Genomic DNA, 115,343 nt, shown 5'->3' with positions numbered 1-115,343 from the left:
CATGATTTGCGGGAAGCCCTGGGGCCGACAGATTACTTAGATGACGCGGCTCGTTCAGCGGCGTGTCCAGCTGCACAGTGAGCGTTCGCATTTCGCAGGTCAGCGCGTCTTGTATCAATCTGTCGGCTATTGAATATTGCTACGACAGATCATCAAATACCTCAAAGCTTAGCGTCTTGCGCGTACTTCCCGCTGCTGGCGGCTCATCCAATGGCGTGCCCGGTGATGACGGCGATGGCAGGTTAGTTTCTCAATTTCTGCCGCATTCATATCCGGCAACTATTGGCTCCTAACATGAGGCCGCTGGTAGCAACGGTCACATTGCCAAATTCAATTCAAGGATCCGATCTGCGTTGAAAGTATCACATCCACGTATTGGGCCGGTACGGCGAGGATCAATAACGCTCTGCAGCTAACGCGCAATCCACACAGTCATGCCTGGTTCGAGGCCCGATGCCTCTTTCTCCGGGTCGAGACGCAAGCGAAGCGTGTTACGGTCGTGGTCGCCGATGACACGCTCGGCCTGCCAGGTGGCGAAGACGCCCAGCGGCCGCAGCTCTGTGAGGACGGCTTTGGTCGCGCCATCGGTGCCGTTCTGCTTCACGCCGACCGTGTCTCCCATGGCAAGACGAACGAGGTGATCTTCGCGCACGTTGAATGAGAGCCATTGTCGGCCCGCGGCCTCGACCATCAGGATCGGCTGTCCGGCGCGAACATTCTCGCCCACCTCGGCGGCGATGACGCTGACCGTGCCGTCGGCCGGGGCACGCAGCACCATCTTGTCGAGCCGGCGCTCGAGCACGGCGACGGCAGCGGTCGCGGCCTGCACCTGCGCATCCGCAACGGCGCGCTCCTCTCGGGTCGGACCCGCCACCGCCGCATCGTAATTGGCTTGGGCCTCGGCAACGTCGGCACGTGCGGCCGCCACGTCGTTTTCTGCCTGGTCGAGCGACTGCTGCGATTCGAAGCTTTGCCGTGCGAGCGTGCTGGTCCGCGTGAGCTGGGCCTGCACATAGTCGAGGCGGGCGCCTGCCTTGGCGATGGCGGCCTTCAGGGATTCGACCTGTTCGCGGCGCACGCCGGCATAGACGTTGTTGCGGCTTGCGACGGCGGAGCCGAGCGCAGCCCGTGCCTGGTCCGCCTGCGCCGTCAACTCCACCGCTGAAAGCCGTGCCACGACGTCGCCGGCCTTCACGGAGGCACCCTTCTCGACCGCGATCGAGACGAGCTGGCCGTTGACCTCCGGCTCGACCCTGACCTGGGTCGCACGCACGACGCCGACGATGGCTGCGGGCGGTGTCGAATGGCGCGTGACGTAGAGTAACGCGCCTGCCGCGACCAGCGCGATCGGAATGGCGACGAAGGCGGCAGGTCTAAGGTTGGGCATGTCCCTGTCTCCTCCTGACGGCAAATGCCGAGATCACCGCGAGCGCAAAATAGCCGAGCGCCAGGCACCACAATGCCAGCCAGTCATGCGCGACCTCCCAGATGCCGGCCCCTAGCTGGTTGATGCGCACGAGGCCGTCGATCGCGGAATCGGCCGGGAATAGCCGGCCGAACGCAAGGGCGACGTCCGGGATCGCTTCGCGCGGCCACGCAAAGCCGGCCATGAAGAACTGCGGCAGGCTCGTCGCCAGCAGGAGAATGGTTGCGTTTTCCGGCCGCGTGAACCAGGCCCCAACGGCCTGTCCCATGAAGCTCGTCGCCAGCAGAAAGACGCTCGCGAGCGCGAGAATTTGCGGAAGATGACCGAGCGCCGAAAAGCCGTAGATGCGCGGCAGCACGATGACATAGAGCGCGAGCGCGGGAAGGTAGATGGTCAGATGAGCGATGCCGCGGCCAAGAACGCCGGCAAACGCTCCGCCTCCCGCAGCCAGCGCAGTGCCGGTCAACATCGCCGCGCCGATCAGCAGGGTTTGCTGCAGGATCAGAATGAATGCCGCCGGAACGACGTAGCTCGCATAACCGCCCACCGGGTTGAAGATCGGCTGGAGCAGAACGTCTGCCGGGCTCGACGTCGCCAGCTTGGCCTTCACGAGGCTTCCGTCCGAACGCGCCCCGCGCGAAACCAGCTCGGACGTCAACGTTCCGATCGCGGTGGCGACGCCGCTGGCGCTCGATCTGAAGATGAACAGATAGGTTGCATCGGCGTAGACCGGGATGTGGGCGGTGATGCCCTTGAGCACATCGCGCTCGGTGTTGGGCGGAATCTCTATGGCCGCAAAGGCCTGCCCGCGATCGATTGCGCTTCGGGCTTCGGCAAGCGTTCGGGCGCGAACCGTCACGCTCAATGCGCCGCTCGCATCCAGCGTCTCGACGATCTGCCGGCTGAGGTCGCTCAGGTCATTGTCGACGACTGCGATGGGAAGCTTGCGAAGAATCTGGTTCAGATAGGGTTGCGGATAATAGATGCCGTAGACCAGGGGAGCGAGAAACAGGAGGCTGAAGGCGCTCCGCGTTCCCAGCACCCGCCGCCACTCCGCCGTGAAGGCGCCGCCGATGCCGCGCGATGTGTGGCTGGCATCCGATGGCTCGGCAGGCCGCTTTGTCGCAAACCAGCCCCTGCGCGTGAGGCTCGCCATGCGCAGCAGCGCGAGGCCGGCAAAGAGCGACGCCAGGCCCGCAAGCGCCGCGAAGGGAACGGCGGAATCCGCGATCGGCAATCCCCGCGCCGCTTGTCCCAGCAGGACAGCCATGTACCAGCGCAGCGGCAGGATCGCGCTCCAGGTCTGCGCAAAGGCATTCATGCCGATGGTGGGAAAGCCGACGCCGGCGTAGCCGAATGCAGGAGAGGCGATGAGACCTGCAAGTCCCAGACCGGTCGCGAGGTCACCGACCAGAAGCTGGAGCAGGGCGCCAAGCGACAGATAGGCAATGATCAGCAGCGAGGCCGCGGCGATCATCAACGGCAGGTCGCCCTTGAAGGGGATTTCAAGCACACCCTCGAGGAATAGCGGCTCGGCCAGCATGATCAGAAAGAAGATGCAGAACAGCGGCGCGAGCTTACCGGCCAGCGCGACGAGCGGATCTCCGCCGGCGCTCTCGAGCCAGGCTCGCGCGTCGCGGCGGCGGAATTCGGAGCCGACCGAATAGCCGGCGGCAAGCGTGATCACGACATGAATGATGGTCGGCAGCAGGGCGCGCAGCAGAAACTGCGCATAGTTCTTCTGCGGATTGACCAGCGCCATGGTCTCCGCCTTGAGCGTTCCCAAGGACGCCGGTGCAGGCGCAGCGCGGCTGGCGGGCGCGGCCACGGCCGCCGCGGCGGAGAGCGAATCGCTCAGGCCCGAAGACGCGATGCCGGACGGGGTCAGGAACTGCTGGTTGTAGAAACCGACGACCTGCGGGCGGCGCGCGGCCTGCAGGTCGCGCTCGAAATTCGGCGGGATATAGACGGCCGAAATCGATCTGCCGGAGCGTATGTCCTGCACGGCCGTGGAGAGTGTGCCGGAGCGGTCGACGATCTTCAGGCTCGGAGACGCCGCGACATATTCCGCGAGGGCACGCGAGGCGTCCGACTTGTCCTCGTCGACGACTGTCACCCCGAGCCCGCGAATGACCGGGTGACTGAAGACGGTCGTGAGAACCACGAACGCAAAGAGGGGCACGCCGAAGATCAGGAGCAGCGCGACGCGATCGTGAAACAGCCAGCGGCACTCGCGGCGCGCGACCAGCAGGAATCCGGGCTTTGGCGCCGATGTCATTGCCGCGACCGCCAGTCAAGATAGGCGCTCATTCCAGGCCTGAGCTCGGGTACCGGCTGGACCGGGTAGGCGCGGATCGAAAACGTCCGCAAATCGAAATCGCCGGACGCACGCGTGGCGCGCCAGCTTGCATATTCGCCCTTGGTTGCGATGAGCTTGACCTCGACCGTGACGCGTCGATCGTTGAGGGCGGGCACCCGCACGTCGAAGTGGTCACCGACCTTGAGGCCTTTGACGAGATCCTCGCGAAGGTCGAAATGAATCCAGACGTCGGCGAGATCGATTAATGTCACGAGCGGCACGCCCGGGGATACATACTCACCAGGCTCGATATTGCGCTGGTAGACCTGGGAAGCGACCGGAGCGTAGACAACAAGTTGATCGATGACGGACTGGACGCCTTGGATATCGGCATCGGCCTTCTCGACATTGGCCTTCGCGATCGCCCGTTCTTCTTTCGTGTAGCCGTTGACCGCCTGCTCGTAGGCCGACTTCGCTTGGTCGACTGCGCGCTCGCTTTCATGCAGCGCATCGGTCACTTGGTCGAGGCGGGCTTGCGGCGCATTGCCTTGCTCGGTCAGGGTATGCGTGCGGTCGAAGGTCTTCTGAGCCAGCACCAGCGCTGCCTGCGCGCGCTCCATTTCCGCCTTGCGCGCGGCGATGGTCTCGACGCGCGTTCCGACCAGGACGTTGGCGAGTTGGGCATCCGCAACAGCCTTTGCCGCTCGCATCTGCTCGTGTTTGGCCACTGTCTCGGGATTGTCGATCCGCACCAGGACTGCGCTCGCAGGAACGTTCTGGCCGCGTTGGACGGGTATCTCCTTGACCCTGCCATCGACACGCGCCGCGATGTCCAGTCGCGTTGCATCGGCTTCGCCCTGCACCAGCAGCGGTTCCGGCCGTAGCAGATAGAAGATAGATAGTGCCGCAACGACGGCCGCAACGATGCCGACAATGATGGCAGGCGCTCGCGTCGCACTGCGCGGGCTCATGTTGCGTCCTTCGCTAGGAGCGTCGGACGTCGCTTGAATGTTCTCGTCGGAGGTCGGCATGTCCATACCCTGATCCCCTTGGCTCTTGACCGGGATAGCCGCTTTCCATGTCGCGCTTGTAAAGCCTCGTCCGGCGACAGACCAGCCGTCTATCGACGATCAGAACACCAAGATCGCTCCCGCTGCTTGCAAGCCCTTGCTGCAATTAGGCTGGAATTGCGGTCCTGGCTGGGCAACTTCTCCTGCCATTTGATTTGGCAGGACCGGTGATCAATCTCGCCGCGCGGTCCAGCACCCGGCGCAACGCGCAGTGCGGGAACAGCTGCTCCAGCGCATGCCGGTCAGGCAGGTGCTATTCATGCGCCTCGACGGCAAGAAATGGGAGCCCTCCGGCGAGATCTTGACGGCGACCTGCCGGTGGCCGTCAAGTGGGCAGCGGATTAGCTGCCATTCCGACAAAAACCATGCGAGAGCTTTAGTTTCGCTGAGCGGTCCAGTACCCTGAACAGCGCGAACTACCCGAATAGCCGCTCCATGTCCCGCGGCCGGTATAGCTCGAGAGCCGGCCTGAGCCGGATGCATGCTTTTCGTGGACCGTCACCGAAGCGCGAGCGGCGCCCGACCCTGCCACGTAGCCTCTGAACTTGACCAGGTTTGGATGGGTGATGATTCCGTCGGTGATGTTGACGGAGAAGTTATAGGTTGGGTCGCACGCGCCTCTCTGCGTCACGAAGAGGAGGTCCCAGGAGCCGTCGTAGGCCGAGCGAGCCTGCGCAACGGAGGTCAGGGCAACAAGGGAGATTGCGGCGGTCATGCAGAGCAAGGAATGTCTCATCGTCATATCTCCGAAGTCTGATCGGCTTTGTCGGGGGGTATATGGGATTGAAACGTTGGAGGCTTGTTCAAAACTGCTTCAATCGTTTGCGATCGGTCATGCCTTGATCTGATCGCGGCCACATCTTCGAACGATGGCATCGCGACACCCCTCACTTCATCTTGAAACCGGTAGGTGGCTCGGATCCAACAAGGAGAGGGACAAGCATGGCATTGTCATTCAGATCGATCGTCGTATCCACTCTGGTACGCGCAGTTGCTTACGCCGCGATCGCAACGCCGGCTTCGGCGCACACCTATGAATACTGCCGCAGGGACGCTACGTTATTCATGGAGTCCTGCGGCTTTGACACCCTGGCCCGGTGTCAGGCCATGTCGTCGCGGTGGCGATTGCTATCGTGATCCGCTCTTGAGCGATGGGAGCGGCTCCTATGGACGCTCCCATTCGCGCCCCTACGCTGTGCCGAGAGTGACTGAGCCTCTGCTGCCAGCAGGATATCACATTGCCGTGCCCGCGACCTCGACCTGAGGTGGCGGGCACTGTGTTTTCTGCTTCGAGCCGTAGCGTTTATGTCAGAAGCTTCCTAGAACGCGTTGCAGGCAGTTCACCAACGTCTCCGCCGCAAGCGGCTTGCGAAGAAAGCAACACGCCCCGCTAGACATCGCTTTCTCCTCGATGCCAGGTTCGGCGCGGGCGGTAACCATAATCACCGGCAACGAGCTATGGCGGCTAGCGAGCTCGCGCTTCAGTTCAAAGCCGTTCATTCCTGGCATCTGGATATCTGTAATGGCGCAGGCATATGCTTCGATATCGCTCGAGGCGAGAAAATCCTCGGCCGATGCAAAGTCGCGTACTTCGTAGCCCAGCGAGCGAACGAGGCTAACCAGCGCCTCGCGCATGGGGGCGTCGTCGTCGATGATCGAGATCAGCTGATCGGCCATTCGCTGGTCTCCTCGCGAAGTGGCCGCCGGGCGTAGCGCATAAACATCGGTAAGCGTTCTCAACGTGTCCTGTTCTTCAACGTATCCGCCATGCGAACCAGATCCGCCAGCGAGCGGGCCGCCATCTTACGCATCGCCGCACCGCGATGGATTTTGACCGTCACCTCGCTCAAACTGAGTTCGCCCGCGATCTGCTTGTTCATCTTGCCCGCTGTCACGAGCGCCATCACCTCGCGCTCCCGTGGAGACAGGGTGGCATAGCGATCGGCAACGGCGATGGCTTGGCCCTCGCTGGCCCGCCGGGTCCGGTCGCGGTTGATCGCAGCCGTCACCGCGTCGATCATGTCCTGGTCGCGGAATGGTTTTGGCAGGAAATCGACTGCGCCGGCCTTCATGGCTCGGACCGACATCGGAATGTCGCCGTGTCCGGTCATGAGGATAACGGGCAAGTGTATGCCAAGATCGGCCAATCCTTCCTGAAAATCCAGTCCATTGGTTCCGGGCAGGCGGATGTCCAGAACGATGCACCCCGGAGAGTCCAGACCGTCCGACTTCAGGAATTCTTGGGTTGAACCGTAGGTTCGTGCCTCCAGGCCGACAGAGCGGAGCAAGCTTTCGACCCCTTTGCGCATCTCGGCGTCGTCATCGACGATGTGCACGATAGGAAGCTCGTCTGACGGGGTGGGCATGCCTGTTCCGGGCCAATAGCGAGAATAAGCCTTCATAGCACGGCAAGGCCGTCGAGATCATCACACCAACGTATGGTCGAGTGCGTCTCTTTTCTCCGAGGACCGCTCCGGGTCAGGCGCCCTTCGCCCATACCTTGGTGTGATTGCGATCACGCGCATGCACGATTGGCGTTGTTTGGGTCAGGCGCCATCCTTGACGTCGACCAAGGCGAGGACTTCGCATCGTAAGTCGGCGTCAGGTAGGCGGCACAAGACGATTCAGGAGGAGCGGATGTTGAGGGTGACGGACGAGCCGGAAAGCGAAGGTTTCGGGCATTCTTTTCTGCCGGTCATTCTCCAGGCGGAATCTGACTTGCCGGTGCCACAACTGCCGTCCGGCACGATGGTGTCGACGGGATTTGCTCGTGGCGGATTGCCTCCCAGGGTGCTGCGGCGGATTCGTGATTATATCGAGGACCACATCGACCAGCGGATTACCGTGGAGTTTCTGGCCGGATTGGCGAAGCTTTCAGTCTGCTACTTCGTGCGGGCCTTCAAGCAGTCCATGGCCATCACGCCCCACGACTACCTGATCCGCCAGCGCGTGGAGAGGACCAAGCAGCTGCTTTCCGGGACCGAGATGCCGCTATCGCAAATCGCGCTTGCCGCGGGCTTTGCAGATCAAAGCCACTTTGCTCGGCGCTTTCGTCAGCATGTCGGAATGTCGCCACGTGATTATCGGTGGTCGAGTCCCTAGCCGGTGGCCGCCGATGCTTCGCCTTGCTGCAGCACAGGAAGACGGATCTCGAACAAGGCTCCCGATTGCTTGTCGGATGTCGCCGAGATAGAGCCTCCGTGGCTCTCCACGATGGTCCGGCTGATCGAGAGCCCCATCCCCATTCCGTCAGCCTTTGTCGTATGGAAGGGGCTAAAGAGATGGTCGGCTATCTTTGGATCAATTCCGGTTCCCGTATCCTCGATCTCCAGGATGGCCATTCGCAAGCTTGACTGCTCAAACGACGTTCTGGACGTGATGGACAGACGCCGCGTCCGGCCTTCGGTCTGCGACATAGCGTGTATGGCGTTGACAACGAGATTGATGACGACCTGTGCAAGCTGCACACGGTCGCCAAGCACGAACGGCGCGGGCGCCTGAAGATCAAGCCTGAGCGCCACATCATTGTTGTGCATCTCGCGCTCGACGAGCGGGATGACGTCAGTAACGATATCGTTCAAGGTGAGAGCCGTGTGGGACGGATTGCTCTTGCTCGCCAGGGCGCGAAGGCGGGCAATGACCTCGCTCGCACGCCGCCCGTTGCCGATCATCCTCTCGACCGCTCCGCGAACTTCTTCAAGATTTGGCTCGCTGCGCAAGAGCCACCGCAAGCCAGCTTCACCATTTGTCACGATTGCACCGAGCGGCTGGTTGACCTCGTGTGCAATCGACGCGGTCAATTCGCCGAGTGTGCTGACACGGGTGACGTGCTCCAATTGACTACGTGCATTATACAGCGCGTCTTCCGCGCGCTTCTGCTCCGTGATGTCGCTGTTGGTCTCCATGGTGGCGACCGGGCGTCCCAGTTCGTCGCGTTGTACTGCCCAACGGCTGGCAACCCATATTTCATTGCCATCGCGTCGGGTGTGAATGAGTTCACCTTGCCAGCGGCCGGGGTCATTTGGCTGCTCGAGCTGTCCGGTCGACGGTGGGTGCTTTGTCTTCAGCAAAGTGTCGACGTTCTGCCCGAGCGCCTCTTTTGAGGGCCAGCCGTAGAGCTCCTCGGCGCCGGCGTTCCAATAGGTAATGATATCGTTTCGATCCCGCACGAAGATGGCATCATGGGTCAAATCGAGAAGGGCTGCCTGGGCGATCAGGTTTTCCGCGGCTTCCCGGTTTCTCAGCGCGGCTACTGTTGATACGCCGATCGCGCAGAGGCCGATCAACGCGCGCAGCGCTGGTCCACTTCCCAAGGACTCCCCGTGAACGATCGCATAGCTCAGAACAGTCAGCAGGATGCAGACGGCGGAGACAAGCAGGATGCCGCGCCGACCGAGGAAATCCGCTGAAGCAATGACTACGACGGCGTACAGCACCGCGATCGCGATCTCGAGCGGCGCGAAGGTGTCGAATGCGAAAACGACCGCCACGCCAAGAAGCATGAGGGCGACTGGGAGGCCGGTTGGCCTGTTTATGATTCGAAGTAGTTGTTCCGACATCGGTCGAGCAGTGGCGTTCTGAGGGTCTGCCCACGGCGGCCTCCAAGGTACCTGAGGATGGCTGGGACCGCTTGTCCTTGCACGCTTCCAATAGCACGTTCGTGCGGCAACTCGTCGCGTTCGGGCGAGCCGCGACATCGAACAGCAGGAATCTTCAAATTATCGCATGGCTTTGCAAGTCATTGAACTCCGGCGTGGCAAAGCCTCCAGCGCAATAGCGCTGGCGCCGCGCGTTCGGAATCGGCCGACTTGACCTTGGGACGGCCGCCGACCGACTGGAGAATTCACGAACGCTATTCTCCTAACCGAAAGAACAGACAAGCCGACCCAAGGCGATGAAATCTATTGCAGCGCACTTCAATCAAGCTGCCGAAACGACCATCGCCGGTGCGTCGGAGCGTGCGGTCCTCCGCTCCGTTGAGAGGGCCTCCTCGGATCCCCCGTCCCAAGGAGGCCCTCTGGGGTACGTCAAAGGAAGCGCGACCGCGTTCCATACCGTTTCGCATATGGGATAGTCGCCACGCATCTGGCTGGCAGCAGTAGTCGCGCTCTATTGTGGCGTTCTGGCTGCGGCTCGGCGGCGCATCGTCACCCGCGGTAACCGTTACCATTCTCGCGCAGCCCACGCGCGGCAGGGCATTGGCAAAAGCCGTCAACCGGATTGCTGCGGCATTCATCGGCACCGCGATGTCAATCGTGATTGTCGGCGTCTTCCTGGTTGATCCTTCGTGAGGTATCTGTTCTTCGCCCTGGTCATCCTGATCGTGGTTCGGTTTGCCGTTGCCCGCCTTGGATTGCGGGTCGATGTTCGCCCATCCGCCTCTTGCGGAGGCGGCCCTCTAGGTCTGCATGCTCGTCAGCCTTGTAACCTATTGGTAGCACTTGAAGGTGCGTCGGCTCGCTCGTCGATGCCATCGTCCATGGCTTATGTATTTGCAATTGCAGACGATATTTCCGTGTTGCGCTGCAAATTAATGAAGCAGAACACTACTTAACAAGCCAAACGGGATCGTTTGCACCATGGTTCTCTCGGGCCGGGATGCTTGTCGAGGGATTGCCATGGAAGAGTTTCAAAGCACCGCACCCCGTTCTTGGCCGGCTGGTCCCGAGTTCGGCTATCTGGCCGGAAGCCTCGCCGAGCTCCTCGACGTCGCCAAGCGCGAATTTGAGCACGATCGCGAGGTTGCGAAGGCGTCACTGGCCGCCGCTTCGACCATCCTGCAGTCCGAGATCGAGCGTCACTCGGGGGTCAAGCGGTCCAGATCCGCGGGGCTGGCCGGCTGGCAGATCATGCGGGTGCGAATCTTCATCGACAAGAATCTGCATCGACCCATTCATACGCAAGACCTCAGTGCTATCGCCAGGCGAAGCCCCGCGCACTTCTCGCGCTCGTTCAAGCTGACCTTCGGGGAACCGCCACATGCCTATGTGGTCAAGCGACGGTTGGAGAAGGCCTGCAGCCTGATGATCACGAGCTCGGCTTCGCTGAGCGAAATTGCGCTGCGCGTCGGATTTTCGGATCAGGCGCATCTATGCAGACTGTTCAGGCAGGCCTTCGGACAAAGTCCAGCCAGTTGGCGCCGCGAGTACGAGGTCCAGTAGCGAGGTCGACATCGGTCGGCCACCAAGGCTGCACCCGGGTGCGATTCCGAGCGGGCTTTGTCGAGATCGAGCAGAAGGCCGAGGGCATGCTCGACACCTACACACGGCTGAAGAATCCGAACTTTGCCGACGTCGCACGGGCGATGGGCCTGTGGGGCCAAACCGTGTCCAGGGCGGATCAGCTCGAGGACGCCGTCAAGGGCTGGCTGTCCCAGCCAGGGCCGGCGCTCCTGCATGTGCACGTCAACCCGATGCAGCTTGTGATGCCGCCTTTCATGCAGGTTGAACCAGCCGTCGGCATGGCGCTCTATTCAGTGCGCGCCGTGCTGCACGGCCGCGGCAACGATGTCTGGGAAATGGTGAAGGAGAATTTCATCTGAGCGGGTCTCGACTGCTGGTCGAGCGCGTCGCTTCGATAGCCGAATAAAGCGACAAGGACATTCCAGAGATCGCAGCGCCGTTCAATAGGCACTCTGAACGATCCGATAAGAAAGAACGCTGGGAGTGCGTACAACGCGATCGGGTGCATCATTGACCACAGTTCTGACCAGATCCTTTCCGCCGGAAAAACCGGCAGCAGCCAATACGGCTCCCGGCAAGAAGCGCGTCGTCATCGTCGGCGGGGGATTTGCCGGCATCGCGTCTGCGCGCGCGCTGAAGCGTTCCGACGTCGAAATCCTGCTGGTCGACCGGCGCAATCATCATATCTTCCAGCCGCTGCTGTACCAGGTCGCAACCGCGGTTTTGGCGCCGGCCGAGATTGCCGCGCCTTTCCGTCAGCTCGAGGCGAAGCAGAAAAATCTCAGCGTGTTGCTGGCCGAAGTCAATGGCATCAATCCTGTGGCACGCACGATCGAGGCGACATGTCCAGGCGCGGGCAGCCGCAAGATCGAGTACGACTTTCTCGTTGTGGCCGCCGGCATGCGCCCGAGCTATTTCGGACATGATGAGTTTGCCCGGTTCGCACCGGGGCTGAAGAACCTCAACGATGCCGAGACCATCCGAACCAAGATCCTGGGCGCCTTCGAACTGGCCGAATCGACCAGCGACGACGAGGAACGCGCGCGCCAGATGACGTTCGTGCTCGTGGGTGCCGGCCCGACCGGCGTCGAGCTGGCCGCCTCGATCGCCCAGCTGGTTTCGGTGACGCTGCGCAGGAATTTTCGCAACATCGATCCCGCCAAGAGCCGGATCCTGTTGCTGGATGGCGGGACGCGGGTCCTTCCGACCTTTGCCGAATCGCTTTCCAGAAAGGTCGCCAAGCGGCTGAAGAAGCTCGGCGTCGAAGTCATGAACGGGGTGAAGGTCGAGAAAGTCGACGACCAGGGCGTGATTGCTGCCGGCGAACGGATTGCGAGCGCCACGGTGCTCTGGACCGCCGGCGTTGCCGCTTCACCGGTTGTGAAGATGCTCGGCACCACCATGGACAGGGCTGGACGCGCCCTGGTCGGTCCCTTCCTGGACCTCCCCGAGTCACCTGACGTCTTTGTGGTGGGCGATGCCGCCGCGATGACCCAGGACGGTCATCCCGTGCCCGGCGTGGCGCAAGCTGCGATCCAGCAGGGACGCTTTGTAGGGCGGTTGATTGCCCGCCGGGTCAGGGGACGCAAGGAAGGCCGTCCCTTCCGCTATCGGAGCAAGGGCAACATGGCGGTGGTCGGCAAGAACTTCGCCATCCTTGAGGCCGGCTGGCTGCGCACCGGCGGCTTCCTGACCTGGCTGGTCTGGGCAGCGCTGCACGTGCTGTCGCTGCCGCAGCTCCAGAACCGGTTCCGGGTTCAGACCCAGTGGTTCTGGTCATACCTGACCGGGCAGCGCAGCTCGCGCCTGATCTCGGAAGCGCCGCGTCCGCCAGCGTCGCGCTAGCCATCGGCGAGAGGGGCGCTCATGGAAGCTTCGATCACCTCCGCCTTGGCTGCGCTGGCTGGCACCACGATCGGCGGCTTGACGAGCGTGATCGCCAACTGGCTGAACCAGAAGAATCAGGTTCGCGCCCAGTGGCTGCACTACGAGAGGAACCGACGGCAGGTCCTTTACCGGGATTTCATCGAGGAAGCCTCGAAATGCTACATCGACGCCCTCCAGCACGATGAAGCCGACATTTCCGGTCTTGTCGGCCTCTATGCGAAGCTGGGCCGGATGCGCGTCTCGTCCTCGCAGCCGGTCGTGCATTGTGCAGAGGGGATCGCCCGAAAGATTCTCAACACCTATCTGGAGCCGGACAAGAGCTTCGTTGAGCTGCGCGACATGGCGATCAACGGTTCGATCGACCTACTGCACGAATTCAGCAATGCCTGTCGCAAGGAATTCGACGAGTTGCGCGCCAGAGAGTTTTGAATCCCGGCCATTCCAGACCAAACAAAATGCGGGCCCGCCGGGGGAGGCGAGCCCGCATCAAACCAGCACTTGCGTGGTCAAGCGGTGATGGCAGATTTGGTCTTCGTGAAGTCCGGCGCACGCTTCTCCATGAATGCCGTCAGCGCTTCCTTGGCGTCGGCCGAGCTGACCTGCGCGCTGAACTCCTCGTTCTCGGCCTTCATTGCCGCCAGGATCTGCTGACGGAACGGCTGCCTGATCAGGCGCTTGCTGGCTTGCAGGGCGCCGGCGGGCTTGGCGGCCAGCTTATGTGCCGTCGCCGTCGCCACGGACAGGAGATCCTGATCCGGGACGAATCGGTGGCGAGACCCAACTCCAGGGCACGCCTGGCATCGTAGCGCGACCCCAGCATCACCAGCTCGGCGGCGCGGAGATGTCCGACCCTGGCCGGAACGATCGAGCTCGAGCCGAACTCCGGCACCAGGGCGAGATTGATAAAAGGCATCTGGAATTTCGCGCTTTCGCCGGCATAGATGAAGTCACAATGCAGCAGCATGGTGGTGCCGCCGCCGATGGCGGCGCCGTGGACCGCCGCGACGATCGGTTTGTCGAAGTCGATCAGCGCGTGCATGAGCTGCGATTGCGGAGACTCTCCCGGGCCTGGCGGATTCTTCAGGAAGTCCTCGATGTCGTTGCCCGCGCAGAAGGCGTCTCCGGCGCCATGTCAGAGCACGACCCGGGTGACCTCGTCCCTGGCTGCCTCCTTCAGAATGTCAGCGAGGGCCACGTACATGCCCGAGGTCATCGCGTTCAGCTTTTTCGGATGGTCCAATTGGATGCGCAGGACGCTTGCGTCGCGCTCATGGAGGATGTCGCTCATGTGGTCTCCTGTTCAGAGCTGATAGTCGGCGGATGACGATGCGAACTCAGGGGCGGGTGCGCTCGACCCAGCTTGCAAATGCTTCCATGAACTGCCCTAGGAATTTCCGGGTGCCGTCGTTGACGAGCTCGCCGCGTTCGTCGAACAGCTTGTCCGCATGGCCGATATAGGCTTCGGGCTGTTGCAGGATCGGCACGTTCAGGAACACGAGCGACTGCCTCAGATGGTGATTGGCGCCGAAGGCCCCGATTGCGCTCGGAGAACAACTGACAATCGCGCCGGGCTTGCGGTCCCAGACGCTGCTGCCATACGGCCTGGACCCGACATCCAGCGCATTCTTCAGCGCAGCCGGCACCGAGCGGTTGTATTCGGGGCTGACGAACAGGACCGCGTCGGCTGACTTGATGCGCTGGCGAAACGCGGTCCATTGCGACGGCGGATTTGCGTCGAAATCCTGATTGTAGAGCGGCAATTGCCCGATCTCCACAATGTCGAGTTTCATCGAAGACGGCGAAAGCGACATCAGCACCTTCGCCATCATTCCGTTGAGCGAATTGCTCCGTAGGCTTCCAACCAACACGGATACGCTTGCCGGCCTTGCCATAGTCGTCCTCCAGGATGAGCGTGATGAAGCCGTGACTACGTCACCTGCTGCTTCGGCTTCGGGATAGCGCCGCCCGCGCGCAGGGCGTCGATTTCCGTCGCGGTGAATCCAAGCTGGTGCAGCACCTGCTCGTTATGCTCTCCGATATCGGGAGCGCGCTTCGCCGGCACCTTGGTGACGCCGTGAACCTGGATCGGGCTGCTGATCGTCGAGGTCAGCTTGCCGCCGGCGCCTTCGAGCGGCACGACGATATCATTGGCACGAAGCTGCGGATCGTTCACCACCTCCTGCGGTCCGCGTACCGCGCCGAACGTGACGTGCACGCCATTGAAGACCTCGTACCAGTGCGCCATCGGCTTCGAGCAGAAGATTTCGTCCAGAATGGCCGTGAGCGCCGGCATATTCGCCATCAACTTCTTGGGATCGGCGAACCGCGGGTCGGTCAGCAGATCCGTGCGGCCGAGGGCCTTCATGACGGCAGCGAGCTTGTCGGGCGTGACGATCAGCACGAACCAGGTGCCATCCTGGGCGCGGTACACGTTCATCGCGGCATTGGCCGGATGGGCGCGGTCGTGCAGCCCGAAGAACTTGGCATCGCACAGCGCCGCCTGGATCGACACGCTCGCCGACCATACGCCTTCGGCGAGCAGCGAGGTCGTGACGTGGGCTCCCTCGCCGGTACGCTCGCGGCGGTAGAGGGCGGTCACAATCGCGGAATAGAGCCCGACGGCGGTGGCGTTGTCGCCGCTGCCGGCCACCGGCCAGGTCGGCGGCGCGCCGGCATCGCGCGTCATCGACAGCAGGCCGCTGCGCGCCCAGTATGAGGTGATGTCGAAGCCGGGAAGATCCGCATCCGGACCCTTGTCGCCGAAGCCTGAAATGTCGGCATAGATGAGGCGTGGATTCCACTGCACGACATCCTGATATTCGAGCTTGAGCCGCGCACGAGCCGGGTGGGGCGTATTGACGATGAGCACGTCGGCCCATTTGACCAGCTTTTCCAGCACCTGATGCGCACCCGGGGACTTCAGGTCGAGCGCGATACCGCGCTTGTTGCGATTGGCCAGATGCCAGGGATAGGCGTCCTCCGCGACCGGTTGCGGCGGAAGGTGGTTGGCATGCCGCCAGAGCTCGCCGCTCGGCGGCTCCACCTTGATGACGTCGGCGCCGAAGTCGGACAGGATCACGGCGGCGCTCGGACCTGCAATGAAGCTTGCGAGATCCACCACCTTCAGTCCGGAAAAGATGTTGTCGGTCGGCATTGCTGTCTCCTCAGTGTTGAAGTTCGGGTACGAGTAAAACGCGACGATGATCGTCGTTGAGCTTTTCCAGCGTCTTGGATACCCAGCCGAGCAGGCGTTTGTGGACCTCGTACCGGTTGATCTCGTTCAGCATCTCGTGTCGACCGCCTGGATAGGCGTCGATAGCGATGTCGCGCAGCCCGGCATCGGCATAGCGGCTTATCAACGTGTGGATTCCGCGCAGGTGCTGCCCGATGGGATCTTCGTCGCCGCAGATCAGATAAATCGGCAAATCGCGGCGCACCCTGCGGAGCGCGGCCGGATCGTGCAATTGCGGTGCAGCGCCGAGCAGGGATGCAAGAGAGGCGGCGCTGAGGTCTGCAAAGCAGAGGGGATCCGCCAGGAACGCATCGACGGTTGCCCGGTCGCGGCTCAGCCAGTCAAAGGGCGTGCGCGCTGGTTCGAATGCGGCGTTGAACAGGTTGTTGCCTGCGGGCGGCAGCAGCGCGCTGCGTGCCAGCCGATCGAGCGCCCCCGATCCCGAGAGAATCAGGCCGTCAATCTCGTGGCTGTGATCGATGACGTATCTCTGCGCCGCGAACGATCCCATGTTGTGCCCCAGAAGCAGCAGCGGGAGGTCGGGATTTTCTTCTCTGGCGCGCTCGGTCAGGCGGGCCATGTCCTGCACGAGCAGCTCGAAGCCGCCCGTGCCAAACTCTCCCAACCGCATGTGGGCCGAGCGGCCGTGGCCGCGATGATCGTTCGCGTAGACAACGAGACCGGATGCAACGAGGATATCGATGGTGTCGGCATAACGCCCAATATGCTCGCCCATCCCGTGGGCGATCTGAACCGCAGCACGGGCCGGGCCGCGACTCTCCCAGCGCGTGCAGGCGATGCACAGTCCGTCCGAGCTGGTCAGCCGGAATCGCTCCATTGGAGCCGGGGTAGGAAGAGGCGTTGCCATGGCCACTGCCCGGTCTCGTTTGCGCTTTTGGATTTCAGCGTCCGCGAAACTGGGGTGCGCGTTTCTCGAGGAAGGCGGAGGTGCCTTCTTTCTTGTCCTCGGTTGCCGCGCAGATGCCGAAGTAGGACGCTTCGAGCGCAAAGCCCTCGGCCTGGCTTGTGTCCATTCCCTTGTTGGCCGCTTCCAGCGAGAGCTTCACCGCGATCGGCGCGTTGGCGGAGATCTGTTTCAGAATCGCCTCGGCGCGCGGGATCAGATTGGCCGCCGGCACAACTTCGTTGACGAGGCCGATCCGGTGCGCTTCCTGCGCGGAGATGGTCTCGCCTGTCAGGATCAGTTGCAGCGCGCGGCCCTTGCCGACCAGGCGCGGCAGGCGCTGCGTTCCGCCACCGCCCGGCAACAGGCCGAGCTTCACCTCGGGCTGGCCGAACTTGGCGTGCTCGGCGGCGATCCGGATGGTGCAGGCCATCGCAGTTTCGCAGCCGCCGCCGAGCGCAAAGCCGTTGATCGCCGCGATCACCGGCTTGCCCAGCGTTTCGATCAGATCGAGGACGCCCTGGCCGAAGCGACTTGATTCCTCGGCGTCATAGGCGTCGACATGCGCGAGCTCGCTGATGTCGGCGCCGGCAATGAAGGCCTTGTCGCCGGCGCCGGTGAGGATGGCGCCATGCACGGAGGCATCGGCCTTGACATCCTCGAAGGCAGCCTTCAGGTCCGTCCAGGTCGGCGTATTCAACGCGTTGAGCACCTTCGGACGGTTGAGGGTGACATAGGCGATGCCGTTCTTCTTCTCGTAGAGCACGTTTGCAAGCGCCGAGACGTCGGCCATTGTTCTCTCCTGTATTGCGATGAGTAGGCGACGGGCGGAGGTCCGCCCGCCTGGCGTTGCGATCAGACAAACGCGCTGATGCCGGTGATCGCCTTGCCGACGATCAGGTTCTGCATCTGATAGGTGCCCTCGTAGGAATAGAGCGCCTCGGCGTCAGCAAAGAAGCGGCCGATGTTGTAGTCGGCGATGATGCCGTTGCCGCCGAACACCTCGCGGCCCCAGGCGACGGTCTCGCGCGATTTTGCCGTGCAGAACGCCTTGGCCAGCGCAGCCTGGTGATCGCCGAGCTTGCCTTCGTCATCGAGCTGCGCCAGGCGCAGCATCAGGCATTGGCACGCCGTGACATTGCCGAGCATCTTGGCGAGCAGGTCCTGGATCAGCTGGAACGAGGCGATCGGCTTGCCGAACTGCAGGCGCTCCTGCGCGTATTTCAGCGTCGTCTCGAACGCGCCCATCTGGATGCCGGTCGAAGCCCAGCCCACCATGTAGCGCGTCATGCGCAGCACGCGGGCAGTATCGCGAAACGAGTTGCCGCCTTGCAGCCGATTGGCTTCGGGAACGTGAACGTCCTTCAGCGTGATCTGTCCGTTCTGCACCACCTTCAGCGCGATCTTGTGCTCCATCTTCTCGACGCTGAAGCCGGGGGTCGATTTGTTCTCGACGATGAATCCTTTCACCTGGTTGTCGGCGACGTCGCGCGCCCAGATGATCGAGATGTCGCACCAGGGCGAGTTGCCGATCCAGCGCTTCTGGCCGTTGAGAATCCAGGTGTCGCCCTCGCGCTTCGCGGTCGTGGTGAGGCCGCCACCCGTGCCGGAGCCGACCAGCGGCTCGGTCAGGCCGAAGCATCCGATCTTCTCCCAGCGCGCCATCGCCGGAAGCCACTTCTGCTTCTGCTCCTCCGAGCCGTCGAGATAGATCGAGCCCATGGCAAGGCCGCTATGCACGCCGAAGAAGGTGCAGATGGACGCGTCGACGCGCGCCAGCTCCATCGCGACATAGCCGAACAGCTTCTGGCTGCCCCCGGCGCAGCCATAGCCCTCGAAGCCGAGCCCGCCGATTCCGAGCTCCTTGAACGAAGGCAGCAACTCGAACGGAAACGCATCGTCGGACCAGTACTTGTTGACGATCGGCTTGACCTTCGATTCCATGAAGACCCGTACCTTCTTCACCTGCGCCAGCTCCTCGGCGGTCAGGAGCTCGACGAGCTGATAAAAGTCACCGTTCGGTACCGGCAGCGCCTTGGGCGCCTCCGTCATGCGGGCTGCGGTTGCTGTGGTCATGTCGAGGTCTCCTTGGGTGAAGCGGATGATGATCTCGACGGACAATTTGCTGCGAAAGCGGTCGGCGTTCTTGAAGCAGCTTGCGGTCCCGGGGACGTTCTTGCGCTGTTGTCTGCTCTCGCTTTCGCGTGTTGCCGAAGCGCAAGGAAAAGCCCCGAAGGGCGCTCGCCTTTCGGGGCTTTGATCTGCAACGGTCAGGTCTTAGACAGCGCGCTCCCTCAGTCGCGGGGCGCTCGCTTGTTCGACTCTCTTGCGGAGCTCGATGAGGCCCAGCAGGATCTCGTCACGTTCCGCTTCCAGTTCGCTGATCGAGCGCGAGCCGACTTCGGCGTGGACGCCGTCGATCAGCTTCTTTTGCACCTCGGGCGTCAGCTGCGGCGAGCCCAGCACTTTCCACCAGGCCGTCATGGGACCGGTAAACTGCTGGAAGAAATGCTCGATGCCACCCTGGCCGCCGCCGAGATGATTGAGCATCAACTGGCCCATGATGCCCCAGCGCAGGCCCGGTCCCCAGCTCAACGCGGTGTCGACATCGGCGGCGCTGACGACGCCGTCGGCGACGAGATGGTAGACCTCGCGGGCGAGCGCGGCCTGCAAGCGGTTCGCGACATGCCCGGGGACCTCCTTGTTGAGACGCACGGTCTTCTTGCCGAGGTCCGTGTAGAAGGCGGCGGCGCGCTGAATCGTGCTTTCCGACGTCTTCGCGCCGCCGACGATTTCAACCAGCGGAACCAGATGCGGCGGATTGAAGGGATGGCCGATCACGCAGCGTTCGGGGTGTTTTTCGCAAGCCGCCTGGATTTCGCTCATGGTCAGGCCCGAGGAGCTCGAGGCAATGATGACGTCGGCGGGCAGCAGATCGTCGAGTTGCCGATAGAGCGTCCGCTTGAAGTCGATCTTCTCTGGTCCGTTCTCCTGGACCAGGTCGGCGTCCTTCACGGCGGCGGCTAGCGCGGCCGTGAAGGTCAGCTTGTTCTGGGACGCGCCGGACGCGAGGCCTAGCCGTTGCAGCGCCGGCCAGGCCGCTGCGACAAAGCGCTTCAAAGCCGCTTCCGCGTCCGGCGCAACGTCTGTTGCCACAACCTCAAGTCCTTTCGCGAGGAAAAGCGCGGTCCAGCTCGCGCCGATGACTCCGGTTCCGATGATGGCGACCCGGCGAATGGGTTTGGTTTGCGACATGTCACTTCTCCTTGGGGATTTCGGCATAGGCGATGCCGGTGAGGTTGCCCTGGGCGTACAGGAAGTTGCGCTCGCCGGATCCGTCGAGGCGCGCGGAGTAGACCGAGCCGGCGAAGTCGGTGACGAACATGCGGTCGCCGGGCACGTCGAGCGCGATACCGATGCCTTCCATCAGATGGGTCACCACGATCTCGGGCTCAGCCGGCTTGTCGTCGATGGACGCGCGGTTCACGGTGTTGCCGCGCGGCGGATCGCCACGGTCGGTCCAGTACATGACGCGGTTCTCGTGATCGAGCTCGAGGTCGATCGGCTCCGGGAGCCGGTCGAAGAAAACCTCGATGTCGGAGCGATTGGTCGCCGTCTGGCCGGCGGGGATTTCGAGATTGGCGCGGAAGATGGCGCCGCGGCCCGCATTGTCGGGGCCCTTTTGCGACCAATAGATCTTCCGGTGCTTGGGATCGATCGAGAGCCCGACGCACCATTTGGTCGGATCGCGTGCGTCGGCATCGCCGCGTCCCGCTTCGATCAGCGTCTCTAGTCGCGATCCATCGAGGTTGCAACGCATGACGCGCATGCCCTCGCGGTCGCACCAGTAGAGCTTGCCGGACTTTTTATCGAGAACGATCTGCTTCGGGGTGTGGGTCTCGCCGACCGGGACAATGACCTTGCGGTTCTTGCCATCGAGATCGGCGCGCTCGATGGACCCGTCGTTGAGGTTGGGAATGCCCATATTGGTCCAATAGATATGGCCTTTCTCAACATCGACGACGATGCCGTCGGGCAGATGACATCCCGTCACGATCGTCTTGCGGTCGGAACCGTCGGTGTTCATCACGTGAATATTCCCGGCGTTCAGCTCGAGAACGAAGAGGCGAGGGGTCGTTGCTTGCGCGTTGGCGCTTTTGACGACGCTCAAGGCCGTTTTTGGCATGGGTTCACCTTTGTGCTTTCTTCATCCGAAGCGAGGTCGATCTCGTTCCGGTCTTGACTGTGACGCAGCGGCTGGTCGCCTTATTGAATGGGATTGCCGTCGCCGGGATGGTCTTGCTTTGCTTTTCGCCGCGCACCGGAAATGAACGCGGGTTTTCGCTGCGAAAAGTGTGCGGAAGTGAAGACCTGCAGCCAGATCCAGGACGACAGAAGCGGAAAGAGAATCATTGGCCCAACCTTTCGAAAATGAATGCGCCACGGCGGCTGCTTAGCCGCCGCACTTTGTTGCCAGCAGCTCGTTGAAGGTGTTGATCTCCAGGTCGAGTGCGCTGACGCTCGCACCGCCCGGGCATCCAGCGGCCGCCTGACGGGTCGTTACCGACTCATAGAAGGAAGCTGCGTAGGCGCGGCATGCGGTTTCACGATCGGTGGCATTGCTGAATTGACTGCGGACGGCCGACCAGTGCGTCCGGATGGTGGCGATTGTGGACGGCGCCGCGCATTGCGAAGCGGCGGCAGGGAGGGGGGAGGCATTGAGTGCTGCTGAAGCCAGTACAATGGCAAGCCGGATCATCATGGGGCAGCTCCATCATTGAGGGATGCTGCGATGCTATGGCCTCGACGAATTTGTCGCGCGAACGTCTTTGCTGGTATTGGAACAGGTTTGTTGGAATGAGAGATCCGGGACGACGTCCGTGCGCTTCAGGCGTCGTCCCGATATAGCTCGCAATGGCGTCTCAGCGCTGCATATGAAGGTCCATGATCTCCGGCCCCATCATCATGTTGTCGTTCAGGTCCGCCATGATCAGAAGCGATCCGACAACGACGAGCAGCACAATCAGCACGCCGAAGGCGAGGGCCATCACGTTGTTGGTGTTGTCGGGGCCGGTGGTGACGTGCAGGAAAAATACCAGATGAATCCCCATCTGCGCGATCGCCAGCACGATCAGTCCGAGCGCGACGCCGGGCGGCCAGAGCAGCGAGGTATTGGCAACCCAGAACGACATGGCCGTGAGGATCACCGCCAGCGCCAATCCAATGTTGTAGACGAGTGCGCCGGAGGACGTGCCGCGTTCCACATCCGGTAGTGCCGACGCATCACCAGGTGCGCGATCATACTGCGTGTCGGTCATGAAACGACTCCCATCAGATAGACGACCGTGAACAGCCAGACCCAGACGATATCGAGGGCGTGCCAGAACAGCGAGAAGCAGAGCAGGCGACGTTCGACGTTCGGACGAAAGCCCTTGATGGCAACCTGGGCCATCATCACCGCCAGCCAGACCAGGCCGGCGGTAACATGCAGTCCGTGACAGCCAACCACGGCGAAGAAGGCGGAGAGGAAGGCGCTGCGTTGCGGTCCGGCGCCGATCGCAATCATGCCGGCGAACTCCCGTAATTCCAGTGCCAGGAACGCGGCCCCGAGCACGAAGGTGACGAGGGCCGCCAGATAGGTGAGGCCAAAGCGCTGCGATTCGATGGCGAGCGACATCCGTCCGCAGGTGTAGCTCGAGGCTAAAAGACAGGCGGTTTCGATCACGACGGCACGCTGATTGAACAGCTGCGCGCCGGTCGGACCGCCTGCGGTCGCGTGTACGAGCACCGCGTATCCAGCAAACAGCGCCGCAAACATCACGATGTCGCTCAGCAGGAAGATCCAGAAGCCGTAGCCGACCACGATCCGCTTGGTGGCCGGACCAGCTTCGCTTGCGCTCAGCCGTGCCTCGTGCCGGACGTCTCCATCAACTGCAACAGCGATGTTCATGCCGCAATCTCCATCGAATTCGCCTGTTCGAAATGCGCGATCTGATCGGGAGGGACTTCCGTCTCGTCTTCATCGCGGAACGCGAAGGCGAGCATGGTCAGGAAGATTCCGATCGCTCCAACCCCGGCCATCCACCAGATGTGCCAGATCAGGGCAAAGCCGCTGATGACGGCGAAGAATGCGATGACGAAGCCGGCGGGGCTGCTTTTTGGCATCTCGATCGGCTCGAACCCGCTCTGCTTCGCCGGCTGGGGCTCATGCGAGCGTTCGCGCTGCTTCATGTTCCAGAACGCGTCGAGGCTCGTGACCTTTGGCAGCACCGCGAAATTCCAGGCCGGCGGCGGCGAGGCCGTTGCCCATTCCAGGGTGCGGCCGTCCCACGGGTCCGCGCTCGCCTGCAGCTGTTCGCGATTGCGGATCGAGACGACGAGCTGCACCACTTGGCAAACGACGCCCGCTAGAATAACGGCCGCGCCCACTGCCGCAGCGATCAGCCAGGGCTGCCAGCTGACGACGTCGTAATGCTGCATACGGCGGGTCATGCCCAACAGGCCCAGCCAGTAGAGCGGCATGAACGCGAGATAGAAGCCGATCAGCCAGCACCAGAACGAAGCCGCGCCCCATCGTTCGTCGAGCTTGAAGCCGAATGCCTTGGGGAACCAGTAATTGTAGCCCGCCATCAGGCCGAACACGACGCCTCCGATGATGACGTTGTGGAAGTGGGCGATCAGGAACAGGCTGTTATGCAGCTGGAAGTCTGCCGGAGGCACGGCCATCAGGACGCCAGTCATGCCGCCGATTACGAACGTCACCATGAAGCCGATCGACCACAGGATCGGGACGGTGAAGCGGACGCGGCCGCCATACATCGTGAACAGCCAGTTGAAGACCTTCACGCCGGTCGGCACCGCGATGATCATCGTCATCACACCGAAGAAGCCGTTGACGTTGGCGCCTGCGCCCATGGTGAAGAAGTGGTGCAGCCAGACGATGAATGACAGCACACAGATCGCCATCGTCGCGGCGACCATGGAGCGGTAGCCGAACAAGGGTTTCCCGGAGAAGGTCGACACCACCTCGGAAAAGATGCCGAACGCCGGCAACACCAGGATGTAGACCTCCGGATGGCCCCAGACCCAGAATAGGTTGACGTACATCATCGCATTGCCGCCGGCATCGGTCGTGAAGAAATGGAATCCGAGGTAGCGATCGAGCAGCAGCATCGCGAACGTTGCCGTCAAGACTGGGAACGCCGCGACGATGAGCAGATTCGAAGCGAGCGCCGTCCAGCAGAACACGGGCATGCGCATCAGGCTCATCCCGGGCGCCCGCGTCTTCAGGATCGTGGCGACGAAGTTTATTCCCGTCATCAACGTGCCCACACCCGAGATCTGGAGCGCCCAGAGATAGTAGTCGACGCCGACGCCGGGCGAGAATTGCAGCTCACTGAGCGGCGGATAGGCGACCCAACCGGTTTTCGCGAACTCGCCGACCGCGAGCGAGATGTTGGTCAGCAGGATGCCCGACGCGGTCAACCCGAGGGCGACCGAGTTCAGGGTGGGAAAGGCCATGTCGCGGACGCCGAGCTGAAGCGGCACTGCGAAATTCATCATGCCGATCACGAATGGCATCGCCATGAAGAAGATCATGATCGTGCCATGCGCCGAGAAGATCTGGTCGAAATGCTCCGGCGGCAAATATCCTTGCGCGCCGCCTGCGGCAAGAGCCTGCTGCGCCCGCATCATGAGGGCGTCGGCAAATCCGCGCAACAGCATGATCAGCGCCAGGATGATGTACATGACGCCGATGCGCTTGTGGTCGACCGAAGTGATCCATTCCCGCCAGAGATAGGGCACATAACCCTTGAGGGTGACCCACGAAAGGATGGATACGATGACCAGGACCATGCCGCCCGAAGCGCCCATGATGATGGGCTGGTCCAGGGGAATTGCGCTCCAGTCGAGCTTGCCAAGTAGACTCATTTTTCTGCCCTCATTGAGGTGGAATAGGTGCGGCACAACGCATCGTCAGACTGTTGCGTTTGGGAAACCTGGATCGTGTCGAACAGGCCGGGAACGACCGTGCGATAGGTGAACGGCGTCGTCGCAGCACTTGGCTTGACCAGCTCCGCATATGTCGTGGCATTCAATTCGGGCCCGACGCTGCGCGTTGCGTCCACCCATTCCGAGAACTTTTCGGCTGCCACGGCGTCGACATTGAAGTACATGTCCGAAAAGCCGTCGCCGCTGAATTGCGCGGACATTCCGCGGTAGCTGCCCGGCTGGTCGGCCTGCAGGTGAAGGCGCGTCACCATTCCGGCCATGGTGTAGATCTGGCTGCCAAGCTGCGGTACGAAGAAGCTGTTCATCACGCCGGAAGACGTCAGTTCGAAACTGACCGGCGTGCCCACGGGGATCGCCAGATAGTTGACACTGGCGATGCCCTGGTCGGGATAGATGAACAGCCACTTCCAGTCGAGCGAAGCGACCTGGACTCGCAATGGCTTCACTGTGGACACGATGGGCTTGCGCGGGCTGACATCGTGCGAGCCGACCCAGGCGACACCGCCGACCAGAAACACCGTCATCGCCGGAATCGACCAGACCAGCATCTCGAGACGGCCGGAGTAGGTGAAATCCGGCCGATAGCGCGCACGCGTGTTCGATGCACGAAACCAGTAGGCAACGCCCAGCGTGGCGACGATCGTCGGGATCACGATCGCCAGCATGATGCCGAGCGAGTTGAACAGGATTTGCCGCTCGGCGATGGCAATAGGCCCTTTGGGATCGAGCACGCCGTCGCAGCCGCCCAGTGTCGCGGCACCCATCAGGACCGCGGCCAGTAAACCGTATCGCATGTCAGACCTCGCCTGCGCTGATGTTGAGAGAAGGGGATGCGCTGCGAACCGAGCCCTGCAGGTGCTCGGCATGCACCCATCCGACGATGCGGCCGCCGTGCCTGGACGAGGAGGAACCGCCGCCCTGGTCGATCAGGAGCGCCGCAAACAGCACGAACAGATAGGAGATGGAAAATACGAACAGCCTGTGAGCGGCGCGGCGATCCGGCCCGGTGCTGCTGTTCAGTCGGACGGCGAGCAGGAGGAAGATCGCCCCACAGATTGCGGCAATCGCGCCATACGCGATGCCGGCAAATCCCAGCACAAAGGGGAGCTCCGAGGCGACGGCCATCAAGCCGCTGTAGATCAGGATCTGTCGCGTCGTGGCCTGCCATCCCGCGACAACCGGCAACATCGGCACGCCGGCGCGCTCATAATCCTCGTTCCGGTTGAGCGCCAGCGCCCAGAAGTGGGCCGGCGTCCACAGGAAGATGATGAGAAACAGCGTAAGGGATTCGAGCCCGATCTCCCCTGTTGCCACAGCCCAGCCGATGACGGGCGGCAGCGCGCCGGCGGCACCGCCGATGACGATGTTCTGTGGTGTAGACCGCTTCAGCCACGCCGTGTACACGACAACGTAAAAGAGGATTGTTCCGGCCAGCAGCGTGGCAGCCGCGAGATTCGCGGCCAGCGCGAGGGCAGCGACTGCGACGACAGCAAGAGCGACACCAAAGACGAGCGCCTCGATCTTCGAGATGCGGCCGCGGGGAATTGGCCGCATCGCGGTGCGCGCCATCACCGCATCGATGTCGGCGTCATACCACATATTGAGCGCGCCGGAGGCGGCGGCGCCGGCAGCGATGGCGAGAACCGCAACAAGAGCTTGAAAGGGATCGAGATCGCCGTGCGCGCAGGTCAATCCTACGACTGCGGTGAAGACAGCGAGCAGCATCACACGTGGTTTGCCGAGCTCGAAGAAGTCCGACACGCGCCAGCGCTCGATGAGATGCCCCACGACATGAGAAGACGCGGAAACAGCCGGCCTGCGAAGCGGGTCAGCGACGATTTTGACATTCATTGGGTTTGCTCCGCGTTCATTCGAAGTCAAATGCGTTCGCGAGCGGTGGAGAACCGCTGCTCTCACGCGGGTTGTTCGAGGACTGCATCGTTTCGCACCTGCCGACACGCTCTCGCTCAGAGCTCCGCGGCAATGTGATGCGAATGCTGGCTGCGATCTTGGATGAGATTGCCGCCGCTGGGACAGCTTTGCGTTCCAGAAGGACGTTGCGATGCGCGGATTACGAGCGGCCGTTTCGTATGAAACTGCAGGCGGGATGCAATAACGTGGCGGCTCGGACGATTTGCGGCCAGGCTCGGGCGATCAGTTGCTCTTTGCGGGCCACCTCGCCGGGGCGCTGGACCAGAAAGGCATGAATATCGAAAGCGCGGCTTCCGAGCTGTACTTGCCTGTCGCCCGCAAAAAGCAGCTGTCGCTCCACGTGGAGCGAGAACGGACCGAAAGAGATTGCGCGTCCAGGAATTGCAGCCGGGCGTTGATGTGGCCGTCTCTTTTGCGCAATTTAGCGAATTTTGCTCGTCGCGGCAGGAATGGGTAAGTCTTCCAGGCCTCTGCTCTGTAGATCGTGTCAATCGAGGAAAGATTGCGGAAGCCGTTGCTTTTGCTTTGCAATTTCTCAAAGCACCCGAATCGGAGCACATGCTGCTTGACCGGCCGCTTAGATGCGGAGCGAAAAATGGTATTTTAATCCCGAGACCCGGCCGTTAAGATCAAAGTTGAGGCACCCGGTCGCCGCAGCGGTCGGGTCGACCAGACCGTCGCGCCGATCGTTGCTCCCTATAAGAAGTATTTGCCTTGCAGACGGCTATTCCTACGAGCGGCCCTCGTACCCAGGAGGTCGTCTCCTTCGGGCCGTTTCGGTTGTATCCCTCGGAACGCGTTCTCAAGAAGGCCGACGAGACGGTCAAGCTTGGCAGCCGTGCGTTCGATATCCTCCTCGCTCTGGTTCAGAATGCGGGTGAAGTGGTCGGCCAAAGAGAGCTGATCGCCAAGGTTTGGCCCGGGATTTTTGTCGAAGAGGTCACCCTTCGGGTCCATCTCACGGCGTTGCGCAAGGCCCTCGATACCGGTGAGGGTGGCGAGCGGTACCTCACGAATGTGCCGGGCCGCGGCTATTGCTTCGTTGCGCCGACGTCGCGGGAGATGGTTGGTTTGCCGACCGCCGATGAATTTCCTGAAGCTCACTACCCTCTGCCACCGGCGCTCGGGCAGATGGTAGGGCGCGACGAGATCGTCAGCGAAATCTGTCACAAGCTGACGAGCGAGCGGTTCGTGACCGTTGTCGGACCAGGCGGGCTGGGCAAGACAACGGTGGTGCTATCCGTTGCGCGCAGATTGCTGCCCGAATTTTTTGGCGCCGTCTGCTTCGTGGAGCTGAGCCCGGTCGCCGATCCGCGGCTGTTGGCGCCAGCCGTCGTGTCGGCCTTCGGCCTGCCGGTGCAGTCCGGCGATCCGATACCGGGATTGGTTGGCCATTTGCATGGCAAGCCCGTCCTGCTGATTCTTGACGGCTCCGAACATCTTGTTTCGGAGGCGGCGGCGCTGTCGGAGAGGCTTTTTGCGGCGCTGCCGCAGCTTCATCTGCTGGTGACCAGCCGGGAAGTCCTGCGCGTCGGCGACGAAAACGTCTACCGCCTTTCTCCCCTCGAAACTCCGCCCGATGGCTCAAGTCTGACGGCCGCCGAGTTGCTCGGCTTCCCGGCCGTGAAACTGTTCGTGCAGCGCGCGACGACGAGCGGCGGGCAGATCAACCTGGCGGATCAGGACGTGAGGATCGCCGGCAATATTTGTCGCAAGCTGGGCGGCAACGCACTTGCCATCGAGCTGGCGGCGGGGCGCGTCGGCGCCTACGGCCTGCAAGAGATTGCAAGGCTGCTCGACAGTGAATTTGCCTTGCGCTGGCCCGGGCGCCGGACCGCTCCGCCGCGTCATCAGACACTGGGCGCGACCCTCGACTGGAGCTACAATTTGTTGTCGGAGGTCGAGCGCACGGTTCTGCGGCGCCTGGCCGTATTCGTCACAGGCTTCACGCTCGAAGCCGCGCAGCAGGTCGCCGGAGGCCCAGGGGTCGGGGCGGAAGAGGTGTTCGACGCGGTCGGCGGGCTGCTGATGAAATCGCTGGCCTCAGCCGACACGACAGGATCGATCGCGCGCTATCGTCTGCTGGACACGACACGCACATATGCCGCGCTGAAATTGGCCGATGCCGGAGAGCTCGACCAATTCCGGCGCGCGCACGCCGAATACTATTGCTCATTTTTGAAAGTGGCGAATGAGGCGGATTTGCCGACGGATGATCGGCGCGCCCTGGTGACACATCTCGATGACATCCGCGCCGCACTGCATTGGGCATTTGGACCTAGCGGCGATCCACGCATTGGCGTCGACCTGACGAGCCACGCGAGTTCAATCTGGTTGAGCAAAGCCTTGTTTGCCGAATGCCGTGACTGGACGATCCGAGCCGCCGCGGTTGCGCCCGACCGAGAGGATGGCAAGGCGACAGACCAGCAGATCGTGATCCATCTGGCGCTCGCGAGCTCCCAGTTGTTCACGACGAGCTTTTCGGTGGAAGCGATGGTCGCCTGGACCAGGACGCTGGAAAACACCGTTCGCGAAACGCAGGGCAAATTGATACTGCGCTATCTGGCCTCCTGGGGAGGGAATATCCGGACCCGCTACGATGAGGCGCTCGAACTTGCGCAACGTTGTGCCGAAGATGCGAGGAAGCTGTCTGATCCAGGTCCGACCGCCCTGGCGGAGTGGATGCTGGGTCATTCTCTGCATCATCTCGGCAGGCTGGCAGAGTCGCGAACGCATCTCGAGCGCTCGCTCGCTATCGACACGGAAAAGGCGCGGCTCGCGCAGGTCAATGCGATCGGCTACGACCGTCGCGTTGATACGCTCGGCAATCTCGCAAGCACGCTGTGGCTGCAGGGATTTCCCGAGCAGGCCGAGTTGTTGGGTTTGCGCGTGCTCGAAGCGGCGAGGCCGCTTCAATTCGCAATGCCGCTCAGCGTGGCGATGACATGGGCCAGCTTCCACAGGTACTTGTCCGATACCGATATCGACGCCGTCGAGCACGACATCGTCGAGCTGATCGAGCACGCCAGGACTCATTTGATAAAACCGCAGGTGGGGATTGGGAATTGCCTTCTGGCTCTGTGCCAGACCAGGCGGAATGAGTTCGACACGGCGATGCCGCTGGCGAGCGAGGGGCTGCGTCTGCTGGCCGAAATGCAATATGAAGTGTTCGTTCCTCTCATCCTGGCGCATCTCAGCGAGTCCGCAATCGCGGCGGGTCGCCGTTCTGACGCCGTATCGCTGATGGCGCAGCTCGCAGGCAGGGATCTCAACAGGGAGCATTGGTGCACGGCCGAGGTTCTGCGGGTGAAAGGACTGCTCGCGCTATTGGACAATCCCGCCGACGCGGCAGCCGCTCTCTTCCTGCAATCGGCGGCACTGGCGCGCAAGCAAGGCGCGCTCGCCTGGGAACTGCGGACCGCGATGAGTCTCGCCCGGCTGAAGGCCGATCAGGGCAACCCTGGCGAGCCCAAAAAGCTGTTGGAAGAGGTTTATAATCGGTTCACAGAGGGTTTTGAAACTGTTGATCTTCTTGCGGCACGGCGCCTGCTCGGCGAGTTGGCTCGATAAACATTCAGAGCCGTCGGAGTCGGACTTGGTGTCAACTGACAAGCGCGATTGAGGATCGCGACATCAGCTTTGGTTCGCCACCCCGCCGTGGATAAAATCCGACAAGGGAGAGACTCGGTGGCATACGATTATGTTCTCGCAGGCGGCGGCTCTGCCGGCGCGACGCTCGCGGCTCGCCTTTCGGAAGATCACAGGCTCACCGTTTGCCTAATCGAGGCCGGCGGCGAGGGCAGGGGTGTTGTCGTCAGGGCGCCGATCGGCGTGGCGGCAATGCTGTCGGGCAAGCCGAAGATCAACAACTGGGCCTTCGAGACAGAGCCGCAGCCCGGGCTCAACGGACGCCGAGGCTACCAGCCGCGCGGCAAGGCGCTGGGCGGATCGAGTGCGATCAACGGCATGATCTATATCCGCGGCCATCACACCGACTATGACGACTGGGCAGTACTTGGATGCGAGGGCTGGTCGTGGAAGGAGGTCCTGCCTTACTTCAAGCGTGCGGAAGGCAACGAGCGCGGCGCCGATGCTTTTCATGGCGGTGACGGCCCGCTGCGCGTCGCCAACCAGCGCAGCCCGCGGCCGATCGCGTCGGCCTTTGTAGAAGCCTGCGCGGAGAACCAGATCCGTCGCAATGACGACTTCAATGGACCGGAACAGGAGGGGGCCGGTCTTTATCAGGTGACCCAGTTCTGGGACGGCGACAGGAACGGCGAACGCTGCTCGACGGCAGCCGCCTATCTGCATCCGGTGATGAACCGGCCGAACCTCACGGTCATTACGCACGCGCAAGTCACCGGGATCGTGTTCGACGGCAAGCGTGCGACCAGCCTGCGCTACCGCCGCGGCGGGCGCGAAGAGGTCGCCGAAGCCTCGCGTGAGGTGATCCTTTGCGGCGGAACCTTCGGCTCGCCGCAGCTTCTGCTGCTCTCCGGTATCGGTCCGGCGGATGAACTTAGGCGACATGGAATCGGCGTCGTACACGAGCTCAAGGGGGTCGGCAGGAATCTGCAGGATCACCTCGATTGCATCACATGCTATTCATCGAAAGAGACCGACCTGTTCGGTCTCACCCCGGGCGGCGTGGTCAAGCTGGGTCGCAGCATGCTTCAATGGCGCAGAAACGGAACGGGCCTCTTCGCGTCGCCCGGTTCGGAAGGCGGAGCCTTCCTGAAATCGGATCCCAGCCTCGATCGCCCCGATCTTCAGTTGCATTTCATCATCGCCAAACTGGAGGACCATATGCGCAAGGTGCATTTTGGCTATGGCTTCTCCTGCCGCGTCTGCCAACTGAGGCCCTACTCGCGCGGCGAGGTCGGCCTGACCAGCAGCGATCCCCTGGCGCCGCCGCGTATCGATCCGCGTTTTCTATCCGACGCGCGCGATGCCGAGATCATGCTGAAGGGCGTCAAGCTCGTGCGGCGGATCGTGCAGGCGCCGGCGTTGGCGAAGTATCGCCACAGGGATCTCTTCGCCGCCGGGATCACCTCTGACGAGGCGCTGATGGATCACATCCGCAACAAGGCCGATACGATCTATCACCCTGTGGGCACCTGCAAGATGGGTGTCGATGACACGGCCGTAGTGGACCCCAAGCTGCGCGTGCGCGGGTTGCAGGGACTTCGGATCGTCGATGCTTCGGTCATGCCGACGCTGGTCGGCGGCAACACCAATGCGCCGACCATCATGATTGCCGAGAAGGCAGCGGACTTGATCAAGGCGGCATAGCCGGGCTTTGTAGCGAAGGTCGGCTTTCGACCCCTTACCACGCATTCAGCCGTTCAGCGGCGGCAGTCGAGCGGGCCAAAGCTCTGGCCGCGTCGGCATGCGACGCTTTCTCGGCACGCCGCTCATAATCCTCGGCCAGCGCCCTGAGCTGAGCCGCAACCGCGCAATCGGTCATGGTCTGGGCGCTGCGGAACAAGGTCTTTGCTGTTTCCAGATATGCCTTGCCTCGTCGTGAAATCTCGAATGTCATGATACCCTCGCGCGGTTCTCCGGCAGCGGGTTCAGCGCGATCCGGAGCCACGGCAGCCAGCTGCGGTCGCTTTCCCGGCGCGTTCTGAAACGATCGACGCACTTTTGCGAACAAAGCGGTGTGAATAGTGCCGGACGAGACCAGACTTGCCGTCACAGACCGCACATCGCGTGGCACCAACAGTCCTGGAGCATTCCAGACGGCTCTGCATTGTTGTCTCCTTCCGTTCGTCGATGTCCCTCTTTGCCACGGTCGCATCGGATGAGCCGATGCGCTTTCCCATGCATCTAGACTGACTAGGGCGATCGGGCCCGTGGTCTCAATTGCCCCTTCGTAAAGCGCGATCATCTGAAGGGGGCACGGAACCATACGTAGGTATGGCGTCGCGTCGGCGACTACTGAAACGCGAGCTCGTCTACGCGGCAACATGGCGCTCCGGTCGACCCGAGCGAGATCGAGGCGCACGATTGCGCAGTTGCAGACCGTTCTCGGCAAATCTGTTCAATCGGAAAGAGGTGACCAGTCGTAGGGTGGCGGCGTCGCGATCCGCCCTTTCCCCTTGATCGGCGCAACGTGGCACAAGACCTGACGAGCGCCGGTCCTCTCCCGACACGCTCCGAGCCTCGCGGCCGTTCTGGCGCGGCTCCGACCAGGTCGACTTCTGGCCGATGGCGGTTTGCCATCGGCCTTTTTTCGTCGTTGGCGCGTCGCGCGTTTGTCCTTCGAAGAAGCCGGGCGACTGCGAAGAGCATGCCCGTCGCCGGCAAGCCAATTACTCGCCGTGACTAGACGACTGACGTCTCGGACGCGTTGATTCATCCAGCCTTTGCGCGCTCTCGCAGCTGGATTTCACGCTAAGCCATTGATCTGGAGGGGTGGATTCTAACCCAGTTGGAAAAGTTCCGTTGAGATATCAATGCGAATTGGAGGTCTCTTAATCAGCGGGTCCTCTTGTCAGCTTCTGACTTGAAGCAGGGAGGGCGGCTGGATCTAGCTAAGCCCCGCTCTCAGAGGCGGCCCCTGTGGCAGGGCGGCTCAAGAAGATCGTTTGTAGCCCGGTATGGCCCATGCCTTTAGCGCAACGCCTCGGTGCGGCCGCGATCACAGGTTCGAAGTCGCGCTTGAGGACACCGTGGGCGCCGTGTTCGCGGATCAGTGTGCGACGGTTTCTGCCCGGCAGATCATCGTCGTCGATCGATTGGAAGCGGCGGCCCTGAACAAGATCCGCAAACCTGTCCACGAGCTTGCGCTCGGAGACGCGCAATCATTCCAGCGGTCGCACTCCTGTCCAAGATAATGGTCGGCTGTCGCGGCACAGTCGCGGTCGAGTTCTGATCCCCACTTTTGTCAGAGCGCAACAAAGGTGTGCGATATGCCCGAGGCAGTCATAAAATCTTCTGAAAGCGCTGTTGGCAGGGCGGTTGTCCCGCGCCTCTTCGTGCTCGAGCTGAACGCCGGCCGCATTCACTCCATGAATACGGATGGCTCCGACCACAAAACCATTGTGACGGACTGCCGGCTCCCCGACGGCATCGCCGTCGATGTTGAAGCTGGCCACATCTACTGGACCAACATGGGTGTCCCGAACCTGAACGACGGGTCCATCGAGCGCGCCGATCTCGACGGCAGCAACCGCCAGACAATCGTCGCGCCGGGACGGACCCACACTCCGAAACAGATGATTCTCGATAAGAAAGGCGGCAGGCTCTATTGGTGCGACCGCGAGGGCATGCGCGTCATGCGATGCAATCTCGACGGCTCGCGGCTGGAGACGCTCATCGAGGCGGGGCGCGGCGATGCCGATCGCCAGGACCAGGCGCGATGGTGCATTGGGCTCGCGATCGACTCGAAATTGGGGCGGATCTACTGGTCACAAAAGGGACCGGACAATGGCGGGCTTGGCTGTATCTACCGGGCCAATGTCGAGATTCTCGCGGGCCAGACTGCCGCGAGCAGGTCTGACATCGAGATCTTCTTCGATGGTCTGCCGGAGCCGATCGATCTCGAGCTCGACCACAAGAACCGCGTTCTCTACTGGACCGACCGCGGCGACCCTCCGCGCGGCAACACTGTGAACCGCGCCTCGATCGACAGGAAGCCTATCGCGCCGGAGATCGTGGTGACCCATCTCATGGAGGGGATCGGTATCACGCTCGACGTTCCAAACAACTGCATGTTCGTGACCGATTTCGCCGGCTCGGTCTACTCCGCACGGCTCGATGGATCCGGGAAGCGAGACTTCCTCTACGCACAGGGTAACCTCACCGGCATTGCCTACGCCGAGATCCCGAAGGAGAAGTGACATGTCGCAAGACAAACCCATTCGCCGAGTTGCCATCATTGGCACGGGCGTCATCGGCGCAAGCTGGGCCGCGCTCTTCCTTGCCAAAGGCCTTGACGTGGTAGCGACAGACGTTGCGCCGGGCGCCGAAGCGGCATTGAAGCGCTTTGTTGGAGCGGCCTGGCCCGCACTGCAACGGCTTGGCCTGGCATCCGGTGCTTCTCAGAACAGGATGTCATTCACTTCGGTCCTCACCGACGCGGTCAAGGATGCCGATCTAGTCCAGGAAAATGGGCCCGAGAAGATCGACTTCAAGAAGACGCTTTATCGGCAACTGGATGAGCTGCTGCACCCCGGCGTCATTATCGCCTCAAGCTCGTCGGGCTTGACCATGAGCGAGATCCAGTCGGCGTGTGAAAAACATCCGGAGCGTTGCGTGATCGGCCACCCGTTCAATCCGCCGCATCTGGTCCCGCTGGTCGAGATCGTCGGCGGAGTAAAGACGTCGGAGAGCACGATCCAGCGCGTCGCTGAGTTCTACACGAGCCTCGGCAAGCGGACTGTCCGCCTGAACAAAGAAGTCCCTGGGCACGTTGCGAACCGTTTGCAGGCCGCGCTGGCGCGGGAGGTCTACCATCTCGTCGCCGAGGGCGTCGTCAGCGTCACCGATGTCGACACCGCATTATGCTGGGGCCCGGGTCTCCGCTGGGGCATCATGGGGCAGGTGCTGCTCAATCATCTCGGCGGCGGCCAGGGTGGCATCGAGCATTTCTTCCAGCAATTCACCGGCCCCATGACCGCCTGGTGGAAGGTGCTGGGTTCTCCGCAGCTGACGCCTGAGGTTCAGAAGAAACTGATTGACGGTGTCCATGCCGAGGTCGGCTCGCGCTCGATCGACGAACTTGCGGCAGAGCGCGACGAAGTCCTGCTCGGCCTGCTTGAGCTGCGCAACCAGGTTACCTCGAACCAAACGAAATCGAGGGCGCCGGTCGCCTGAGGCCCCTGGCGAGATCGTTCATACGTCCAACCCGTCCGTCAACTCTTTCAGGCTTCCGAGCCGCAGCGAGGAGAGATCCCAAATGCCCACAGCGAGCGCAGCAAGCAAGACCGCAGCACCAAAGCCAGTACCCGTCCCGAATGGCGACTTCTACCAACTGGTCGATCTTCTCACCTCCGAGGAGAAAGCGGTCGTCCGGAAGGTGCGGACCTACATGGAGACCAAGGTTCAGCCCATCATCAACAAATATTGGGCCGATGACGCGTTTCCGTTCGAACTGTTGCCGTCGTTCAATGATCTCGGCATCGGTGGGCTTGGCTACGAGGGGTATGGCTGCGCGGGCGGGAGTCAGAAGCTGTTCGGCTTTGTCGCGATGGAACTGGCGCGTGTTGACGCATCCATTTGCACGTTCTTCGGAGTGCACAGCGGACTGGCTATGGGCTCGATCTATCTCGATGGATCGGAAGAGCAGAAGCAGAAATGGCTGCCGCCGATGGCGCGCTGGGAAAAGATCGGCTGCTTCGGCCTCACCGAGCCCTTGGTGGGATCCGGGGCGAGCGGCGGACTGACCACGACTGCCAAGCGCGAAGGAGACACCTGGATTCTCAATGGACAGAAGCGGTGGATCGGTAACGCGCCGTGGTGTGATCTGTCGATCATCTGGGCGCGCGATGTCGCCGACAACCAGGTCAAGGGCTTCATCGTCGAAAACAAATCCACACCGGGCTTCAGCGTAGAGAAGATCGAGCACAAGATCGCGCTCAAAGTGGTCCAGAACGGCCAGATTACGCTGAAGGACGTGCGGGTGCCTGAGGCGAACCGCCTGCAAGGCGGCAACTCGTTCCGCGACACTGCTCGAGTGCTCCGAATGACGCGATACATGGTGGGTTGGGAGTCAACCGGTATCCAGATGGGCGCATTCGAAGCAACCCTTAAATACGCCCAGGAGCGGCTGCAGTTCGGGAAGCCGATCGCTTCGTTCCAGTTGATTCAGGATCTGCTCGCCAAGATGCTCGCCAACGTGACGGCGTGTCAGTGCCTGATGCTGCGCCTGGCGCAGATGGACGATGAAGGCAAGCTCGGCGACCATCATGCGGCGCTGGCGAAGGCTTTCTGCACGTCGAAGTCACGCGAGACGGTCGCTTGGGGCCGCGAGATCCTGGGCGGTAACGGCATTGTTGCCGACTACAACGTTGGGCGCTTCTTTGCCGATGCGGAGGCACTCTACTCCTACGAAGGTACGTATCAGATGCAGAATCTGATCGTCGGCAAGGCCATCACCGGTCACGGCGCCTTCGTGTGACATCTCGGTGGAGCCGGCGCTATCGACGTCGGCCGCCCCCCATTCAGGAGACATGACCATGGTTTCGGGAGCCGCTTCGCTTACCCCTTCCCTTGCAACGGCACCCAGCGCCTTGCCCAGAGCGACGCTGGCGCTTGCCAACGTTCGGTACGAAAAAAAGGGTCCGATCGCCTACGTGACGGTCAGTCGGCCAAAGGTGCTCAACGCGCTCAATACGCCGACCTGGACCGATTTGAAGGCTGCATTCGAGGATGCAAAGGGCGACGCGTCCGTGCTGGGCGTGATTCTCACCGGCGCTGGTGACAAGGCTTTCATCGCCGGCGCCGACATCAGTGAGCTCGCACATGTCGACGCCTACGCGGCGGAGGAATCCAGCCGGTTCGGGCAGGGTGTGCTGGACCTCATCGAAAACCTTGGCAAGCCGGTGATTGCGGCGGTCAACGGCTTTGCGCTCGGCGGTGGCTGCGAGACGGCGATGGCTTGCACGATGAGGATCGCGGCGGAGCACGCCAGATTTGGTCAGCCCGAAGTGAAGCTGGGACTGCTGCCCGGCGGTGGCGGAACGCAACGCTTGCCGCGCCTGGTGGGTAAAGGTCGTGCGTTGCAGCTGATCCTCACGGGCGAGACGATCTCCGCGCAGGAGGCCTATCGCATTGGCCTCGTCAATGAGGTCGTTCCTGCGGCATGTCTGATTGACCGGGCCGAGGCCATCCTGAAACAGATCGCGGCCAACGCGCCGATTGCCGTGAAGCTCTCGCTGGACGCCGCGAACAAGGGACTGGAGACCAGCCAAAGCGAAGGCCTTGCCCTGGAAGCGTCCTTCTTCGGCATTTGCGGCGCCACCGAAGACAAGAAGGAAGGCATCTCCGCCTTTCTCGAGAAACGCGCGCCGCAGTTTCACGGACGGTGAGGTCCGCGCAGATCGGGAGAGCTCCGCATGGCTGCCATTCTCAGCGCCAAGTTTCGTCTGACGGCCGACGATGGCTTATGCGTCTCTTGCGCGCGCTGGGATAGCCGTGGACCGACGCGAGGCGTGATCCAGATCGCGCATGGCATGGGCGAGCATCTGAGACGCTACATCGACACGATCGACGTGCTGATTTCCGTGGGTTTGACGGTGTATGGCAATGACCACCGCGGGCATGGGCTTACAGCCCGTTCTCCCTCGGATCTCGGGAATTTCCCGGGGCCCGCTACGAGATGGTCAACGAAAATCAACCGCCACGAGATTCAGACGCGCTTGCTCGGCTGGATCTCGAGCGTGGTAGAGCGCCTGGACGCCCACGCAAGCCGGCCCTCGAACGAACACGCACAACAACACTGAGGAAGCAGAGAATGTCCGCTGACAACATCTTTTCTGGACTGAAAGTGGTGGATCTGGCGAGCTTCATCGCAGGCCCCAGCGCCGCGGTCATCCTGTCGGACTTCGGCGCCGACGTCATCAAGGTGGAGCCCCCGAGCGGCGAACTGTGGCGGCACGCGAACCACTTGCCGCCGCAGCCGGTCGCGGACGATGCCTACCCCTGGCATCTCGCCAATCGCAACAAGCGGGGTATGGCGCTTGATCTGAAGTCGCCGAGCGCTCTTGAAGTGCTCAAGAAGTTGGTCAAATGGGCGGACGTGATGGTGGTCAACACGCCGCACCCTGCGCGTAAAAAGCTGAAGCTGGAATACGAGGACGTGGTGCCGTGGAATCCACGGCTCATCTATGCGGACATCACGGGATTCGGCGACAAGGGGCCGGATGCGAATCTCCCTGGTTTTGACATCACGTCGTACTGGGCACGCAGTGGATTGCTGTCGATGACGCGCGATGCCGGCGCGCCGCCAACCTGGCCGGTGGCCGGGAGCGGTGATAATGCCACAGCGGTTGGGCTCTATTCTGCGATCGTCACCGCCCTCTATCGTCGCGAGCGCACCGGCGATGGGGCGCACGTCACGACCTCGCTTCTTGCCGAAGGCGTATGGTCCGCAAGCGTTTCGATCCAGGCCGCACTGTGTGAGGCGAAATTCTTCGGCCTGCACGATCGCAAGCATCCCGCGAATGCGGCGATGAACGTCTATCGCGCCAAGGATGATACCTGGTTCGTTCTCATCGTCACGCCTGATAAGCTGGAGGCCGTGGCGAAGGCGATCGGTCGACCGGATCTCCTGGCGGATGCGCGGTTCTCCGACCCGGCGAAGCTGATGGCGAACATGACGGAGCTCACGGCGATTTTCGACGAAGTGTTCGGCTCGCAGCCGATGGCATATTGGTACAAGGTGTTTAACGGCGTTCACGTGACGTTCGGAGCGGTGCGTGGGCCGCAAGAGGTGATCAACGATCCCCAGCTCCGTGCGAATGACATCATCGTTCCGCTCGACGGCGCCGGCGGCAAGCTGACGTCGACGATCAGCAGTCCGATTCAGTTGCATGGCGTCGCCAAAGTGTCCGCGAAGCGGGCCCCAAAGATTGGAGAACACAACGAGGAGGTTCTTCAGCAACTCGGGTTCAGCGCGACCGAAATTGATGCTTTGCGGGCGAGCGGCGCCATTCCGAAAGCAGGGGAACATGCGGCCTAGCGTGATGACACGGTCGGGGCGGCGCGAGCCGCCTCCGAACCTCGATTTGGAGTGAAATTCACGACAGAGACCGGAACTCTGACGATGGATGAGATCGTTACCGAACACGCTGGAAGCGTCTTGCGTGTCCCATCGGAGTTCGGTCTCGTCACCCAGGTCGTATCCGACAATGAGGTGCTGGATAGAGCGACGGAGACGGCCAGGAAGCTGGCAGCGAAGCCGGCGGACGCGCTGCCGCAAGCCAGAGACTCATGAAGCGGCCCATTTCTCGAGCAGATTAGGGCCACGATGAAGGCCGAGAACGAACAGTTCGGTGCAAAGGTTCGATCTGAAGACGCAAGAGAGGCGCTCAGAGCTTTCCTAGAAGAGCGCAAGCCTGACTTCAAGAGGACCGCCAAACCGCGCTAACGAACGATGGATTGGTGCAGGCGCAACGTCGCGGCGATCAACCGAGTCTCCTATCAGCAGGTGACCTTGTCGAGCGACGAAGGCCCATGCCCGAAACGACTGCGGATGGAGGTAACGAAGCGTTTCTCTGGAAGAACGATCAAACGGAGAAGTGCCGTTACCAGGGATTGAGTCCAAACAGCACCGAGAAAGAGAACGCTCATGGATAAATCGCCGATTATCACCACCTCGTCGGGCGCACCGGTCGCCGATAACCAAAACTCGTTAACCGCGGGGCCGTTCGGCCCGGTCCTGATGCAGGACTTCCACCTATTGGAAGTTCTCGCGCACCAGAATCGCGAGCGCATCCCGGAACGCACGGTGCACGCCAAGGGCTCCGGCGCCTACGGAACGCTGACGGTTACGAATGACGTGACCAAATACACCCGCGCTGCTGCGCTTTCGACGATCGGCAAGAAGACTGAGGCATTCCTGCGCTTCTCGACCGTCGCCGGCGAGCGCGGGGCTGCCGATGCCGAACGCGACGTGCGCGGCTTTGCGCTACGTTGCTACACCGAGGAAGGCAACTGGGACATCGTCGGCAACAACACCCCCGTGTTCTTCGTCCGCGATCCCCTAAAATTCCGCGACTTCATTCACACCCAGAAGCGGCATCCCAAGACCAATCTGCGCTCCAACACCGCGATGTGGGACTTCTGGTCGCTGTCGCCGGAAAGCCTGCACCAGGTCACCATCCTGATGTCGGACCGCGGCTTACCGCAAAGCTACCGCCATATGGATGGTTTCGGCTCGCACACCTATTCCTTCGTCAAGGCGGCCGGTGAACGTCACTGGGTCAAGTTCCACTTCAAGACCCAGCAGGGCATCAAGAACTGGACCAATGCGGAAGCTGCCCAGAGAATCGCCCATGACCGCGAGACCCATCAGCGCGACCTCTATGAGGCGATCGAGCGCCGCGATTTCCCGAAGTGGAAATTCTACATCCAGGTGATGCCGGAGAGCGATGTCGGCAAGCACTGGTACAATCCGTTTGACCTGACTAAGATCTGGCCACACAAAGATTATCCGTTGATCGAAGTCGGCATTCTCGAGCTTAACCGCAATCCCGAAAACTATTTCGCCGAGGTCGAACAGGCGGCCCTCTCGCCGGCCAATGTCGTGCCCGGCATCGGTCATTCGCCAGACAAGGTTCTGCAGGCGCGCATTTTCAGCTATGCGGATGCGCATCGTTATCGCGTTGGCGTCAACGCCGAGCAGCTTCTGGTCAACAAGCCGCGCTGCCCGGTACATACATATCATGCCGATGGCGCCATGCGATTTGCCGGCAATCCGAACCCGGACGCCTACTACGAGCCAAATTCGTTCGGCGGACCGACGCAGGATCCCAGCGTCAAGGAGCCGCCGCTGAAGCTCGCGGGCGACGCCGGTCGCTACAACCATCGCGACGGAAATGACGACTATCGCCAGGCTGGCGATTTGTTCCGCCTGATGAGCACCGACGAGAGGGAGCGGCTCTTCGACAATGTAAAGGCGGCGATGGAAGGTGTGCCGAGGGAGATCGTGAAGCGGCAGGCTGCGCATTTCTATCGCGCCGATCCCGACTACGGCATTGGCGTTGCCACTTGCATGGGACTTGCGGCGAGCGATTTGCCGACCGCGCGGGCCGCCGAGTGATGAAATATGATCGCAGCCAAGTGGGCCTCGTTCCCCAACAACGCTGTTGACGGCGCGCGGCTAGTGTCCCGAGTCACAAGTTCGCAATCATAGATTCGCAGTAGATTCGTGTCGCTGTGCCAAGGATGGAAGCAAACGGCGACGGAGTCTCCAATGGCTTTCCAGCAACTTGCTCCCCTGACATTGAGCGATGATGAGCGGGCCGAACTGACGTCGCTGACGATGCGGCGGAAGACGGCACAGGCGCTGGCTCTGAGAGCCCGGATCGTGCTGACCTGTGCGGAAAGCGGGCAGAACACGGAAGTGGCGGCCAAGCTGGGGCTGGATCGGCAGACGGTAGGCAAGTGGCGGCGGCGTTTTATTGAGCAGCGCGTGGCCGGGCTGCACGACGAGCCGCGCTCCGGCGCGCCTCGCACGATTGACGATGCCCGCATCGAAGCCGTGATCGTGAGGACGTTGGAGAGTTGCCCTGAGAACGCCACTCATTGGAGCTCCCGCGACATGGCGAAGGCCAGCGGCCTATCGGTGTCGACGGTACAACGCATCTGGCGGGCCTTCGGGCTCCAGCCGCACCGGATGGAGACTTTCAAGCTCTCGACCGATCCGAACTTTGTGGCCAAAGTGCGCGATGTCGTGGGCCTCTACGTCTCGCCGCCGGAGCACGCCATCGTTCTTTGTGTGGATGAGAAGTCCCAAATCCAGGCGCTGGACCGCAGCCAGCCGATGCTGCCGATACGTCCCGGCCAAGCGGCCCGAAGGAGCCATGACTATAAAAGGCATGGCACCACATCGCTGTTCGCCGCCCTCGATATTGCGACCGGACGGGTCATTGGCAAGTGCTACGGTCGCCACCGCACCGCCGAGTTCCGCAAGTTCCTGGACGAGATCGAGGCTGCCGTACCACGCGAACTCGACGTCCATCTCGTCATGGACAATTACGTCACGCACAAGACCCCAATGATCCGGAGATGGTTGGCCAAAAGGCCGCGCTGGCAGGTGCACCTGACCCCGACCAGTTCGTCATGGCTCAACCAAGTCGAGCGCTTCTTCGCGCTCCTCACCGATAAGATCAGGCGCGGCGTCTATCGCAGCGTAGCCGCCCTCAGGGCCGACATCGCCTCGTTCATCGAACGACACAACGCCGATCCCAAACCGTTCCGATGGACCAAATCCGCCGATGACATCCTTGCGTCCATCGAGCGCTTCTGCCGTTACAATGCCCCAGCAAAACACGACGCGATGTTGCGAACTTCTGGTTCAGGACACTAGAGCTCCTCGGTCATACACCTCGCACCGCCCATTTAGGGTCTGCTCGCGATGTTTGCTGGCACGCAAAAGCGGAGCCTTGAGCGTCCGCTAGCGATGGTCCGGCCGGGCGGCGGTGCTTCTGCCCGGCCAGCAACGAATGCTGGTATCAGTCCGGAGGCCGAGGTCAGGCAACGTTTCTGTTCGCGCGACAGTCCTGGCGATCGATTCGTACGATCATCGGCAACGATATCAAAGCGAAGCGGAGCAGCGCGGTTCATCCAGCCGGGAAGGGCTCAAGCCTCCCGAAATTGGTAACTCGAATGGAGCTAGAGAAATGCACCGCACCTCGCCCGCAATCCGCGAGACCGCGCCATTTCGCACACCGGCGGACTTGAGTGCCGACGCGAGTATGGATATTTCCGCTGCGCTGACCGGGCTGCTGGCGGACATTTTCGCGCTCTGTCTGAAGACAAAAAACTTGCACTGGCATATGTCGGGACCTCACTTTCGGGACTATCATCTGATGCCCGACGAGCACGCCGCTCAGATTTTCGGGACAACGGATGTAATTGCTGAACGTGCCCGTAAAGGTGGGCGGAACGACCCCGCGCTCCATCGGACATATTCATCGTATCCAGCGTATTCTGGACAACGACGCGCCGTACGTGACGCCGCAAGACATGTTGGCCGAACTGGCGGAGGACAACAGACGGATCGCGACGATTTTGCGGGAAACGTACGCGGTCTGTGAAGAGTAGAATGACGTTGCGACCGCGAGCCTCATCGAGGTGTGGATCGACGAAGCAGAGCGACGGTCATGGTTCCTCTACGAATCGACGAGGACCGGCGGCTAGTTGCGTCCGGTCGGCTGTCGGCCTCAGCCGGCCACTCGCCTCTAAGCAACGAGTCTTGGCAGGAGCGGCCAAGACAACGAACGCGAGACAAGGAGCAAGGCTGGGTCGCAACTGAACCAATTGCTACTGAGGAGAGCGCTACGGTTCGGAAATCAGGCGTGAGCTGCGCTGTCCAGTCAGATACGACCATAGCCATTGCGTCTGGACCCGAAACCGGTTCTGAAGCTGGGGCAGGGTCAAGACATGCAAGACTGCCCACACTAGCCAGGTCAGGAAGCCACTGCTACGCAGATGACCGGCTTCGAGGATGGCGAAGTTCTTGCCGACCACCGCCATATTGCCCTTGTTGTGATAGCGAAAAGGCCGGCCGTCTTTGCGTGCTCGGACTCGGTTGGCAATGAGCCGTCCGATAAATTGTCCTTGTTGGATGGCCGCCTGCGCTACGCCGGGCACGGGCCGGCCATCTTGTGTCACCGAGGCTGCATCGCCTGCCACGAACACGTCGGGCACTCCGGGGACGTCCAGGTAAGGCCCCACCAACGCGCGGCCGGCCCGATCCGTGCCTGTGCCGAGCATCTTGACCACAGGGGAAGCTGCAACACCTGCAGCCCAAAGGACAGTTGCGCTTGAAAGTCGTTCGCCGCCAGCGATCACGCCCTGCGCATCGACTTTCTCGACCTTCACTCCGGTCAAGACTTCGACACCAAGCCCTCGAAGCCGCTTAGCCACCTTCTTCGACAATGACTCCGCAAAGGTCGGGAGCACACGGCTACCGCCGTCGAGCAAAACGATCCTGCTCTTGGTGGGATCGATATTGCGAAAGTTCTTGCGCAGGGTCACTGAGACCAGGTGGGCGATCGAAGCAGCAAGCTCGACGCCGGTAGGGCCCGCTCCAACCAGCACGAACGTCATTTGGCGAGTGCGCTCCTGCTCATCATCAGTTGATTCCGCCAGTTCGAATGCGCTCAGAATCTTGCTTCGGATCGCTTCTGCGTCATTGAGGCTCTTGAGACCCGGCGCGAACGGTGCGAACTCATCATGGCCAAAATAGCTCGGACGCATGCCGGTGGCGACGACCAGATAGTCGTAATCGAACTTTCGCGGCCCCAATCCTGGGCAAATCGCATCGACCGTGCGGGCGTCTGGATTGATAGCGGTGACGTCAGCCAGCGTCACGCTGAGATTTCGTTGCTTCGCCTCGAGCTGGCGGATCGGCGTCGCAATTTCGGAGGGCGCAAGAACCGCGGTTGCGACCTGGTAGAGCAGTGGTTGGAAAATATGGTGATTGCGCCGGTCGATCAGGATGATTTCAACATCGGCTCGGTTGAGCGCCCGCGCTGCCGCGATGCCAGCGAACCCACCGCCAATGATCAGAACACGCTTTTTCTGCGGAAGCTGCTTCGCGACGGGTGGTTTGTCATTCGGGAACGATTTGGTCAGAATCGTAGTCATGGTGCACCGATGATCTCCAGAGCCAGCCCCCTCTAGCTTCAAGATAAAGGCGGAGCTTGGGCTGTTCTTGAACGGTGGTGCGGTGCGTAGAACATCGGTGCCGCTTTTCATGCAGCAATGAGCAAGAAGCACTCGAATAGCATGCGGGAAGGATCAGGTCGAAGGTTGAGGCGATACCTAAGGTGGACGTGCGGACTTGCGACGGCGCCTCGTAGGCCACACGGATCGTCTAAGCACAACTGGTCACAAGCGAGCACCCACGTACAAGCACTGCACTCGCTGAACATGCAGTGTGAGTTCAACGTTAGGCGCGGCGACGCGACATTTCGGTTCGAGCAAACTTGGAGAAGCTTGATGAACGTCAATGGCATTGCAAGTCAGCTTGGCGAAGGCCAGTCTGGCTTTGCGTCGTCGCCTCATAACGCCTTCTCACTAGCAAACCACTGCCGGTTGCCCGGTTTCCTCACGGTCACGAAATCGCGCGTGATGCTGCTTGTCGTCTTCTGCGCCTTCGTTGGATTGCTGGGAGATCTCAATCCGAGCGTCGGCTCTGTCGCAGTTCTTGCAATTGCCGCTGGTGCACTCAATACGATGGATCACGCCGATGTTTGCGAACCTTGACCCTGTCGTGTTGGCAAGAGCGCAGTTTGCGTTCACGATGTCGTTCCACATCGTGTTTCCCGCGTTCTCGATCGGGCTTGCCAGCTACCTCGCGGTGCTGGAGACGCTGTGGCTGTGGACCGGCCGCGCCGTCTTCCTCAACCTGTTCAACTATTGGCTCAAGATTTTCGCGGTCGCCTTCGGCATGGGCGTGGTGTCGGGCATTGCCATGGCCTACCAGTTCGGCACCAACTGGGCGGCTTTCGCCGACAAGACCGGCGCGGTGATCGGCCCGCTGATGGGCTACGAAGTCCTGACTGCGTTCTTTCTCGAAGCCGGATTTCTCGGCGTCATGCTGTTCGGCCTCAATCGCGTCGGCCCGCGGTTGCATTTTCTGGCCACTTCGATGGTCGCGATCGGCACGCTCATCTCGACATTCTGGATTCTCTCGGCCAATTCCTGGATGCAGACGCCGGCGGGCTACGCGGTCAACGCCAGCGGACAGTTCGTCGTGACCGATTGGCTCAAGGTGATCTTCAACCCCTCCTTTCCTTACCGCCTGGTTCACATGGTGCTCGCCGCCTACCTGACCACCGCCCTCGTGGTCGGCGCTGTCGGCGCATGTCACCTGCTGCGCAACGAGGACCAGGGTGGGGCGCGGATGATGTTCTCGATGGCGATGTGGATGGCGGCGCTCGTCGCGCCGATCCAGATCCTCGCTGGCGACCAGCACGGTCTCAATACGCTGGCGCACCAGCCCGTGAAGGTGATGGCCATGGAGGGCCACTACCAGAGCCATCCCGATGGCGCACCTCTCGTGCTGTTCGGCATGCCCAACCAGACTACAGGACGGGTGGACTATGCGGTCGAGATCCCGAGACTGTCGTCACTGGTCCTCAAGCATTCGCTGGATGCGCCATTGGCGGGCCTCGACACGATACCGCGGGAAAACTGGCCGCCGGTGCCAATCACCTTCTGGTCGTTCCGGGTGATGGTCGGACTTGGCTGTCTGATCTTCGGGCTCGGCCTCTTCAGCCTGTGGACACGCTGGCGCGGCACGCTGTTTAGCTCCCGGCTCCTGCATGTATTCGCCATGCTGATGGGACCGGCCGGCTTTGCCGCCGTCCTGGCGGGCTGGATCACCACTGAGACAGGGCGGCAGCCTTTCACGGTCTATGGGCTGTTGCGGACCATCGACGCCGTCTCGCCGCTCGCGGCGCCCGCGGTGGGTTCATCGCTCCTTGCCTTCGTCATGGTGTATTTCACCGTGTTCGTCGCGGGCGCGTTCTACATCCTGCGCCTGATGGCATTACCGCCGCGAGCGGATGAGGAGGGGCCGCGCGCCGATCTACCTTCGCGTGCTGCGGGAATTACCCCTGCCTCCAGCATTGCTACACAGGGACCGCATCCATGACAGCTACGTTCGACCTCGCGACGCTCTGGGCCTTCATTATCGCGTTCGCCATCTTCGTCTATGTGGTGATGGACGGCTTCGATCTCGGGTTGGGCATCCTGTTTCCGCTCTTCCGCGCCAAGTCGGACCGGGACGTGATCATGAGCAGCGTGGCGCCGGTGTGGGATGGCAACGAGACCTGGCTAGTGCTCGGCGGTGGCGGCTTGATGGCGGCATTCCCGCTGGCCTATGCGGTGCTCATGCCCGCACTCTATGCGCCGATCATCGCCATGCTGCTCGGCCTGGTGTTCCGAGGAGTCGCCTTCGAATTCCGCTGGCGATCTTCCGGGCCGCGCAACCCGTGGGACTTCGCGTTTGCTGGCGGCTCGCTCTTGGCCGCGCTTGCACAGGGCATCGCGCTCGGTGCAATCCTGCAGGGCGTACAGGTCGACGGGCGGCACTATGCCGGTGGTTGGTGGGACTGGCTCAGCGGATTCAGCCTCCTGACGGGTATCTCGCTCGTGATCGGCTATGCGCTGCTCGGAGCGACATGGCTGGTGCTGAAGACGGAGGGAGTCTTGCGCGAGCGTGCTTACGGCGTGAGCTGGTACCTGCTGTTCGGCATGCTCAGCGCGATCGTGGCGGTAAGCGTTGCGACGCCGCTTCTCCACATTCAATACGCGCAACGCTGGTTCGCCTGGCCGAACATTCTGGCGACTGCGACGGTGCCGCTGGCCGTCGCCGTCTTAAGCGGGCTGCTGCTCCGCAGCCTGGCGCTGAAGCAGGATTCGCGGCCATTCTTTCTTTCGCTGGGACTTTTCGGCTTGTCCTATGCCGGATTAGGGATCAGCATGTATCCCTACGTCGTGCCGCAGAGCATCACGATCTGGGAGGCGGCCGCGCCGGCGAGCAGTCAGCTCTTCCTGCTAGTTGGCGTCGCCGGGTTGATGCCGCTCATTCTTGGCTATACTGGCTGGGCTTATTGGGTGTTCCGCGGCAAGGTCACGCAAGGGAGCGGGTATCACTGATGCATGACACCAGGAAACTGCCCCTGCTCGGGTATCGTCTGCTGTGGTTTTGCGCGCTTTGGCTTGGCGGCGTCGGGACTGTCGCCGCCCTATCGCTCATTCTCAGACTATGGCTTGCTCCCCGCTAGGCCGGCGAGCCGCTCAAGCACTGCCGGAAGGCCCCGTGGCGTGACCCATCCTCCGCTGTTCGAAAAAAGGGGGCCGGCGAAAGCGAGAACCAGAAAATGCCGACTGCTGCTATCAAATTCGTGTTGGTGAATCATAGGAGACCCCGCAGAGCGTCGGCCTGCTCAGCATGCGCGCAACCGCTGGAGCTGAGTTATTTGCGTGATCTGTCCACTCACAATCGGTACTGCGGGACCGAATGTTACCACCGCCACGCGGTGGGCGGTTTGATCCGATCGTTCGCGACCGCTAATCCTTTCGAACTGGTCCTGGTATGGCCGAGGTTCACCATCGATATAGCGTCTGGGTAGTGTGCGGAAGGTTCTGCAAAAGCTGAGAGGCTGAAGCGGTCATGGTAAGTCCGGTGATTGCGAAGATCACCGCTCGTAGAGGAGCTTGGACCCGCCATGACCGTGACGAAGATTAGGACGGACGTCTCTGCAGTCAAAGAGTTGTTGAGGTCGGACAAGGAGTTCCTGAAGCCGCTGCTCCAGGGTGCGGTGCAGGAAATTCTCGAAGCCGAGATGACGGAGACGCTGGGTGCGGAGAAAGGAGAGCGCAGCGAGGGACGGCTTGGCTATCGCTCCGGCTACTATCCGCGCTCGCTGATCACCCGGGTCGGCAAGATCGAGCTGAAGGTGCCGCAGGACCGTCAGGGGCGGTTCTCGACCGAGCTGTTCGAACGCTATCAGCGCTCGGAGAAGGCGCTGGTTGCGGCCTTGGCCGAGATGTAAGTGCAAGGCGTCTCGACGCGGAAGGTCAAGCAAGTCACCGAGGAACTCGTGGGGCATGCCTTCTCGGCCTCAGCGATCAGCGCCATTAACAAACGGCTGGATGCGTCGCTGAAGGCCTTTTGCGAGCGCAAGCTCAAGGAACCGTTCCCCTATCTGATCCTGGATGCGCGCTATGAGCGGGTGCGCGAGGACGGCATCATTGCGAGCCAGGCGGTGCTGATCGCGATCGGCGTCGACTGGGAAGGCCGGCGTCAGGTGCTCGCGGTCGAGCTTGCCAACCGGGAGAGCCGGTCGAGCTGGAAGGAGTTTTTGGAAGCGTTGAAGGCGCGCGGCCTGCATGGCGTCGAGTTTGTCGTCTCCGACGACCATCCCGGCTTGAAGAAGGCGATCGCCGAAGTGCTCGCCGGCGTGTTCTGGCAGCGCTGTTATGTGCACTTCCTGCGCAACGCGCTCGACTATGTGCCGCGCAAGGTCGACGACGATTGTCTGCTCGAGCTGCGCTGGATGTACGACCGGCGCGATCTTGGCGAGGTGCGGCGCGATCTCGCGGCGTGGCTTGCCAAATGGGGCGGCAAATACCCCAAGCTCACCGGCTGGGTGGAGGACAACATCGAGGAGACGCTCACCTACTTCCGTCTGCCGCTGGTGCACCGCAAGCACATGAAGTCGACCAACATGCTGGAGCGCCTCAACGAGGAGATCCGGCGGCGCACCTACGTGGTGCGAATCTTCCCCAACGCCGAGAGCTGCCTAAGGCTGGTGCGGGCGCTGACCGTCGAGCGCCACGAGGCCTGGCTCGAGGACCATCGCTATCTGAACATGGATCTCTTGAAGGAGCACAAGAAGGAGACGCTACGCCGGGCGGCCTGACGATGCTCAGGCCCACCAAAGGGATGGACGCCACCCCTCTCCGCCGCCGTCGCTCGCCAGCGCTGCGCTTGGGCCGAGCGAGCGACGGCGGCTCCGAGGGGATGGCTTGGCCGGACCCCATGATCAATTTTGCTGAACTTGACGCACAGAACTTAGCGTCTGCATTGACCGCATCCGCTTGGCTTGATCACCGCGGATGACCCGTTCCCCGCGTTACGCTTGGGCCCGCTTGCTTTTGAAAACTGTCGCAAAGCGCCAATAGGAGATCGACGCATGCTGCTGGCTGTGGCAAAAGCCGAAGTGCATCGAACGTCGAGATCCGCAGCCAAGCGGGTCGGCACTCCTTCATCGCGTTTTTCTGGCTAGATGGATACGGAGTAGAGGTCCCACTTTTCAGGGAAGCCCTTCAAGTCGGAACGCCCTGTGCGACAATCGGAAATCGCCTCCTGTAACAAGATCCTTAACTAACTACTCTTGAGATCAGGATTCATCAGCGTCGGCCTGCCCCAAAACCCGTGCAGCCGCATGAACCGCGACTCCTATAACGTGTCCATCAATCAGCTCGATTTCTCCCGCATGCACTCCCGCTCGGATCCGCACCCCACGCTTAGCAACAGATACTTCGGCCTCGAGTGCGGCCCGGATCGCGCGTCCCGGCCGTCTCTAATGGCTTCTCGCCTTCGTCCAACTTGGGTCAATCAGGCCACGGCGCGCGTTAATGACTCCCACGCCCTAATCGGAGCATGCATCGGCCAGTTTCGGAAGTGACTATGTTAGTACCTATAGACTCCTCTTCCTGACCGTTGACCAATATAGCCGGCCGCGACCATTTCCTTGAGGCTGGGCGCTGGACGGTATTTTGGATCACCAAGATCTTCATGAAGTGATCGGACAGCTGATAGGACCACGTCGAGTCCAACGCTGTCAGCAAATTCAAACGGTCCAAATGGGCAGCTGAATGCCAGCCTGACTGCTTCATCGATGTCAGACGCACAGACGTCGCTTTCGCCAAGAATGAAGAAGGCTTCGTTGAGCATCAGTGCAAGGATACGAGCAACTATGAAACCTGGTGTGTTCCTGACAGCGATGGGCGTTTTGCCCAACATGGAAGCCAGAGTTTCCGCGATAGCACAGGCCGCGTCACTGGTTTGCAAGGCTCGAACGATCTCAACCAACTGACACGTCCCAATAGGTTGAAGGAAGTGCATCCCAACAAAGCGGTCCGGCCGAGAAATAACGGATGCCAAGCGCGTTATACAAGCCAGGCAGGTTGTTGATGCGACGACTGCATCCGGAGCCAGGAACGGATCGATTCTCCTAAGTAACTCTGCGCTTGCCTCCGGACCGGTGGTGCTGACGTCGAACACGACGTCCGCCGCTATGAGAGCCTCATATGAGTCCGAAACGCTTAAATGAGAGAGAAGCAGATCCAATTTTGAAGCTGGTATCGAGCTGTTGCTAACGAGCTCACCAAGGGCTGCTCTGATCAGTTCCGAATCCCTGGTGACAACGGACCGACTCGGGCCAACCAAGAGCACACTCAGACCTGCTGTAAGGGCGAGCTTACCCAGCTCCGTGCTCAGAGATCCGGTACCTACTATCGCAACAGTCTGCATCGACACGAGACGCTCCCCCTCGCTTCATCAAGCTGATAGAACACGCGCCTCGTCAGCCAGCAGCACACGCCGGTTTGTACCTCGGGCTCTTGAGGAGTAACGCGTTGGAGTGCTCTCGGAAACAGAAGTCTTGGAAAGAAATCCAAAGGATCGCAAATCTTCCGGAACGCCGCCGTGCGAGACTGGTCGCGCAATCCAAAGCGAGAACGTTGAGGGAATCCGGATCATCGAGATGATGCTAAGGCACCAGGTTACAGCAAATTCAAACCATGCTGGATCCCGGGGGCTCTACGAACGACCTCCGTTTGCCGCCTCATCGATCACCTGACTGAAGGCGCGTTGCGCGTTCGTTTGAAATACTCCTGGCGAGGAGCCAGTCCAGCGGCGAAATGCTTGTCGAAAGTGTGTTGGATCACTGAACCCGAGTGAGGTGGAAATATCTTCGACCGAAAGCGTTGTGTCGCGGAGGTACCTTATTGCAACCTCCATTCGCAACTCGTCAATCAGATCGCGGAAAGACGTGCCTTCCAGCTGCAATCGACGACGCAATGTTCTGTCAGACATTCCTAGGCGAATTGCCATCTCGGAAAATGTAGTTGGTCTGGCCAAGTCCGGCAACAGAGCGTGACGCACTTTCCCGGCGACGCCAGTCTTGAGCCGCATATCGTCAAGAAGGTCAATACAATGCTCTCGCATTGTTTCATAAGTAAGCTCGTCGCCGTATTTTGGTGTCTTGTCCAGCCAATCCCGGTCGAACGAGAGCGCATTCTCTGGCTGATTGAAGAGCAGGGGGTAGCCAAAGGCGCTTTGATATTCATGCTCCTCATAGGCCGGGGAATATGTAACGCGCAGATCTCGCGGTTCAAACGATGGTCCCATGATGTCGCGATGAAGCGAGATCTGAATGCCGAACTGCTGCTCGACAATAAATCTGTAAAGCGCGATATCGACCTGGGGAAGGAACGCCGGCGTGACGGCCCAGTTTGCGTTTTGACCGCTCTCGCTGAAGCAAATATCGGCGACCGGACACGCGAGCTGATGGTATTGCACGGTAAACCGCATGGATCGCCGGAAGCTCGTGCTGCTGAAGATCGCGAACCCATACAATCCATATGTGCTGACGGTGCAACGTAAGCCGGTGCGAAACGCGAATCCTGGCTTTGAGCAGCTACCAAGAGCGTTTTTGTAGCACTGGATCACTTGATTTAGGGAAACGCGCGTCTTGGGTGAGCGCAGATCCGCTGGAGAGACAAGAGTGCCGCTGAGAGCGTCGCGCTCGGATATGCCTTCCGCTACAAGGGAATCAACGACCGCCTTTATCTTTATGACCGAGAACAGCCGCTCGTTCGGTCCCGGGAGGCTCATTTCAAACCTCCAATTGCCTATCGCATGGGGACGATTCTCAGTGGAGCGCTGGAATTCGTCCTGTATCGCCGTGCTGGGATTTGGACGAAAGGAGCTTTGAACGTGGCCCCGCGTGCGGAGCAGTCGAAACGACCAGCGGCCGCTGCTGGCGGAGAGGGGCAAGCCATAGCCCGGCGAGAGCGCTTGATGGATGAAGCCATCGTTGCAGGAATGTCAATGTCAGCACTCGCCCGCGAGGCCTCGTGAAGCTCGCGCCGCCGATGTCCTTGGCACGCTGGATCGCGCCGATTCTGCCCGAGTTGCTTCGCCGGTATCCTGACATGACGGTCGTAGCCCGCGTCTACGAGCACTCACTCAGAAATTGTCTTGCAGACCGAAGGTCGACTGCATCGAAATCCTCACAACGCACATAAACGGCATCAAGAAGGGCACGCGCCTCCGCGGTCTGCCCGCGATAACGCAGGAGACGCGCCAGGCTTAGCGAAGTGCGCAGCTCGAAAGAAAGAGCTTGTTGGGCGCGGGCGGCGTCAAGCGCGCGCAACAGAAGCGTCTCTGCCTCTTCTCCGTCGCTCTCGTCCAGGGATGCGAGTATGTCGGCCTTGGTTCGCATGGCTTCTGGAATCCACCAAAGTGCCCCTTGTTGCTCTGTTCGCAAAAGCGATTCCTCGGCAGCGATAAGTGCTTCGCCAAGGTGTCCCGCTGCCGCAAGAGCTTCGGCCAGATAGCTGAGGAACGGCGTGTAGAGAATGCCATAGTGACGTGACCGAAGACGCGCTAAGGCGGCCCGCATCAATCCTACGCCATCATCGTGTTGTCCGCGATCTGTCGCCATTTTTCCTTCAAATCCGAGCGCGCACCCGTAATAGCTTGCAAGTGAATGACGCTGAGTATGCTCCTTCAGCCGGGTAATCCAGGATCCGTATGAATGGAGATTGCGCCCGAGCGAGATGGTCAAGAGACACCAAGTCACGCCAACTCCAAACGATACTGAATGTTCATAATCCTCCGCTTCATTAAGCACGTTGTCGATCGCGCTGGCCGACTGAGCGAGCTGGCCAAGATGCCAGTGCGATTGAGCCAGCACAATTCGCGCTTGGACAGAGTGGTCCAGGCCAGATCGTGCAATCTGAGCGTCTCGAACAGAAGTCGTGCTTCCTTGCAGCGCGCGCTCGGCGTGCTTGATGGCCTCTGTGGGCTCGCCGTGGCCCGCTGAGATCGAGGCGAGCATGGCGTCGGCCGTCGAGATCGCTACCGGATCGGCCGAATTGGATGCGACCTCGGCGAGACGCCTTCCCAGCGCACGAGAATGGCGCCATTCACCGCGACGAATATTGAAGAGGGTGAGGACCGCGAGCGTTCGTAACTGATATTCGGTATCCCCGAGGTGCTCGGCTAGCTGATTTGCCCTAAGGAGTGCGGAATGAGCTTCCTCGCTCGTTCCATGGGTAAACATCTGCGAGATGCCGAGAGCCGCTTGCAACATCATTTCTTCGCGGTCATTGCTTTCGAGGGAATCCAGATGTGCGATGGCTGCTTCGGTCCACTTGTGGCATTCCGTCAATAGAGATGATCCCAGCCAGATTGAGCGCGAAGCGATAGCAAGAAGCACGCCAATGGCGTTGTCGCCTTGTTCCGAAAACGACCACTCCAGCGCAGCACGTATATTGCCAATCTCCGACCGGCGTAAAGTCGCAACTTCGGTTGCCGTCGTGCGGATCGATGTCGTTCCAAGCAAATCGCCATAATGTCGTGCATGACGTCGTCGAAGGGAATCTAGCTCGGCAGTTGAGAGTTTAGCGAGCGCGAAAGCTCTCGTGGTCTCGAGCAGGCGGAACCGCGCGCTCCCGTCAGCGACATCCGCAGCCACAAGCGATTTAAGAACAAGGTTGGCGACTATTTCCGGGATATCTGCAATAGTGCCGTCCGCGAGTACGGTACTCGCGGAATCAAGCGTGAATCCGCCGACAAAGACCGCCAAACGCTTGAGCACGATTTGTTCATCAGGCCCCAGAATTTGATAGCTCCAGTCGAGGGTAGCCTCAATTGTTCGGTGTCTGCGCGGAATAGCGCGGTGCGAACGCCCAAGTAGGAGCAGCATATCGTTCAATCGACTTCCGACTCCGCGAACGCCGAAGGCTTCCACCCGAGCGGCCGCGAACTCGATGGCGAGCGGAATCCCGTCCAAATTCCGACAGAGGTCAGCGACGAAGGGAGCATCTGCGTCGGACAATTCAAATTCAGCCACGGCTGCTGTTGCCCGATCGACCAGCAATTGAGCGGCAGGAAACTTCAAGATCTCGGCCACGGTCCGACAGCTCGAGGGGGCGGACCACTCTAGACTCGGCAGACGATAGACCCGCTCACTAGGCAACCCCAGAGGCTCCCGACTGGTTGCCAATATCTTGACGCTGCTTGCGCCACTCAGCACGCTTGAGACGAGGTTCGCGGTTGCTTCTATCACATGCTCGCAGCCATCAAGGACGAGCAGCATCGTCTTGTTTCTGAGCGCTGAGACAAGGCTCGGCAACGGATCTTCGGACCGGATCTCCAATCGCAGAGCTGTAGCCAACGCTGTGGGTACGAGACCTGGATCGGCACAAGAGGATAGATCAATGCACCAAACGCCATCCGAAAACTTCGCAATGAAGCTCTCTGCCAGGCTGAGGGCAACGGTGGACTTGCCAATGCCGCCGGCTCCGGTAATCGTCAGGAGCCGGTGCGTGGTTAGCCGCTGACCGAGGGAAGCGATGATCTCGTCACGTCCGATAGGCCGTGTAAGCTGGACCGGGAGATTGTGGGGCGGGGCCGTCGGCGTCTCTCTCAACGCCGAGGACTCAAATTTGTCCTCAATGGTGACCGGCGCTACAAATCGATAGCCCCGGCCGGACACGTTGAGGATATAGCGCGAACCGGCTTGCCCATCGCCTAGTGCCCGACGTAGTGCGGCGACGTGGACCGTAAGGTTTGCCTCGACGACCGAAATGTCCGGCCACACGGTTCGCATGAGCTCTCGCTTTGTGATCAGTTCACCCGGCCGATCGAGAAGAGCAATCAGGATGTCCAAGGCGCGGCTACCGAGGCGAACAGCTCTGGTGCCATCCAAAAGTAGACGCTCAAACCTAAGCAGGCGAAATTGACCGAAAGAGAGGATCCTCCGCGGCATCCGGTCACCTGCCCCTAGAGGCTGCGCCTCATCCCGCGTGTTTTTGCTTTCGGATCCAGCTACTCCGATTTTTCCCGACGACAGAGACCGCATCGTTGTTCGCTCTGACGGCCCCACCACCACTCTAGGGTTTGCCTACCAGCGGACATCCCCATACCAAAGTCAAATTAGCCTTGCTATCGGCATTCTTTCGGACGTTCCACTCTTATCCTGCTAGGCGCTGCCCGGCTCGTCGGTCCCGCGGCGGAGTTGCGACGCACTGTCTGGCGCGGCAACCTGCCGCTCCTCCTAGCACTTGTGAAGACGAGAAACGGTCATTGGCGGGCTTGCTAATGGCCACTTCACTACTCGAGATAAAAAGTCGCCTTTACCGGATTTGCGTCAACTTCGGCCCAGCCGTATCGCTCTCCTTAGTTCGCTACCTGAGTTGCGTATTTGGCAATGCTGCATCGTCAGGTAGTATGCGGGTGCTTCGGCGATCGTGCAGCTCACATCATTGTCTCCATGGGGCTTAGGGGCTCGCTCCCAGATTTGCGAAAATTTGTAGGACTTCGGGACTCAAAGCAACGCTTTGGCGCGGATTGAACCATTCTTTCGGCGTCTCTGAACAAGAAGATGGTGCCGAGATTCGACTATGAAAGCTCTTCAGGTAACAGCACGGGATTCACTCGCTCCAACTGGTTTGCAATACTGTCTGGCGAACAGCCTGGCCCGGTTGCTTGAGATAGCAACACGTGAGCTCGAGCACGATAGGGAAGCGGCGAAAGCGTCACTCGCCACAGCATCGTCCATCCTGCAAATGGAGATGGAGCGGCACTTGGGCGCTGACGGCTCAAAGCCGTGCGCATTGGCTGGCTGGCAGGTCACGCGCGTGCGAAAATTCATTGAGAGGAACTTGCATCGCACGATCCATATCACGGAACTTGGTGTTGTCGCGCAGCGGAGCCGGGCTCACTTCTCGCGTTCGTTCAAGCAGGCGTTTGGCGAAGGACCGCACGCCTATATCGTGCGAAAGCGGTTGGAGGTGGCTTGTCATCTGATGCTAACGAGCTCCGCGCCATTGAGCGAGATAGCGCTAAGCGTCGGCTTTTCAGATCAGTCACATCTGTGCAGAAAGTTCAGGCAAGCCTTCGGTCAAAGCCCGGCGAACTGGCGTCGCGAACGCGATGCGACAACGACCGCGACAGCCGGGCCGTAACAGCGACAACCGTTGCAAGCGCTCGGCCAAACGAGCCACTGTGTCCTCGTCCATTTGGTTGCCTCGCAGCGGCGAGCCGTCCCGAATACGCAGTCCGGTCGGCTTCGCGCTAGCCACCTCGGCCAAGCGAGCGGTGATCGAGCGAATTCCCGTCGCCGAAGATCCAACCGGAGAGAGAGTTTCCATGAAGTGTCGTCTTGTCCTAGTTCTGCTGAGCGCAACGATCACGCCGGTCCTTGCTCAGTCCGGGTCGAGTGAGGCTGTCCAACGGGAGGCGTGCATGGGCGATGCCCTGCGCCTCTGTGCCGCCTACATTCCCGACCGCGCTCAGATCAGGGATTGCATGGCCGCTCAATTGGGTCAGCTCAGCTCGCAGTGCCGCGCGGTCTTCGATGCATCCAAGCAGCCGCAAAAATCGCCGCCGCCGCGAGGCCGCTAGCCTCTTAAAAAGCTCGAAGTTCTGCTCCGCCTTGCGTTGGCTCCAGATCATCTTTCGGTTCACCGGGATCGCTGCCGCTGTTTCGGCAACGGTTTGACGACTTTGGCGACGGCTTCGTCGATTGCAAGCGCCAAGCGGTTGTCGATTTGCCGCGCAGCATCAGCGTGGTCAATCGTCGCCGTCACAGGCTGACCGAGATTGCTCAAATCGCGGGCGCTGTTGGCTGTGCCCATAGCCAGGTATTTTGTGGTTGTCGGAAGCGCACTTGCCGTTCTTCTGTTGATAGCCGGCTGGGGCGTGCCGGAGCCCCAGGAGAGTTCTCTTGATCGGTCGGCGATCATCGAAAGTGCCACTATCCGGATCAGATCCGCGCACAAATGGCCGGATAAGGTCGTCTTTGACACCAATCAGCCAACGTTCTCGTTCTCACCACCGCCATTGAGGCGGCGCCGGCCCAGCAGTTGGTCGAGCAGCTACCTCGTGAAATATCAAATCAAACGAGCGCTGACGCCCAAGCGAACTACCCCATAGTAAAGCCAAGACCTGATGCGCGACCAGTCGTCGTCTATCGCCCGCGCGCGCGAGCCAATCGTGAGACAGCCAGGGCGTTCCATCTACTCAAGTGGCGAGATCTTATACACCCAACAAGCGACGGAGATTGGAAGCGGATGAGGAGTGTTGTCGGTTTGAGTGGACGGATGGGCGAACAACGTCGAAAGCTGCATCGCGTAAGCACGTCGCGCGCCGTAACTCTTGGATAGGATGGCATTTCCCGGAGATAAATTGAAAGTGAGGCCGCCATCTGTCGGCCTTATCTTTTTGTTCTTCCTCGATTGCCGGGATCTCACGGAACGCAAGAGCATGCCAAGCAGCGGTAAGGTTGCGCGCCGATAAAGGGCCATTGTCAGGCATCGCGGTTGTCTAAAGCGGAGGCAAGCGTATCGATTGCTCGGCTGGACCGGTTTGCAGGGCGTGTTAAACGCTTCGGCGCTCGGTTGCGGGCTCATGGCGCGCCGATCAACACGGCAGATTCTCAGAAGAAGCGGACCGCGCAATTATTGGTAAGGTCCGCTCGTCACTCGGAAGGATGTTGGTGGGAAGCCGTTCCTCGATGCTGCACGCGAGACACCCAAGCAACGAATTTAGGATGCGGCTGAAATGTCGCTTTCATGATGGGCCATTCTCGACGGAACGTTGGAGACGTCAGCAGCCGTTGTATGTCAGGTTCCCAGATGCGCCAGATGCTAGATCCCACGTATCCGTGATGCCTTAGGGCGTGAAATTCGAATATCAGATAGAAGGCTTCATGCACCAATCTGCGCTCGTCGTCGGTTAGTGCGCGCGACGCCAGCGTCTCTCCGCTCAGATACGTTGGTGTAAGAAAACCTCGGCGGAGCGAGTCAATCCTCTCGCTGTAATTCAAGAAGACTTGAGCACCTAGCTGTCGATTGTGCGTCCGAAGCGCCACCACGATCGCAATCAAGCTCGTCACCACGCTTCCCAACGTGACGAACCGCAAGATCAACTCTAGGACCACCGCCGCCTCAGCTGCGTCATACGAAAGATCATCGAAGGTACTGTCACGAGCCTGCAAGAAGAGGCAACATTCGGAGCCGAAATACAATGGCGTACCGAACTCCGGTCGAAGTCAGCCCATTCACTTCGCGCACTTCCGGCAAACGAAGCGATCCTCAAGGATCGCAAGCTCTCGAGCCAGTAATCGGCGTCCGTCATGATCGAGTGGCTACATTTGCAGTCGCGCAATAGACCAGCACCGGGGCGGACGCTGGAGCGCGCTGCTGCACCTTCGCAAAGCGAACCTCGTGCAACCGCTCGCCGGGCGCGCCGAGTGGGCGTTGGTTATCTTGGCTGACCCGTCAGCACCGGCGTCTTGGACGGGGTTCCGGTTCGTGAGGGATCTTCCGAGTGCGCCAATGTGGCTGCTTCATTGGCGCGGACATCTATCACCGTCTCGCCTTGTGCCGCGACGATCGCAATTGGTCTTAAGGTTGTTAAGAACGCCAGGAATAGTAAGGCTACGATCGCGACCGTACCGAGACTAGCAACCTCTTTCACCTTGCTCTCCAGCTCAAAGTTGTCCCAGCCCTCATCTGAAGCATACGAGGCGGCGATCACCTCGCGCATATCGCTGCGACAGGCGTTGTGTGGGATGAAGACGCGATACCTTGCTGCAGAATACTAGCGGTGATCCCACTCAAGTAATTGAACAAAAGTGCCGCGGCGTGGACATCAGTGAGCAGCCAATCGAAGACGGGGCGCTGTGAAGGACATCCTGAACCCGAATTGCGGTGTTGTGTCGGTCTCGAGGGCTGGACCGGACGTGGTCGCAGCGCGGCCTGATCGATGCTCCTACCCCAGGCTCACCTCCACCGGTGGAGTCCACCGCGGACCAAAGCTGGGGACTCCAAAGCGACGCTCAGATGAACGCGAACGTCAGCAAGTTCGAGCAAAGCAGCACGAAGCCCGCGGTCGTTAGCAAAAGGAACCCGCCAGACATTAAGTCATGGTTGCCCATGATACACTTGGCTTTGGCGTTGCTGCGCGACATGAGTCCGGATGTCGCCCGCAGTTGACCAGATGCTACGTCGGCTTGACGTCGGCTCATTGGCAGCAAGGCGGGCTCGTCGTGCTCGGAGACGTAGATTGGCTCTGAGGCGGCGCCGGTCACCCCCGCAGCTCACGCATCGGAAACAAATCAGAGCACAAACGAGCAATAAGTCCGCACGCGGGCAAGCCATCGTCACGTGAGTTGAGCAAGGGCAGGCATTCACCGAAAAGGCAGTAAGGGATCTGCATGTGCGGCTTGGTTGGGGCAGCATCTTCGTGCGGCTAAAGAGCGTGTTCGACAAGGCGGAAATGGGCATCTCGACCCGAAGCGGCCCGCTGATCGCGTTGGCAATTGCGACGTTGATGTTGATCAGCCTCGGCGGACCTGCCTCGGCACAGTTCTTCAATTTTGGCGGATTTCAGCAACGGCCGCCGCAACGCAGTGGCGACGGGTCCGGTGGCGGCTGGTTTGGTAACGACGCTTTTGGTCCGTTTCAGCAGCGCGCGCCGCAGCCTCAGTGGCATAGGCGGAGAGCCGCGACGCCCATGCGCGAAGATTCTTCAAGGGCCCCACCGCCTGGAAGGCGCGGCACAGTGCACGAACGCAACGTGCTCGTGTTCGGCGACGGCATGGCCGACTGGCTCGCTTACGGCCTGGAGGACGCGTATACCGAGCAGCCCGACATCGGCGTGATCCGGAAGGTGAAGACCATCTCCGGCCTGATCCAGTACCAGCCCAAGGGCGCGCCTGCCGATTGGGCGGCCGCTGCGAGCAACATCCTAACCAAGGAAAAGCCCGACGTCATCGTGGTGATGCTAGGCCTCAACGATCGCATGACGATCCGCGAGCCAACTGCCGAGAAGGGCGAGAGGCCGGCCGACAAGAAGAACGACAGGAATGTGCGAAAGCCAGACAACAAGCCCGGAGATGCGAAGTCGAACGACAATCCGGACAACACCGTGGCCAAAGCCGACGACAAGGCGGCCGACAGCGAATTGCCTGGGGACGATGTAGAGAATACCGACGCACCGCGGGTGGCGACCGAGAAGAGCACGCGCTCGCCAAATGACATCTACCAGTTTCGCGACGACCGCTGGGTCGAGCTCTACAGCAGGAAGATCGACGAGATGATCACGGTCGTGAAGTCGAAGGGCGTGCCGGTGGTCTGGGTGGGACTGCCTGCGATCTTCGGACGGAAGAGCACCTCTGAGATGCAATTTCTCGACGCGCTCTACCGCGCCGCCTCGGGTCGCGCCGGGATCACCTACGTCGATACCTGGGATGGATTTGTCGACGAGGCCGGGGCCTTCGTGCAGAAAGGGCCCGATCTCGAAGGCCAGATCCGCCAGTTGCGCACTTATGACGGCGTCTATTTCACCAAGCCCGGCGCGCGCAAACTCGCCCACTATGTCGAGCGGGAGATCATCCGTCTTCTTGCCGGGCGCTCGGAGCCGATTGCGGTACAAACTGAGCCTGCGAGTCGCGACACCAATGCGGTCCCCGGTCAGCCCGCGCCGCGTCCGCTGGCGGGGCCGATCGTACCGCTGGTCGCCGCCACCGTTAACAGCGACCAATTGCTCGGCGGCCCGGGTACGCCGCCGGCTGCAGTCGACGCGCTCGCTGCGCGGGTCATGATCAAAGGTGAGGCGTTGTCGGCGCCGGCTGGTCGCGCCGACGATTTTACCTGGCCGCGCCGCGAAGTTGAAACGCCAGTGGCGTCGGCATCGCCCGACGGCCTGCGCGAGGTCCGCGCTGGCCGGATCGCTAGAGATGAAAAGCACAACCGCTGAGAAGTGGCGCGACCCGACAGCAGGCCACCGCACGACTCGCAGATCAACACTCTGGCCGCTCGGGGTGCCGACGTTTTCTCAGATCGACGACCGCCTCTAACGCGCCAACATCATGGCGACGGCTTCAACTACGATGGCGGCGACCTGCAAATCGTCTCCTCCATATCCAGGCTCCAGAAGTCCGGCCTGCTTCGATTCAAATCACATCTCGCACACTTGCGGCTCGACGAGATTGGTCGGCTATAAGGACCTCGTATTCGCGGCGCCAACTGTTTGGACTTTGCCCATAGGCTCGCTTGAAAAGCCTGCACAAATGCGATTGATCCGAAAGCCCGACGCTCAGCGCTATTTCACTTAGGGACGTCGCGCTGGTCATCATCAGGTGGCACGCTTTCTTCAGACGCCTTCTCACGACGTAGGCATGTGGCGGCTCGCCGAATGCCAACTTGAATTGTCGAGCGAAGTGCGCGCGGCTCCGACGCGCGACCGAACTGAGATCCCGGATATGAATGACGCGATGTAAGTTGCTGTCAATGTAAGTTCGCACGCTGGCGATCTGCCAAGCCACCAGACCGCCTCTTGCGCAGCCATTAGCGCCATAACAACGCTCGATCTCCACGTGCAAGATGCGCGATGCCTTAATCAGTGACGCCTTGGCCACCTCTCTGTCGCGCTCTAGCTCTCGCCTTGCAGTTTCGAGCAGTTCGGCCAGGCCGTGTGCAACCAGGTGGAGCTGTTGATCAGCTGCAAAGGAGGGTTCTGGTATTGTAGTTTGAAGCCCGGGGTGGAGATGACGAGATAGTGCCAAGCGTTCGGAAAGTGCGATCGATTCTGATGCGTGCATTATATCCTCGCGTGCGTGGAGGAGGGCAATTCCCTGACGAAACCGACAAGACAGGTTTTGACGGTTTGGCGTGCCGCCGTCGATTGCGCGGTGGTAGTGTGAGGTTCGCTTGTGGCTGTTTGTGCTAAGCCATCGCTTAGAAGCGATGCGGGCGCGAGATCTCCAACCCCGAGCTTTTCCATCCGTTGGCCGGATGAGCACGTAATGCCCGAGGTAGATGGCAAGTAGCTCGCAGAGACAGTACCTTCGTGCGAAAACGCTTGAGGCGGTACCTTCGGGCCGACTTAGGAGTCGTGTGGCTGCTGTGCTCTCACGTTGAGGATGTCCGCCATCCGGCTGAGCTCGGGAAGCGAACGCGCCTTCATCTTTCGCATCAGGTGGGTACGATGCACCTTCACCGTAGACTCGGTGATGCCGACAGCGTTGGCAATTTGTTTGTTTAGGCGGCCCACCACGACATGGAGCATGACCTCACGCTCGCGGGAGCTGAGCGTGTCGAAGCGCTCCCTGAGCATGGCCAATACCCGTTCACTCTCCTGACGGACACGGTCGCGAGCGAGACCGATCTCGACGGCGTCGAGAAGATCCTGATCACGGAACGGCTTTGTAAGGAACTCTATCGCCCCCCCTTTCATCGCCTGCACGGTCATTGGCACGTCGGCATGAGCTGTGATGAAGATGATCGGCACTTGCCTATTTGCGGCGGCAAGATCGCGCTGAAGGTCAAGACCGCTTCGCCCCGGCATTCTCACGTCGAGCACCAGGCAAGTCGGGCCCTCCGGCGGATCGACCTCGAGAAAATCGTGAACAGACGAAAATTGGCGGGTATGGATGCCGACCGTCCGCAGCAGCCGCACGACCGAGTCGCGAAACGCGGGATCGTCATCAATGACCGAGACACTGGGATTTGCGTTACCCATTCCCGGTATCCTGCGTTAGAGGAACCGCATTCTTCCTATTGGAACGACGCCATTCTACGCACAATCTGTCGAGATGAATAGTATTATTGCCTAAGCGGATGGCCCAAAGGCCTAAGCCATCGCTTAGGGGCGCCGATATTGCATTGTTGGGGAATGTCACTGATAGTACAAGTTGCACGCTGCGCGAGATATTAGACTGCCGGTAGGTGGAGCGCAGAAGGTGAAGTTGCAATGTCGAACCGTGCGCTGATATCCATCGTCGATGATGACCAGCACTTTCGCGAATCAATGCGAAAACTCGTAACATTGCTGGGCTACACTGTCGAAGCGTTTCCGTCAGCAGCCGATTTCCTCGCATCGCGTCTCGTGCCTGAAACCGCCTGCTTGGTCGCCGACGTTCACATGCCTGGCATGACTGGAGTTGAATTGCATAGGCATTTGGTCAACAGCGGGTACGCGATCCCGACGATTATCGTTACTGCATATTCCGATGAAGTCGTCAGGGATCGGGCCCTAAAGGACGGGGTTGTTTGCTACCTCAGCAAGCCAGTGGACGACGACCATCTGGAGCGATGCCTGCGTTCGGCTCTGCAGCCCGGTACGCCGATCGAAGACAATTCATGAGTCCTCTTGGGCCGCGGGCAAGGTGAACTGAAATACAGCGCCGCGCGGCTCGTTTGCCTCTGCCCATAGCTTGCCCCCATGAGCATCGATGATGGACCGGCAGATCGACAGCCCCATTCCTGTTCCACCGGATTTGGTAGTGTAAAAAGCCTCGAAGACGCGGTCCAATTGCGTCGCATCGATGCCCGGCCCGGAATCGCGCACGGCCACGAGAACGCCTGTGTGGTCTTGCTCTGTGCTGACCATTAGCTCTCGTGCTCCCGCCTCAACCGAGCCCATTGCTTCAACCGCGTTGAGGATCAGGTTCAGCAAGACTTGTTGCAGTTGAACGCGATCCCCATGAATGGCGAGCGCACCCTCCGCGAGGCGAGTCTTGACCGAGACACTGTTGTCGGCGATTGCGCTTCGTACCATAACAACCACCTCGTTGATCGCTTCATTGAGGCCAAAACACTCTTTTCGCGGCGGCGCTTTCTTGATGTGATCTCGCATCCGTCCGATGATATCCTTACCTCGGTCTGCGTCCCTGACAACACAGGCGAACGCTTCCCTGGCCTCATCCAGATTCGGCGGATTCATTTCCAAGAAACGCATTCCTGCACGGGCGTTGTTGCGGGCGGTCGCGATAGGATGCAAGATTTCGTGAGACAGCGATGCAGCGAACTCTCCCATCGTGCTCACGCGATTGGCGTGCGCGAGTTCCAGTTGCGCCTTGCGCAGAGCTTCCGAGGCGCGCATACGCTCTGTCACATCTACAGCCGTACCAATAAACTCGATGAGCTTGCCGTCTTCATTGAGAACCGGATGACCCGAGGCATTGATGTGCCTGACTGTTCCGTCTGGCAGAAGAACCCTGTACTCGGCGTAGGTATCGACTCTTTCGCGAATCGACTTCTCAAATCTCTTCCTTACCCAATCGCGATCCTCGGGGTGAATTTGCTGTCGAAAATTGTCTCGGGAAGGTGAGCTCTCCCGCGGATCTAATCCGAAAATTCGGAACATTTCCTCGGAGCAGTACAGCACCTTTTGGGTGCGGGGATCCCAAGCCCAACTGCCCGTATGCGTCAGCTTCTCCGCTTCGGCCAAATAGCCCTCGCTTCGCTGTAAGGCCTCCTCGGCGCGCTTGCGCTCGATGAACTGACCGATCTGGCTGCCGATAACGGCCAGCATCTTGAGCAGCTCCTTATCGGGTTGCCCGATCTTGCGGCTGAAAAACTCGACCACGCCCAAGACTTCCCCGCCGAGCAGGATAGGAAAGCCGAAGGCCTCGTGTAGTCCTTCGCGTTCGGCGATGGGTGCGCGCGGAAAGTTTTCGTCAGAAACGACATCGGGAATGTATTCGGGCTCAAGGCCGGACCACACCCGGCCCGGTAGTCCCAAGCCCGGAACGAAAGTAAACTCCCGGCTGGCTCTTTCAAATTCCGGGACTCTTATCGACGCTTTATGCCAAAACTCCACACAGCGCAGCGCCTCGGCCTCCCGGTCCACGCGCCAGAGCACGCCCACATCCCATCCCAGACACTCGCCCATGGCCCGCAGTATTCTCGGAGTGGCCTCTTCGATCGTGGCCGCTTCCGCCAAAATCTGCACAACAGTGTGCTGCACGCGGAGGCGTTCCTCTGCGCGCTTGCGCTCCGTCAGATCGAGCACGAATGCGATGCCCTGGTTACCGCCCTCTTCAAACGTTGCCCCACCGATCAGTATCGGCACACGACTACCGTCTTTCCTGCTGAATTCCTTTTCGAATGGTTGGAACCGACCGCTGGCTTTTTGCTGTTCGATCCTTGCGTTATTCCTGTCGCGCCAGTCGGGCGGCGTCATTTCCGACCACCAGACGCTGCCCGCGACCAGGTCTTCGCGGGCGTAACCCACCATGCGAAGAAATTCGTCGTTGGCCCCAAGAATGCGACCGTCGAAATCCCAAATGAAAATTCCGATGATGTTGGAATCGACCAGACGCTGGAACCTTGCTTCGCTTTGCCGCAATGCTTGCTCGGCGCGCTTGCGCTCTGTCACGTCGACGCCCGTGGCGACAATCTCAACAAGCTCTCCGTTTGCCGAGAACACAGGGTAGTTAGTCGCTTCGACATGTTTTACTGTTCTATCGGGTAGTATGATTCTGAATTCGTTCGAGAAGCTTCTCTTTTCGCGCAATCCTTGCTCGATGTTTTGGTTCACCCTGTCTACGTCGTCTGGATGGATCCGTTGCCATACCGCTTCCCGGCTCGGAATACCTTGCGGCGGAAGCCCCCAGATGCGGGAAGCCTCCTCGGACCAATAAAGAATTTCCGTCGCATTATAGACCGCGGTGCCGGTGTGGCTCAGCCTCTGTGCTTCCGCCAGATAGGCTTCGCTGCGGCGCAGCCGGTCTTCGGCCTTCTTGCCTTCATCGATATCGACAGACAGGCCATACCACTGGATGACGCGTCCCTCCCGATCGCGCAGAGGCTCTCCGCGAGTATCGTGCCAACGAAACTCGCCGTCCGCCCGCCGGAGACGGCTCACGTGCTGATACGAACTGCCAGTCTCAATTGCGTGAGAGAAGGCCCGCAAAGTTTCCGGGAGGTCGTCAGGGTGCAGGAGCGCGCGCCAGCCACCTTGCTTGAGATCCTCAATTCGCATGCCGCTATAGTCCAACGTGCGCTGATTGATATGGGTCGGTTCGCCGTTGGGGTCCACTGACCAGAGCAAGCCTGGCACTGTTTCGATGATTTGACGCAGTTTGTATTCGCTTTCCCGAAGGGCTTCCTCGGCGCATTTGCGCTCCGTCAGATCGAGGACAAACGCAACGCCCTCGTCGCCGCCCTCTTCAAACGTTGCCCCGCCAATCAGCGCGGGCACACGGCTACCGTCTTTTCTCAAGTATTCTTTTTCGAATGGCTCAAACCGTCCGCCGCATTTTTGCTGTTCGATCTTCGCATTATTCTTGTCGCGCCAGTGAGGCGGCGTCAGGTCCGCCCACCTTATGCGGCCCGACACCAGGTCTTCGCGATCGTAGCCCACCATGCGAAGAAATTCGTCGTTGGCCTCAAGTACGCGACCTTCGAAGTCCCAGATGAAAATTCCGATGATATTGGCGTCGACCAGGCGCCGGATCTTTGCCTCCCGCTCCTGAAGATCCCGGTAAAGACGTGAATTCTCCAGCGCGATGGCTGCCTGCGACGCCACCAGCTTCAGTACGGCGATGCGGGCCGGCGCGAAGACGTGGGGGGTGAGATTGTTCTCGAGATAGAGCACGCCGATAAGCTTGGTCTGGGTGATCAGGGGCAGACAGAGAATGGACCGCGCTTGGCGCTCGCGGACATAAGGATCGGCATCAAACGGGGATTGAGTTGCGGCATCACCAAGGATGAGGCTTTCACGGCTGCGCAGCACATAGTGAATTACGGATTCGGGCAGCACCGCAGCGGTTATGGGCTGGCCGCCCTGCTGCAAGATGATCGTATTGCCGCTGCTCGTGGCTTCCGCTTCGATCTGCGGCATAGCCCCGCGCGCAACAATCAGCAGACCCCGCTCGGCGCCCGCCTGCTCAAGGGCCATGCGCATAAGCGTATCGACTAACGGTTGCAGCACGATCTCACCCGAGATCGCTTGCGAGACTTTAACGACGGTCGCGAGGTCGAGATGCTCAATGGGCGCTCTGATTGTCCTCGTCACACTGGGCGTCGGTTCGTCGTCCCTGAGGTGGGGATACAACTCGTCCAGTTGCCTGACCTTGCCATTGGCTCCCCAGCACAGATAGCAGTGGCGCGCTTCGCGGAAATAGGCATGCGCCGCATGCTCGAGGCCAGAGGCCAGACAACACTGCCCCGCTAACTCGTTTGCCAACGCTTGGTCCTGAACGAAGCCATGTTCGGCCGCAGTCCTAGCGGCACGCTCATAAAGCTGCATGGCTTCTATGGCGCGCCCTTCCACGCGGGCCAGCTCTCCACAAACGAGAAGGTGCTTCTGGCTGAAAGTCACAGGGCAACTTTCGGCCCAGCGTTCGAATGCTTGAGCATTCGAGGAGAGCTCCGAGCGGATTTCAGCCCGTTTCTCGGGCGAAGCCGTGCCATAAACTGCCGCAAGCGCGAATGCCTTATAGAGGCAATAGTTCGCGAACTGAATGTGGCAACGAGCGGACCAAAGGAGTGGTTTGGCTTTCTCTGCATACTCAAGCGCCCTCTCGGGATTGCCAAGCAGCAGGTGCCGCTGAATCTGCAATATCCAATGGAAGCAGAGGACAACCGCAACGCCATTTTCCAGCAGCCGAGTTTCAAGAGCTGATTCCGCCACAACGGCAGCGCCATCCGCTTGCCCCCGAAGCTTCTGGACGAAAAGCCGAATGCTGCACACGATATCGGCCACATGGCGGAACTTGAATCGCTCGATAAGCTCCACTGCCTTCCCCGATTCGGACCAAATCTGGTCGAGGTGATCCCCGCGGACCAAGCAATCCGTCAGGCGGTGTTCCAAGCTGTAGCAGGCCCAAATGATATCTCCAGTCTCTTGGGCAGCGGCGATCGCGTCATCGAGGCACGTCAGGGCGACCTCGATGGGCCGCGTCCAGACAACCGCCATCTGCTTTAGGAAGTTTGCGGCCGCTTTTTGCTCCTTAAATCCATGCTTTTCCGCCACCGCAAAGGCCAATTGAGCGAATTCCTCGCCTTCCTTGTAGCGCTGGAAAAACGGCCCCAAAAAAATGGACAGAAATCCATAAGCCGTGCCGCCCGAAGCCGTCGTGCCGTGGTCCAGTGTCACACGCACCATTCGGCACACGATCGTTTGGCGGAGATTGCTATCGATGAAATAGGCAGAGAGGAATAGCATGGTGAAGACGTTCATGACCTCGCGCATATTTGGATTTTCCATCATCGGGAGGTCAAGAAGGCTTCCAATCGCACGCGCGCCCAGGTTGGACCACATCGCGTCATACTCGGCCGTTACCTGATCATTCGTTGGGCGTTCCGGTAGTTGAATGCCAAACGTCTGCAAACACTCGACCCCTGTTCGGATTGCCGCTGCATTGTCGGCATGCACCAACTGGAGCACCATTCTGAGCCGATACGTCTGGGCGCGCTCGACTTTTGAACGTGCGCGGATCAGCAGCTCTTCGATCCACCGAGCGGCTTCCTCGAAATTGGAGCTTAGGACCTCACATTCCGCCAGTTCGATGCACACGTTGAACGCCAAGTCGTAGCAGTCCAACCACCCTTGCTGGCCCAGATTCGCCCTCGCCGCTGCTAGATAGCGGCACGCCGAAGAATAGGCGGTCGAGGCCTTGGCGCGCCTGCCAGCGATCAGGTTCCGTTCGGCGAGGCGCTCGCGCTCCTCCCGCGACGTGATCAAAGCCGCGCCGCGGTTGAGCTGGTTGACGATCTCGAAGATCGCCTCCTCCTGCTGTTCGGGAGGCATCTGGCTCGCAAGCAGCCTGCCAATGCGAAGGTGCGCCTCGGGACGTGACGCTTGCGGTATCAGCGAATAGACGGCTTCCTGAATGCGATCGTGGGCGAACTGATAGGCGAACGCGCGCCGATGGACCAGTTCCTGGCGCGCCGCCTCCCACAGCAATGCGTGGACCTCTTCCTCAGACGTCCCAAGGACGAGCGAAACTGTCGCGATATCAGCGGTGTTTCCGAGACAGGCGAGCTGCTGCAATGCCTCCTGGGTTTTGGCGGGCAGGCGGGCCAGCTTCCCAACCATGAGATCGACGACATTGTCGGTGTACCCCTTGGCGTGAATGCCCTCGAGGTTCCACGACCACCGCGCAGCGTCGTGATCGAAGCTGAGCAGTTGCTGTTCGGCAAGCGCGTAAAGAAACTGAATCGCGAAGAACGGATTGCCACCGGCCTTCTCGTGCACCAGCCGCGCCAGCGGCGCGGCGCGTGCCGGCTCGCAACGCAGCGTATCCGCTATCAAATGCCCGAAATGCTCACCGGCAAGCGGCGCAAGCGTGATCTCCTCAACCCTTCCGCCGGCGCTCGTAATGGCATCGAGCTTGCGCCTCAGCGGATGGGTGGCGTCGACCTCGTTGCTGCGATAGGCGCCGATCAGCAGCAGGTTCGTCAGATCCGATCCAGTTAGCAGATTGTCGAGCAAGTCAAGCGTCGCTGCATCCAGCCATTGCAGATCGTCGAGGAAAAGCGCCAGCGGATGCTCCGGCCGGGCGAACACGCCAATGAAGCGCCGAAACACCAGCTGGAAGCGCCGTTGCGCGTCTTGTGACGGAAGCTCTGACACTGGTGGCTGGTCGCCGATGATGAGCTTGAGCTCGGGAACGAGGTCGATCATGAGCCGCCCGTTCGAGCCGAGCGCCTCCAGAAGGGCGTCGCGCCAACTCGCTAAGTCGGCCTCACTTTTGCCGAGCAGCAGCCGCACGAGGCTCTGAAAAGCCTCGGCGACTGTCGCATAGGGAATGTCGCGCTTGTACTGGTCGAACTTGCCGGCGGCGAACAGTCCGCGCGGCGGCACGAGCGCCTTATGCAGCTCGTGCACGACGGCGGACTTGCCGATGCCGGAATAGCCGGAGACCAGCACCAACTCCGGTCCCCCGCCGCTAACGATACGGTCGAAAGAGGCGAGCAAAATCTCGACCTCGCGCGCCCGCCCGTACAGTTTTTCGGGGATCAGCAACCGGTCGGGCGTGTCGTGCTCGGCAAGTGGGAAGGCGTCGATCCGATGCTGAGCCTCCCATGAGGCAAGGCAGTGCTTGAGGTCGCTCTCCAGACCAGAGGCCGTCTGATAACGTTCCTCGGCAGTCTTGGCGAGCAGCTTCATGATGATGGCCGAGACGGCGCCGGGCACTTCCTTTAGCCGCTCGCCGGGCGCGTCCGGCCGTCTGGCAATATGACAGTGTACCCATTCCATCGGGTCGGACGCGGTGAACGGGAGCTGCCCCGTAAGCATCTGATACAGCGTGATGCCGAGGGCGTACAAATCACTGCGTGAATCGATTGACCTGTTCATTCGTCCGGTCTGCTCGGGCGCCATATAGGCGAGCGTGCCGGCGATGACCTCTGGCGGGGCAGGCGCCTGGCGCTCGCGCGGTAGGCGCGACGCGATGCCAAAGCCCGTCAGCCAGACTTGTTCGGTAGCCAAATTGACGAGCACATTGGCCGGCTTGATATCCTTATGAATGATACCGCGTTCGTGTAACCCGCGAAGCGCGGCCGCTAAGCGGATTGCAAACCGCAAGAACTGCCCTACCTCCATCGGACGGCCGAGATGCCGATCCAACGGCTGGCCGCCGGGATCCTCGAGGACCAGCACGGTTCGTCCGCCTTCGCGGACGAGCTGAAGAGGCTGTACCGCCCATGCACGGTCCAGCTGGTCCTTCAATCCATATTCATGAGCGAGACGATCTAGAGTAGCAGGTGCTGGATGTTCAGCTGTGGGCAGCACGACCAGCACACCGGCGTGATCAGAGTCAGCGTGACGTTCTCCTCGGCAGAAGAGGCGTTCGCCGTCCTCCCATAGGATATGCAACTTGCTAGTCTCATCCGCGCTGAACAGCTTGGCGGAATCTTGTACTCCGCCCGCAACCGGCGCGGCGCTTGCAGGCTGAGAGGAGGTCAAGGACATTCCTGCGCCCCCGGCGATAGAGCCAGCTCCAAGGCTGCTTGAATGGGGGCCAAAGATATATCACTGGCCCCTCCGCCGAGCGGAACGACCCCGCTCGCCCTCTTGAGCGAGCGCTCGGCGACCGTCAGTTCTAGGGCGCCCAAAGAGGATTATCATTGGCCCGGCTAGAATAATAGGACTGTCTCCCTGCCCGTTTGAGATGAAAATCCCGGCAGGCGGGGCGCAATCATTCATCACTTCGGCATCCGCCCAGATTGGAGGCCGCGCCCTTCGATATTTTTGTCCTGTTGTGGTCGCGCGCGCCGGCGAAGTGGTCGGCAAGGAGGAATTATGCCCAAGCCTGGCGGAAACATACGTGGAAGAATCTTTGATTCAGATAAGCGCTCTGCGCCGTCGTGGCGACCATCTACACTACCGTTTCATGGCGAGCTGCAGTTTCGTAGCCCAGGCGCGACGGGCCAAAAGTTCATGATCGTGCCCGGATCATCATGATGGCCTTGGCCACTGTGCGCGGATTCAGGCCTAGCGCGTGGATCACTTCCTTCTTCTTGCAGCCGAGATTGCGCTCAAGGTAGCCGCGCACCCGCTCGACGTTGAATGCTTCCAGCTCCTTGGAGCCGGGACGTAGGTTCAGCGCTTCAATGGTGCAGAATTCGAGAAGCATGCTCGAGGCTACCCATCAGGTCATGTACGCCATTCACGCTCAGAGCTGGTGGCCGAGCGAGCCGATGCTTTGGCCGCATCAACAAGCGAAGCCTTCTCAGCTCGCCGCTCGTAGCCGTCGGCAAGGGCCTTGAGCTGACCCGCAATCGCATGGTCGGTCACGGTTTGCGCAGCGCGGAGCAAAGTCCGTGCTGTCTCCAAGTATGCCTTGCCTCGTTGTGATATCTGCACCATCACAAAGCCCTCGTACGGTTTTCTGGCAGCTGGTTGAAGGCGGTCAGGAGCCAGCCTACCCAATTGCGGTCACTTTCCCTGCGAGCTCTGAGGCGATCGACGCACTTCTTGGAACAGAGCGGGGTTCGCCACGAGTAGTGCCGGACGAGACCAAACTTGCCATCACAAACTGCGCACCGCGCGGCTCTGCCAGATCTAAGACTTTCGGAGCAGGTGGGCATTGTAAATCTCCTCTTGGCTTTATCGCAGCTGTTCGTCGATCATCCTATTTTCACTGTCGCAGTTCATAAGCCTGCGTGCTTTCCGGACAAATGCAGCCTAGGACGATCGCGACCGGCGGTTCAATTAAACCGTAGGTAAACGTCGAGCATCTAAAGGGATGATGGAGTTATGCGAAGGCTTAGCGCGCTCGCCCTGAAAAGCCGACCTCTCCCGTAATGGGTCTTGGCCGCGTGAAAACGTTTCAATGCGGGGGCGGCGCTTTGAACAGCCCCATGGGGTCGCGGATTGGCGCCGAAATGGCATAATTTCCGGCGAGGCCCCGGAAGCCAGCCCAATGGCTTGCCCGAGCCACTATAATCGATGATGAGGTTGGTGGCACGCGCGCGACAGCGCTCCTGGCTCACGCCTGAATCGCCGCGATCAACGCACCAGCACCCATGATGTTCATCACGCGCGTGAGATTGTAGGCGAGCACGTGCAGCGCCATCTCAGTGGCGACCTTCGGCAAGCGCTTCGTCAGGAAGTGCGTCGCGCCCATGCGCATCTTCAGCGTGCCGAACGGATGCTCGACCGTCTCGCGACGGCATGACCACGGTGTTCGGCAATCCGGGGTCGACGGAGCTGCCGCTGTTCCGCAATTTTCCCGACGACTTCCGCTATGTGCTTGGCCTTCAAGAGGCGGTTGTGGTCGGAATGGCGGACGGCTACGCGCAGGCGACCCGCAATGCCGCCTTCGTCAACCTGCATTCGGCGGCCGGCGTCGGCAATGCCATGGGCAACATCCTCACGGCGTTCAAGAACCGCACGCCGATGGTCATCACGGCCGGGCAGCAGGCCCGCTCCATGCTTCCCTTCGATCCGTTCCTCGCTTCGCGCGAGGCCGTCGAGCTCCCCAAGCCCTATGTGAAGTGGAGCGTCGAACCAGCGCGTGCCGAGGATGTACCGCACGCGATCGCGCGCGCCTATTACCTTGCCCTGATGCCGCCGCGCGGGCCCGTGCTGGTCTCGGTCCCGGTCGACGACTGGGATCGTCCGGCAGACTTCCTGCCGGTCCGCCTCGTCAGCCAACAGGTTCGGCCCGATCCTGCTGTGCTCGATCAGATCGCGCGGGCTCTCGACGCCGCGACGCGGCCGGCGTTCATCGTCGGTGGCGCCATCGATCGGGACGAGGCATTCGAAGAGGTCGTGCGCCTTGCGGAAGCGCACAATGCCGGGGTGTTCGTCGCCCAGATGACCGGCCGCTGCAGTTTTCCTGAAGACCATCGCCTGTTCGCAGGATTCCTGCCGGCCATGCGTGAGAGGATCGTCGGCCTCCTCGCCGGCTCGGACCTCGTCTTCGTGATCGGCGCGCCGGCGTTCACCTATCACGTCGAAGGATTCGGGCCACACGTACCGCCCGGCGCGAAGCTCGTCCAGTTGACCGACGATTCCCAGACCGCCTCGTGGACGCCGGAGGGTATGGCCGCCGTCGGTAGCATACGGCTCGGCCTGATCGATTTGTTGGCGCGGACGAAGCCGCCGGTACGTGCGTTGCCGCCGGCGCGCGCGGCTGCGCCGAGGGCACGCCCGACAGCGCTCCTGTCGACAGCCTATGTCCTGCAGTCGCTCGCGCAGATGAGACCGGCCGAGAGCATCATCGCCGAGGAGGCACCCAGTGCCCGGCCGGTGATGCAGGCGCATCTGCCCATCCTCGTCAGCGAGGGGTTCTACACGATGGACAGCGGCGGCCTTGGCTATGGCATGCCGGCGGCCGTCGGCGTCGCGCTGGGAAAGCCGGGCAGGCGGGTGATCGGCATCATCGGCGATGGCTCGAGCCTTTACTCCATCCAGGCGATCTGGAGCGCGGCGCGACTGGCGCTTCCGATCACGTTCGTCATCCTGAACAATCGCCGCTACGCCGCTTTGCAGGATTTCGCTCCGGCATTCGGATTTGCGGCGCAGGAGCCGGTTCAAGGCACCGACCTGACAGACCTCGACTTGGTGTCGATCGCAACCGGAATGGGCTGTCTCGCGGTCCGCGTGCAGGATGGCGAAGCTCTGCACAAAGCTCTGGACTCCGCCTTCGCGTCCCATCGGCCGATGCTGATCGACGTCGAAGTCGACGACCGCCCTTCGTCCAAATGAGTTGAGAAAAGTGGGGAGAGAACCATGAACGCGATTTCCATGCTGATCGACGGGGAGCCGCGGCAGGCCGTCGGCGGTGCGAACTTCGAGCGCAAGAATCCGCTCGACTCAACCGTCGCGACACGGGCCCCTGCGGCAACGGCGGCAGATGCTGTCGCTGCAGTCCATGCCGCGGCACGCGCCTTTCCTTCCTGGTCCGCCATCGGTCCCTCCGAGCGCCGTGCGCTCCTGACCAAGGCTGCGCATCGGCTCGAGGCCAAGGCCGACGCCTTCGCCGCGGCAATTGCCGCCGAAACTGGGGGCTCGGCGCTGTGGAGCGGCTTCAACGTTCACCTGGCCGCGGGCATGCTGTTCGAGGCAGCCGCGATGACGACGCAGATCGGCGGCGAGGTCATTCCGTCCGACGTGCCGGGGAGCTTTGCGATCGGCGTGCGCCAGCCGGCTGGCGTGGTTCTCGGCATGGCGCCGTGGAACGCGCCGGTCATCCTCGGAGTGCGCGCGATCGCATTGCCGCTGGCTTGCGGCAATACGGTGATTCTAAAAGGCTCGGAGCTCTGCCCAGCGACCCACGGCCTGATCGTCGAGGCATTTCGCGAAGCCGGCTTCCCTGCCGGCGTCGTCAACTACGTGACGAACGCGCCGAAGGATGCAGCCTCGGTCGTCGAGGCGATCATCGCCGAGCCGGCGGTCCGGCGCGTGAATTTCACCGGCTCGACCCGTGTCGGCAAGATCATCGCCGGGGTCTGCGCCAAGTATCTCAAGCCTGTCGTGCTCGAGCTCGGCGGCAATCCGCGCCTTATCTATGCCGATATCACGGGGTTCGGCGACAAAGGTCCGGATGCGGATCTTCCGGGCTTCGACATCACCTCATATTGGGCCCGAAGCGGGTTGTTGTCGTTGACGCGTGACGCCGGCGCGCCTCCGACCTGGCCGGTGGCCGGCAGCGGCGACAACGCGACTGCGGTCGGGCTCTATTCCGCGATCGTCACGGCTCTCTATCGTCGCGAACGAACCGGGCAAGGCGCCCATGTCACGACATCGCTGCTCGCCGAAGGCGTCTGGTCGGCGAGCGTGTCGATCCAGGCCGCGCTGTGCGAGGCTAAGTTCTACCCCCTGCACGATCGCACGCACCCGGCGAACGCGGCGATGAACGTCTATCGCGCCAAGGACGGCACCTGGTTCGTGCTCATCATCACCGCCGACAAGCTCGAAGCCGTGGCGAAGGCCATCGGCCGTCCGGACCTCTTGACCGATCCGAGGTTCTCCGATCCGGCCAAGCTGATGGCGAACATGCCGGCGCTCTCGACCATCTTCGACGAAGTCTTTTGCGCTCAGCACATGGCGTACTGGTACGAGGTCTTCAGCGGCGTCCATGTCACGTTCGGCGCCGTGCGCGGGCCGCAGGAGGTGATCGACGATCCGCAACTGCGCGCGAACGAGATTGTCGTTCCACTCGAAGGCGCCGGCGGCAAGCTCACCTCGACGATCAGCAGTCCGATCCAGCTCCACGGCGTCGCCAAGGTACCGGCCAAGCGGGCTCCGGCGCTCGGCGAGCACAACGAGGAGGTTCTTCAACAGCTCGGCTTCAGCGCCGCCGAGATCGAGGGGCTGCATGGCAGCGGCACTCTCCCGAAGGCCAAGCAATACGCAAAGCAGTGAGCTGAAACCGCTTCGGCAGCCCGCAGGCTATTCGGTTCTGATCTCGCTCGGTGATTTCTTCGTCCAGCGGCGAAAGGCGCGGCGGAAATTTGCCGCGTCGCTGAATCCAAGCGCCAGCGCGATATCCTCGTTGGCGAGCTTCGTCGTGCGCAAATATTTCAGTGCCATGTGGCTCCGAAGCTCATCCAGAAGGCCTCGGAAGGAAATGCCCTGCTGTCGAAGCTGGCGCCGCAGCGAGCGATCGCTGATATCGAGCAGCTTCGCGACGTCGGCGAGCGTCGGCGGGTTGGCGATATCCCGCAGCAGAAGTGCGCGGATCTCGCCGGCGAGCCCAACCCGCAATTTCAGCTCATCGAGAAGCTCATCGCAGAGCGCCACGATCATCGGATAGGTCGTCTTGTTGCCGAGACGTGCGACCTGGTCCAGCCAGTCCGAACGAAAGACAATCCGATTGGATCCATTGGAGAAGCGGATGGGACATCCGATCTGATCGGCGGGCAGGCGGAAATCGTCGGCTTCCGGATAGGTGAGGCTGATATGATGCGGGACGAACGCCGCGCCCATGATGTCGCGCATCAGCGAAATGTGGATGCCAATCTGCATCTCCGTGATGAAGCGGTAGACCCGTGGGTCGATCGCGTTGGGCTCAATTGTCCAGCTCGCGAATCCCTTCTCTTCCCTGAACTCTATCGTTGCAAGCGGCGCGGCAAGCGAGTGATAGCGCCATGCAAAGGACATCGCGTCGCGAAAGTCGGGGCAGCAGAGAATGGCAAACCCATACATGCCGTAGGTCGAGATGTGGATGGAGGCGCCGATGCGGTAGGGCAGGCGCCGGTCGCTCGAGAGCCGAATGGCGTTCTCGCAAGCCGTCATCAATTCCGTGAGCGAGATCCGGGTCTTTGGAGAGTGCACCTCCGGCACCTGGAGTGCGATGTTTCTCAGGATCTCGTTGGCAGGTGTGCCCTGAGCCGCCAGCACATCGAACACAGCCGCGAGCTTGGTTGATTCATAGACGCGTTCGTCCATTCCGACGACGAGCACGTTCTTCGCATCGATCGTCTTGCCGGGCTGCCTGGAATCGCTCAACTGAACCTGCCTATGGACACCGTCGTGGCGCGCGAGCCGGCATGGCTCGAAGATCAGCATATGCTGCATTGTTGTCGAGACAGAATAGCGGTTTTTCGATCGTCTAAAGGCTCGCCGGATCGCCCGTTGTGCGGCGCAAAGAGACGGCCTCTCCTGGTCAAATAGCAGCGGTTTTGTTCAAGACGCATCAGGGTTCACGGCGCAGCCTGTCCGGCCCGGACCGGGCGCCGTCCGTTCCGGACCTTCACAAGGACGAGGCCGCGCGCGAGGCTTGTGCCCGTGTCGTGCGACGGGTTCGTCGTGAGGCAAGCCGGCCTGGCGATCCGCGCGTTCAGAACTGCGGACATGACCAGGGCCGCGGGGATGAGACGTCGATGGAGGCCGCCATGGTGGGAAGGCTGATTCAGACCGCCAAATCCGCTTATCAGTTCCCTTTGATCTTCAAGCAGTTGTGGCACACGCCGCGGGTACAGGCACCGGACCAGGAGATCGTGTACCGCGATCTCAAGCGCTTCACATATCGCCAGATCCGGGAGCGCATTGGCCGTCTGGCATCGGCCCTGAGCAAAGCGGGCGTTGAGCCTGGCGACACCGTCGGCGTCCTCGACTGGGACAGCCATCGTTTCCTCGAGGCGTTCTTCGCGATCCCCATGATGGGGTCCGTGCTCCAGACGGTGAACGTCCGGCTGTCGCCCGAGCAGGTCGCCTACACGATCGATCATGCCGGCGCGTCGACGCTGCTGGTGAACGACGAGTTCGTCGGACTGTTGGAAGGATTGAAGTCCCAATTGCCGAGGGTTAAGCGGCTGATCGTAATGTCGGACGGGCCAGCCCCGCGGACGGGCGTCCTGTCCTTCATCGGCGAATACGAGAGTCTGCTTGCTGCGGCATCGCCCGACTACGATTTTCCAGACTTCGACGAGAATACGCAGGCGACCACCTTCTACACGACCGGAACGACTGGTCTACCCAAGGGGGTCTATTACAGTCACCGGCAACTCGTGCTCCACACGCTGGCCGGGCTTGCGATGTTCGGGATTGCGGGAACGCAGGGCCGCTTCTCGCGCGACGACGTCTACATGCCGATCACGCCGATGTTCCACGTCCACGCCTGGGGTTTCCCCTGGTCGGCGACACTCGCCGGGGCCAAGCAGGTCTATCCCGGGCGCTACGAGCCGGCGATGCTGGTCAAGTTGATCAAGGACGAAGGCGTGACCTTCACCCACGGCGTGCCGACCATTTTGAGGATGTTGCTCGACGCCGCCGCCAAGGCGAATGTCGATCTCAAGGGTCTCAAGATGGTGATCGGCGGTTCCGCCTTGCCGAAGGCCCTGGCCAAGCAGGCGCTTGCTGCAGGCGTTGATATCTTCGCAGGCTATGGCATGTCGGAGACCGGCCCCCTTGCTGCGGTGTCCCACGTCAGATCGAAGGATCTGTCCGGTGACGCTGAAGGGGAAGTCGAATTCCGCACCAGGGCCGGCATGGCAGGGCCGCTGGTCGATTTGCACATCGTGGACGACGACATGAAGGACGTGCCACATGACGGCAAGTCCGCCGGTGAGATCGTCTTGCGCGCGCCCTGGCTCACGCAGGGCTACTTCAACAACCCTGAAAGCTCCGAGCAGCTCTGGGCCGGGGGTTATCTGCACACCAGCGATATCGCGGTGGTGAGTCCGGACGGCTATGTGCACATCACGGATCGCATGAAGGACGTCATCAAGACCGGCGGCGAATGGGTGTCGTCGTTGCAGATCGAGGACCTGATCTCGCAATGCCCCGGTGTTGCCGACGCGGCCGTCATTGGCGTCAAGGACGACAAATGGGGCGAGCGCCCGCTGGCGCTCGTGGTCAAGCAGGAGTCCGAGACGAACGGCGTCAGCGCCGCGATCATCAAGGATCACCTCAAGATCTTCTCGGACAAGGGCGTCATCTCGAAATACGGCATTCCAGAGCAGATTCTCTTCATCGAGACGATCCCCAAGACCAGCGTCGGCAAGATCAACAAGAAGGAGCTGCGTGAGCGCTACGGGAATATGTAGCCGTCCGCTGTAGCCACGAACGAGGAGGAGACCGTGAGCAATCTCACTCTTGCTGGCCTGAACGAGATGGTGGGACGGGAACTCGGTGTCTCGGCCTGGGTTCCGATCGACCAGGCGCGCATCGACACGTTTGCGTCCTGTACCGGCGATCGGCAATGGATTCACGTCGATGTCGAGCGGGCGAAGCGCGAAAGTCCTTTCCGTGGTCCCGTCGCCCACGGCTACCTCACGCTGGCGATGGTGGCTCCGCTCGCCATGGAGATCGGGGTCATCCCGCGGGACGCCGCGGCCGGGCTGAACTACGGGATCGACAAGGTTCGCTTCCTCGCGCCGGTGCCGGCCGGCGCGCGCGTGAGGCTGCGCGTCGTACTCACCGGAATTGAGCCCAAGGACGGCGGGCAGGTGATTATGAGAACCCAGAACACCCTGGAAGTTGAGGGATCGGACAGGCCGGCTCTTGTCGCCGAGACGCTGGCGCTTCTGATCCCTGCGGCCGGAGCGCGACCACAATGAACGCCGAGAACCGTCAGCCAATCCCGTCTGTCGAGGGCATCTCCGAGGATGCCTCTCGGAATACCCTCGCGCTCAATCCGCTCGTCGGCATCCGGGGCGAGGATCTCCTCGACAGCGCGGGCGTCCTGTTCAAGGCCGTCGTCAACGAGCCGAAGGTTGCAACCGAGCAATGGCTGTCCTTCCTCGGCGAGCTCGGCTCGATCGTTGCCGGCAAGTCCGAGCGTGCGCCGCGGGCAGGCGACCGGCGCTTTTCCGATGCCACCTGGAAGGAGAGCGCGCTGCACAGCGGCTTGCTCAAGGCCTATCTCGCCTGGGGCGAGGCCGTCAGCGGCTTCGTCGACAAGACGAGCCTGAGCGACATCGACAAGGCGCGGGCGCATTTGGTCACGGAGATCCTGATCGACGCGGTCGCCCCGACGAATGCAATGCTGACCAATCCGGCCGCGCTGCGCAAATTCGTCGACACCGGCGGCCGCAGCGTCTGGCACGGTTTGAAGAACTATGTCGACGATCTCACCCGGAACGGCGGCATGCCGTCTGTGGTCGATCGCGACGCATTCAAGGTCGGTGAGAATCTCGCGACGACGCCGGGCGCGGTGATCCTTCGCAACGAGCTGCTGGAGCTGATCCAGTATGCACCGATGACAGCCAAGGTGTGGAAGCGCCCTTTGGTCATCACGCCGCCGCAGATCAACAAGTACTACGCGCTCGATCTCTCTCCCGACAAGAGCATGGTCCGCTTCCTGCTCGAGAGCGGCATTCAGGTGTTTTGCGTGAGCTGGCGCAATCCGACCGCTGCCGATCGCGACGTCGGCCTCGACAGCTACGTCGCTGCGCTCGACGAGGCCGTCGACGCAGCGCGCGAAGTCACCGGCAGCGACGATATCTCGATGATGGGATCCTGTTCCGGCGGCATCACGTCGACGGCGTATTTCGCAACGCTTGGCAGCGCCGCGCAGAAGATCAGGAACATGGTGCTGGCCGTCTGCCTGCTCGATCCCAATACGGCCGACGAGAGTGCGTTTGGCTGCCTGATGACCCCGGAGACCATGCGGGCGGCCAAAGAGACTTCGCGCCTCCGCGGTCTGGTCGACGGTCACGAGCTGGCGCGGATGTTCGCCTGGATGCGGCCGAACGACCTGATCTGGAACTATTGGGTCAACAACTATCTGCTCGGCAATCAGCCGCCCGCGTTCGACATCCTGTACTGGAACGCTGACACGACGCGGCTTCCTGCCCGCCTTCACGGCGATTATCTCGATCTCTATTTCACGAACCCGTTCGTCAATGCCGGAAAGCTCACGCTGAACGACAAGACGATCGATATGAGCAAGGCCAAGGCCGACTGCTATGTCGTTGCCGGTGTTACCGACCACATCACGCCGTGGAAGGGGGTGCATAGGACGGCGCAGATCATGGGACCGGGCACGACTTTCGTGCTCTCGAACAGCGGTCACCTTCAGAGCCTTTTGAACCCGCCGACCAATCCGAAGGCGTCCTTCATGATCGGGTCCGTCAATGCAGGCGGACCCGACGCGTTCCTGGCCGCCTCTGAGAAGCGGAAGGGAAGCTGGTGGCTCGACTGGCGGGATTGGCTTCACGCGCGATCAGGTGAGGACGTGGATGCGCGGACGTCCCTCGGCAGCACGCGCCATCCCGTCCTGGCTCAAGCTCCGGGAACATACGTCTTTGAGTGAGATGATGACGAAGGTGCACCCCGCCAAGGAATCCGCGACCGGGCAGCCGGGCGAGTTCGAAGTGCGGCAAATCGTGATCAACGGGCAATCGCTTGGGGTTGCGATCAGGCATTGTCGCGCACGGCAGCCGCCGCTGTTGCTGTTCAACGGGATCGGTGCCAACTGGGAGCTGGCCAAGCCGCTTATCGAGGGATTCTCGACCACTACGGCAATTATCTTCGATGTGCCCGGCGTTGGCGCCTCGCCGAGGCCAGCTTTTCCGTATCGCCCATCGACGCTGGCGCGGCTGGCGGCCGGCCTGGTCGCCGAGTTGGGGTACAAAGAGGTTGACGTCGCCGGCGTGTCCTGGGGCGGCGGGATCGCGCAGCAATTCGCGTATCAATATCCGAAGCTATGTCGCCGGCTGGTGCTGGCCGCGACGGCGCCCGGTTTCACGATGGTGCCGGCGAGCCCGGCGGTGTTGTGGAAGATGGCGACGCCCCGGCGCTATACGGACAAGCTCTACATGAACCGGATTGCGGCCGACATCTATGGCGGCGCATTTCGCGACGACCCGTTGCTGATCGGCCGGCACGCTGCCGCGATGCATGGCACGCGAAATCTCGGCTATTTGTATCAGCTCCTCGCCGTGGCCGGGTGGACCAGCCTGCCATGGCTGTGGTCGCTATCGCAGCCGACGCTCGTGCTGATGGGCCGCGACGATCCGCTGGTGCCTCCGATCAATGGTCGCATTCTGGCAAGGCTGATCCCGAATGCCGAGCTGCGCATGATCGATGACGGGCACCTGTTCATGGTGACGCGACCGGCTGAGACGGCCGCTCTGATTGAGGCGTTTCTGGCCGATGAAAGCGGGCAGGGTGAACCAGCGTCGCGTTCGCGGACGGCCGGTCGCACCGGAGATATCGATCCGACATCCGAAGATGGAGGCCGTCAAGCCTAAGCAGACGCGCAGCAGGGAGAGAACCATGGCGAACCCGCAGGCGACACGAACGGGGCGGCCCGACTATGTGCCGCCGCCGATCGACGGCGACTTCTATGCGATTGCGAAAGTGGTGAGCGAGAGCGAACGCGGGTTGCTCAAGCGTGTGCGCGCGTTCACGGAAGGCGTCGTTGCGCCCGTGATCGAGGAATATTGGGGGCGGGACGAATTCCCTTTCGCAATCATTCCGAAGATGGCCGAGATCGGCATCGGCGGCGTCGGCTACCAGGGCTATGGCGCGGCGGGCGGCAACTGGCTGTTGAATGGCCTCGTCGCGATGGAACTGGCCCGGGTCGATGCCTCAGTTGCGACGTTCTGGGGCGTACACACCGGCCTGTCGGCGGGCTCAATCTATCTGTGCGGCGACGAGGCGCAGAAGCAGCGCTGGCTGCCGTCGATGATGCGCTTCGAGAAGATCGGCTCGTTCGGCCTGACCGAGCCCTTGGTCGGCTCCGCCACGTCGGGCGGCATGCTGACGACCTGCCGCCGCGAGGGCGACGTCTGGACACTCAACGGCCAGAAGAAGTGGATCGGCAATGCGACCTTCGCCGATATCAATGTAATCTGGGCACGCGAGGAGGGATCGAACCTGGTCAAGGGCTTCGTCGTCGGCAAGGACAATCCGGGTTTTTCCGTCGAGAAGATCAGGACCAAGATGGCTCTCCGCGTCGTGCAGAACGGGCTGATCACCTTGAAGGACTGCCGCGTGCCGGAGGCGGATCGTCTCCAGAACGCCAACTCCTTCAAGGATACCGCCAGGGTCTTGCGCATGACCCGCACTGGCGTGGCCTGGTTCGCGGTCGGATGCCAGATGGGCGCATACGAGCACGCGCTGCGCTACGCGACCGAGCGCGTCCAGTTCGGACGGCCGATCGGCGGATTCCAGCTCGTCCAGGATCTCCTGGTGCGCATGCTCGGCAACGTCACGTCGACCCAGGCGATGATGCTGCGCCTCGCCCAGCTTCAGGACGAAGGCGTGATGCGCGACGAACATGCCTCGCTCGCGAAGGCATTCTGCACGGTCAAGTGCCGAGAGACGGTCGGCTATGCGCGCGAGCTGCTCGGCGGCAACGGCATTCTGCTCGAGAACCACATCGGGCGTTTCGTGGCCGATGCCGAGGCGATCTACTCCTATGAAGGCACCAGGGAGATGAACACCCTGATCGTCGGCAAGTCGATCACCGGGCTGAGCGCCTTCGTCTGACGTGCTACAATTCGAGGCATCGCAGCGGGGGGAGATCAACAGCAGGACGGGGAAGCAGCATGAATGGCGCAGAGAGTCTGTTGCGGACGCTGGTCGGATCCGGCGTCGAGGTCTGTTTCGGCAATCCCGGCACATCGGAAATGCACTTCGTCGCCGCACTCGACAGGGTCGATGGCATGCGGACCGTGCTCGGCCTGTTCGAAGGCGCGGTAACCGGAATGGCCGACGGCTATGGTCGTATGGCGGAGAAACCTGCCGCGACCCTGCTGCACCTCGGTCCAGGGCTCGCGAATGGCCTCGCTAATCTCCATAACGCACGTCGCGCGGCGACGCCGATCGTCAATATCGTAGGTGACCACGCGACCTATCACGCTCAGTACGACGCGCCGCTCGCCTCCGACGTCCATGGCTTCGCGCGGCCGGTCTCCGGCTGGGTGCATTCGTCGGCCAGCGCCAGGACGGTTGCCGCGGATGGTGCGCGAGCGGTGCAGGCCGCGCTGCAATATCCGGGTCAGATCGCGACGCTGATCTTGCCTGCTGACACGGCCTGGATGGAAGCCGACCACCCGGCGCCCGCACTGCCGAGGTCCATGGCGGCGACGGTATCGACCGAAGCGATCGACCAGGTCGCGGCGTCGCTCAAATCTGGTCGCAAAACCATGCTGCTGATCCGCGGAGCCGCACTGAGGGAAGCTGGACTCAATGCGGCGGGCCGCATCTCAGCGACCACCGGCGCCAGGATCGCGTGCGACACCTTCGCGCCACGCTGCCAGCGCGGCGCCGGGCGCGTGGCGGTCGAGCGCATCCCGTATTTCGCCGAGCAGATCGTCGAATTCATGAAGGGAACGGAGCAATTGATCCTGGTCGGCGCGAGCCCGCCGGTGAGCTTCTTCGCATATCCGAACAAGCCGTCCTGGTGCACGCCCGCGGACTGCAAAATCAGCTACCTTGCTCATGCGCACGAGGATGGTCCGGCTGCCCTCGAAGCTCTCGCCGACGCCGTGAAGGCAGCCAGGCAGCCGTTGCATGTGGGTGCGTCGAGCAGGCCCGACATTCCGACCGGACCGCTGACTCCGGAGACGGCCGGACAGGTCGTCGCGCATTTCCTGCCCGACAATGCCATCATCTCCGACGAGGGCGCGACGGCAGGCGGAGGTATGCATCGATTTGCAGCCACGATCGCGCCGCACGACCACCTTGCCTTGACCGGCGGCGCGATCGGGCAGGGTATTCCGGTCGCCACCGGTGCCGCAGTGGCCTGCCCGGACAGGAAGGTCATCTGTCTCCACGGCGACGGCGGAGCGATGTACACGCTGCAGGCATTGTGGACGCAGGCGCGGGAATCGCTCGACGTCACCACCGTGATCTTTGCCAACCGCTCCTACGCGATTCTCAATATCGAGCTCGCGCGCGTCGGTGCCGGCAAGGCCGGTCCAAAGGCGTTTTCGATGCTCGATTTGCACAACCCCGTGCTCGATTGGGTCAAGCTTGCATCCGGAATGGGTGTCGAGGCGAGCCGAGCGGGTACGGTGGAGGAGTTTGCGAGCCAATTCGGCAGCGCAATGAAAAATCGCGGTCCTCGTCTCGTTGAGGTCGTTTTGTAAGCCGGCCGGAAGGTTTGACCCCGCTTCTGGCCGGCGATATCGTTGGCTCGCCGGTGCCCTTTTGCGATTGCAGCTAGTTCGGGGTGCTCATGGAATGGTCGACCAGGCCGCGACGCGCGGATCAGCCCTTTGGAAGCTGGGCGGACGACCTTGCCGAGGCCTTCGTACGCCTTGAGCCGCGCAGGATTGCTGACCAGCCCTTCGAAGGTGCAATTTCCAGGGCTGATGCCGCTCCGATCCAGATATCGCTGGTGACGGCGACCCGGCACACGGTGCTTCGTCTTGCCTCGCACATTGCGCTGAGCACCGACGATCTTTGCTTCGTCAATCTTCAGCTCGAGGGGCTCGGGCGAACCACGCAACGCCACCACGAGCAGACCTGTGCGCCCGGTGACCTCGCTGTCGCGGATACGACGGAGCCATTCGAGATCGCCAACTGCCACGACTTTAAGCTCTTCTGCTTCGCCGTTCCGCGGCGGCTGCTGCCGAATGAGCTACTGAATCGTCCGCGGCTCAATTTGTCTCGGACCGAAGCCGGCCGCGCGCTCTCCAAGACCCTTGCCGGCTATGCCGAAATCTGCCTGGCCGACCATCAGCGCTCAATGGCCTCGGCCCTGATCGGTACGCACGTGATCGATCTGATCGCGCATGCGTCCGACGTGCTCACTGACTTATCCGCGGAGCGCGTGCACATCCCTGTGCTGCTGTCGATGATGATCGACCATGTCGAACGCCACAGCGAGGATTCCGGGCTTGGCGCGGCGGCGCTTGCCGTGAAGTTCCGCTGCTCCGAGCGCTACGTCCACCGTCTCTTCGCAATGACGGGCCGCTCGGTCAACGAACACGTCAATGATCGGCGGATTGCCGCATGCGCGCGCCGGCTGCTTGATCCCGATTCCGCTCACCGGACTGTTGCCGAAATCGCCTTTGCCGCGGGCTTTCGCGACATCTCGCATTTCAACCGTTTGTTCAAGCGCAGTCATGGCCTGGCTCCGCGAGAGTTCCGCCGTGCGACCACCGCACGCTGACTGACCTGGTTCACTCCACGCCAAGAGATCGGACGCTGCCGTCCAAGATTTTCTTTGAGTCCCGGGATAGCCATGCTCCGACGGCTGCCATCCCGGACCAGAGGACATCGCCATGGCGATCGATTTCACGCTCACGACCCAACAGCGGGATCTCCAGCGCGCTTCGCGCAAATTCGCCAAGGAGGTGCTCAGTGAGGCCCGGCGGGCCGAGTTGCTGGTGACACCGGAAGAGCGCTTCCTTGCGACGAAGCCCACTTACGAAGCGATGGTCGCTGCCGGCTATTTGCGCAAGTGCATTCCGGCGCCGGCGGGTGGCGATAATGCAGGCTTGATCGATATGGCGATCCTGGCCGAGGAATTCTACAGCGTGAACGCCAGCGTGACGCTCACGATGCTCGGCACGGTGCTTGGCCTGTTGCCGATTTTGCTCGGCGGCACGCCGGATCAGTGCAAGCGCCTGCTGGTTCCGTTTCTGAGGGCGAGTGGTGCGCCGCTGGCAGGATTCTGCTCCAGCGAGCCGGGTGGCAGCGCAAATTCCGGCTCGCCTCCGCCCGGCGAAGGTGTCCGCACGACCGCGAGGCGAGAGGCTGACCATTGGGTGATCAACGGCCGCAAGAAATGGGTGTCCTCGGCCACGGGTTGGAACCGCGAAGGCGCCGATGTCCTGTGCGTCGTGTGCCGAACCGATTCCGCCGCGCCTCCCAATGAAGCGATCTCGATCATTGCGGTCGAAGGACCGGTCAGAGGGCTTGTTTTCGAGCGTGCCATCGACGCGATCGGCCATCGCGCGCATCTCGTGCCACAGTTCGGGTTGCAGAATGTTGCGACACCTCACCACAATCTGCTGGGCCAGCAGGGAGCAGGGCTCGCGCTGACAGCGGCAGCCTTTACCGGAACCGCAGCGCTCGTCGGCATCTTTGGCGTGGCGTTGATGCGCGCGGCCTTCGAGTTCGCGCTTCATTTTGCCCGTACCGAAAAGCGCGGCGGCGTCCACCCGATCATCGAGCATCAGGCGGTCGGATACGCTCTGGCCGATGCCAAGACCACGATCGAAGCCGCGCGCTATCTCAGTTGGCGCGCCTGTCACGCGGTCGATACCCAGTCGCCGGGGGCCGACGAGCTTGCCATCGAGGCGAAGATCTATGGCTCGGAGGCCGCGGTGCGCGTGATCACCGATCTGATGCGCGTGGTCGGCGTCGACAGCTACGATCATGAGGCGCCGTTCGCTCGCCTGCTCCAGGACGCGCTCGCGCTGCCCATCTTCGACGGCGGCAACATGGGCGTCAGGCGGCGGCAACTGCACATGATGTTCCGGCAAGGAGACTACGATCCGCTTGCGGCAAGCGGCGCGATGTAAGCGAGGTGGTCATGAGCGCAGAACAGAAAGTCGTCGTCGTGACGGGGGCATCTCAGGGAATTGGTGCGGGGATTGTCGAGGCGTTCCGGCAGCGAAACTATCAGATCGTTGCGACGTCGCGATCGATCAAGTCGACCACCGATGGCGACCTCCTGGCGGTGCCAGGCGACGTCGGCGATCCCCAGACGGCGCAGCTTGTGTTCAGCGCTGCGATCGAGCGTTTCGGCCGGGTCGACACGCTCGTCAACAACGCCGGCATGTTCATGGCAAAGGCGTTCACCGCCTACACGCGGAACGACTACGAGGCCTACCTGTCGACGAACGTCACGGGCTTCTTTCACATGAGCCAGTATGCGCTCGACATCATGGGCAAGCAGGGGCGCGGCCACGTCGTCACGATCACGACGAGCCTTGTTGACCAGCCTATGAATAGCGTCCCGGCCGCCCTGGCGTCTCTCACGAAAGGAGCCCTGAACGCGGCCACCCGGGCGCTCGCGATCGAGTATGCGAGCGCGGGAGTGCGCATCAACGCGGTGTCGCCGGGAATCATCAAGACGCCGATGCATCCGCCGGAGGCCCATCAGGCATTGGCCGCACTCCATCCCATGGGCCGGATGGGGAAGATATCCGACATTGTCGATGCGGTGCTCTACCTCGATGGCGCAGGCTTTGTGACCGGCGAGATCCTCCACGTCGATGGCGGGCAGGCCGCCGGCCACCATCGGATCTAGATGCGCCGGAGCGTGGGGACGCTCAGGACCACGTCGCAAACGCAATACCCGTCCCGGTCCCAGCCGGCGTGCGATAGGCGGGATAGTAGTCGGACCAGTCATTCGTCAGGTGTTCGGACGCGCCTGCCGTCATGATCCAATTGAGAATCTCGGACGAGCCGGAGTTCAATTCGCCTCGCGTCAGGCCGCGCAGAACTTGCGGATGCTTGCAGCGAATCGCGTTGAGCACCTTGCGATCGAGCTGCTCGTCGACGACGAAGTGGCTCAGGCCGCCGCTTGCGGCCACAGCTACGCGCAGGTTGCTCGGCGAGCTCTCGATAATGCGCGCGAGCTTGGCACCGACGTCGTAGCAGCGCCGCGCGGTCGGCGCGTTCGGCGGATAATAGGTGTTGAGCAGCACAGGCACCACCGGAATCGCGCGCCCTCTGAACAGTCGCTCGATGATGAAGCCATAGGCGTGGCCGAAGCCGGCCTTGAGCGGATCTTCCACCTTCGCAGCGGCTCCGATGTCCACGTCCTGATCGATCAGGCCGCGGATCAGTTCGAGCGCAAGTTGAGGATGCCCGGGAAAGCTGTGGACCGCATCCATGGCGTAGCCCTTCATGACCGTTCCAACCCAACCGGGCGTCTGCGGCGTGAGGTGTTTTTCATGGGTCAGGATCTCTTCGCCATAGAAGATCGAGATCGCGGGCATGTTGGCGTGGCTGAATAGCTCGGCCTGATCGTCGCCGATGATGATGACGACATCAGGTGCGGCAGCCGCAAGCCGGTCGGCGATCCTATCAAGCGCCTTCTGCGAGGCCGCCTCGATTTCGAGAAATTTGGCTTCCGTAGCGACGTTGCCGTAGGGCGCGCCGTTCTCCTTGGCTAGATCGTCGTAGCTGACGTACCTGCCGTCAGACAGGTTCAGCGCCTTGTTCTTCTTGTCGTCTTCCGCGCGCTCGCTCCAGCGTTTTCCTTCGAGCGCCAGCATCGGCGTGTGCGACACAGCAAAGCTGAACACGATCTCGGCCATCGGCGATTCTCCCAATATTTAATTTGACCGTATGGACAATATTGCACGTCGGCGTCGGGGCTGCAATCGGAACCAGGCGAGGGACGGAGCGAAAATCCGCTTGCAAGTTTGTCGATCTTATATATACCAAGTGGACTAATTAATAATCAGGCCCCTGGCCCAGGGAGAGATCGCGCCCATGATCATCGACGCCCATGCCCATCTCGTCGCGCCTGCCTCGCTCTATGCCCATCGCAGCAATCTGGTCGTCGCGCGCGGTCAGTACGGCAAATATCCGGCCTCGATTTCCGACGCGGAGCTCGAGAAATCCGCGGCTCAAAACGTCGCCATCATGGATGGCGTCGGTACCGATTTGCAGGTGCTGTCGCCGCGACCCTTCATGATGGTGCACGGCGAAAACCGCTGGGAGGATGTGGTCACCTGGGCCGAGGACAACAACGACATCATCGCCCGCACGGTGAAGATGCATCCCAGGCGCTTTCGTGGCGTCGGCGGACTGCCGCAAGCGGTCGGCGCTCCCGTCGAGACGATGTTCGACGAGATCAAGCGGTGCATCGAGAAGCTTGGGTTCATCGGCGTCCTGCTCAACCCCGATCCGTCAGAGGGCATGGGGAAGAGCCCGACTCTCGCCGATCCCTATTGGTACCCGCTCTATGAATTTCTCTGCAAACACGACATTCCGGCGCACATTCACAGTTGCGCCTGCTGCGGCCGGGAAACCTATGACGAGCATTTCATCACCGAGGAGAGCCTCGCCATCACTGCGATCACCCGCTCGGATGTGTTCAAGCGCTATCCAACGCTGAAGCTCATGGTCAGTCACGGCGGGGGATCGGTTCCGTTCCAGGTCGGACGCTGGCGGTCCAACCGGCAGATGGCGATTGCGGCCGGCCGCCTGCCGAAAGACACCGAGAGCTTCGATGCAAGCCTGAAGCGCTTCTGGTTCGATACGGTCGTGCACAACAAGAAATCGCTGGAGCTGCTGTTCGACGTGGTCGGAATAGATCGCTGCATGTTCGGCACGGAGCGGCCGGGCAGCGGCGGCGGCATCGATCCGGAAACAGGCCGGCCGTACGATGATCTCAAGCCGGTGATCGAATCCATCGCCGAGCTGACGTCGGCTGACAAGAAGGCGATCTTCGAGAGCAACGCGCGCAAATTCTTCACCCGTCTCGACGCCTGAGCAGGAGGGAGATCAGCATGGGTGCACGACGAAGCATCGAGGTCGAAGGCTTCAGTCATGGCGGGCAGCCAATTCCCGCCGCTGCACGGGTCGGCAACATCATCATGACCGGCGGCGTCTACGGATTAGATCCGGCAAGCGGAAAGATCCCCGACGACGTCGGCCGGCAGGCCGAGTTGATGTTTGCAAATCTGAAGCGGATCATGGAGGCGGGCGGCGCCAGCCTCGACCAGATCGTCAAGATGACGGTCTATGTGAAGGTGCCGGAGGCGCGGGGGGCCGTGAACACGCAATGGCTCGTCGCGTTCCCGGATGCGGCGTCGCGTCCGGCACGTCACACGTTCCAGAACGATCATTTGCCGGCCAACATGCTCGTGCAATGCGACGCCACAGCCGTTCTCGACGGTGTCTGAGGTCGTGCCATGGACCCTCTGATTGTGCGGCTCGCCGTTCTCGACACCTGCGCGGTGTCGGACGCTCTCGACAAGCTCGGGCTCCCCGGCGCGGTTGTCGGCATCTCCGCACTCACCGGTCCTGCCAAGATCGCCGGACGTGCGGTCACCACGAAATTGGGAGCGCCGTTGCCGGGCCTGCCGAAACGGCATCTCGGCGCGGGTGCGGTCATGGCGTCGACTCCGGGGGACGTGATCGTGGTCGAGCACCGTGGCCGCGCCGACGTCTCGGGCTGGGGCGGGCTCTTGAGCCGGGGCGCCGTTCGCCGCGGCGTTGCCGCCGTGCTGGTGGATGGCGCCTGCCGGGACGTCGACGAGAGCCGCGCGCTCGGTCTGCCGGTCTTCGCGCGGACGGCGGTGCCGGTGACGGCACGCGGACGCGTTGCCGAACACTCCTGCCAGGAGCCGATCACCTTCGCCAGCGTGGCCGTGAAACCCGGAGATCTCGTGATCGCAGACGGCAGCGGCATCGTGTTCGTCGATCAGGCGCGCGCCGAAGAGATCATTTCGACCGCTGAAGACATCCATGCGCGCGAGCAGCAGATGGCCAAGGCCATCGACGCGGGCCGCGCGATCGGCGAGGTCTTGAGCGGCGACTATGAAGACATGCTCAAACGGGAGGCCTGAATGTCATCCGCGATCGCCGATGAATTGAAGGAGATCGGCACCACCACATTGTCCGATGCGCTCGACCGTCTCGGCATCGAGGGCCAGTGCCTGGGCATCAAGCCGTTCGATCACCAGATGCGGCTTGCCGGACCTGCCTTCACTATTCGAATGCTGCCGGTCGGTGTTCATGGCGGTTCGGTCGGGGACTACATCGACGACGTTGCCCCCGGCCAGATCGTGGTGATCGACAATGACGGGCGGCTCGACGCGACCGTCTGGGGCGATATCCTCACCATGGTCGCCTCCCGCCGCGGCATCGGCGGCACCGTGATCGACGGTGTCTGCCGCGACATCGATCGTAGCCTCGAGCTCGGCTATCCGATTTTCGCGCGCGGAAACGCCATGCGCACTGGCAAGGACCGCGTAACCGCCGACGCCATGAACGTTGCGGTCCAGGTTGCCGGCGTCCGAATCGCGCCGGGAGACTGGTTGGTCGGTGACGGGGACGGAATTGTCGCGCTGCCGGCGTCCCGGCTCGAGGAGATCCTCGCCACGGCCCGTCAGATCGCGGCCGCCGAGGCCAGGATCAGGGATGCGGTCGTCGCCGGCGAACGCCTGGACAAGGCGCGCGAGCGTCTGCGGTATCACGCCCTCCAATCCAAGCCGGCGCGCTGAGGTTCTTGCGCCCTCGCGCGGTTGACAAATCCGGTGACCGGGCGGATAGCCTTTGATCGGATATGGCTTGCCTCGCGGGGATGCTTTGACAACGGATCTCACCAAGGAAACTCTCGACGAGATCGTCAACCAGCGGCGGCGCCAGCAGCGATCGCTCGACACGCGGGAGCGGATCCTCCAGGCGGCATTCGAGGAATTCGCCGAGCGCGGCTTCGAGGGCGCCTCGACACGCAACGTCGCGGCGAAGGCCGGGGTCCAGCATCCGCTGGTGACCTATCATTTCAAGAGCAAGGAGGGGCTCTGGCAGGCGGTCGTGACGACCACGAGCTTCAACTTCGGTCAGCATTTCCAGGGTCACCTCGCCGGAATGACCGAGAAGGACGAGGTTGCGCAGCTCAGGCTGCTCCAGGAGCAGTTCATCCGCTTTGCGGCCGCCAACCCGAACTTCCACTGGCTGATGTCGCATGAAGGCAAGCGCGAGAGCGATCGGCTGACCTGGCTGGTCGAGGAGCGGGTGCGCAGCTATTTCGACGTCGTGGCCAAGTTGATCCGGGCGGCGCAGAAGCAGGGGCGTTACGTCGAGGGCGATCCCTATCATCTGCAATATCTGTTCATCGGCGCCGTGACCCGTATCTTCATGCTGACGGCGGAAGTCCAGCAGGTGATGGGACGTTCGCCTTTTTCCAAGAAATTCGTCGATGAGCACGTCCGGGCCTGCTGTGCCTTGTTTTTCCGCGAACCGCCTGAGGTGCCGGCACGCGGCAAGCGGGGTAGACGTCCTACCAAGCGATAGGCAAGCTCCTGAAGCCGCGCACCATCAAGTGACGAACACGCTCGGCTTTTGTGACGTCGACATCGAAGTCGCCCAGCGCCGCGAGCAGGCCGGGCAGGATCGCGCGCAACATGGACCGCGTTGCGCTGGCGCCCAGGCAAATATGCGGTCCAAATCCGAAGCCGAAATGACGGACCTTGCCGCGCATGATGTCGAAGCGATCGGCATCGGCAATCGCCGTCTCGTCGCGATTGGCCGACGCGTAGAGCAGGGCGACCCTCGCGCCCGATGGAATGTTCATTCCCGCAATCGCGGTCGGCGCTGACGTCGTCCGGGCGAAGCACTGCGTCGACGTGTCCCAGCGCACCGCTTCTTCGATGGCGGCATCGACCAAAGCCGGATCGGTCGTTACGCGCGAGCGCTGATCGGGATGGCGCCACAGCGCATGCATCAGGTTGGGCAGGAAATGCCCGATCGAGGCATTCCCTGCCAGCAGCACGGTCATCATGTTGGCTACGATCTCGGCGTCGCTGAGCGGCGCACCTGCCGTCTGGGCCGCGATCAGGACCGAGAACAGGTCATCGTCGCGCTCGACGCGACGCCGCGCCAGCTCTTCCGTCAGCAAGGCAATAACCTGGGCTCGCTCTTCTTCCTCGAGTGCGGGACCTGCGGGACCGGCTTGTCCACGGAACAGCCGCTCCGAAAGCGCGCTGGCCTTCCGCGCAGACTCGAGGCCGAGACCGAGCATCCGGCCCAGGGCGCCGAACAGCAGAGGGCGGCTGATCTCAGTGACGAAATCGCATTGGCGGCGAGGCTGTAGCGTTTCGAGCCGCCGGGCAAGCTCGGCTCGGAGCCAGGGGAGAACCAGCTCGATCCGCGCCGGCGTGACGCCGCGGATGATGATGCGCCGCAGCTCGTCATGGCGGGGCGGATCGATCGAGCCCAGCGTCTTGCCGACGCGGAGCGGAGAATCGCTGAGCGCGTTGCCGGCTGAGGACGAGAACATATGGGGCCTCGCCAGGGCATCCGCGATGTCGCGGTGCCGGCTCACGAACCAGAGACTGGTCTGCGGGCAGTAATAGGCCGGCTGTTCGGCTCGCATCCGCCGATAGGTCGGATAGGGGTCATCGAAGGAGGCATCGCTGGCGAGATCGAATGCGGTCATCGCCACCTACCAGCGGATCGTCAGCTTGTAGAAGCCGCGCACCATCATGTGCGCGACGCGCTCGGCGTTCGCGATGTCGAGTTCGTATTCGCCGAGCGTCGGCAACAGCGGAGTCATGATGGTGCGCATCATCGCGCGCGCGGTCGGCGCGCCGAGGCAGATGTGAGGACCAGAGCCGAAGCCGAAATGGCGCGTCTTGCCGCGGTCGATGTCGAACGCATCAGGGTCCGAAATCACGCGCTCGTCCCGATTGGCCGCGCCATAGCAGACCACGAGCCGGCTGTCGGCGGGGATCATGACCCCATGCAGGGAGACGTCCTTCGTGGTCTCGCGCGCAAATGACTGCGTCGAGGTGTCCCAGCGAACACCTTCATTGACGGCAGCGTCGAGCTTCGCCGGATCCGCCAGCAATTTCCGGCGTTCGTCCGGATTGCGCCAGAGCGCATGGACGAGGTTCGAGAAGTAGTGGCCGATCGAGGCATTTCCAGCCAGCAGCACCGTCGACATGTTGCCTAGGATTTCCGGGTCCGAGAGCGGCGCGCCGGCCTCCTGCGCCTCGAGCAGGAACGAGAACAGATCGTCGCTGCGGTCCTTGCGCCGGCGCTCGAGCTGTTCGCCGAGCACGGCGAAGACGTCCTCCATCACGCCCGGCTTCGACACGGGACCCATCGCGCCGGTCCCGGCATGGAACAGATCTCGCGACAGCTCGGCTGCGCGGCGCGCGGCATCTCCGTCGAGGCCGAGCATGCGGCCAAGGGCGGCGTAGAGAATGGGACGGCTGATGTCGGCCATGAAGTCGCATTCGCGGCGATCGCCGAAATCGCGCAGCAGGCGGTTGACGTCGCGTTCGATGGCAGGCTGCATCGACTGGATTCGGGCCGGCGTGAATCCTTTCATGACGACGCGTCGCAGTTCGTCGTGACGCGGCGGATCCGTGGTGCCCAGCGTTTTGCCGACCCGGAGCGGCGAATCGACCAGCGTATTGCCGCGCGATGACGAGAAGGTCTCGAAATCATTGAGGATGCGGGCGACGTCCTCGTTGCGCGTGATCACATAATAGCCGCTCGGCTCGTGCCGGTAGACCGGGTGCTCGTCGCGCAGGATCTTGTAGGTGGGGTATGGGTCATTGACGAAGTCGCGGTCCTCGGGGTCGAAGCGAAAGCCCATGCGGTCCTCCCGGTTCTTGTCGTTTTCTGTTGATTAAATCTACCATATGGAAAATATAATGGGCAAGCCAATCGTCCGTGCCGGTACCCCTGTTTCAGGCGGCGCGGACCGGCTTTCGGATACCTACGTATTGCTCGAGCGCATCGCGGTCGGCGGCGACTGCGCTGCTCGTCCCGGATCGGACCGCCACGCCTCGTTCGAGGATGACCGCATGCCGGGCCAGTCCCAATGCGAAGGCGGCGTGCTGCTCGATCAGGACGACTGTGATGCTTCCACTTTGCGTGATTCCCGTGATGCAACGCGCGACGTCCTGCGCGACGACCGGCGCGAGGCCTTCCAGCGGTTCGTCCAGCAGTAGAAGGCGCGGATTGGTGACCAGAGCGCGCCCGATGGCCAGCATTTGCTGCTCGCCTCCGGACAATTGATTGCCGAAATTGGTGCGCCGCTCCTTCAGCTTCGGGAACAGCTCATAGACGCGGTCGAGCGTCCAGGTTCCCGGCGTCGCAGCGATCCGCAGGTTCTCTTCGACGGTCAGCGGCGCAAACACTTCGCGCCCCTGGGGCACCCAACCGATGCCCATGCGGCAGCGCTGGTGTGGCGGCATGGTCGTGATGTCCTGGCCGCCGAAACGAATCCGGCCTCCTCGCGGACTGAGGTGACCGGCGATCGCGAGCATCAGGGTCGACTTTCCCGCGCCGTTGCGGCCCAGAAGCGCGAGCGAGCCTCCACCCGCGATCGTCAGCGACAGGCCATGGACGACGACACCCTCGCCGTAGCCGACGTCGAGGTTCTCGGTCTCCAGCAAGGGCTCAGTCACTGCCGACTCCCAGATAGACCCGGCGGACCTCAGGATCCCTTGCGATCTCGCCCGGCGTCCCCTCGCACAATACCGTTCCTGCGACGAGCACGGTGATGGTCTCGGCAAATCGAAAGACCAGATCCATATCGTGTTCGATGAAAAGGATCGCGACCTCGCGGGGCAGCGCTTCGATCGCCTGCATCAGTTCAAAACTCTCGCCGGCCGGAACGCCCGCAGCCGGTTCATCCAGCAGCAGGACCCGTGGCCGGCCGGCGAGGGCGAGCGCGATCTCCAACAGGCGTTGGCGACCGTAGGCGAGCTCCGCGGTCGGACGCAGGCAGTCTCGGCCGAGGCCGACGGAGCAAGCCAGCGCGAACGCTTCATCGGTGGTTTCGGACTCTCCGTGCAGCGCCTGGAGAGGCCGGCCGAGGCGGCCGTTCCGCCGCGCCACCGCCAGCATGATCGATTCCAGCGGCGACAGATGTGGAAACAGCGCGTTAATCTGGAACGTTCTGCCGAGGCCCAGCGCGACACGCTGATCGGTGGTCAGGCGATTGATCGGCGCGCCCTTGAGCAGAATGCTGCCGCTGCTTGGCGCCAGCACCCCGGTGAGCAGATTGATCAGTGTGCTCTTTCCCGCGCCGTTCGGTCCAATCAAGGCTTGGCGTCCGCCTACCTTCAGCCGCAGGCTGACCTCGTTGGTCACCCTGAGGGCGCCAAACTGCTTGCAAAGGGCTCTGGTTTCGAGGGCTGGAGCAGTCATCGTGGATGCCTCTTGCGCGCCAGGTAGTCCGCGAGCAGCGCCAGAGTTCCGACCAGGCCGCCGCGCGACGTCAGCACGAGCGCGATCAAGATGAGCCCGAGCCAGAACATCCAATACACGGGGTTGAGTGCGGAGAGCACATCGCGCGCCCAGATGAAGGCCGCAGCGCCAATGAAGCCGCCGATCAGCGTGCCGAGTCCGCCTACGATCAGCATGACCAGGGCAGCCACCGACCGTTCGAAGCTCAACGTCTCCAACGCGACGATTTGGGTGGTCTGCGCGAGCAATGCACCGGCCATGCCGGCGATGGTCGCCGAGATCGTGAAGGCGATCATCTTGCGGCGGGCGGTCGATACGCCGAGCATGGGAACGCGATCGTGGTTCTCGCGTATCCCCTTCAACGCGAGCCCTTCGGGCGAATGAACATAGCGCCGGGCCGCCAGATAGAGCAGGAAGGAGACGGCGTAGGCGTACCAGAACGCGGTCCGGCCGAAGAGATCGAATTCAAAGAGGCCCAGCAGCGGCCACATGTCGATGCCTTGCAACCCGGTATCGCCGCCGGTTAGCCACGGCATGCGGCTTGCGGCCTCGAACAGCAGCAGCCCGATGCACAGCGTGACCATCAGCACCGCCGCGCCACGCACCTTGGCGATCACGGAGCTGAACGCAAGTCCGAGTCCGCCGGCGGCCAGCCCGCCGAAGAGAACACCGGAGAGTGGTTCGCCCCAGCCGTGGGCGGCGAGCAGTCCCGCTGCATAGGCGCCCAGTCCGAAAAAGGCGGCATGGCCGAACGACGGGATCCCGCCATAGCCCAGCAACAGATCGAGCGACATGGCAAAGAGGCCGCCGATCAGCATCTGGGTCAACAGGACGAGCTTGGCCGGAAAGAGAAAGTAGCAGGCCGCGGCCGCTACCCAGAACGCGATCTCGACGGCGGTCCACCGCGCGCGGCGCGCGACCATCATTCGCGCGAGATCGAGCGTGATGTCGGTCATCGCGGACGCCCAATGAGGCCCTGCGGTCGTACGGTCAGCAACGCAAGCGCAGTGGCGTAGATGATGAAGGCCCCGATCTCGGGCAGCAGGTACTTGCCGACGACATCGATGATCCCGAACAACATCGCGGCGAGAAACGTTCCGCGCAGCGAGCCCAGCCCGCCGACGCTGACGACGATCAACAGCTCGGTCAAGAACTTGATCGGGAAGTTGGGATCCAATCCGAGCAATTTGACGCTAAGCGCGCCCCCGATCCCGGCAAGCGCCGATCCGAGTGCGAAGGCCAGCGCATAGAGCTTGTCGACATCGATACCGCATGATGCCGTCATCCGGCGGTTGAAGACGGCCGCCCTGATCTTGGCGCCGAACGTGGTGTGATCGATAAGGCGGACCAGCGAGACGAGCAGCACAAGGCCGGAGACGATCAGGAAGAGGCGATAGCGGTTGAGATCGACCGGTCCAAGGTGGAGATTGCCGTCCAGCCAGGCGGGCACCGCGATTGCCATCTGCTCGGGCCCGACGAGGAAGGTTGCGGCTGCGATCGCGACGTACACGACGCCGATCGTGAGCAAGACCTGCTCGAGCTCGGATGCCTGATAAAGCCGTCGGAACAGGGTACGTTCCAGGATCGCCCCCGTCAGCGCCGCTGTTGCACCTGCCGTGGCGACGGCGGCCAGGAAGGGCCAGCCGGCCTTGCCGATCAGCAACGCGGCCGTGTAGCCGCCAACCATCGCCAGCGCGGCGTGGGCCATGTTGGCGAATCCCATGAGGCCAAGCGTGATCGAGAGTCCGCCGGCCATCAGGAACAGCACGAATCCGTAGGCAATGCCGCCAAGCAGGATATTGACGAAGCCAAGCATCGCGTCACCTAGCGTGCCGAACCTGGATCCTTGACGTCGGCTGTGGATGCGAATTCGACGTTGACAACCTGTCCGTCGCGCTTCTCGACCTTGCGGAAATAGACCGTCTGGACGATGTCGCGGGTCGCAGGATCAATCGAAATCGGCCCGCGCGGACTCTCGAACTTCGTCTGTTTCAGAAGCTCCATGGTCCGGTCGGGATTGAGGTCGCCCTTCTGGGCTTCGACCACCTGATAGATAGCCCGAAGCACGTCGTAGGTGACGACCGGCACGAAACTCACGGGACGCTCCGGTGCGATCGCCTTGAACGCCTGGGTGAATTCCTTGTTGGCCGCTGAATCGTGGGTTTGCGTATAATGGAAGGCGGTCACGACATCCAATGCTGCGTCACCAGCCGAGGGGAGCGAGGCTTCGTCGGTGATGTCGCCGATGCCGATGATTTTCGCGGGATCGAGCCCGGCCTCCTTGAACTGGCGAAGGAAGATCGGCGGGAGCTCGCTCGCGGTCATGAACACGAAGACCGCCTCGGGATTGGCGTCCTTGATCCTCTGGATGTAGGCCGAAAAGTCGGTGGCCTTGAGCGGAGCTCGCACGGAGCCTGCAATGGTGCCACCCGCCGCCTTATATTCGCGAATGAACATCGCCTCGGCATCAAGGCCGGGTTCGAACTCCTGCACGAACGTATAGACAGATTTCACCCCTTGTTTGCTCGCATAGGCCGCAAGCTGCTGCGCCATTTCCGTCGTCGTGAAGCCGAACCGGACGGCATAGGGATGTTTGGTCAGGATGCCAGAGGTCGCGGAATTCACGATGAGGAGTGGCACCTTGGCGGAGGTCGAGAGCGGCGCTACGGCCATCGTATTCGGCGTAAAGTCCATTCCGGCGAGGAAATCGACCTTCTCACCCACGATCAATTCCTGAGCGAGACGGCGAGCGACGTCGGGTGCCGGGCCCGTGGTATCGCGCTTGATGATCTCGACCTTGCGACCGGCGACCGACTTGCCGCACTTCTGGAAGAACACCTCAATTGCCGCATCGGATGCGGCACCGGCGGCCGCGCCCGGACCGGTATAGCTCATGAGCCAGCCGATCTTGAGCGGCCGGTCCTCTGCACGAGCTGAAACAGTGGCGGCGAGCATCGCCGCGGCGACGATCACGAATCTGGCGATCATGCCGTCAATCCTCCCTGGAAGGTGACTTACTCGAAGTCTCTGGCGGACCTCTTGATACAAAATAGACCATATGGAAAAATTATGCAAGACGTGGAAAAAGCCGACCTGCGCCGAACCGGCGAACAGGCAAGGGAACAGTCAAGAGAAGGGAGCTGGAATGACCCAAGACCTCACACGGATCATCGCGAAAGCCCGCGAGCATTCGATCGGCGATCTCCTGCGCCGCTCCGCGCAACGCGAGCCGAACAAGCTCGCCTTGAGCTGCGGCGCCGTGCGCTGGACCTTTGCCGAGCTGGATGCGATCTGCAACCGGCTCGCCCGCGGCCTGCTCGGCCTCGGCATCAGGAAAGGCGATCGTCTCGCCGTGCTGTCGCGCAATTCGCACGCCTTCGCCGCGCTTCGTTTCGCTGTGGTGCGGATCGGCGCGGTGCTGGTGCCGATCAATTTCATGCTCAATCCGGATGAGATCAATTTCATCCTGAAGAGTTCCGGCGCAAAGCTGCTCGCAACCGGTCCCGATTTCGTCGATGCTGCGCGCGCCGCAAGCGGCAAGGATTGCGCGGTCGAAAAGCTGATCTGGCTGCCGGGGGAGGATCCGGCGCCGCCGCCGGCGGGGCTCACGACCTTCGACGACCTCCTCGATGCCGACAGCTCGTTCGTCGATGCCTCCGTCGACAGCCGCGATCTCGCGCAGATCGTCTACACCAGCGGCACGGAATCGCTGCCCAAGGGCGCGATGCTGACCCATGAAGCGGTGATGTGGCAGTATGTGAGCTGCATCATCGATGGCGGCATGAGCGCCGACGACAACGTGCTGCACGCGCTGCCGCTCTATCACTGCGCCCAGCTCGACGTGTTCCTGGGGCCGCAGATCTATCTCGCGGCGTCCGGTGTGATCACGGGCAAGCCGACCGCCGACAATATTCTCGCGCTGATCCAGGCCCACAAGATCACCGCCTTCTTCGCGCCGCCGACGATCTGGATCGCCATGCTGCGTTCGCCCAATTTCGACAAGACCGATCTGTCGACCCTGCAGAAGGGCTATTACGGCGCCTCGATCATGCCGGTGGAGGTGCTGCTCGAATTGCAGCGGCGGCTGCCGAATGTGAAGTTCTGGAACTTCTACGGCCAGACCGAGATCGCGCCGCTCGCGACCGTGCTTCAGCCCGAGGATCAGCTTCGTAAGGCAGGCTCCGCCGGCAAGCCAACGATCAATGTCGAGACGCGCGTGGTCAACACCGCGATGGAGGATGTGAAGGTCGGTGAGATCGGCGAGATTGTGCACCGCTCGCCGCATCTTCTGTCCGGCTACTACAACGATCCAGTGAAAACGGCGGCGGCGTTCGCCGGCGGCTGGTTTCACTCCGGCGATCTCGCCACCGTCGATGCGGAGGGCTACATCACCGTCGTCGACCGCGTGAAGGACATGATCAAGACCGGCGGCGAGAACGTCGCCAGCCGCGAGGTCGAGGAGACGATCTATAAAATACCAGCAGTCTCCGAGGTCGCGATCGTCGGCCTGCCCGATCCGCGCTGGATCGAGGCGGTGACCGCGATCGTCGTGGTGAAGACCGGCGAGCGGCTCGACGAGGACGCGGTCATCAAGCATTGCGCAGGTTCAATGGCGCATTTCAAGGTGCCCAAGCGCGTCGTCTTCGTCGACAGCCTGCCGAAGAATCCGTCCGGCAAGCTGCTAAAGCGCGAGTTGCGTCAGCGCTTCGTTGGCGGCGGGACGCTCGACAAGGCGATCCAGAAGAATTTTCGGATGTGAGTACGGGTTTGCGTTCGGCGCCGGGCACGCCGGCTTGGCGGATCTCGACCGTCGGCTAGTCGTGGCCGATGGCTTTGCCGCCAAGCGCTTGCGTTGCGCTCGTTGCAGCGGCAAGCAGTGCTTTCACCTGATCGCTCGAAGGCTCTATCTTCATCGAAGCCCTGGTGCCGGCCAGACTGAGGGTAAAGCGAACATCGCCGTTCCAGTCGAGAACCGGGGCGGCGATGGAGACGTAGCCGGTCAGGTCGGAGCGGACGATGGTCGTATAACCCTTTCGCTTCAGCTCACGCGCTGCATCCTCCCTGAATTTTGCGACGTCTGCCTTGCCACCGATCACCGCGGCCCATTCCCGCTCGATCAGGGGCGTCGTCAGGTTTGACGGCAGTCGGGCCGCATAGATTTTCCCGGCCGCAGAACCCAGCATCGGGATCAGCCCGGTACGAAATTCAAAGGCGCCGCGCTGATCGCCGTCCTGCTTGAACAGGCTGAGCGGGCCGTCATCGCTCCAGGTGGTGACGGCCGCGCTTCGCTTCGTCGCATCGCGCAGGCTCGTGACTTCGCGCCGGACGATCTCGAAGCCGTCGATCTGCTGTATCGCGCTGACGCCAAGCGACAGCGCCGCGGGGCCCAGGCGGTAGTGCCCCGGTTTGTCGTCGGCGGCAGCAAGCCCGGTCCTCACCAGGCTGACGAGGTAGTTGTTTGCGGCGCTCGCCGTCAGGCCCGCCAGCGGCGCGATGTCCTTCAAGGCCATCGCATGCTGGCTCGTTTGGATGACGCTCAGAATCCGAAAGGCGATTTCGACCGACTGAATGCCTCGGCGCGGCTGCTTCTCCTGCATGTGCTTCCTTCGACTGATCACATCATCGCGACCCAGATTGACACAAACGTACAACGAGCGCAGTATACAACAATAAGCTATGTATTCAACTATATTGAATATGAGGAAACGATGTCCCTCGGCACAATCCGGACCGTCTACACGGTCGCCAACGACATGAATTTCATGCAGGCCTTCTACGCGAGCGCGCTCGATTTGCCGTTGGCATTCCGGGATCGCGATAACCGGTGTCAGTTCAGGGCCGGGCAGGTTTCGTTTGCGCTGAGCTCACGCGCCGAGGCTGCGCAAGGCGCGCGCGGCAGCATCGTCGTTTTCAATGCGGTCGACCTGACCGCGCAGCGGATCGAGCGGCTCGGTGGGCGCCATCTTGCGACCCGCGACATGGGTTCGCACGGCAGCGTCGCAACTTTCGCCGATCCCGAGAACAACCTGTTCCAACTCCATGTCCGGCAAGGCAGCTAAGTCCCACGGCCAGGTCCAGTCATGCGTCAATGGTGCCACGCGAAAGGATGCTCATCATGAAATTCGGTGTCTTCGACCAGAACGACCGTTCCGGCCTTCCCTTGGCAGAGCAATACGAGAAGCGGCTTGCTCTCGCCGAGCTCTACGATCGTCTGGGTTTTCACGCCTTCCACATGAGCGAGCACCACGGCACCTCGCTGAGCATGACGCCCTCGCCGAGCGTGTGGATGGCGGCTCTGGCCCAGCGGACGAAGCGATTGAGACTCTGCCCGCTTGTCTACCTGCTGCCGACCTATCATCCCGCGCGGCTCTATGAAGAGATCTGCATTCTCGATCATTTGAGCGGTGGACGCTTCGAGTTCGGGATCGGCCGTGGCGCCTCGCCCCACGAGCTCGATGCGCTCGGGATCGATTCCACGAAGGCTGCCAGGATGTACGCCGAGGCATTCGACACGATCCAGCGCTGTTTCACGCAGGAGACCGTCACAACCACTGGGGAGTTCTGGAGCCTGAACGACTACGTCGTGGAAATGAAGCCGCTTCAGCGGCCGCGCCCGCCCATGTGGTACGCCGTCGGCTCGCCCGATTCAGTCGTCTGGCCGGCGCGCAATGGTGTGAATGTCGTCTGCGGCGGGCCGGTGTCCCGCGTGCGCGCGATCTCGGATCAATATCGCGACGAAGTGGCCGCGGCCGGTGTGCAATCGAACCCGTCACCGCTCATCGGCATCAATCGCTACATCATCGTCGGCGAGACGGATCGCGAGGCGCACGAACTGGGTCGGAAAGCCTGGCCGGCCTTCTACGAAAACTTCATCAAGCTGTGGCGCAAGCACGGAACGCAGCCCGTCAACGCCAAACTGCCGCCTGCTTTCGATCAGCTTGCCGAATCCGGCCATGCCATTGCTGGGTCGGCCAGAACCGTCGCGCAAGCGCTTTCCGATCAAGTTGCGGCCGGAGGGGTGAACTACGTGATCGGCAGCTTCATGTTCGGAACCATGCCCCATACGGAGGCCGTGGCCTCGGTCCGTCGCTTCGCCGAGAACGTGATGCCTCATGTCGCGACCGCCGAAGCGGTTGCCGCATGACCGCGCAACAGAGGCGAATACCGGGAGGTGAAAATGTCCGATGACCGTCTATTCGACAGCCGCGACCTGCGGCGCGTGCTCGGCACCTTCGTCACGGGCGTGACCGTGATCACCACGGCCGATGATGAGGGCCGGTTTCACGGGGTCACCGCCAACTCGTTCAGCTCGGTGTCGCTCGATCCGCCCTTGGTTCTCTGGAGCCAGGCGGTCAAGAGCCACAGCCATCCGGTGTTCTCCGGAGCCGAACGCTTTGCAGTGAACATCCTCGCCGAGGACCAGATCGAGCTGTCGAAGCGGTTTGCGAAATCCTCACACGAGAAATTCTCAGGCGTCGATGTCGACATTGGCGACGGCGGCGTGCCGCTGCTACGCGATTGCAGCGCCCGCCTGCAATGTCGGGTCATCTCCCGCGTGCCGGGCGGCGACCACACGATCTATGTCGGTGAAGTCCTTGCGATCGATCACGCCAATCGGAAGCCGCTTGCCTTCGGAAACGGTCAATACCTGTCGACCGCTCCCCACGATCTCGCCGACGGCGCACAATCGTCGAGCCATGCTTCCGAGGCAAGGCGCGAGCCGGCCGCGCGGCTTGAGCTCCAGGCTGGAGCCTGAGCGATGGCCGGATTGTCTCTGTTGGATGCCGAGCTCCTTGCGCAGGACTTGCCGGAACTTGCTCAGGTGAGCGTTACCTCGCCGATCTATGAGGGGCAGCGGGGAGTGGTCGAATATCGCGCCGCCGGAAGCGGAGGCAATCCCGTGGTGCTGATGCTTCATGGACTTGGATCCAGTTCGGCTGGATACCGTGCTCAATTCGCCGGGCTGTCGCGCGAATTTCGCGTGGTCGCCTGGAACGCGCCGGGCTTCGGTGGCAGCTCGCCGGTCGCGGGGCGCGATGCGCGCATCGAGGACTATGCGGACGCACTCGAAGTCCTCGTGCTCGCGCTTCGCGTGAAGCGGATTTCCGTCCTGGTTGGCAGCTCGTGGGGAAGCGTCGTCGCGCTGGCTTTCGCGAGGCGCTATCCGTCGCTGCTCGGTAGCCTGGTCTTGTCGGCTCCTAATGCCGCCAGAGGTCATCTCGTGGGCGAGGCGCGCGACGCCGAGCTCGCTGCATGGCTGAGTACCGCAGATACCACGATCCCAGTCTCGCGTGCAGCGATCGCAGACAGGCTCCTCACGCCAGACACTCCGAGTCCCGTCCGGCAGCATATCGAGCCGTTGCGGGACGCAATGACGACCGACGGCTGGCACCAGGCGATACGGTCGCTCTTCACCATCTACACCCCTGACGTTATTTCCGAGGTCAGGTGCCCGATAGCCATACTCTCCGGCACGCGCGACCAGGTCGCGCCCCGTCGGGACCACGCGGATCGGCTCCTCGCCGCGGCGCCCTGGGCAACATGGCATTCGTTCGAGGATTGTGGCCACATGCTCAAACTCGAGGCTCCCGCCACATTCAATTCCATCGTTCGTCAGATGGTGGCCCAAACACAAACCCAGACGCCTGCCGCAATCGGCGCCTGACACAGGGAGGTCTAGATGCAAGTCATCAGGTTCGAGCAGCAAGACACGGTCGGCCATATCGTGCTGGCCAATCCGCCGAAAAATCTCATCGCCTCGAACTTCTCCAATTCCCTCAAGCAGGCCGTCCACGAGGCCAGCGAGGCCGACATCAGGGCCCTGCTCGTGCGTGCGGAGGGGCCGAATTTCAGCCAGGGAGGCGATGTGCTCGACTTCCTGGAGAAGAGCGCCAATCAGTTCCGGACCTTCATTGCCGAATGCAATCAGTCATTCCGTGCGCTTGAGGCCTTGCAGATTCCGACGGTCGCAGCCGTTCGCGGGGCGGCGTTCGGCGGCGCCTTCGAGCTCGCCCTCGCGTGCGACTTCATCATTGCGGCCGAAGATGCGATCTTCCGCTGCATCGAGGCCTCCGTCGGGTCCGCGCCGGTTGCCGGCGCAGTGCAGAGATTGGCCGAACGAATCGGCCGTTCTCGCGCCGCGCGCTATGCGATGCTTTGCGAGGCGATGTCGGGTACCACCGCCGGTCAATTGGGTCTCGCAACGCAGGTGTTGCCGTCCAGCGATGTCGAAGCTGCGGCGTTGAAGTTCGTGCAAGACCTTGCGACCGGTCCCACCCGTTCCTATGCGGCGATTCGAACATTGCTGAAAGCATGGTCGGGCGGCGGTGTGCCTTCGGCGGATGCGATGATCCTGGACGTCACGATGGCGCTTCACAGCTCTGAAGACGCCCGGCGCGGCCGAACGGCTCGGGCCGAGGCCATCAGGAAGGGGATCGAACCGCCCAAGATCGCCTTCACTGGCCGATGATGGAACGACTTGGTAGAGATCGTATCCTCGCTCGTCCGGACAGGTCCGCCTGCCGGACGAGCGGATAGTCTCAGCAGGTCGGGACGGCATGGATCGAAGATGGCTCGCGATTTGAACGATCTTCAGTTCTTCGTCTCCGTCGTCCTCCATCGGGGTTTCTCGGCGGCTTCTCGCGCGCTTGGCGTGCCCAAGTCACTTGTCAGCCGCCGGGTGGCACTGTTGGAGGAGCGGCTCGGCGTGCGGTTGCTCGATCGAACGACGCGCGGCGTCGGTCTGACCCCGGTCGGCCAACAAGTCTACGAGCATGCGCGGGCCGCGGTCATCGAGGCTGACGCCGCAGAGGAGGTCGCGCTCCGCATGCAGGCTGAGCCACGCGGGCTGGTTCGGCTGAGCTGCCCGCTCGGACTTCAGGATGCCATTGCCGGCCGTCTACCGGATTTCCTTGCGGCCCACCCTCAATTGCGCGTCCAGTGCATCGCAACCAATCGCCGCGTCGATTTGATCCATGAAGGGGTCGACGTTGCGATTCGCGTTCGCGAGCGGCTCGACACTGACGCCGATCTCCAGGTGAAGCGGATCGGTGTGAGCCGGCGTATCCTTGTCGCGAGTCCAGACCTGCTCGCAACGGCGGGCGTTCCGAGTACGCCAGCCCACCTTGCCAAACTTCCGATCCTGCACCAGGACGAGCAGAGCACGAGTACCTGGGATCTGACGGCCGAAGACGGTGAGACCGCCAGCGTATCCATCGAGCCTCGGCTTGCGAGCGGTAGCTTCGACATTCTGATGGCGGCGGCCTGCCAAGGCGCCGGAATTACCCTGCTTCCAGCCAGATATTGCCAGGATGCGCTTGCGAGCGGCGCCCTTGTGCGCGTGCTGCCCGAATGGAGCGGCACCGAGGGTATCCTTCATCTCGTCTTTCCCTCGCGACGCGGCATGCTGCCGAGTGTCAGGGTGGTGATTGATTTCGTCGCCGAGACGTTGAAATCGTCAGCCACCTCTTAGCGGAAGAGGGAGGTCGAGTGCGCAGGGCCCGTCGTGAGACCGCCGGTAGCTTCACGGGCTCGCCAGTCGGTCGTCGTTCACCAGATAGAACGACGTGTCCATATCCCGCCGACTAATCAAGCGATGGGTTTAGCCCCATAACCATTCCCAAGACGGCACCCGTCGAGTCCAAACAGGGAATGGTCATGTTGCAGCTTCGATCCAGGGAAACGCTCGATCACGCCGACCGCGGCTGGCTCAAGGCGCGCCACCATTTCATCGTGTCGGCAGACGGCAATCCGGCAAATGCGCCGCTAGGCGCGCTCGTGATCTGGAATGATGACGAGATCGCGCCGGGTACGGGCTTCGGCCGACATTCTCACGCCAACATGGAGATCGTGACCTATGTGCGCCAGGGTACCGTCACGCACGAGGACAGCGTCGGCAATGTCGGCCGGACCATGGCCGGCGACGTGCAGGTCATGAGCGCCGGGACGGGTATCAGTCATTCCGAGCACAACGGTGACGAGGATCCGCTCAAGCTATTCCAGATCTGGCTGCGTCCGCGTCAGAGCGGCGGAGCGCCCCGCTGGAATACGCGCAAGTTCCCGAAAACGGATCGCGCCGGGCGACTCATCGAGCTCGCAAGCGGAGATCCGAAGAGTCCCGAAGCGCTCACGATCCGCGCCGACGCCCGCATCCTGGGAGCCACGCTGCTCGCCGGGACCGCTCTGACCCACACGCCGTCGGCGCATCTGCGGCACACCTATCTCGCCCCTGCCCAGGGCGCGATTCTCGTCAACGGGCATCGGGTTGCTGTCGGCGACGGCATCGCCGCCATCGACGAACCCGAACTCACCATCACGGCAATCGAGGATGCGGAGTTCATCCTCGTCGATGCCGCCTGAACCCATCACACCAAGGAGCAAATACCATGAACCGCTATCTTCCTCTCGTTGGCCGCGTGCTGATCGGCCTGCCTTTCGTCATGAGCGGCCTCGGCAAGCTTGCCGCCTTCGGCCCGACGACCGCGATGATTGCCGCCGCCGGCCTGCCTGTGCCGCCACTTGCCTACATCGTGGCTGTCGCGCTCGAGCTCGGTGGCGGGATTCTGCTGATCGCAGGTTACCAGGTGCGCTTCGTCGCGCTCGCGCAGGCGGTGTTCTGTATCGCCGCTGGCGTGGCGTTCCACAACAACTTCGCCGATCAGAACCAGATGATCCATTTCCTCAAGAACGTCATGATGGCGGGTGGTCTGCTTCAGATCGCAGCGTTCGGTGCGGGCACCCTCAGCCTCGACAACCGACTGTCCAAGGGCAGTGTTTCCGTTGCGAACGCGGCGGCAGCGCGCTGAGCGACCTCGACGTCTTCGCGGGCAGGTGATGCCGGTTTCGTCCAAGACTTCGGAACTCATCGTCCTGCAAGAGTCTTTATCGTTAGCCGGACTCCGCAGCAAACCGCGGGGCCGGCCGGCGCCTGACGGTGGATGAAGGATGTCACACCGAATTTCGGTCAACGGCGAATCCCATGTGGTCGACGCTGCTGCGGAGACCCCGCTGCTCTACGTGCTGCGCAATGATCTCGGATTGAATGGTCCGAAGTTCGGCTGTGGCCTGAGGCAATGCGGGGCCTGCGCCGCCCTGATGGGCGGAAAGCTGGTGAGGACCTGCTCGATTGCTTTGCATGATGTCGAAGATGCTCCGATCGTCACGCTCGAGGGATTGGGCACGGCCGAGAAGCCGCATCCTCTCCAGAAGGCGTTCATCGATGAGCAGGCGGCCCAGTGCGGCTACTGCTCCAACGGCATGATCATGGCGGCGAAGGCCTTGCTGGATCAAAATCCAAACCCAAGCGAAGACGAGATCAGGGGTGCGCTGGCGGACCAGCTTTGCCGCTGTGGTGTCCACAATCGGGTGGTGCGCGCCGTTCGCCGGGCCGCCACGGAGGCCGCACGATGAGCGTTGCAAGGCTTTCCCGCAGGCAAGTCACGCAGTCGCTCGGTGTCGTACTCGCGACCTTCGCGCTGCCGTCTCCTCCTGTCTTTGGCCAGGCGACCACCAACGTGCCATTCAGCCTGCGCAACAATCGCAGACTGGCGGGATGGATCCGCCTGGAGCCCGATGAGACGGTGACGGTCTTCACGGGGAAGGCCGAGCTAGGGCAGGGGATCCTGACCGCGTTGGCGCAGATTGCGGCGGAGGAGCTCGACGTCCGGTTCGACAAGATCCGCATGATCTCCGCTGACACCTCGCGGGGACCGGATGAGCAGTACACCTTTGGCAGCCAATCGGTCGAGCAGAGCGGAGGCGCCATCCGTGCGGCAAGTGCCGAGGCGCGTGGCATTCTTCTTGCTGCGGCGGCGCGTCGGTTTGGCCGCCGCACGGATGATCTACAGGTCAGAGATGGCACGATCGCCGCGTTGGACGGGAGACGCGCGACGTTTTGGGAACTCGCGAAGGAGAGTTCCGATCTGTTGAAGGGCGACATCGCGCTCGCCGCCGCGCCGAAGAAGCCGAGCGATTATTCAATTGTCGGCAAGTCAGTCAATCGGATCGATCTGCCCGGAAAGCTGACTGGAGCACCGTCCTACGTTCAGGACCTGAGGCTTCCCGGAATGATCTTTGCGCGGGTGGTCCGCCCACCGCGCTATGGTGCGAAGCTGCTTTCCTTTGACGAAGCCGCGGTGCGTTCGCTTCCGGGCGTGATCGCGGTCATCAGGGACGGAAATTTTCTGGCCGTGGCCGCCAGGCGCGAAGAGCAGGCGATCGCGGCCCGCAATGCGATCGCGTCTGTTGCGCGTTGGAGCGACGACGCGGTGCAGCTTCCCGACATCACCGGCTTGCGCGCAGAGCTCCAGAAGCTTCGCGCCGAGACGATCGTTGTGGGCGCCGCCGGTCTGTCCGCGCCCGCGCCAGACCAAGCCAAACGGGTGAGCGCCGAATATTCCCGTTCCTATTTGTCGCATGCAGCCATCGGCCCTTCCTGTGCGGTCGCCTGGCTGAAGGACGGTCGCATGACCGTGTGGTCCCATACGCAGGGCGCGTTTCCCCTGAGGGGCGACTTGGCCAAAGTGTTGGGCATGCAGGCCAACGCGGTCGACGTCGTCCATACGCCAGGATCCGGATGCTACGGGCACAATGGCGCCGACGACGTCGCGCTCGACGCGGCGCTTGTGGCGCGCGCCGTCCCGGGCGCGCCGGTCAAGCTTCAGTGGATGCGCGACGACGAATTCGCCTGGGCTCCCCTCGGTCCCGCAATGGCGATGAAGGTCGAAGCGGCGCTTGGATCGGACGGCAAGATCGTCGACTGGTCGTACGACGTCTGGAGCAACAGCCACGCGATGCGGCCGGGCCAGGCCGGCGGCGTCAATCTTCTTGCGGCATGGGACTTGAGCACCCCCTTCGTGAAGTCCCCTCCGCCGCATATCCCTCAGCCGTTTGGCGATGGTGACCGCAACGCGGTGCCGTCTTATGAGCTACCGCGGAAGGAGATCCGGAACCATCTCCTGCTCGATACGCCGATGCGAAACGGCTCGTTCCGAACGCTTGGATCGCACGGCAACACCTTCGCCATAGAGTCCTTCATGGACGAGCTCGCCGAGGCCGCCGGCAGCGATCCGCTTGCATTTCGCCTGGCTCATCTCAGGGATTCCCGCGCGCGGGCCGTGCTGCAAGCCGCCGTCGACAAGGCCGGCTGGATTCCGGGAAAGAGAGGCGATGGCCAGCATGGCCGGGGCCTGGCCTTCTGCCGCTACAAGAACATCGGAATGTATGCGGCCGTCGTGGTCGACGTGGAGGTCGACCGCAAGACCGGCCTCATCAAGGTCCCCCGCGTCGTGATGGCGGCGGATATCGGAGTCGTCGTCAATCCCGATGGTGCGAAGAACCAGCTCGAAGGCGGCATCGTGCAGGCGGTCAGTCTGGCGCTGAAGGAGCAGGTCACTTTCGACAGGCGCGAGATCACGAGCCGTGACTGGTCGGGCTATCCGATCCTCGCGTTTCCCGACGTGCCCAGCATCGAGATCATGCTGATGGAACGAGGCGGTCCCTCGCTCGGAGCCGGCGAAGGCGCTCTTCCGCCGACATCCGCAGCCCTGGCCAATGCCTTCGCGCATGCGACGGGACGACGCCTCCGTGACCTGCCGATGACGCTGGAACGCGTGAAGGCCTCGCTTTCCTGATCACAACGCGCGGATCGAGGAGTTACGCGACGAGCTGGATTGACTCCCGCGGCGAGCGATGCCGCGCATCGCCCAGATCACGCTCGCGCGCGCCGTTCCACCAGCAGGACGGGCCGTCCTATCCGCGACCCGAGGAATGAACTTTACGAACGTAAAGTTTCGCAGCAAAATGCGCCTCGTCGGACGAGGGAGTTGCATCCTTACGAAAGCGTCAAACGTCGACCCGAAAGCGTCGCGAAAAGCCGGGATGAAACCATGATCGAGGAACGGGACATCAGCGTCGCCATGAGGGACGGGACGCGACTGGCGGTCGACGTCTACCGTCCGGACATGCCCGGCAAGTATCCGGTGCTGTATGCGTCGGCGCTGCATAACAAGGACATTCAAGGGCCCGATATCGCCGACATCCTGCCGCCGCAGCCGGCTCACGCGCCACTCTGGTTCGGTCCGATCGAAGCGGGCGATACGCGACGCTTCATTGCCAATGGTTACGTCCATGTGATCGCGCAGCCGAGAGGCTCTGCCAAGTCGGAGGGGCATTACGGCCACGAGGACACGGACCACTACGACACGATTGAATGGATCACGCAGCAGCCGTGGTCCAACGGCAAGGTCGGGATGGTCGGCATCTCCGGCTATGCCGGCGAGCAATGGCGTGCCGCAGCTCAAGGGCATCCGGCGCTCAAGGCCATCTTTCCGTACGACGCGTGCAGCGCCTATGGCGGCATGTTCGGATTTCGCGACTTCAATCCGGGCGGTGTCCTGCACACCTTCCCTTATTTGCTCGACGTCTTCAGCACGGTTCACGAGTCCCGTGACCGGCCTGCCGAGCTTCCCGCCGCGGAGGAAGCCCTCTGGCGCCGGGCCATGCAGAACCCGGACTTCAAGCAGTACATCAACCTCTACAACATCCTCACCCAGAAGGGACAGCGCACCTTCGTCATGTATCTCATGATGACGCATCCCTGGGAGTTCGACGGAACGGTCGAGCGCGCGGAGGAGACTTTCAAGAAAATCAAGATCCCGTTCTACACGGGCTCGGGAGCCTATGCCTACACCTACAAGCTTCACTGGCTTGGCGCGCAGCATTACTTCCAGAATGTCGATGTACCCAAGAAGCTGCTGTTCACCGGACCGGCTCATCTCGAGCGGCCGTTTCATCAATATCACGACGAGATCCTGCGCTGGTATGACCATTGGCTGAAGGGGCAGGACACCGGCATCATGAGCGAGCCGGCGGTCCGTTACTGGCTGATGGGCGCCAACGAATGGCGAACTGGAACAGATTGGCCGCTGCCGGAGACCCGCTGGACCAAATACTATCTCTCCCATTGGGAAGGCTTGTCGACCGAGCCGCCGCGGCCTGCCGCTGAGCTTGGGGCTGCTGCACGGGAGCCCGATGTCTTCACCCAGATGCCGGTGACGCGGACGACGAAGGTCGAGCGCCTGCGCTACATGACCGAGCCTCTGCCGCATGACGTCACCGTCGCCGGCCCGATCACGCTGACGCTCTATGCCGCGATCGATCAAGACGACACCAATTGGATCATCGTGCTCAAGGATGTGGGGCCGGATGTCTCGGTCCGTACCGCGCGCGAAGGCGAACGGGATGTTCCATCGAATTTGCCCGAGCGTGAGCTGACGCGAGGCTGGCTGAAAGCCTCATACAGGGCTCTCGATGAGAAGCGTTCGAAGCCCTGGGAGCCATTCCATAAGCTCACGCAGGACGCGATCGCTCCGGTGACTCCGGGGGAAGTGGTCGAATACCAGATCCAGATCCTGGCGACCGCCAACCAGTTCAAGGCGGGGCACCGGATCTGTCTCGACATCACCTCCATGGACGTTCCGACCGGCACCGGAGCCATGACCAATGTCGAGTACATCCCGTATCACGTTTGCAGCAGCAGAACCGTGACCCACAAGGTTTATCGGCACGCCGAGCGGCCGTCGCATCTGTTGCTGCCGATCATCCCCGAATCCACCGATCGACGTCCGGCCTGACGTCCAATCCAACAGAGGAAACGCTGCGATGAGCATTCGATTTGAGCGAGACGGCGCGGTCGGGACCATCGTGCTGGAAAATCCTCCCTTCAATCGGCTGGACCTGCGCTTTGCGCAGGCGTTGCGGGCAGCGGTGCACAAGGCCAGCGAAAGTGATATACGCGTGCTCGTCATTCGCGCCGAGGGGCCGCATTTCAGCTTCGGCGGTGAAGTGCGCGAATGGCCGGGGAAGGACGTCAATTGGTTCCGGACTTTCGTCGCCGACGTCAACGCGTCCTATCGCGCGATCGAAATGCTGAAAATTCCGACCGTCGCCGTGGTTCAGGGCGTTGCATTTGGCGGAGGATTCGAGTTGGCGCTGGCCTGCGACTTCCTGGTCGTAGCTGACAGTGCGACCCTTCGCTGCGTCGAGGTCACGACTGCGATGCTGCCGATCGCCGGCGCGCTCCAGCGGATCGCCGAGCGTGCGGGACGCGCACGGGCATCACGGCTCTCCATGCTCGGCGAGCCGACGTCGGGACGTGAAGCTGGAACGCTCGGAATCGCAACGCATGTCGTGCCGGAGAGTGAACTGTCGGCAACCGCGGCTAAATTGGTTCAGCAGCTCGCGACGGGGCCAACCAGATCCTACGCTGCGACACGGACGTTGCTCAAGGCTTGGTCCAGCGGCGGTGTGGCCGCCGCCGATCTCGTGATGCTCGACGTCGCGATGGAGCTCTACAACGGCGCCGATGCCCAGCGCGGCTTTGTGAACACGGCGGATGCCTTCAACAAGGACATCGAGCCGCC

Annotated in this window: 95 protein-coding genes and 4 pseudogenes (1 of these 99 only partly in view); 55 read left to right on the top strand and 44 right to left on the bottom strand. The window is 61.8% G+C overall.

Going from position 1 to position 115,343, the window contains the following annotated elements; genetic code table 11:
- Positions 1 to 412 precede the first annotated feature (412 nt).
- From QA640_RS48030 to QA640_RS48005, 6 genes are all read right to left on the bottom strand, one after another.
- The gene (locus QA640_RS48030) at positions 413 to 1,387 is read right to left on the bottom strand and encodes an HlyD family secretion protein (protein ID WP_283043505.1); all 975 of its coding nucleotides are present in this window, start codon (positions 1,385 to 1,387) and stop codon (positions 413 to 415) included.
- The gene (locus QA640_RS48025; RefSeq protein WP_283043504.1) at positions 1,374 to 3,704 is read right to left on the bottom strand and encodes an ABC transporter permease; all 2,331 of its coding nucleotides are present in this window, start codon (positions 3,702 to 3,704) and stop codon (positions 1,374 to 1,376) included. The genes QA640_RS48030 and QA640_RS48025 overlap by 14 nt, the downstream gene beginning before the upstream one ends.
- The gene (locus QA640_RS48020) at positions 3,701 to 4,762 is read right to left on the bottom strand and encodes an efflux RND transporter periplasmic adaptor subunit (protein WP_283043503.1); all 1,062 of its coding nucleotides are present in this window, start codon (positions 4,760 to 4,762) and stop codon (positions 3,701 to 3,703) included. The genes QA640_RS48025 and QA640_RS48020 overlap by 4 nt, the downstream gene beginning before the upstream one ends.
- A gap of 409 nt (positions 4,763 to 5,171) precedes the next feature.
- Positions 5,172 to 5,531 (bottom strand): hypothetical protein, encoded by a 360-nt coding sequence (locus QA640_RS48015; protein ID WP_283043502.1) that lies wholly within the window; start codon positions 5,529 to 5,531, stop codon positions 5,172 to 5,174.
- A gap of 572 nt (positions 5,532 to 6,103) precedes the next feature.
- Positions 6,104 to 6,472, bottom strand: coding sequence for a response regulator (locus QA640_RS48010; protein ID WP_283043501.1), 369 nt, complete (start codon positions 6,470 to 6,472; stop codon positions 6,104 to 6,106).
- Between the two features lie 59 nt (positions 6,473 to 6,531).
- Entirely contained in the window at positions 6,532 to 7,161 is a 630-nt protein-coding gene (locus QA640_RS48005) for a response regulator transcription factor (protein WP_283043500.1), read from the bottom strand.
- Positions 7,162 to 7,432: 271 nt separating this feature from the next.
- On the opposite strand from QA640_RS48005, the gene QA640_RS48000 reads away from it, so the two are divergent.
- Positions 7,433 to 7,897, top strand: coding sequence for an AraC family transcriptional regulator (locus QA640_RS48000; RefSeq protein WP_283043499.1), 465 nt, complete (start codon positions 7,433 to 7,435; stop codon positions 7,895 to 7,897).
- On the opposite strand, the gene QA640_RS47995 is transcribed toward QA640_RS48000, so the two are convergent.
- Complete coding sequence (locus QA640_RS47995) at positions 7,894 to 9,297, bottom strand: ATP-binding protein (protein WP_283043498.1); 1,404 nt, start codon at positions 9,295 to 9,297, stop codon at positions 7,894 to 7,896. The genes QA640_RS48000 and QA640_RS47995 overlap by 4 nt on opposite strands.
- Positions 9,298 to 9,909: 612 nt before the next feature.
- On the opposite strand from QA640_RS47995, the gene QA640_RS47990 reads away from it, so the two are divergent.
- From QA640_RS47990 to QA640_RS47970, 5 genes are all read left to right on the top strand, one after another.
- Complete coding sequence (locus QA640_RS47990; protein WP_283043497.1) at positions 9,910 to 10,086, top strand: FUSC family protein; 177 nt, start codon at positions 9,910 to 9,912, stop codon at positions 10,084 to 10,086.
- A 327-nt stretch (positions 10,087 to 10,413) separates the two neighbouring features.
- On the top strand, positions 10,414 to 10,956 hold the full coding sequence (locus QA640_RS47985) for an AraC family transcriptional regulator (protein WP_283043496.1): 543 nt from the start codon (positions 10,414 to 10,416) through the stop codon (positions 10,954 to 10,956).
- Positions 10,957 to 10,994: 38 nt separating this feature from the next.
- Complete coding sequence (locus tag QA640_RS47980) at positions 10,995 to 11,336, top strand: thiamine pyrophosphate-dependent enzyme (RefSeq protein WP_283043495.1); 342 nt, start codon at positions 10,995 to 10,997, stop codon at positions 11,334 to 11,336.
- A gap of 151 nt (positions 11,337 to 11,487) precedes the next feature.
- Positions 11,488 to 12,822 (top strand): NAD(P)/FAD-dependent oxidoreductase, encoded by a 1,335-nt coding sequence (locus QA640_RS47975; RefSeq protein ID WP_283043494.1) that lies wholly within the window; start codon positions 11,488 to 11,490, stop codon positions 12,820 to 12,822.
- 21 nt (positions 12,823 to 12,843) lie between these two features.
- Complete coding sequence (locus QA640_RS47970; protein WP_283043493.1) at positions 12,844 to 13,293, top strand: hypothetical protein; 450 nt, start codon at positions 12,844 to 12,846, stop codon at positions 13,291 to 13,293.
- Between the two features lie 77 nt (positions 13,294 to 13,370).
- Here QA640_RS47970 and QA640_RS47965 read toward each other — a convergent pair.
- From QA640_RS47965 to QA640_RS47895, 15 genes and pseudogenes are all read right to left on the bottom strand, one after another.
- Positions 13,371 to 13,948 (bottom strand): annotated as a pseudogene (locus tag QA640_RS47965) (enoyl-CoA hydratase-related protein).
- Between the two features lie 48 nt (positions 13,949 to 13,996).
- Positions 13,997 to 14,152, bottom strand: coding sequence for a hypothetical protein (locus QA640_RS47960; protein WP_283043492.1), 156 nt, complete (start codon positions 14,150 to 14,152; stop codon positions 13,997 to 13,999).
- A 46-nt stretch (positions 14,153 to 14,198) separates the two neighbouring features.
- Positions 14,199 to 14,756, bottom strand: a complete 558-nt coding sequence (locus tag QA640_RS47955; RefSeq protein WP_283043491.1) for an NAD(P)H-dependent oxidoreductase — start codon at positions 14,754 to 14,756, stop codon at positions 14,199 to 14,201.
- A 35-nt stretch (positions 14,757 to 14,791) separates the two neighbouring features.
- Positions 14,792 to 16,018, bottom strand: coding sequence for a CoA transferase (locus QA640_RS47950; RefSeq protein WP_283043490.1), 1,227 nt, complete (start codon positions 16,016 to 16,018; stop codon positions 14,792 to 14,794).
- Positions 16,019 to 16,028: 10 nt separating this feature from the next.
- Positions 16,029 to 16,964, bottom strand: coding sequence for an alpha/beta hydrolase (locus QA640_RS47945; RefSeq protein ID WP_283043895.1), 936 nt, complete (start codon positions 16,962 to 16,964; stop codon positions 16,029 to 16,031).
- A gap of 34 nt (positions 16,965 to 16,998) precedes the next feature.
- Positions 16,999 to 17,793, bottom strand: a complete 795-nt coding sequence (locus tag QA640_RS47940) for an enoyl-CoA hydratase-related protein (protein WP_283043489.1) — start codon at positions 17,791 to 17,793, stop codon at positions 16,999 to 17,001.
- A gap of 62 nt (positions 17,794 to 17,855) precedes the next feature.
- A complete protein-coding gene (locus QA640_RS47935) occupies positions 17,856 to 19,076 on the bottom strand; it encodes an acyl-CoA dehydrogenase family protein (protein WP_283043488.1) in 1,221 nt (406 codons plus the stop codon).
- Positions 19,077 to 19,277: 201 nt separating this feature from the next.
- Entirely contained in the window at positions 19,278 to 20,255 is a 978-nt protein-coding gene (locus QA640_RS47930; RefSeq protein ID WP_283043487.1) for a 3-hydroxyacyl-CoA dehydrogenase NAD-binding domain-containing protein, read from the bottom strand.
- Between the two features lies 1 nt (position 20,256).
- Complete coding sequence (locus QA640_RS47925; RefSeq protein ID WP_283043486.1) at positions 20,257 to 21,186, bottom strand: 3-hydroxyacyl-CoA dehydrogenase; 930 nt, start codon at positions 21,184 to 21,186, stop codon at positions 20,257 to 20,259.
- A gap of 267 nt (positions 21,187 to 21,453) precedes the next feature.
- The gene (locus tag QA640_RS47920) at positions 21,454 to 21,762 is read right to left on the bottom strand and encodes a hypothetical protein (protein WP_283043485.1); all 309 of its coding nucleotides are present in this window, start codon (positions 21,760 to 21,762) and stop codon (positions 21,454 to 21,456) included.
- 160 nt (positions 21,763 to 21,922) lie between these two features.
- Positions 21,923 to 22,318, bottom strand: coding sequence for a cytochrome o ubiquinol oxidase subunit IV (cyoD, locus tag QA640_RS47915; protein ID WP_283043484.1), 396 nt, complete (start codon positions 22,316 to 22,318; stop codon positions 21,923 to 21,925).
- The gene (gene cyoC / locus QA640_RS47910) at positions 22,315 to 22,950 is read right to left on the bottom strand and encodes a cytochrome o ubiquinol oxidase subunit III (RefSeq protein ID WP_283043483.1); all 636 of its coding nucleotides are present in this window, start codon (positions 22,948 to 22,950) and stop codon (positions 22,315 to 22,317) included. The genes cyoD and cyoC overlap by 4 nt, the downstream gene beginning before the upstream one ends.
- A complete protein-coding gene (cyoB, locus tag QA640_RS47905) occupies positions 22,947 to 24,932 on the bottom strand; it encodes a cytochrome o ubiquinol oxidase subunit I (RefSeq protein WP_283043482.1) in 1,986 nt (661 codons plus the stop codon). The genes cyoC and cyoB overlap by 4 nt, the downstream gene beginning before the upstream one ends.
- Positions 24,929 to 25,807, bottom strand: coding sequence for a ubiquinol oxidase subunit II (gene cyoA / locus QA640_RS47900; protein ID WP_283043481.1), 879 nt, complete (start codon positions 25,805 to 25,807; stop codon positions 24,929 to 24,931). Before cyoA ends, cyoB begins: the two co-directional genes overlap by 4 nt.
- A gap of 1 nt (position 25,808) precedes the next feature.
- Positions 25,809 to 26,864, bottom strand: coding sequence for a heme o synthase (locus tag QA640_RS47895; RefSeq protein WP_283043480.1), 1,056 nt, complete (start codon positions 26,862 to 26,864; stop codon positions 25,809 to 25,811).
- 795 nt (positions 26,865 to 27,659) lie between these two features.
- Here QA640_RS47895 and QA640_RS47890 point away from each other — a divergent pair.
- Positions 27,660 to 30,515 carry a winged helix-turn-helix domain-containing protein gene (locus QA640_RS47890; protein ID WP_283043479.1) on the top strand — a complete coding sequence of 952 codons (2,856 nt, stop codon included), beginning with the start codon at positions 27,660 to 27,662 and terminating at the stop codon, positions 30,513 to 30,515.
- Between the two features lie 117 nt (positions 30,516 to 30,632).
- Complete coding sequence (locus QA640_RS47885) at positions 30,633 to 32,237, top strand: GMC family oxidoreductase N-terminal domain-containing protein (protein ID WP_283043478.1); 1,605 nt, start codon at positions 30,633 to 30,635, stop codon at positions 32,235 to 32,237.
- 34 nt (positions 32,238 to 32,271) lie between these two features.
- Here QA640_RS47885 and QA640_RS47880 read toward each other — a convergent pair whose 3' ends face one another.
- Positions 32,272 to 32,487 (bottom strand): hypothetical protein, encoded by a 216-nt coding sequence (locus QA640_RS47880; RefSeq protein ID WP_283043477.1) that lies wholly within the window; start codon positions 32,485 to 32,487, stop codon positions 32,272 to 32,274.
- A 1,372-nt stretch (positions 32,488 to 33,859) separates the two neighbouring features.
- On the opposite strand from QA640_RS47880, the gene QA640_RS47875 reads away from it, so the two are divergent.
- The 10 genes and pseudogenes from QA640_RS47875 to QA640_RS47830 all read left to right on the top strand — a co-directional run bounded on the left by QA640_RS47875 (position 33,860) and on the right by QA640_RS47830 (position 43,814).
- Positions 33,860 to 34,789 (top strand): 3-hydroxyacyl-CoA dehydrogenase, encoded by a 930-nt coding sequence (locus tag QA640_RS47875; protein ID WP_283043476.1) that lies wholly within the window; start codon positions 33,860 to 33,862, stop codon positions 34,787 to 34,789.
- Between the two features lies 1 nt (position 34,790).
- Complete coding sequence (locus tag QA640_RS47870; RefSeq protein ID WP_283043475.1) at positions 34,791 to 35,765, top strand: 3-hydroxyacyl-CoA dehydrogenase NAD-binding domain-containing protein; 975 nt, start codon at positions 34,791 to 34,793, stop codon at positions 35,763 to 35,765.
- Between the two features lie 82 nt (positions 35,766 to 35,847).
- The gene (locus QA640_RS47865; protein WP_283043474.1) at positions 35,848 to 37,068 is read left to right on the top strand and encodes an acyl-CoA dehydrogenase family protein; all 1,221 of its coding nucleotides are present in this window, start codon (positions 35,848 to 35,850) and stop codon (positions 37,066 to 37,068) included.
- 52 nt (positions 37,069 to 37,120) lie between these two features.
- Positions 37,121 to 37,978 carry an enoyl-CoA hydratase-related protein gene (locus tag QA640_RS47860; protein WP_283043473.1) on the top strand — a complete coding sequence of 286 codons (858 nt, stop codon included), beginning with the start codon at positions 37,121 to 37,123 and terminating at the stop codon, positions 37,976 to 37,978.
- A 27-nt stretch (positions 37,979 to 38,005) separates the two neighbouring features.
- A complete protein-coding gene (locus QA640_RS47855) occupies positions 38,006 to 38,392 on the top strand; it encodes an alpha/beta hydrolase (RefSeq protein ID WP_283043472.1) in 387 nt (128 codons plus the stop codon).
- Positions 38,393 to 38,403: 11 nt separating this feature from the next.
- On the top strand, positions 38,404 to 39,630 hold the full coding sequence (locus QA640_RS47850) for a CoA transferase (protein ID WP_283043471.1): 1,227 nt from the start codon (positions 38,404 to 38,406) through the stop codon (positions 39,628 to 39,630).
- A gap of 84 nt (positions 39,631 to 39,714) precedes the next feature.
- Entirely contained in the window at positions 39,715 to 39,885 is a 171-nt protein-coding gene (locus QA640_RS47845) for a hypothetical protein (protein WP_283043470.1), read from the top strand.
- A gap of 354 nt (positions 39,886 to 40,239) precedes the next feature.
- A complete protein-coding gene (locus QA640_RS47840; protein WP_283043469.1) occupies positions 40,240 to 41,712 on the top strand; it encodes a catalase in 1,473 nt (490 codons plus the stop codon).
- Between the two features lie 153 nt (positions 41,713 to 41,865).
- Positions 41,866 to 42,981 carry an IS630 family transposase gene (locus tag QA640_RS47835; RefSeq protein ID WP_283043468.1) on the top strand — a complete coding sequence of 372 codons (1,116 nt, stop codon included), beginning with the start codon at positions 41,866 to 41,868 and terminating at the stop codon, positions 42,979 to 42,981.
- A 313-nt stretch (positions 42,982 to 43,294) separates the two neighbouring features.
- Positions 43,295 to 43,814: pseudogene (locus QA640_RS47830) on the top strand (DNA starvation/stationary phase protection protein).
- Between the two features lie 138 nt (positions 43,815 to 43,952).
- Here the strand turns inward: QA640_RS47830 and QA640_RS47825 are convergent.
- Positions 43,953 to 45,266: an NAD(P)/FAD-dependent oxidoreductase gene (locus QA640_RS47825; protein WP_283043467.1), complete on the bottom strand. Its 1,314-nt coding sequence runs from the start codon at positions 45,264 to 45,266 to the stop codon at positions 43,953 to 43,955.
- 354 nt (positions 45,267 to 45,620) lie between these two features.
- Between QA640_RS47825 and QA640_RS47820 the strand changes: the two genes are divergently transcribed.
- The 5 genes and pseudogenes from QA640_RS47820 (at position 45,621) to QA640_RS47800 (ending at position 50,056) form a co-directional block, all read left to right on the top strand.
- Positions 45,621 to 45,887 carry a hypothetical protein gene (locus tag QA640_RS47820; RefSeq protein ID WP_283043466.1) on the top strand — a complete coding sequence of 89 codons (267 nt, stop codon included), beginning with the start codon at positions 45,621 to 45,623 and terminating at the stop codon, positions 45,885 to 45,887.
- Complete coding sequence (locus QA640_RS47815; protein ID WP_283043465.1) at positions 45,871 to 47,280, top strand: cytochrome ubiquinol oxidase subunit I; 1,410 nt, start codon at positions 45,871 to 45,873, stop codon at positions 47,278 to 47,280. Before QA640_RS47820 ends, QA640_RS47815 begins: the two co-directional genes overlap by 17 nt.
- Complete coding sequence (gene cydB, locus QA640_RS47810; RefSeq protein WP_283043464.1) at positions 47,277 to 48,287, top strand: cytochrome d ubiquinol oxidase subunit II; 1,011 nt, start codon at positions 47,277 to 47,279, stop codon at positions 48,285 to 48,287. The genes QA640_RS47815 and cydB overlap by 4 nt, the downstream gene beginning before the upstream one ends.
- Positions 48,287 to 48,415 (top strand): DUF2474 domain-containing protein, encoded by a 129-nt coding sequence (locus tag QA640_RS47805; RefSeq protein WP_283043463.1) that lies wholly within the window; start codon positions 48,287 to 48,289, stop codon positions 48,413 to 48,415. The genes cydB and QA640_RS47805 overlap by 1 nt, the downstream gene beginning before the upstream one ends.
- A 444-nt stretch (positions 48,416 to 48,859) precedes the next feature.
- Positions 48,860 to 50,056: pseudogene (locus tag QA640_RS47800) on the top strand (IS256 family transposase).
- Positions 50,057 to 50,829: 773 nt separating this feature from the next.
- Here the strand turns inward: QA640_RS47800 and QA640_RS47795 are convergent.
- From QA640_RS47795 to QA640_RS47785, 3 genes are all read right to left on the bottom strand, one after another.
- On the bottom strand, positions 50,830 to 51,672 hold the full coding sequence (locus tag QA640_RS47795) for a 3-hydroxyacyl-CoA dehydrogenase NAD-binding domain-containing protein (protein WP_283043894.1): 843 nt from the start codon (positions 51,670 to 51,672) through the stop codon (positions 50,830 to 50,832).
- 288 nt (positions 51,673 to 51,960) lie between these two features.
- On the bottom strand, positions 51,961 to 53,037 hold the full coding sequence (locus QA640_RS47790) for an AraC family transcriptional regulator (protein ID WP_283043462.1): 1,077 nt from the start codon (positions 53,035 to 53,037) through the stop codon (positions 51,961 to 51,963).
- 340 nt (positions 53,038 to 53,377) lie between these two features.
- On the bottom strand, positions 53,378 to 56,101 hold the full coding sequence (locus QA640_RS47785; protein ID WP_283043461.1) for a winged helix-turn-helix domain-containing protein: 2,724 nt from the start codon (positions 56,099 to 56,101) through the stop codon (positions 53,378 to 53,380).
- A 733-nt stretch (positions 56,102 to 56,834) separates the two neighbouring features.
- On the opposite strand from QA640_RS47785, the gene QA640_RS47780 reads away from it, so the two are divergent.
- Positions 56,835 to 57,398: an AraC family transcriptional regulator gene (locus QA640_RS47780; RefSeq protein WP_283043460.1), complete on the top strand. Its 564-nt coding sequence runs from the start codon at positions 56,835 to 56,837 to the stop codon at positions 57,396 to 57,398.
- Positions 57,399 to 57,896: 498 nt separating this feature from the next.
- On the opposite strand, the gene QA640_RS47775 is transcribed toward QA640_RS47780, so the two are convergent.
- The gene (locus tag QA640_RS47775) at positions 57,897 to 58,241 is read right to left on the bottom strand and encodes a hypothetical protein (RefSeq protein WP_283043459.1); all 345 of its coding nucleotides are present in this window, start codon (positions 58,239 to 58,241) and stop codon (positions 57,897 to 57,899) included.
- A gap of 1,456 nt (positions 58,242 to 59,697) precedes the next feature.
- A complete protein-coding gene (locus tag QA640_RS47770) occupies positions 59,698 to 59,982 on the bottom strand; it encodes a hypothetical protein (protein ID WP_283043458.1) in 285 nt (94 codons plus the stop codon).
- Between the two features lie 732 nt (positions 59,983 to 60,714).
- Here QA640_RS47770 and QA640_RS47765 point away from each other — a divergent pair.
- Positions 60,715 to 62,196: a DUF459 domain-containing protein gene (locus tag QA640_RS47765; RefSeq protein ID WP_283043893.1), complete on the top strand. Its 1,482-nt coding sequence runs from the start codon at positions 60,715 to 60,717 to the stop codon at positions 62,194 to 62,196.
- Between the two features lie 196 nt (positions 62,197 to 62,392).
- On the opposite strand, the gene QA640_RS47760 is transcribed toward QA640_RS47765, so the two are convergent.
- Together QA640_RS47760 and QA640_RS47755 are read right to left on the bottom strand one after the other, a co-directional pair.
- Complete coding sequence (locus tag QA640_RS47760; protein WP_283043457.1) at positions 62,393 to 63,040, bottom strand: AraC family transcriptional regulator; 648 nt, start codon at positions 63,038 to 63,040, stop codon at positions 62,393 to 62,395.
- Between the two features lie 284 nt (positions 63,041 to 63,324).
- Positions 63,325 to 63,960, bottom strand: a complete 636-nt coding sequence (locus QA640_RS47755) for a response regulator (RefSeq protein ID WP_283043456.1) — start codon at positions 63,958 to 63,960, stop codon at positions 63,325 to 63,327.
- A 231-nt stretch (positions 63,961 to 64,191) separates the two neighbouring features.
- Between QA640_RS47755 and QA640_RS47750 the strand changes: the two genes are divergently transcribed.
- The gene (locus tag QA640_RS47750) at positions 64,192 to 64,584 is read left to right on the top strand and encodes a response regulator (protein WP_283043455.1); all 393 of its coding nucleotides are present in this window, start codon (positions 64,192 to 64,194) and stop codon (positions 64,582 to 64,584) included.
- Here QA640_RS47750 and QA640_RS47745 read toward each other — a convergent pair.
- The 3 genes and pseudogenes from QA640_RS47745 to QA640_RS47735 form a co-directional block, all read right to left on the bottom strand.
- Positions 64,579 to 72,144: a PAS domain S-box protein gene (locus QA640_RS47745; protein ID WP_283043454.1), complete on the bottom strand. Its 7,566-nt coding sequence runs from the start codon at positions 72,142 to 72,144 to the stop codon at positions 64,579 to 64,581. The genes QA640_RS47750 and QA640_RS47745 overlap by 6 nt on opposite strands.
- A 466-nt stretch (positions 72,145 to 72,610) precedes the next feature.
- Complete coding sequence (locus tag QA640_RS47740) at positions 72,611 to 72,808, bottom strand: hypothetical protein (RefSeq protein ID WP_283043453.1); 198 nt, start codon at positions 72,806 to 72,808, stop codon at positions 72,611 to 72,613.
- A gap of 855 nt (positions 72,809 to 73,663) precedes the next feature.
- Positions 73,664 to 73,846: pseudogene (locus tag QA640_RS47735) on the bottom strand (transposase); the annotation flags it as partial.
- A gap of 2 nt (positions 73,847 to 73,848) precedes the next feature.
- Between QA640_RS47735 and mdlC the strand changes: the two are divergent.
- Positions 73,849 to 75,387 (top strand): benzoylformate decarboxylase, encoded by a 1,539-nt coding sequence (gene mdlC / locus QA640_RS47730; RefSeq protein ID WP_283043452.1) that lies wholly within the window; start codon positions 73,849 to 73,851, stop codon positions 75,385 to 75,387.
- A 24-nt stretch (positions 75,388 to 75,411) separates the two neighbouring features.
- On the top strand, positions 75,412 to 77,046 hold the full coding sequence (locus tag QA640_RS47725; protein WP_283043451.1) for an aldehyde dehydrogenase family protein: 1,635 nt from the start codon (positions 75,412 to 75,414) through the stop codon (positions 77,044 to 77,046).
- A 27-nt stretch (positions 77,047 to 77,073) separates the two neighbouring features.
- Here QA640_RS47725 and QA640_RS47720 read toward each other — a convergent pair whose 3' ends face one another.
- Positions 77,074 to 78,132 (bottom strand): AraC family transcriptional regulator, encoded by a 1,059-nt coding sequence (locus QA640_RS47720; RefSeq protein ID WP_283043450.1) that lies wholly within the window; start codon positions 78,130 to 78,132, stop codon positions 77,074 to 77,076.
- 386 nt (positions 78,133 to 78,518) lie between these two features.
- Here QA640_RS47720 and QA640_RS47715 point away from each other — a divergent pair, with 386 nt between their 5' ends.
- The 9 genes from QA640_RS47715 to QA640_RS47675 all read left to right on the top strand — a co-directional run bounded on the left by QA640_RS47715 (position 78,519) and on the right by QA640_RS47675 (position 89,284).
- On the top strand, positions 78,519 to 80,171 hold the full coding sequence (locus QA640_RS47715; RefSeq protein ID WP_283043449.1) for a fatty acid--CoA ligase: 1,653 nt from the start codon (positions 78,519 to 78,521) through the stop codon (positions 80,169 to 80,171).
- Positions 80,172 to 80,237: 66 nt separating this feature from the next.
- Positions 80,238 to 80,684 carry a MaoC family dehydratase gene (locus tag QA640_RS47710; protein ID WP_283043892.1) on the top strand — a complete coding sequence of 149 codons (447 nt, stop codon included), beginning with the start codon at positions 80,238 to 80,240 and terminating at the stop codon, positions 80,682 to 80,684.
- Positions 80,681 to 82,381: an alpha/beta fold hydrolase gene (locus QA640_RS47705; protein ID WP_283043448.1), complete on the top strand. Its 1,701-nt coding sequence runs from the start codon at positions 80,681 to 80,683 to the stop codon at positions 82,379 to 82,381. Before QA640_RS47710 ends, QA640_RS47705 begins: the two co-directional genes overlap by 4 nt.
- A gap of 4 nt (positions 82,382 to 82,385) precedes the next feature.
- Positions 82,386 to 83,321, top strand: coding sequence for a poly(3-hydroxyalkanoate) depolymerase (gene phaZ, locus QA640_RS47700; RefSeq protein WP_283043447.1), 936 nt, complete (start codon positions 82,386 to 82,388; stop codon positions 83,319 to 83,321).
- Between the two features lie 25 nt (positions 83,322 to 83,346).
- Complete coding sequence (locus tag QA640_RS47695; protein WP_283043446.1) at positions 83,347 to 84,564, top strand: acyl-CoA dehydrogenase family protein; 1,218 nt, start codon at positions 83,347 to 83,349, stop codon at positions 84,562 to 84,564.
- A gap of 59 nt (positions 84,565 to 84,623) precedes the next feature.
- Entirely contained in the window at positions 84,624 to 86,168 is a 1,545-nt protein-coding gene (locus QA640_RS47690) for an acetolactate synthase large subunit (RefSeq protein ID WP_283043445.1), read from the top strand.
- Positions 86,169 to 86,257: 89 nt separating this feature from the next.
- Positions 86,258 to 87,196, top strand: coding sequence for a helix-turn-helix domain-containing protein (locus tag QA640_RS47685; RefSeq protein ID WP_283043444.1), 939 nt, complete (start codon positions 86,258 to 86,260; stop codon positions 87,194 to 87,196).
- A gap of 112 nt (positions 87,197 to 87,308) precedes the next feature.
- Positions 87,309 to 88,553, top strand: coding sequence for an acyl-CoA dehydrogenase family protein (locus QA640_RS47680; protein ID WP_283043442.1), 1,245 nt, complete (start codon positions 87,309 to 87,311; stop codon positions 88,551 to 88,553).
- An 11-nt stretch (positions 88,554 to 88,564) separates the two neighbouring features.
- Positions 88,565 to 89,284, top strand: a complete 720-nt coding sequence (locus tag QA640_RS47675) for an SDR family oxidoreductase (protein WP_283043440.1) — start codon at positions 88,565 to 88,567, stop codon at positions 89,282 to 89,284.
- A gap of 22 nt (positions 89,285 to 89,306) precedes the next feature.
- On the opposite strand, the gene QA640_RS47670 is transcribed toward QA640_RS47675, so the two are convergent.
- Positions 89,307 to 90,299 (bottom strand): extradiol ring-cleavage dioxygenase, encoded by a 993-nt coding sequence (locus QA640_RS47670; RefSeq protein ID WP_283043438.1) that lies wholly within the window; start codon positions 90,297 to 90,299, stop codon positions 89,307 to 89,309.
- Between the two features lie 178 nt (positions 90,300 to 90,477).
- On the opposite strand from QA640_RS47670, the gene QA640_RS47665 reads away from it, so the two are divergent.
- The 5 genes from QA640_RS47665 (at position 90,478) to QA640_RS47645 (ending at position 94,011) form a co-directional block, all read left to right on the top strand.
- Entirely contained in the window at positions 90,478 to 91,482 is a 1,005-nt protein-coding gene (locus tag QA640_RS47665) for an amidohydrolase family protein (RefSeq protein ID WP_283043437.1), read from the top strand.
- Between the two features lie 17 nt (positions 91,483 to 91,499).
- The gene (locus QA640_RS47660; protein WP_283043436.1) at positions 91,500 to 91,895 is read left to right on the top strand and encodes a RidA family protein; all 396 of its coding nucleotides are present in this window, start codon (positions 91,500 to 91,502) and stop codon (positions 91,893 to 91,895) included.
- Between the two features lie 9 nt (positions 91,896 to 91,904).
- The gene (locus QA640_RS47655; RefSeq protein ID WP_283043435.1) at positions 91,905 to 92,561 is read left to right on the top strand and encodes a hypothetical protein; all 657 of its coding nucleotides are present in this window, start codon (positions 91,905 to 91,907) and stop codon (positions 92,559 to 92,561) included.
- Complete coding sequence (locus tag QA640_RS47650) at positions 92,562 to 93,218, top strand: RraA family protein (RefSeq protein WP_283043433.1); 657 nt, start codon at positions 92,562 to 92,564, stop codon at positions 93,216 to 93,218.
- Positions 93,219 to 93,303: 85 nt separating this feature from the next.
- Positions 93,304 to 94,011 (top strand): TetR/AcrR family transcriptional regulator, encoded by a 708-nt coding sequence (locus QA640_RS47645; protein WP_283043431.1) that lies wholly within the window; start codon positions 93,304 to 93,306, stop codon positions 94,009 to 94,011.
- On the opposite strand, the gene QA640_RS47640 is transcribed toward QA640_RS47645, so the two are convergent.
- From QA640_RS47640 to QA640_RS47610, 7 genes are all read right to left on the bottom strand, one after another.
- Positions 93,998 to 95,155 (bottom strand): cytochrome P450, encoded by a 1,158-nt coding sequence (locus QA640_RS47640; RefSeq protein WP_283043430.1) that lies wholly within the window; start codon positions 95,153 to 95,155, stop codon positions 93,998 to 94,000. The two genes, QA640_RS47645 and QA640_RS47640, sit on opposite strands and share 14 nt — an antisense overlap.
- 6 nt (positions 95,156 to 95,161) lie before the next feature.
- Positions 95,162 to 96,322, bottom strand: a complete 1,161-nt coding sequence (locus QA640_RS47635) for a cytochrome P450 (RefSeq protein ID WP_283043428.1) — start codon at positions 96,320 to 96,322, stop codon at positions 95,162 to 95,164.
- A 94-nt stretch (positions 96,323 to 96,416) separates the two neighbouring features.
- Positions 96,417 to 97,139 (bottom strand): ABC transporter ATP-binding protein, encoded by a 723-nt coding sequence (locus tag QA640_RS47630; protein ID WP_283043427.1) that lies wholly within the window; start codon positions 97,137 to 97,139, stop codon positions 96,417 to 96,419.
- Positions 97,132 to 97,884 (bottom strand): ABC transporter ATP-binding protein, encoded by a 753-nt coding sequence (locus QA640_RS47625; RefSeq protein WP_283043426.1) that lies wholly within the window; start codon positions 97,882 to 97,884, stop codon positions 97,132 to 97,134. Before QA640_RS47625 ends, QA640_RS47630 begins: the two co-directional genes overlap by 8 nt.
- Positions 97,881 to 98,846, bottom strand: a complete 966-nt coding sequence (locus QA640_RS47620; protein ID WP_283043425.1) for a branched-chain amino acid ABC transporter permease — start codon at positions 98,844 to 98,846, stop codon at positions 97,881 to 97,883. Before QA640_RS47620 ends, QA640_RS47625 begins: the two co-directional genes overlap by 4 nt.
- A gap of 29 nt (positions 98,847 to 98,875) precedes the next feature.
- A complete protein-coding gene (locus QA640_RS47615; protein ID WP_283043424.1) occupies positions 98,876 to 99,739 on the bottom strand; it encodes a branched-chain amino acid ABC transporter permease in 864 nt (287 codons plus the stop codon).
- A gap of 8 nt (positions 99,740 to 99,747) precedes the next feature.
- Entirely contained in the window at positions 99,748 to 100,911 is a 1,164-nt protein-coding gene (locus QA640_RS47610; RefSeq protein WP_283043423.1) for an ABC transporter substrate-binding protein, read from the bottom strand.
- Positions 100,912 to 101,068: 157 nt separating this feature from the next.
- Between QA640_RS47610 and QA640_RS47605 the strand changes: the two genes are divergently transcribed.
- The gene (locus tag QA640_RS47605; protein ID WP_283043422.1) at positions 101,069 to 102,682 is read left to right on the top strand and encodes an acyl-CoA synthetase; all 1,614 of its coding nucleotides are present in this window, start codon (positions 101,069 to 101,071) and stop codon (positions 102,680 to 102,682) included.
- A gap of 55 nt (positions 102,683 to 102,737) precedes the next feature.
- Here the strand turns inward: QA640_RS47605 and QA640_RS47600 are convergent, their stop codons facing one another.
- The gene (locus QA640_RS47600) at positions 102,738 to 103,427 is read right to left on the bottom strand and encodes an IclR family transcriptional regulator C-terminal domain-containing protein (protein ID WP_283043421.1); all 690 of its coding nucleotides are present in this window, start codon (positions 103,425 to 103,427) and stop codon (positions 102,738 to 102,740) included.
- Between the two features lie 204 nt (positions 103,428 to 103,631).
- On the opposite strand from QA640_RS47600, the gene QA640_RS47595 reads away from it, so the two are divergent.
- The 12 genes from QA640_RS47595 to QA640_RS47540 form a co-directional block, all read left to right on the top strand.
- Complete coding sequence (locus QA640_RS47595; protein ID WP_283043419.1) at positions 103,632 to 103,982, top strand: VOC family protein; 351 nt, start codon at positions 103,632 to 103,634, stop codon at positions 103,980 to 103,982.
- A gap of 56 nt (positions 103,983 to 104,038) precedes the next feature.
- Positions 104,039 to 105,067, top strand: a complete 1,029-nt coding sequence (locus QA640_RS47590) for an LLM class flavin-dependent oxidoreductase (protein WP_283043417.1) — start codon at positions 104,039 to 104,041, stop codon at positions 105,065 to 105,067.
- 33 nt (positions 105,068 to 105,100) lie between these two features.
- On the top strand, positions 105,101 to 105,679 hold the full coding sequence (locus QA640_RS47585) for a flavin reductase family protein (RefSeq protein WP_283043416.1): 579 nt from the start codon (positions 105,101 to 105,103) through the stop codon (positions 105,677 to 105,679).
- Positions 105,680 to 105,682: 3 nt separating this feature from the next.
- Positions 105,683 to 106,588: an alpha/beta hydrolase gene (locus tag QA640_RS47580; RefSeq protein ID WP_283043415.1), complete on the top strand. Its 906-nt coding sequence runs from the start codon at positions 105,683 to 105,685 to the stop codon at positions 106,586 to 106,588.
- A gap of 15 nt (positions 106,589 to 106,603) precedes the next feature.
- Positions 106,604 to 107,392: an enoyl-CoA hydratase/isomerase family protein gene (locus QA640_RS47575; RefSeq protein ID WP_283043414.1), complete on the top strand. Its 789-nt coding sequence runs from the start codon at positions 106,604 to 106,606 to the stop codon at positions 107,390 to 107,392.
- Positions 107,393 to 107,491: 99 nt separating this feature from the next.
- Positions 107,492 to 108,394: a LysR substrate-binding domain-containing protein gene (locus QA640_RS47570; RefSeq protein WP_283043413.1), complete on the top strand. Its 903-nt coding sequence runs from the start codon at positions 107,492 to 107,494 to the stop codon at positions 108,392 to 108,394.
- A gap of 185 nt (positions 108,395 to 108,579) precedes the next feature.
- Positions 108,580 to 109,281, top strand: a complete 702-nt coding sequence (locus QA640_RS47565; RefSeq protein ID WP_283043412.1) for a pirin family protein — start codon at positions 108,580 to 108,582, stop codon at positions 109,279 to 109,281.
- A gap of 26 nt (positions 109,282 to 109,307) precedes the next feature.
- Positions 109,308 to 109,727, top strand: a complete 420-nt coding sequence (locus tag QA640_RS47560; protein WP_283043411.1) for a DoxX family protein — start codon at positions 109,308 to 109,310, stop codon at positions 109,725 to 109,727.
- Positions 109,728 to 109,866: 139 nt separating this feature from the next.
- Complete coding sequence (locus QA640_RS47555) at positions 109,867 to 110,331, top strand: (2Fe-2S)-binding protein (RefSeq protein ID WP_283043410.1); 465 nt, start codon at positions 109,867 to 109,869, stop codon at positions 110,329 to 110,331.
- Complete coding sequence (locus QA640_RS47550) at positions 110,328 to 112,553, top strand: molybdopterin cofactor-binding domain-containing protein (protein WP_283043409.1); 2,226 nt, start codon at positions 110,328 to 110,330, stop codon at positions 112,551 to 112,553. The genes QA640_RS47555 and QA640_RS47550 overlap by 4 nt, the downstream gene beginning before the upstream one ends.
- A gap of 255 nt (positions 112,554 to 112,808) precedes the next feature.
- A complete protein-coding gene (locus QA640_RS47545) occupies positions 112,809 to 114,554 on the top strand; it encodes a CocE/NonD family hydrolase (protein WP_283043408.1) in 1,746 nt (581 codons plus the stop codon).
- Positions 114,555 to 114,582: 28 nt separating this feature from the next.
- Positions 114,583 to 115,343, top strand: partial view of an enoyl-CoA hydratase/isomerase family protein gene (locus tag QA640_RS47540; protein WP_283043407.1) — the 5' portion only. Its footprint extends 25 nt past the window's final position; the window shows 761 of its 786 coding nt (coding positions 1-761); it begins with the start codon at positions 114,583 to 114,585; the stop codon falls past the right edge of the window.

It is taken from the genome of Bradyrhizobium sp. CB82, assembly GCF_029714405.1.
In the GTDB taxonomy this organism is placed as follows: Bacteria; Pseudomonadota; Alphaproteobacteria; order Rhizobiales; family Xanthobacteraceae; genus Bradyrhizobium.
Note: the sequence above shows the minus strand (reverse complement) of the source record. Positions and strands in the feature narration are given on the sequence as shown.

Bases quoted from the DNA above. Each gene is read 5' to 3' on its own strand.
- QA640_RS48030 (WP_283043505.1), bottom strand. From the start codon at position 1,387: ATGCCCAACCTTAGACCTGCCGCCTTCGTCGCCATTCCGATCGCGCTG.
- QA640_RS48025 (WP_283043504.1), bottom strand. From the start codon at position 3,704: ATGACATCGGCGCCAAAGCCCGGATTCCTGCTGGTCGCGCGCCGCGAG.
- QA640_RS48020 (WP_283043503.1), bottom strand. From the start codon at position 4,762: ATGGACATGCCGACCTCCGACGAGAACATTCAAGCGACGTCCGACGCT.
- QA640_RS48015 (WP_283043502.1), bottom strand. From the start codon at position 5,531: ATGAGACATTCCTTGCTCTGCATGACCGCCGCAATCTCCCTTGTTGCC.
- QA640_RS48010 (WP_283043501.1), bottom strand. From the start codon at position 6,472: ATGGCCGATCAGCTGATCTCGATCATCGACGACGACGCCCCCATGCGC.
- QA640_RS48005 (WP_283043500.1), bottom strand. From the start codon at position 7,161: ATGCCCACCCCGTCAGACGAGCTTCCTATCGTGCACATCGTCGATGAC.
- QA640_RS48000 (WP_283043499.1), top strand. From the start codon at position 7,433: ATGTTGAGGGTGACGGACGAGCCGGAAAGCGAAGGTTTCGGGCATTCT.
- QA640_RS47995 (WP_283043498.1), bottom strand. From the start codon at position 9,297: ATGCTTCTTGGCGTGGCGGTCGTTTTCGCATTCGACACCTTCGCGCCG.
- QA640_RS47985 (WP_283043496.1), top strand. From the start codon at position 10,414: ATGGAAGAGTTTCAAAGCACCGCACCCCGTTCTTGGCCGGCTGGTCCC.
- QA640_RS47970 (WP_283043493.1), top strand. From the start codon at position 12,844: ATGGAAGCTTCGATCACCTCCGCCTTGGCTGCGCTGGCTGGCACCACG.
- QA640_RS47960 (WP_283043492.1), bottom strand. From the start codon at position 14,152: ATGAGCGACATCCTCCATGAGCGCGACGCAAGCGTCCTGCGCATCCAA.
- QA640_RS47955 (WP_283043491.1), bottom strand. From the start codon at position 14,756: ATGGCAAGGCCGGCAAGCGTATCCGTGTTGGTTGGAAGCCTACGGAGC.
- QA640_RS47950 (WP_283043490.1), bottom strand. From the start codon at position 16,018: ATGCCGACCGACAACATCTTTTCCGGACTGAAGGTGGTGGATCTCGCA.
- QA640_RS47945 (WP_283043895.1), bottom strand. From the start codon at position 16,964: ATGGCAACGCCTCTTCCTACCCCGGCTCCAATGGAGCGATTCCGGCTG.
- QA640_RS47940 (WP_283043489.1), bottom strand. From the start codon at position 17,793: ATGGCCGACGTCTCGGCGCTTGCAAACGTGCTCTACGAGAAGAAGAAC.
- QA640_RS47935 (WP_283043488.1), bottom strand. From the start codon at position 19,076: ATGACCACAGCAACCGCAGCCCGCATGACGGAGGCGCCCAAGGCGCTG.
- QA640_RS47930 (WP_283043487.1), bottom strand. From the start codon at position 20,255: ATGTCGCAAACCAAACCCATTCGCCGGGTCGCCATCATCGGAACCGGA.
- QA640_RS47925 (WP_283043486.1), bottom strand. From the start codon at position 21,186: ATGCCAAAAACGGCCTTGAGCGTCGTCAAAAGCGCCAACGCGCAAGCA.
- QA640_RS47920 (WP_283043485.1), bottom strand. From the start codon at position 21,762: ATGATGATCCGGCTTGCCATTGTACTGGCTTCAGCAGCACTCAATGCC.
- cyoD (WP_283043484.1), bottom strand. From the start codon at position 22,318: ATGACCGACACGCAGTATGATCGCGCACCTGGTGATGCGTCGGCACTA.
- cyoC (WP_283043483.1), bottom strand. From the start codon at position 22,950: ATGAACATCGCTGTTGCAGTTGATGGAGACGTCCGGCACGAGGCACGG.
- cyoB (WP_283043482.1), bottom strand. From the start codon at position 24,932: ATGAGTCTACTTGGCAAGCTCGACTGGAGCGCAATTCCCCTGGACCAG.
- cyoA (WP_283043481.1), bottom strand. From the start codon at position 25,807: ATGCGATACGGTTTACTGGCCGCGGTCCTGATGGGTGCCGCGACACTG.
- QA640_RS47895 (WP_283043480.1), bottom strand. From the start codon at position 26,864: ATGAATGTCAAAATCGTCGCTGACCCGCTTCGCAGGCCGGCTGTTTCC.
- QA640_RS47880 (WP_283043477.1), bottom strand. From the start codon at position 32,487: ATGACATTCGAGATTTCACGACGAGGCAAGGCATATCTGGAAACAGCA.
- QA640_RS47875 (WP_283043476.1), top strand. From the start codon at position 33,860: ATGCCCGAGGCAGTCATAAAATCTTCTGAAAGCGCTGTTGGCAGGGCG.
- QA640_RS47870 (WP_283043475.1), top strand. From the start codon at position 34,791: ATGTCGCAAGACAAACCCATTCGCCGAGTTGCCATCATTGGCACGGGC.
- QA640_RS47865 (WP_283043474.1), top strand. From the start codon at position 35,848: ATGCCCACAGCGAGCGCAGCAAGCAAGACCGCAGCACCAAAGCCAGTA.
- QA640_RS47860 (WP_283043473.1), top strand. From the start codon at position 37,121: ATGACCATGGTTTCGGGAGCCGCTTCGCTTACCCCTTCCCTTGCAACG.
- QA640_RS47855 (WP_283043472.1), top strand. From the start codon at position 38,006: ATGGCTGCCATTCTCAGCGCCAAGTTTCGTCTGACGGCCGACGATGGC.
- QA640_RS47850 (WP_283043471.1), top strand. From the start codon at position 38,404: ATGTCCGCTGACAACATCTTTTCTGGACTGAAAGTGGTGGATCTGGCG.
- QA640_RS47845 (WP_283043470.1), top strand. From the start codon at position 39,715: ATGGATGAGATCGTTACCGAACACGCTGGAAGCGTCTTGCGTGTCCCA.
- QA640_RS47840 (WP_283043469.1), top strand. From the start codon at position 40,240: ATGGATAAATCGCCGATTATCACCACCTCGTCGGGCGCACCGGTCGCC.
- QA640_RS47835 (WP_283043468.1), top strand. From the start codon at position 41,866: ATGGCTTTCCAGCAACTTGCTCCCCTGACATTGAGCGATGATGAGCGG.
- QA640_RS47825 (WP_283043467.1), bottom strand. From the start codon at position 45,266: ATGACTACGATTCTGACCAAATCGTTCCCGAATGACAAACCACCCGTC.
- QA640_RS47820 (WP_283043466.1), top strand. From the start codon at position 45,621: ATGAACGTCAATGGCATTGCAAGTCAGCTTGGCGAAGGCCAGTCTGGC.
- QA640_RS47815 (WP_283043465.1), top strand. From the start codon at position 45,871: ATGTTTGCGAACCTTGACCCTGTCGTGTTGGCAAGAGCGCAGTTTGCG.
- cydB (WP_283043464.1), top strand. From the start codon at position 47,277: ATGACAGCTACGTTCGACCTCGCGACGCTCTGGGCCTTCATTATCGCG.
- QA640_RS47805 (WP_283043463.1), top strand. From the start codon at position 48,287: ATGCATGACACCAGGAAACTGCCCCTGCTCGGGTATCGTCTGCTGTGG.
- QA640_RS47795 (WP_283043894.1), bottom strand. From the start codon at position 51,672: ATGCAGACTGTTGCGATAGTAGGTACCGGATCTCTGAGCACGGAGCTG.
- QA640_RS47790 (WP_283043462.1), bottom strand. From the start codon at position 53,037: ATGAGCCTCCCGGGACCGAACGAGCGGCTGTTCTCGGTCATAAAGATA.
- QA640_RS47780 (WP_283043460.1), top strand. From the start codon at position 56,835: ATGAAAGCTCTTCAGGTAACAGCACGGGATTCACTCGCTCCAACTGGT.
- QA640_RS47770 (WP_283043458.1), bottom strand. From the start codon at position 59,982: ATGCGCGAGGTGATCGCCGCCTCGTATGCTTCAGATGAGGGCTGGGAC.
- QA640_RS47765 (WP_283043893.1), top strand. From the start codon at position 60,715: ATGGGCATCTCGACCCGAAGCGGCCCGCTGATCGCGTTGGCAATTGCG.
- QA640_RS47760 (WP_283043457.1), bottom strand. From the start codon at position 63,040: ATGCACGCATCAGAATCGATCGCACTTTCCGAACGCTTGGCACTATCT.
- QA640_RS47755 (WP_283043456.1), bottom strand. From the start codon at position 63,960: ATGGGTAACGCAAATCCCAGTGTCTCGGTCATTGATGACGATCCCGCG.
- QA640_RS47750 (WP_283043455.1), top strand. From the start codon at position 64,192: ATGTCGAACCGTGCGCTGATATCCATCGTCGATGATGACCAGCACTTT.
- QA640_RS47745 (WP_283043454.1), bottom strand. From the start codon at position 72,144: ATGTCCTTGACCTCCTCTCAGCCTGCAAGCGCCGCGCCGGTTGCGGGC.
- QA640_RS47740 (WP_283043453.1), bottom strand. From the start codon at position 72,808: ATGCTTCTCGAATTCTGCACCATTGAAGCGCTGAACCTACGTCCCGGC.
- mdlC (WP_283043452.1), top strand. From the start codon at position 73,849: ATGACCACGGTGTTCGGCAATCCGGGGTCGACGGAGCTGCCGCTGTTC.
- QA640_RS47725 (WP_283043451.1), top strand. From the start codon at position 75,412: ATGAACGCGATTTCCATGCTGATCGACGGGGAGCCGCGGCAGGCCGTC.
- QA640_RS47715 (WP_283043449.1), top strand. From the start codon at position 78,519: ATGGTGGGAAGGCTGATTCAGACCGCCAAATCCGCTTATCAGTTCCCT.
- QA640_RS47710 (WP_283043892.1), top strand. From the start codon at position 80,238: ATGGTGGGACGGGAACTCGGTGTCTCGGCCTGGGTTCCGATCGACCAG.
- QA640_RS47705 (WP_283043448.1), top strand. From the start codon at position 80,681: ATGAACGCCGAGAACCGTCAGCCAATCCCGTCTGTCGAGGGCATCTCC.
- phaZ (WP_283043447.1), top strand. From the start codon at position 82,386: ATGACGAAGGTGCACCCCGCCAAGGAATCCGCGACCGGGCAGCCGGGC.
- QA640_RS47695 (WP_283043446.1), top strand. From the start codon at position 83,347: ATGGCGAACCCGCAGGCGACACGAACGGGGCGGCCCGACTATGTGCCG.
- QA640_RS47690 (WP_283043445.1), top strand. From the start codon at position 84,624: ATGAATGGCGCAGAGAGTCTGTTGCGGACGCTGGTCGGATCCGGCGTC.
- QA640_RS47685 (WP_283043444.1), top strand. From the start codon at position 86,258: ATGGAATGGTCGACCAGGCCGCGACGCGCGGATCAGCCCTTTGGAAGC.
- QA640_RS47680 (WP_283043442.1), top strand. From the start codon at position 87,309: ATGGCGATCGATTTCACGCTCACGACCCAACAGCGGGATCTCCAGCGC.
- QA640_RS47675 (WP_283043440.1), top strand. From the start codon at position 88,565: ATGAGCGCAGAACAGAAAGTCGTCGTCGTGACGGGGGCATCTCAGGGA.
- QA640_RS47670 (WP_283043438.1), bottom strand. From the start codon at position 90,299: ATGGCCGAGATCGTGTTCAGCTTTGCTGTGTCGCACACGCCGATGCTG.
- QA640_RS47665 (WP_283043437.1), top strand. From the start codon at position 90,478: ATGATCATCGACGCCCATGCCCATCTCGTCGCGCCTGCCTCGCTCTAT.
- QA640_RS47660 (WP_283043436.1), top strand. From the start codon at position 91,500: ATGGGTGCACGACGAAGCATCGAGGTCGAAGGCTTCAGTCATGGCGGG.
- QA640_RS47655 (WP_283043435.1), top strand. From the start codon at position 91,905: ATGGACCCTCTGATTGTGCGGCTCGCCGTTCTCGACACCTGCGCGGTG.
- QA640_RS47650 (WP_283043433.1), top strand. From the start codon at position 92,562: ATGTCATCCGCGATCGCCGATGAATTGAAGGAGATCGGCACCACCACA.
- QA640_RS47640 (WP_283043430.1), bottom strand. From the start codon at position 95,155: ATGACCGCATTCGATCTCGCCAGCGATGCCTCCTTCGATGACCCCTAT.
- QA640_RS47635 (WP_283043428.1), bottom strand. From the start codon at position 96,322: ATGGGCTTTCGCTTCGACCCCGAGGACCGCGACTTCGTCAATGACCCA.
- QA640_RS47625 (WP_283043426.1), bottom strand. From the start codon at position 97,884: ATGACTGCTCCAGCCCTCGAAACCAGAGCCCTTTGCAAGCAGTTTGGC.
- QA640_RS47620 (WP_283043425.1), bottom strand. From the start codon at position 98,846: ATGGTCGCGCGCCGCGCGCGGTGGACCGCCGTCGAGATCGCGTTCTGG.
- QA640_RS47615 (WP_283043424.1), bottom strand. From the start codon at position 99,739: ATGCTTGGCTTCGTCAATATCCTGCTTGGCGGCATTGCCTACGGATTC.
- QA640_RS47610 (WP_283043423.1), bottom strand. From the start codon at position 100,911: ATGATCGCCAGATTCGTGATCGTCGCCGCGGCGATGCTCGCCGCCACT.
- QA640_RS47605 (WP_283043422.1), top strand. From the start codon at position 101,069: ATGACCCAAGACCTCACACGGATCATCGCGAAAGCCCGCGAGCATTCG.
- QA640_RS47595 (WP_283043419.1), top strand. From the start codon at position 103,632: ATGTCCCTCGGCACAATCCGGACCGTCTACACGGTCGCCAACGACATG.
- QA640_RS47590 (WP_283043417.1), top strand. From the start codon at position 104,039: ATGAAATTCGGTGTCTTCGACCAGAACGACCGTTCCGGCCTTCCCTTG.
- QA640_RS47585 (WP_283043416.1), top strand. From the start codon at position 105,101: ATGTCCGATGACCGTCTATTCGACAGCCGCGACCTGCGGCGCGTGCTC.
- QA640_RS47580 (WP_283043415.1), top strand. From the start codon at position 105,683: ATGGCCGGATTGTCTCTGTTGGATGCCGAGCTCCTTGCGCAGGACTTG.
- QA640_RS47575 (WP_283043414.1), top strand. From the start codon at position 106,604: ATGCAAGTCATCAGGTTCGAGCAGCAAGACACGGTCGGCCATATCGTG.
- QA640_RS47570 (WP_283043413.1), top strand. From the start codon at position 107,492: ATGGCTCGCGATTTGAACGATCTTCAGTTCTTCGTCTCCGTCGTCCTC.
- QA640_RS47565 (WP_283043412.1), top strand. From the start codon at position 108,580: ATGTTGCAGCTTCGATCCAGGGAAACGCTCGATCACGCCGACCGCGGC.
- QA640_RS47560 (WP_283043411.1), top strand. From the start codon at position 109,308: ATGAACCGCTATCTTCCTCTCGTTGGCCGCGTGCTGATCGGCCTGCCT.
- QA640_RS47555 (WP_283043410.1), top strand. From the start codon at position 109,867: ATGTCACACCGAATTTCGGTCAACGGCGAATCCCATGTGGTCGACGCT.
- QA640_RS47550 (WP_283043409.1), top strand. From the start codon at position 110,328: ATGAGCGTTGCAAGGCTTTCCCGCAGGCAAGTCACGCAGTCGCTCGGT.
- QA640_RS47545 (WP_283043408.1), top strand. From the start codon at position 112,809: ATGATCGAGGAACGGGACATCAGCGTCGCCATGAGGGACGGGACGCGA.